The sequence below is a fragment of the Tenuibacillus multivorans genome (assembly GCF_900103915.1).
In the GTDB taxonomy this organism is placed as follows: domain Bacteria; phylum Bacillota; class Bacilli; order Bacillales; family Alkalibacillaceae; genus Tenuibacillus; species Tenuibacillus multivorans.
In genome coordinates this window covers 288,358-403,700 of record NZ_FNIG01000003.1, presented here as the reverse complement: position 1 = coordinate 403,700, position 115,343 = coordinate 288,358, and the positions used below count along the sequence as shown (strand labels likewise).

Genomic DNA, 115,343 nt, shown 5'->3' with positions numbered 1-115,343 from the left:
AAAATCATGAGAGGTTTAAGGGGTTTTAGCACATTAAAGCGTTTATTTATTGTTATTCACAAAAGAAGGATAGAGTGGTAAAATCGTCACGGCTTAGTTTATAGACAGAAAGAAGGAATAACAGATGGTAGCAAGACATAATGGACGAGTCCCCGTATGGCAGCAGATTCTTTATATTGTATTAGGTTCAGCAATTGTTGCATTTGCCTATAATGGATTTTTATTACCAAATTATATAGCGGCTGGTGGCGTTAGTGGTATTAGTACCATTACTGAAGCATTGTTTGGTTTTGAGCCAGCCTATGTCATCTGGGGTGTTAACCTGCCCGTACTACTTGTCGGCTTTTTCTTATTAGGAAGAGCTTCAACCTTTAGATCAATTGCAGGCTCGATAATTTTACCATTTATTGTTTATTTAACGCGTCATATGGCTCCGATTTCGGAGGAACCGATATTAGCCGCTATTTTTGGTGGCGTCGGAGTTGGTGTCGGCTTAGGAATTGTCTATTTAGGTGACGCATCAACCGGTGGAACGTCGTTGATTGCTCAAATGATTTATAAATATTCTAACTTATCATTAGGTGCTAGTTTAGCCATTATAGATGGCATCATTGTGTTGACAGCGATTTTAGTCTTTGATATTGAACTAGGATTATTTGCTTTAATTTCGCTTTTTATAACGAGTAAGTCGATTGACTTCGTGCAAACAGGGTTTAACCGATCGAAGGCAACCCTTATTGTATCCGGGATGCACCGGAAAGTCCAACAAGCTATTTATGAAAAAGTCGATCGCGGTGTAACACGAATTTCCGCACAAGGTGGATTTACCGATCAAGATCGTCCTGTGTTAATGTGTGTTGTCAATCAGACGGAAATCGGTAAGCTGAAACGAACGATTAAAGAAGCAGATCCTGAAGCGTTTGTCATTGTTATGGATTCATCAGAGGTTTTAGGCCGTGGGTTTTACGAAGCAACTTAAGAGAAATGAATGAATGTCAGGGGAAGTTGATGATGAGTTTGCTAAGCTTTCAGATGGTGGAGAGGTTTTAATGCCACTTGAAAAACAAACATTTAGTCCAAAGTTTGCTTGGGTGTAGGACCTTTACGATGTATCATAGCAATTAAATCTTCAATCATAAGTAAAGCATGCTGCGTTTAACAGCATGCTTTTTTCTTATTTGGCCTGATATTTTTTATACCCGTGAAGTAACGCTTTTGCCGCAATCGGAAGTGCTCGCTCATCGATGTTAAATTTGGGATGGTGATGTGGGTACGCATGCCCCTCTATTTGGGCGCCTGTAAAGAAAAAGGCACCTGGCCGTTCTTCTAAATAATATGCAAAATCCTCGCCACCCATAACAGGTGGTACCTCTTTAGTCATCTCAACACCAGGGATTTCGTCACCTTCCTTGAGATAAAAATTGAGTTCTTCTTCATGGTTAACGACCGGAGGATAGCCTTTAAAGTAATCTAATTCATATTCGGCACCATAGCTCGTGGCAATACCACCTAGGACTTTATGCATTTCATCAATAACCTGATTTTGTACTTGTTTATCCAAAAAGCGAACCGTCCCTTTTAAAATTGCGGTATCTGGAATGACGTTAAATGCTTCGCCGGCTTCAACGACCCCAATAGTTAATACCGCCTCTTGTAATGGGTCGAGACGTCTGCTTACAATCTGTTGGAGTTCAACAATGGCTTGCCCCGCCATAACAACAGGGTCCTTCGTTTGATGTGGCATCGCACCATGACCGCCTTTTCCTTTAAATATGATTTCGAAACGGTCCGTACCAGCCATGAAAGCCCCATGCGTTGACTCTATATGATTTAGTGGTGTATTGGCCCATAAGTGCGTGCCAAAAACGGCATCTACACCTTCTAGAGCACCGTCTTCAATCATCGGCTTTGCTCCACCTGGTGCATATTCTTCGGCAGGTTGGTGAATGAATACCATCGTGCCTTCTAACTCATCTTTAAATGGAAGAACTGCTTCAGCCACACCTAAAAGAGTTGCCGTATGTCCGTCATGTCCGCATGCATGCATTATACCATCTACTTTTGATTTATAAGGAACATCATTTTCTTCTTGAATTGGTAAAGCATCAAAATCTGCTCGTAACGCTACGGTTTTTCCAGGTTTACTGCCTTCAATTCTTGCGACAACACCATAACCACCGATATGATTTTGATAAGGAATACCTAGTTCATCATAACGCTTGCAAATATACTTGGATGTTTCTTCTTCTTCAAATGACAATTCAGGGTGCTGATGTAAATAGCGTCGATCCTCAACCATTTTGTCATTTAACTCATCAATCTTCTGATAAACTCGATCCCACATCGTGATTCCCCCTTAATCATGTTAAAACAAGTATACCAAATAATATGAATTAATAAATAAAAAAATACGAGCCCTCAGTCTCAAGTCGGATAAAAAAACAACCTCAGGAATGTTACATTACAGCCTATTTCATAGTATGATAGAATTAATTATTCAGAAAAGTCGAATTCATCCAAGCGTAAGAATATAGTTACATTTGTTTAATAGTATATTAAATTTGAAGGTGAGAAATATGTTTGCTAAAGCATTTGCTAAGTTAGCCAAGTGGTTAATTGCTTTTATTTTAATCGGTTTTGGCTTCGTATTAATTTTACAAAATATAAATATTATTTCCCTGGAAATATCGAATGTAGTCTGGAAATCCTGGCCTATTATCATTGTCATAATCGGAATGATTAATTTTTCAAATTATTTTATCCCACATAAATTCGGAAGTTGGAAATTTGGTTCTTTTCTAGTCATCTGGGGCATATTGTTATGGTTGGGGAATTTTGATTATATTGACTTTGACTTTATTGACGTATGGAAGCTGTGGCCGCTTATTTTAGTTTATATTGGAACAAACATGCTATTTGGCCGTAAAACGGTATCGATTTATATGGAAACTTCTGATGATGATAAAAAAAAAGCATCTAAAGTAAGTGTCAATCATTTCGATGATAGCGGAGATTCATGGAAGTGGGACAATGGTGTAGAGGAAGATGATCCATCATCAACGAATACAGAAGGAAATAATAAACAACATAAAAACCGTAAACAATCAGGTTATTTTAAGTACCATTTAAATAAAAAGAGACATTTTGTAACGGACCTTAACTTTTCAGAAGATAATTGGGAAGTTAAAGATATGAATCTATGGACGGGAGTCGGGGATCTTTATTTTGATTTTTCCAAAGGCTATATACCAAATAGGGAGACAAAAATATATTTGCGTGGCTACATTGCGGATATTCAAATGAAGCTACCTGAAAATGTTGCTTACCGTATTCATGCTAATGTTAACATTGGAGACGTTACGATTTTTGAAAAAAACCGTTCTGGTATGGGAAGTACTTTATCCTATGAATCTGAAGACTATGAGAAGGCAACTCGAAAAGTAGATATTATGATGGATTACAAGATTGGCGATATTACGGTTCATTCAGTTTAGGGGCGATGGTGATGATTAAAAGATTAAGAGGTATTCGGTTCCAGCTTATGCGATCCGAATTATATATTATATATTTTTCATTATTAGTCATTGCATTAATATCATTTTTTACTTATTCCGTATTGCAGCCAAATTGGCTCAGTTTAGAAGCTATCTTTTTCTTACTTGCGATGTTTGTTATAGTCATGACACCTGTGGGATTATACGTTATTTTTAATAAAACAAAGAGTATTAAAGAACGTATTAACACGTATTCTATTTTTGTTTCGATGCTTCAACAAGGAAAATATAGTGCCAAGCTATATTTAGAGGATGCTGATGATGAACTTGATACCTTCGGGGAGGAATTAAATGATTTAGCCAAAAAAATGAAGGATCAAGTGAGTACTTTACAACGACTAGCTGATGAAAAATCAGAATTTGCGAATAAAGCACATATTGCTGCAACAATGGAGGAGCGTCAACGTTTAGCACGTGATTTACACGACGCAGTGAGTCAGCAGCTTTTTGCCCTGACGATGATGTCACAAGCAACCGTAAAGTTAATCGATAAAAATCCAGAAAAAGCTCGGGAGCAAATTAAGGAGATATCGGAAATGGCCTTACAAGCTCAAAATGAAATGCGGGCATTGCTGCTTCATTTACGCCCTGTATTTTTATCTGGAGAACCACTAAATGAAGGAATCATCCGTTTAGTTGAAGAATTAAAAAAGAAATCTGGCATGCAATTTCATTTAGATATTGATGAAGGCATTGATTTATCGCAATCAAAAGAAGAGCATATCTTCCGAATGGTTCAGGAAGCTCTATCAAATATTTTACGCCACGCCAATGCGCAGCATGTCACGTTAAAACTAAAGGACCGCGATCAAGAAATTTACATACATATAGATGATGATGGTGTTGGATTTAAAGCTAATGAAAAAATAGATCAAAAAACATCTTATGGGCTTAAAACAATGAAAGAGCGTTGTGAAGAAATCGGTGGAACGTTCCGAATTAAGTCACAGGAAGGGCAAGGGACGTACATCGATATTCGCATACCAAAATAGAGGTGAGAGGAAATGGAACCCATTAAAGTACTTGTCGTCGATGATCATGATGTTGTTCGTAAGGGGATTATAACGTATTTAATGACAGAGGATGATATAGAAATCGTAGGGGAAGCTTCAAGCGGAAATGAAGGAGCACAGCTTGCGAAAGAATTAGAACCTGATGTTATTTTAATGGATTTAATAATGGAAAATGGAACAGGAATAGAAGCAACTGAAAAAATTATGTCTGATTTATCTGATGCAAAAATTATTATCTTAACAAGTTATTATGATGATGAGAAAGTGTTTCCAGCATTAGAAGCCGGTGCTTTCAGTTATATGCTTAAAACATCATCAGCTGATGAAATTGCAGAAGCTATCAAAAAGGCTGCAATAGGTGAAAATGTAATTGAACCCAAAGTAGCTGGAGCGATGATGAATCGGATCCGTACACCGGAATATCTACCGCATGAGATGTTAACTGAACGGGAAATGGAAGTACTCGTTTGTATTGGAAATGGTCTGACGAATAATGAAATAAGCGAAAAGCTCTATATCGGTATTAAAACGGTTAAAACACACGTCAGTAATATTCTTAGTAAATTAGACGTGCAGGATCGCACCCAAGCAGCGGTGTACGCACATCGAAATGGTTTAATGAAAGAGACTAATTAAATATGAATAATCTTTAAACACCCTCGAGATAACGAGGGTGCTTCTTATGGTTCTATAACATCTAGCTGTGTGATATAGGATGGTCCATCAACATAAGGGGGTTTTTCCTCTTGTTTTTGATGGGCTTTTTTGAAGTCGCGGGAATCTTTCCATTGCATGAAATCATCAACCTGTTTCCACTGAGTTAAAATAATATAGGTATTCCCGTTAGTAGGGCGAAGGATACGAAAAGCAACAAATCCTTCCTGAGACTCAATGCTCCCTGAACGTTGTTTAAATCGACTTTCCAGAATCGGGCCGCCTTCTGATGTAACGGGTATATTGTTGAGCACGATGTAACCATAGGGTTCAAGATTCCCAACGGACTCAACCACTTTAAACTCTCGTGGTTCTTTTAGGACGTCTTGTTTTTCACCTTCAATCATCGCCATCGCATCCCCGTCGAGCTCCTCCATGACGATTAAGCTTTCCTCTTTTTCTCTCAATGATGATAAGTAATCAGTTGTTCCATGTGTTAGCCATAATTTTGTCATCAAATCACCTTTCGAAACAAGTTAGAATGTTTGGTTATGCGTCTTACGTTGTAATATAATGTAGAAGGTTGTAGACAAACTAAGATGAATGACAGTTAATGAGGTGGCAAGCTTGAAAATTCTTAAGTCATTCAATGACAAGTATCCACGATTAAAGTGGTTTGTATACGGTATCGTTGCATTTATTGTCCTTAGTTTATTGGGATATATGTTCATTTTACTAGGTGGACGATTTGTCGTCGATGAAAAGAACTTTGTCTTCTCGGAATCGACCGTCTTAATAAGCGAAGAGGGCGAGGAGATTATTAAACTTTACGATGAAAATCGGACGTACGTACCGATTGATGAAATACCTGATCATGTCAAAAATTCTTTTATTGCGATTGAGGACCATCGCTTTTATGAGCATGCGGGCGTCGATTTTTGGTCAGTAGGTCGAGCGTTATACCGTGATTTAATTAATTGGAATAAATCAGAAGGAGCAAGTACTATTACGCAGCAGCTCGTGAAAAATGTCGAGCTGACGAATGAAAAATCATGGATGCGTAAGACAAAAGAAGTGATGGGGGCCATCTATCTAGAACGAATGAAGTCTAAAGACGAAATTCTGGAATATTATTTAAATGAAATCTATTTTGGTCATGGTATTTACGGAGTCGAATCTGCCGCACAGTTCTTTTTCTCTAAATCTGTCGAGGAATTAAGCTTGTCTGAAGGGGCAATGCTCGCGGCCATGCCTAAAGCCCCAAATCGTTATTCGCCGTTAAGAAATAAAGACTTAGCATTAGACCGTCGCAATCTTGTTCTAAATCGAATGTATGATCTTGATATGATTGATGCTAAAACTTTAAAACAAGAGACCGGAAAAACGATTGGCTTGAATCAGGGTGAAACACAAGAGAGACCTTGGCTAAACAGTTATATTGATTTAGTCATCAATGAAATTGAAGAAAACTACCACCTTAGTCGCCACGAAATTTATACAGGTGGATATGAAATTACAGTTGGCTTAGATCCAGTTGCTCAAAAAACGATCTATCAAGAGCTTCAAAAGGAGCCATATTTCAAAGGGTCTAAGGAAAATATCGAAAGTGCTGTCGTATTACTAGATCAGCAAAACGGAGTTGTTCGAGCAGCTCTTGGTGGCCGGCATTACAACCGAGGCGATTTAAATCGTGTTCATGTTAAAAGACAGCCAGGTTCAACAATTAAGCCGCTTGTCGTTTACGGACCAGCATTAGAAGAAAGCTACTATCATCCCTACACAGTATTAAAGGATGAGTTAACGGATTATAACGGCTACCAGCCACGTAATCATAATGATCTTTATGAAGGTCAAATTACACTATATGACGCACTTCGAAAATCAAAAAATACAACAGCTGTATCTGTTTTAAATGATATCGGGGTCGATCAAGGGAAAAGTTACCTACAAAAGATCGGTTATGATATACCAGATCAAGGGCTGTCGGTTGCTTTAGGTGGCTTAGAAGAAGGACTCTCTCCAATGCAAATGGCAGCAGCTTTTCGTACCTTCTATGATGAGGGCTTCTATGTAAAACCGTATACCGTTATTGAAATTAGCGATCGAAATGGGAATGTATTAGAATACGAACGTCCGGAGTCACAACGTTTGTTCTCAAAACAAACATCCTGGTATTTAACCCGGATGCTAGAGACCGTTGTAACAAGTGGGACAGCGAGTCGTGCTAGCTACAATAAAGCCTTTGCTGGAAAAACGGGATCAACCCAACACCCTTATCAAGAAGGAGCTTACAAGGATTCCTGGTTTGTTGGTTTTAATCCAACGTATGCGATTGCGACATGGATAGGGTATGATCAAAGTGATGAAAATCATTATTTAACCCAAGGTAGTCCACTTGCAACGGATTTAGCAAGTGGCATTATGACTCAGCTAGATCAAACACATGATTTTCCAGTATCGTTTGAAAAACCAGACGATGTGAAGGACTTAGAAAAACCGGTTCGTCTACCAAATATCAAAGATTTAAATGCCAAGTTCTCATATGGTTTATTTGATGGACTGTATATTGACATTACGTGGACACCTAGTCAGGATGAACGCGTGATTTATCATGTATATAAAGAAGTCAATGGGGACAGGGAATATGTTGGTCAAACGACTGGTAAAGGTAGGTATATTGATCACGCTGTAGATTATTTAGATAATCCCACATATTATGTTATTCCGATGAATCCGATAAATGAACAACAAGGTCAGCCGTCCAACAAAGACCGAGCGTTCTAACGGATAGTTTTAGGCAAATTGATGACAATTCCTAAGGATGACTATACACTAGAACTGTTTTCTTATATAGTGATAGTGGATTATATGGTGAAAATGAAGGTGAATAAATGATGACTGAATTCAATGATACAATTTTGCGGGCCTACAACGGTGAGAAAACCGGTTATACGCCGTTATGGTTTATGCGCCAGGCTGGTCGTTCACAGCCCGAATATCGTAAGCTTAAAGAAAAATACTCATTATTTGACATTACACACCAACCTGAGTTGTGTGCTTATGTGACAGAGCTTCCGGTACAACATTACCAAACGGATGCTGCGATTTTATACAAGGATATCATGTCACCACTACCACCAATCGGTGTCGATGTAGAGATTAAAAAGGGAGTCGGGCCCGTTATTGATAATCCAATCCGTTCAGTGGATGATATTCAAAGACTAGGTCAGCTCGATCCTAAACAAGACGTCCCTTACGTGTTAGAAACGATTGAAATTTTAACGAAAGAGAAGTTAAACGTCCCCTTAATCGGGTTTAGCGGTGCACCATTCACACTTGCAAGCTATATGATTGAAGGTGGCCCATCAAAACAATACAATAAAACTAAAGCGATGATGTATGGCGATTCGGACACTTGGTTTGTGTTAATGGACAAATTAGGTGATTTGATCATTGATTACACTAAAGCACAAATTAAAGCTGGTGCTCGAGCGATACAAATTTTTGATTCATGGGTAGGTTCCGTTAGCGCTCCTGATTATCATACTTACATCAGACCTGTGATGAATAAAATCTTTACAGCATTAAAAGATGAACATGTACCAACGATTTTATTTGGGATTGGAACGAATCATTTATTATTAGAATTTAATGATTTACCTGTCACAGCTATTGGCCTTGACTGGCGAACGTCTATTTTAGAAGCTAGACAAATGGGTGTGACAAAAACCTTACAAGGGAATCTAGACCCTGCTATATTATTAGCTGACTGGGATATTATAGAAGCTAGAACCAAAGCGATATTAGATCAAAGTCAAGAACAAGATGGGGGCTATGTGTTCAACCTCGGACATGGTGTATTCCCAGAGGTTAATCCCGATACATTAAAACGTTTATCAGCATTTATACATGAACATTCCGCAAAATAAAAGGAGATGAATCGTAACAATGGCTACAAAAAAAGTAGGATTATTAGTAATGGCGTATGGAACACCATATAAGGAAGAGGACTTAGAACGTTATTACACACATATTCGACACGGTAGAAAACCAACAGACGAAATGTTAGAAGACTTACGCAGTCGTTATGATGCGATTGGTGGTATTTCACCACTTGCTCGTATAACTAAAGAGCAAGGTGAAGCACTAGAGGCAAAGTTGAATGAGGAGCACGAAGACGTTCAATTTAAGTTATATTTAGGGTTAAAACATATTGATCCATTCATTGAAGATGCGGTTGAACAAATGGCGAAGGATGGTATTAAAGAAGCGGTCAGTGTTGTGTTAGCGCCACATTATTCGACGTTCAGTATTAAATCTTATAATGGTCGTGCAAAAGAAGAAGCCGAAAAACATGGCATTGAGTTAACGTCAGTGGTGGATTGGTATAATGAGCCAGGTTTTATTGACTATTGGGTTGAACAAATTAATAAAGTATACGGCTCGATGACAGAAGAAGAGCGCAAGAACTCTTGTTTAATAGTGTCAGCTCACAGCTTACCTGAGAAAATTATTCAAGATGGTGATCCATATCCAGATCAGTTAAAGGAAACAGCTGATTTAATTGCTGAACAAGCTGGAATTACGGACTATGCGATCGGCTGGCAAAGTGAAGGTAATACACCGGAACCTTGGTTAGGTCCTGATGTTCAAGATTTAACACGTGATTTATTTGAACAGAAAGGCTATCAAGCATTCGTTTATGCGCCAGTCGGATTTGTATCAGATCACTTAGAGGTTTTATATGATAATGATACCGAATGTAAAGATGTCTGTGATGATATTCAAGCAAGCTATTATCGTCCTGAGATGCCAAATACACATCCGAAATTTATTGCTACCCTTGCGAAAGTTGTACAAGACACGATGAAAGGATAGGCGTTGTTCATGGAAGAACGAAAACGGACTGTCATAATCGGCGGAGGTATCGCTGGTCTGACCGCCGCCTATTACTTACAAAAAGAAAATTTAAACATGGATATCACACTAGTTGAAGCCACTCATCGACTTGGCGGTAAAATTGATACGTTAAGAAAAGACGGCTTCACGATTGAACGGGGTCCGGATTCTTTTTTAGAACGTAAAAAAGACGCCAAACAGTTAGTTGAGGATTTAGGTTTAGAAGAGGAGCTTGTTCGTAATGCAACCGGACAAGCTTTTATCCTATCCCAGGACCGTTTGCATCCCATTCCAAAGGGGTCGGTCATGGGAATTCCGATTGAAATTAAACCGTTTGTGCAATCAGGTTTATTGACTTGGAGTGGGAAATTAGCTGCTTTAAAGAGTTTGACCAAACCTAATGAACAGCTTAATGAGGATCAATCTGTTGGACATTTCTTTAGAAAAAGACTCGGAAACCAAGTCGTTGACCGCTTGATTCACCCATTGATTTCAGGCATTTATGCTGGTGATATCGATCAATTAAGCCTTAAAGCCACTTTTCCGCATTACCTCGATGTAGAAAAGCAATATGGCAGATTAATTAAAGGCCTTCGTCAAACTAGTAAAACCTCGAAAACGGAGAAAAAGCAAGGGCAATTTTTAACCTTGAAATCAGGCTTAAGAACGTTAATCGATCGATTAGAGGAAGCACTATCAAGCCAACAAGTTTTACTGGATAGTCAAGTGACACATATTGAAAAAAACAACAATGGTTACGCTGTGCATATCGAACATTTGGATGAGCCAATTGAAGCTGATTACTTAGTGATGGCAACACCTCATGATGCCACGAAGAAAATCTTTAGCCAATATGATTTTATGCATTTTACGCACGCCAAACGAACATCAGTGGCGAATGTCGCTATCGCTTTTGAAAAAGATGCGATTGATAATCTTCCAAACGGTACAGGTTTTGTTGTATCTAGAAAAGAATCTTATCGAATTACAGCCTGTACCTGGGTTCATAAAAAGTGGCCACATACAACACCTGAAGGGCATGTATTATTACGGGCATTTGTTGGTAAACCTGGTGATGAGGACATATTGGACCAAAAAGATGAGGAAATTGCAGAGCTTGTCTTAAATGATTTGCGGACGATTATGGAAATTAATAAACCACCGTTGTATAAAGTGGTAACGAGATGGTATGATGCTATGCCGCAGTATACAGTTGGTCATATGGATCGTTTACAGGAGTTAGGACATAACTTAGCCAAACATTTACCAAACGTATGGTTAACCGGTAATTCTTATCGCGGTGTCGGATTACCAGATTGCATGAAGGATGCTAAATCTGTTGTACAACAAATCGCTGAAAAAGAGAAGGGTCAATAACGAGAAAAAGCACCTAGATTTTTATAAAAATCTAGGTGCTTTTACTATAATGGCGTGTTTTTAACTCGTATGACAAGACAAGTTCATGCGTTATACAATAGAATGGCATTTTTGGCATTTGTTCGTATAGCAATCAGCTTGTTCTTCAATTTCTTTTTGACATGAGGCACAGCGTTTCTTTGGTAAGTTTTTAAAGAATTGAATAGGTGATATTAACAAATCGAATTCCTCCCCAATCACCTTTTAATACTAATATACTGTATTAATACAGTTTTGTTAATAGTTTTGTCTGTATTATAACAAAAATAGGAGGTATGGACTATGGAAATGAAAGTGATTGGATTTTGGGGTGCTTATCCTGAAAAGGGAGAAGCGACGTCTTGTTTTTTACTACAGCATGAACAGTTTAATTTAGTTATTGATTTAGGCAGTGGCTCGTTATCACGCCTACAACATTATATCGATATTACTGATATTCATGCGGTTGTACTATCGCATTTTCATCATGATCATGTGACTGATTTAGGTTCGTTTCAGTACGCGGGTTTAGTCCAACAGCAGCTTAAAAATTTGTCTGGTAAAATACCAATTTATGCATCGTCTGATGATCAATCTGTTATGAAACAGCTGAATCATCAAGCAACAGTCGGGAAATTTTATCACTTGACTGAGCCACAACAAATCGGTCCATTTACATTTACTTTTATCAAAACAAAACACCCTAAAACATGTTATGCCATGAGAATCGAATGTGGTGATGATGTCATTGTCTATACGGCTGATACTGCTTATTTTAAAGACTTAGTCCATTTTTCAAAGGATGCGGATTTATTAATTGCTGAAACGAGCTTTTATAAAGGAATGAATGGTGCCAAAGCGGGTCATATGACGAGTGAAGAAGTTGGTCAATTAGCAGATCAGGCGCAGGTTAAAGAGGTATGGCTTTCACATCTACCACATTTTGGCGAACATCAGCAATTATTGGACGAAGCTTCGGAAATTTATAATGGGCCGATGCAGTTAGCTTATGAAGGTCTCACGTGGCAGTCATAAAAATTGCTATTACGCTTAGAGTTCTTTAAAATGAAATAGTAGAAAAAAGTTAGGAGGGAGTCACGTGCTTTATTTTATTGATAATGAAAATATAACGGATCCGACTATTAATCTCGCTATTGAAGAGTATGTGCTCAATCATTTAGATATTAGTTCTGAACACCAATACCTATTATTTTATGTGAATGGGCCATCGATCATCATTGGACGCAACCAAAATACGGTTGAAGAGATTAATACCGATTTTGTCGATGCTAATAATATTAAAGTAGTACGCCGTTTATCTGGTGGTGGCGCTGTATACCATGATTTAGGAAACTTGAATTTTAGTTTTCTTGCTAAAGATGAAGGCGATAGCTTTAGTAACTTTGCGAAGTTCACGCAGCCAGTGGTCAATGCACTACAAAAACTTGGCGTCAACGCTGAATTAACTGGACGTAATGATTTAACGGCGGATGGACGAAAAATTTCAGGTAACGCCCAATTTACGAAAAAAGGTCGTATGTTCAGTCACGGTACACTCATGTTTGACTCAGAAGTTGAGAATGTCGTGTCATCGTTAAAAGTTAAATCAGAGAAAATTCGTTCTAAAGGAATTAAATCAATCCGCAGTCGTGTTGCTAATATTTCTGAGCTTTTAGATGAAAACATAACGATGGACGAGTTTAAGGAAATTCTACTAAAATACATATTTGATGTAGAAGATATTAAAGACGTCCCACGCTATGAGTTAAAAGAAGCGGACTGGAAGAAAATTAATGAGATTTCCGAAAACCGTTATCAAATGTGGGATTGGAACTACGGGCGCTCACCTAAATTCAATATTCAGCATTCCAAGCGAATTGAAGGCGTTGGATCTTATGATGTTCGCCTTGATGTGAAAAAAGGTGTCATAGAAGATGTTCATATTTTTGGTGACTTCTTTGGAATCGGTGAAGTGTCAGAATTAGAAGATGCCTTAATAGGAGTAAAATATGAACGTGAGGCCATTAATGAAGCCATTCAAGATGTGGACGTTCGGTACTATCTAGGAAAAATTGAAGAAGACGATTTCTTGTCGTTGCTTTATTAAGAAGGATGATAAACCGCCAATAAGTTTAGTAGTTCCGATACTGTGGAGAAAATGAATAAAACAGCTTAATTATCATATCAAAAAGCAGTATCATTAGCACGATAAATAAAAGTATAAATAACAAACAAAAACGCTTGGATATTAAAATCCAAGCGTTTTTGTTTGTTAAATTTTCTTGTTAAACTAAAGCACCCGTTAGTGAAAAGTTCAAATGCTATCTTTTATTACGTTTTACAAATTGTATAAACCAATATAATGCTATCCAAGGTAATATATAACGAGTTACCCATTCAAAAGAAACGATAATAATATTGAAACCATCATAATTTAGTAAATTTAAAACAATAAATATTATGACCAAACCAATTGTGCCATATAAGGCATATTTCATAGAAATCTCGCGCCCTCCATTAAACATCTTATTGAAAAATACTGCCTATTATTTTAAGTACAAACATTCACAATCTTTTTATTTATATATTAACATAAAGTTTTATTATGTGTCTAGAGTAACTTGGCCACTCACGCTGGCAACTCGGATACTTAGAAGTCAAACTTGGACACTTACAAAATTATTCTAGACTTGCTGAATAAGTCTAAATAATTTATAATGAATTCAGAATATAATGAATGATTATTCATTCATATTACTCCGAGGGGGCTTTACATATGAATCTTAGTGATCAGCTGTCATTAACGGCAAAGAACAATTTACATAAGACGGCTTACGTGTTTAATGGGGAAGAAACTGACTATCAAACGTTAGAAGGATCGGTAACGAAGTTTGCTTCGAGTTTGCAAAAGCTAGGTTATAAAAAAGGTGACCACATCGCATTAGTCGTGGGCAATACACCGCATTTCATCATCGGGATGTACGGTGCAATGCGTCTAGGACTCACGGTTATTCCTGTTAATCCGATTTATACCGCAGATGAAATCGCATACATCGTTAATAATGGTGATGTGAAAGGGGTTATAACTTTAGACATTTTGATGGAAAAGTTCGAACAAATGGTTCAGCTTATTCCGAATGTCGAGCACTATATTGTTGGTGAAACAACGCCTGATTATGATGTTACCCAATCTAGCCTAAGTGATAAAGCGTTTTCATTTACAAAGCTTGTCTATGGTGGAAGTCTGGAGCTCAATCGTCCGACTTTAGACGATGATGACACCGCTGTCATTTTATATACTTCTGGAACTACGGGTAAGCCAAAGGGTGCGATGCTAACTCATAAAAACTTATACTCCAATGCGAAAGACGTTGCCGAGTACTTAGAAATCGATGCTCATGACCGCGTCATTGCTGCTTTACCGATGTTCCATGTTTTCTGTTTAACAGTAGCGTTAAATGCTCCACTTGTTAATGGGTCAACCGTATTAGTAGTACCAAAATTCTCGCCAGAAACCGTTTTTCAAATGACGAAAGACTATCAAGCAACCGTATTTGCTGGTGTGCCAACGATGTATAACTATCTATTACAGTATCCGAATGAAGATGAGAAAGATCTTTCATCTATTAGACTATGTATCTCGGGTGGCGCATCGATGCCGGTAGCTTTACTAGAAAAATTCGAGCAACGCTTTAATGTGCGTGTATCAGAAGGCTACGGTCTATCCGAAGCTTCCCCTGTAACGTGCTTTAATCCACTTGATCGCCCGCGTAAGGCCGGTTCGATCGGACAAAATATCGTCAATGTGGAAAATAAAGTGGTTGATCAAGACGGAAATGAATTGCCACCAGGTGAAGTAGGTGAATTAGCTGTACGGGGACCGAACGTGATGAAAGGTTACTATAAAATGCCTGAAGAAACAGAAGCCTCGATTAAAGATGGCTGGCTCTACACAGGTGATATGGCACGTATGGATGAAGAAGGATATTTTTATATTGTCGATCGTAAAAAGGATCTCGTCCTAGTTGGGGGTTACAACGTCTATCCCCGAGAAGTCGAGGAAGTGTTATACAGCCATGAAAAAATAAGTGAGGTGGCGGTCATTGGTGTGCCGGATCCAGAGCTTGGAGAAGCCGTCATTGCCTTTGTCGTATCAACAGACGATTCTGTCACAGAAGAGAATCTTATGACGTTATCAAAAGAAAAACTAGCAAAATATAAAATACCAAAAGAAATCCGTTTCCTAGAAGAACTCCCAAAAAACACTACCGGAAAAATATTAAGAAGAAGCCTGCGAGACCAACTAGCATCACAGCAATAACGTAACCGTTTTCATGATTCCTTAGCTGTTTAAGCTGAGGAATTTTTTTGTCTAAAAAGGGTTGATTTTTCCGAATATCATACATATACTTGTTAGCAACATTAAATTTTACTTTATTACATAAAAGCACACAAGCATAAAAGCGGAAAAGTGAGAGGAGATTCATAATGAAGAAGATATCGAAATTGATCCTGTTATCCATGTTGTTATTCGTTGCAGCATGTGGAACGAGTGAAGATAGTGAAGGGGAAACGAATTCTAGTGGCGACGGAAATGAAGAATTAGTTATTGGCATTACACAAATTGTTGAACACCCTTCCCTAAATCGAGCAACGCAAGGTTTTAAGGATGCTTTAAATGAAGCGGGTTTAAATGTTCAGTTTGAAGAAGAACTAGCACAGGGGGATAACAATAATAACCAAATGATAGCGCAAAAGTTTGTTGGTGATGAGGTGGACTTAATTTTTGCCAACTCGACACCAAGTGCGCAAAGTGCTTTAAATGAAACATCCGAGATTCCGATTGTATTCACGTCTGTTACTGATCCCGTTGGTGCTGGATTAGTTGAATCCATGGAAGAACCAGGTGGCAATGTGACAGGAACAGCCGACATGCACCCAGAAACTGTTCCTAAAACCGTACAATTCATTAAAGACTTAGGTGCTGAAACGGTTGGATTAATTTATAATGCAGGCGAACAAAACTCTGTCGCCCAAATCGATAACGTTACGCAACTAGCTGAAGAAAATGGACTTGAAACAGTTGAAGCAACCGTGTCGTCATCTTCAGAGGTTAAGCAGGCAGCAGAATCATTAGTCGGAAAAGCAGATGCTATTTTAATTATCACCGATAACACAGTTGTTAGTGCCTTAGAAACGGTTATAATGGTTGGTCATGAAGAACAAATTCCAGTAGTGGTCAGTGAACACGACTCGGTAAAACGTGGAGGACTCGCCGCATTTGGTTTTGATTATTATGATATAGGCTTTGAAGCTGGTCAAAAAGCTATAGAAATTTTACAGGACGGTCAATCACCAAGTGACATTCCAGCTGAATATCCACAAAACTTAAAGCTCATGATTAACACAGATGCTGCTGAACAAATGGGTGTTGAGCTGACAGACGAGTTAAAAGAGCAAGCAGAACTCGTAACAACCGAGACTGACGAATAGAGGAGAGTTACTATGATACATGCATTATACGGCGCAGTTGAATCAGGTCTAATATACGCGATTATGGCGCTCGGTGTTTATATTTCTTTTCGAATACTTGATTTCCCGGACTTAACCGTTGATGGAAGTTTTGTCACAGGAGGAGCGGTTGCAGCCGTCATGATTGTCGGTGGTACCAATCCTGTTATCGCAACCTTAGCTGGAGCTATTGCTGGGCTTCTGGCAGGTTGCGTGACGGGCCTTCTGCATACTAAAGGGAATATTAATCCACTGCTAGCTGGTATTTTAATGATGATTGCATTATATTCGGTTAACCTCCGGATTATGGGACAACCGAATATTCCGATGCTCAATGAGACAACATTATTTTCCGTGCTGTCTTCATGGTGGCAAAGCCTCCATCTAGATGCTATTTTCATCGCGCCGTTTGAATGGATAGGGATTACGGATTTTGCACCGGATACGTTTTATATTATTGTTTCGATGATTGTCATTGCTTTAATTGTTAAAAAACTACTCGATTTCTTTTTACGGACAGAAGCGGGAATCACGCTACGTGCGACCGGTGATAATCAATCGATGGTGAAAAGTTTCTCAACGAACACCAACCTTTACATCGTTGCCGGAATGGGAATCTCAAACGCTTTAGTTGGCTTGAGTGGGGCGCTGGTCGTGCAGCACAACGGATTTGCTGATGTCAACTTAGGTGTTGGGATGATTATTATCGGTCTTGCCTCAGTGATTATCGGAGAAGTGTTATTCGGAAAAGACAAAATCGTTCGCATGACATTAGCGGTAATACTCGGCTCAATCGTCTATCGCGTCATTTACTCATTAGCCTTACGCGTTGATTTCCTTGAAGCAAGTGACATGAAGCTCATTACGGCCATAATCGTAATCGCAGCACTCGTCGTTCCGAACATGCTAGAAAAATCGAAAGCGAAACGCCAATTCAAGAAGTCGAAGCAAGCGGCTTTGAAGCGAAAGGAAAAAGGAGAGGTTCAACATGCTTCAACTGAATAATATTCATAAAACATTTTACCCGAATACACCCGATGAGCGCCGTGCTCTGCATGACGTTTCGCAAAGCTTGGAACCTGGTGATTTCGTCACGATTATCGGGAGTAACGGAGCAGGAAAGTCAACGTTACTCAATATGCTAGCGGGTACTCTCCTTCCAGATGAGGGTGATGTTTGGATAGATGGAAAAGACGTGACAGCCTTACCTGAAGAAAAACGTGCGAAGCTTATTGGGCGTGTGTTTCAAAATCCTCTATCCGGAACCGCACCAGGTATGACAATTGAAGAAAACATGATGATCTCACTCGGTCGAACGAAACGACGCAGCCTATTTAAAGGCGTCACGAAAAAAACACGCGAACGTTTCCGAGAGCTTTTATCGACACTCGAAATCGGGTTAGAAAATCGCTTGAATTCAAAGGTCGGATTATTATCAGGTGGAGAACGTCAGGCTTTATCACTGCTCATGGCAACTTTTACTGAACCAAAGATTCTGTTACTCGATGAACACACAGCGGCACTCGATCCGTCAAAACAATCGCTTATCATTAACTTAACGAAAGATTTAGTGAAGAAGCACAAACTCACAACAGTGATGGTTACCCACCAAATGGAACAAGCCATTGATCTCGGTAACCGCCTTTGGATGATGGATGAAGGCAGTATCATCTTTGAAGCAAATGAGGAAAGGAAAAAAGACCTTACCGTACCAGACTTACTTAGTGAATTTGAAAATATCCGCGGACGCCGCATGGCGAGTGACCGTGCGTTGTTGGCGAAATGATTTTAGTTGAAACTCAATCCTGGGTGGGGTTGGGTTTTTTAGCTTTAAGAACTAGGAATAGTCCCAAATCTGTTGAGGGATTACAGGAATCATTGGGCATTAAATGTTATGATTGGGCACTCAATGGCAGTTATTGGGCAAAAAAATGGCCTGATGGGGGAATTATCACATGTTTTAGGGCACTCACCGTGTATCATTGGGGAATAATCACAGTTTATTGGGCAATTATTGAGGTTGAATGGGGAATCAGGGTAGGCCTTTGGGGATTCAAAGGTTTTTTTAAAAGACCAATGAATGATTAGATGAGACAATCGGAAACTGTTAAAGGAATAAATTGACAAGTTCTATTAGTAATGATTCTATTAAGCATATAGATTGTTTAATAGAAAGGAAGTTTAATATTGACGTTTAATCTATTAAAAAATATCCTATCACATTGATAATTTTCTTTATTAATGTTGTCGTTGTCATCATGGTAACTTCAATGGGTAGTTACAGCAGTGAAATTATCCTCCTATTCGGAGCTTATGATCAGCAATTAGTTAACAACGGGGAAATTTGGCGTTTATTAACCTATGCCATTGGACATATGAGTTACTTTCACTTCATCTTGAACATTCCCATCTTGATTTATTTGTGCTTACCTTTTGAACGCATTTTAGGCAGCTTAAATTTCCTTTTAATATATATCTATTTAAGTTGTTTTGCCGCAATATTTATTCTGTTTTTCTCGGGTTACTCCATTCCTTTAGCGGGATCTTCAGGACCTGGTTATGGGTTGTTAGGGATGTATCTAGTATTAATTTTTCCTTATAAAGATATGTTTTCTCCATTTTTTATACGGTTTATCATAATTTGTGTCATATTAGGGTTTATGAACACCTTTATCGTCCCAGACATTAGTATTGCCGGTCATGTTGGCGGTCTCATTGGAGGAATTATACTTTCTGTATTGTTCGTTAGTTTTAAACTTAAACGATTAACAATCTAGTGGTATGAAAAGGAAGGAACAAATGTCATTCGGCTTTTAATTATAATTTTACTTTTCAATCGATTTTTAGCAGATTTTTTATTTTTTTAATCGAAATTTAGCCTGAATTGGCATTTGCACCTGCAGAAATCACTTAAAAATACATTTAACTTTTTTTAGTAAATTTTATATGATCTTCCTAAGAAATTATTCGAGAGGTCTTTTATATGAAATTGATTAATCGGCCGAGAGTAACGGCGAAAACGATGGCGGTTTTACCTTATGAGCTAGATGAAGATACTTGTGGATCACAGGTGTTAGAGAGAGATGGTGAGTATTATACATATCTGTCACCACGACAGGTCATGGATGAGGTGTGTAAGGAATTAGGAGCCGATTTAAAAGGGAGGTTAAGAGGAGCACAGCATGTCTATGGCATTAATCGTAAAGCACCTATTGCGATCGATACAAGCTGCCAAATTTTCTTCCTGCCGACATCCTCACCGAGTGCGAATGATTGTATTTGGATTTGTCATAACCATGTCAGTTATGTAAAGAAGGTCACACCGAAAGTGACGCAAATTCATTTTAATAATGGGAAACAGATAAAGCTTAATATTTCTTATTTATCCATAAGTAATCAAATTCAACGGACAGCTCAATATCGCCATTTATTAATGGAACGCGTTAATAAACTTCAGAAAGAAATCGAGCGTGAGCTTTTAGAGCTTCAACCATAAGCTCATGATAAAGATGTTCAACTTTTTTACGAACGGCGGGGTTAAAATACCGTCGTTCTTCTTCGTATCCGCGGGCGATAAATAGGTATGTTGAAAACGTGTCGTTTTTCTGCACGAAAACGACATCGATTTTTCCCTCACGCATTTTTCTGCGTAAGTTCTTCCGTTCATTCTTCGCAAGATTCTTCATGTCATGTAATAAATTTAAATAAGGTTCTTTGATTTTAAATGCTCCGTTCTCGATTTGTTCGAGGTCTTTTTCTAAGACAATGATGGTCATCGAGAGAAAAAGAAAACGGGAAGCCATTTGAAATTCTTCTTCTTTTAAGTAACGCATGGTGTTTCCCTCCACTATTATCGAACGTGTGTTCTATTATAAAATATTGTTGAAAATATTTCAACACGGGAACAGTAGGCAAAAAGCCCATTTTCTTATAAAATAGAAGGAGACGAGACAAAGATAGGAGTAAAATGACATGAACAGCGAAGTTTCGAATCTTGATGAATTAAAAGAAATGTTTTCTGATTCCGTTGTCGGGAATTTTATTATACAGCTTTTAGAGTTCTATGGGAGCTTTGGTCCTATACCAGGAATATTACTGCCTTTTATCGAGGCCTTTTTTCCATTTCTCCCGGTTATTGTATTTATATTAGCCAATTCCATTGTGTATGGACTAGTCTTTGGGTTTTTATTTTCATGGGTCAGTGCCTCGGCAGGTTCGATTTTAGTATTTATTTTAATTCGGAAATTGCAAAGATTCCAATGGGTGCAGCGGATTAAAGAACAAAAGCAGGTCAATCAGGTTATTTCATTTTTTGATAAGCGAGGTTTTGGCCCGATTTTCTTATTATTATGTTTTCCGTTTTCGCCATCCGCATTAATTAATGTGGTGGCAGCATTTACGAGAATTTCAATCAAACAATTTATATTAGCTGTTATATTAGGTAAAGCGGCCATGATCTTCTCAGTATCTTATGTCGGCGATAGTATTGCGTCATTTGCTCAAGAACCGGTAAGAACGATTATCGTCGGGATTTGTATTGGACTATTTTGGATCATTGGTAAACTGATCGAAAAACGCATTCAATCAAAAGCAGACGAGGTTAATGGTGACAATGAGTAAGGGGGGGGATACGATGGCTTTACAATTTATTCTCGGCAGGTCAGGCTCTGAGTTCGGTAAGTATATTTTCGATGAAATCACCGAGGAGATGAAACAGGATCCAACAGGCGATCCTATTTTTTATTTAGTGCCAGACCAGATGGCATTTCAGCAGGAGTATGATCTTGTGCGTCAAGAGGGCGTGAATGGCTCCATTCGTGCTCAAGTGTTTAGTTTTTCGCGTCTGGCTTGGTATATTTTTAACGAAGTCGGTGGAGCGACGAAGCCGTTCATTACATCTACCGGGATTCAAATGATGCTCCGCAAACTGGCCGAAGAATATAAGGATTCGTTAGTGGCGTACCAGGAAGCTGTCGATAAGCAAGGGTTTATTGATCATTTAGAAAAAATGATTACCGAGATGAAGCGTTATCGTATTACGCCACAGACTTTACATCGTGTCGTCATGGAGATGACGAAGTTCCAACATACGCATCCACATGAAGTGGCGCTTAAAAATAAACTGTCAGATTTAGCACTCATTTATCAAGAGCTCGATCAGCAATTACGTGGTCATTATATCGATCATGAGGATCAGCTCGAATTAATGGTGGAAAAGATTAAACAGACGGGTATCTTAAGTTCGTCCACGATTTACATTGATGGGTTCCATCGCTTTACGCCGCAGGAATATTACGTCATTGAAGCGTTAATGAAGCATGCCAAGGACGTGAAAATAACACTCGTGTTAAATCCAGGTGTATCCGATGGTAGTGAGCTTGATCTATTTTATCAAACGAAAACGACGTATGACACGATTGTTGAGATGGCTGAAAATGATGATATTGAAATCGACGAGCCTTATTATATGTCGCCGCAACGTCGTTTTAAAGGTAATGGAGCACTTGAACATCTCGAGCGATATTTTGAAACGCAGCCTGTTCCAACATATGATGCTGAAGCGCCAATTAAATTAGTCGAAACGGTTCACCCTCGTGCTGAAGTCGAAGGGGTCGCACAGGAAATTACGCGCTTAGTCAGGGATGAAGGCTATCGTTATCAGGATATGGCGTTACTGATCCGTCAGCCTGAAGTGTACCATGACCTTATTGAAACGATTTTTGATGACTATGAGATACCAGTTTTCGTTGATGAGAAGAAAACGATGTTAAACCACCCGTTTGTCGAATTAATTCGGACAGGTCTTGAAGTTGTGGATAGCAACTGGCGTTATGATGCGGTTTTTCGCTTGTTGAAAACAGGCTTAGTACTGCCAACAGATGAACAATATCCGCTTCATGAAGAAGCGATTGATACGTTGGAAAACTACGTCTTAGAATACGGTATCCGGAGACGCGACCAATGGTTATCTGATGAAAACTGGCCATATCAACGGTTTACAGGCTTAGAGTTCCGCCGTCAAACCGATGAAGAAAAAGAAATGGAAGAGCAGATTAATGCTTATCGAGATCAGGTAGTGAATGCACTTCAAAGCTTTGATCAACATGTCCGTCAAGCTGACACCATCGCTGGAAAATGTCAGGTCGTCTTTCAATGGCTTGAACACTTAGATGCGCCAAGAACGTTAGAAAACTTACGCGATCATTACGATGACGTCGGTCGTGTGGAAACGGCACGTGAACAAGAGCAGGTGTGGCAAGCCGTAATGGAATTGTTTGATGAAATGGTTGAAATGATTGGCGATGATCAAGCATCAAACCAGTTATTTTTACAAATGGTTGAGGCTGGATTCGATACCTTGACCTTTGCACAGGTTCCGCCAACGATTGATCATGTCATTATTGGTAGTGTTGAACGCTCAAGAATTTCTGACGTTAAAGCTGGATTTATTTTAGGGGCAATTGAAGGTGTTTATCCGCTTAAGCCACCTGGTGAAGGGATGGTCACAGATGATGAGCGTCTTGTTTTAGAAGGTCATGGCATTAAATTGGCTGACCGAGCGGATCGTGTTTTATTAGATGACCGTTTTTATATGTATTTAGCCTTTACGCTAGCATCAGAACAATTATGGGTTAGCTATCCATTGAGTGATGAGGAAGGGCGTTCGAAAGTACCGGCACCGATGATAAAACGACTTCAAGCGATGTTTCCCAGAGTTGAGCGGAAATGGATTATGGATGATGAAGACGAGCAAGAGCCGATGCGTTTTATTACAAACCCAGAGAAATCTCGGTCGATTTTAACAGCTGAGCTATCGAAATACCTACGCGGTTATCCAGTAGCCAATGTCTATTGGGATACATTACATTGGTATGTGGAGCATGAGGTTAAAGGCGGAAAAACACAGCGCGTCTTGCAGAGCCTGTTTTACCGTCCAGAGCCTGAACCGTTACAGCAGGAAACGGTTGGAAAGTTATATGATCAAACGATTCGGTCGAGTATCTCACGTTTGGAAACGTATCATCAATGTTCCTATCGTTACTTTGCACAATACACATTAGGGCTTAGTGAACGACATACGTTCCAGCTTGCGGCACCAGACATTGGTCAGTTGTTCCACGAGTCGTTACGTGCGATAACGGAGTGGGTCTATCAAGAAGGGAAGGCGTTTTTCGAATTAACTGATGAAGAGATTCGCCAATATGCCAGACGGGCGATTGAAAAGCTTGCACCCGTATTGAATCACCAAATTTTATTTAGCTCAAATCGTTATCAATATATTTTAAGAAAACTTGAACAAGTGATTATCCGGGCGACAAACGTGTTAGCTTATCAAGCGAAGCATTCTGATTTTGCTCCGGCAGGGATTGAAATTGGCTTTGGTCGTAAGCAAAAACTACCTCCCCTTGAGTTAAATCTGCCACAGGGCTATCAATTAGAGTTAAGTGGGCGAATTGACCGGGTTGATCAAGCCGAAATAGACGACCAACTCTATTTGCGCATTATCGATTATAAATCGAGTCAAAAGGATTTAAGCTTGGTTGATGTCTATTATGGTTTAGCTCTGCAAATGCTGACGTATTTAGATGTAGTTTTAACCCATTCATCTCGCTGGGGCGGTAAACAGGCCGAACCTGCTGGGGTACTTTATTTCCACGTGCATAATCCAACGATCAGCGATCCGAAGTCGTTAGATGATGACGCGATTGAAGACGAAATGTTAAAAGCGTTTAAAATGAATGGTCTGCTTCTTGAAGACGAACAAGTCGCCCAAGCAATGGATCAATCATTAGATACCGGTACAAGCAAAATTGCGCCATTCGGTGTAAAAAAAGATGGCACATTTAGAAGTGGATCGAAGACGGTGAATCAGGATATCTTTGAGCGCATGAATCAATATGTTCGCCAGGTTATGACGAATGCTGGGAGCGAGATAGTCGATGGACAGGTGAAGCTTAATCCGTTTCAGAAAAAAGATATGGTCGCTTGTTCCTATTGCCCATTCCAATCTGTTTGTCAGTTTGATCCAACATTAGATGAACACGAGTATCGTCGGTTAAAAGAAGACAAAGACGAGATGATGCTGAAGAAAATTTTAGAGCGAGAGGGGGAACTGTAGATGAAATGGACGGAAGAACAGGAGCTTGCCATTTATGAAGGTGAGAAAGACATTCTCGTTGCCGCAGCTGCAGGCTCGGGAAAAACCGCTGTACTAGTTGAACGGATTATCCAAAAGATGCTCCGTGAACACGATCCGTATAACATCGATGAAATGTTAGTCGTGACGTTTACGAATGCAGCCGCTCAAGAAATGCGAACCCGAGTCGGAGCAGCGATTGAAAAAGCATTACAAACAAATCCCAACTCGATTCATTTAAAAAAACAACTCTCGCTCCTGCAACATGCTAATATCTCGACCCTTCATTCGTTCTGTATGGAGGTTGTACGTAAGTATAGCTATCAGCTCGATTTAGACCCAAGCTTTCGAATTTTAGATGATATCGAAGCTGAGCTACTCCGAAGCGATATCATTCAAGAGGTTTTTGAAGAATGGTATGGAAAAGAAGGTGAGGAGCAGGAAACCTTTTTCCGCTTTGTCGATAGTTTTTCCAATGACCGTGACGACGCCAAGGTTGAAACCCTTGTATTAAAAATGTACGAATTTGCGATGCAAAACCCGTGGCCATACGAATGGCTTAATCAGGTTCAAGAGACGTATCGTTTACCTGAAGATGCGAAACTCGATGACCTTCCATGGATGCCGATTGTTCGCGAAGATATAAAGGAAAACCTCGAAGCGATGTTATTTGATATGAACCAGGCATTAGACATAGCGCAGGATGTTAATGGACCAGCGCATTATGTACCAACGTTAGAAGAAGACCGAGCTCAAATTAAGCAGGTTATGGAATCAACCGGAGCTCCGTGGTATGACTTACGTCAAATTTTTATCGATAATGAAAAGTTTGGTTCTTTGTCTCGGAAAAAAATTGAATGTGATGAGGATTTAAAAGAAGCGGTCAAAGAGATTCGTAATCGCTATAAAGATCGCATGAAAAAATTGATTGAGCGTTGGTTTAAACGGGCACCTAAATCATTAGTTGAGGACTTACATAAGTTAAGCCCACTCATTGATCAGCTCGTTGTTTTAGTAAAGGAATTTCATGAACGTTTTCAACAAGCGAAAAAAGAACAAGCGATGGTTGACTTTTCTGACCTTGAACATTACTGTCTAGAAATCTTACTCGATGATGAGGCAACGGCCGATCATTTAGTCGGTTCCACCGTTGCTAGTCAATTTCAGCATCAATTTAAGGAAGTTTTAATCGATGAGTATCAGGATACAAACCTCGTTCAGGAGACAATTCTACAGCTAGTGACGCAGGGTGAACAAGCTGGGAACCTCTTTATGGTAGGGGATGTGAAGCAAAGTATTTATCGCTTCCGTCACGCTGAACCGACATTATTTATGAATAAGTATAAAAACTTTAAACAAGCAGATGCCCCATCACTTCGAATCGATTTGGCTCGAAACTTCCGAAGTCGTAAAGAAGTACTGGATTCTACGAACTACATTTTCCGTCAACTTCTGGATGAACAAGTTGGGGAAATGACTTATGACAAGGATGCGGAGCTTATTTACAGCAATCAGGTGTATGAACAGTTAACGACATCGGATGTTGATACAGAACTCCACGTCATTACACAGGATGATATTGAGGATGAAAATATATCAGATGAGTGGAAATACATTCAAAAGGCACAGCTTGAAGCACGGGCTTATGCAGAGAAGATCAAAAAATGGATTGGTACAGATAGTTCTAACCCGATGCAAGTGATTGATAAAGAAACTGAACAAATCCGTTCCTTGCAATATCGTGATATCGTCATCTTAATGCGTTCGATGAGCTGGGCGAGTGTTATTGTTGAAGAATTAAAGCAATTAGGTATCCCCGTTTATGCTGATATTTCATCCGGCTATTTAGAAGCAATGGAAGTTCAAATCATGCTGAACGTGTTAAAAACAATTGATAACCCACAGCAGGATATTCCGCTTGTGAGTGTGCTGAAATCACCAATTGTTGGTTTATCTGAGGATGATTTAGCGAATATTCGCTTGCATGGGAAAAATCAACCGTTCTATGTCGCGATGAAAAAATATATTAAACAAGGTGAGAAGGCCGAAGTGGTTCGTCCATTAACAGCCTTTGTTGAGACGTTTGAATCATGGAGAGAAGAAGCACGTTACGGGGCGTTATCAAAATTAATCTGGCAAATTTACCGAGATACGGGTTATTTTGAGTTCGTTGGTGGAACGCCAGGTGGTAAGCAACGCCAAGCAAACTTACGCGCCTTATATGACCGTGCCCGTTCGTATGAAACATCATCTTACCGCGGATTGTACCGTTTCCTCCGTTTTATTGAACGCATGGAAGAGCGCGGTGAGGACTTAGCCGCTGCCCGTGCACTAGGTGAACAAGAGGACGTTGTACGAATGATGACGATTCACAAAAGTAAAGGGCTTGAATTTCCAGTCGTCATTTTAGGGGCAGCTGATAAAGGCTTTAATGAAATGGATTTTCGCTCGCAATATTTACTGCATAAAGATCACGGCTTCGGTGCGAAATATATGGATGTCGATAAACGACTTTTATTTACGACCTTCCCATTTGAAGCGATTAAAGTGGCAATGAAGCGGGAGATGTTAGCAGAAGAGATGCGCATTCTTTATGTCGCCTTAACCCGTGCAAAAGAAAAACTTACAGTTGTCGGTACCGTAAAGGATTGGGAGAAGCGTCTTGCCAAATGGAATGAAGTCACTTCCCATTTGGAATGGGTACTCCCACCACATATTCGTACGGATCAGGCAACCTATTTAAATTGGATTGGGACGGCACTTATTCGCCATGAGCAAGCCGAAAAACTTCAAGTGAATGGTGTAGCCTCAACTGTTCCAACTGAGATACGTCAAGATGAATCACGCTGGAACATTAAAGTACAACATGCTAGCGAGCTCATGGATCCGGAATGGATTACTGTAAAACGAAATGACGAATTAGAACAAGTCATTAAAAAATGGGATGAAACTCACTTACAGGATAAATCCGGAGACTATGAAGAAGTCGATCGTCGTTTAACATTCGTTTATCCGAATAAAAGCAGTGCGACAAGGCGTGCCAAACAAACAGTCACAGAATTAAAACGTCTACGGCAAGTACCGGATGATTACAGTAGTATGGATTTGATGAATAAACAACCGAAAATGCGGTTCCAACGTCCGCGCTTTATGCAAAAAGATGCGAAAAAACTGACCGCAACTGAGGTTGGTAGTGCCATGCACACGGTTATGCAGCATCTACCCATGAACCGTGAATGGACTAAAGTGAGTTTAGTAGAATTTGTGGACGGTTTAGTATTAAAAGAAATTTTACGTGAAGAAGAATCCGAAGTCATTGATTATGATGCGATCTTAACGTTTTTATCCAATCGTATTGGACATCACTTGCACCAAGCTGTAGAGGTCAGACGCGAGCTCCCATTTACGATGGAATTAGCCGCCTCAGAGGTTTACCCCGATTGGAACGACCCTGGCGATGAATCTGTCATCATTCAAGGGGTGATCGATTGTCTGTTTAAAACCGAAGAAGGCTGGTATCTTCTAGACTATAAAACCGATTCTATTTTTGGTAAATTGACCGATGAAAAGGTAAATGAATTAAAAGATCGCTACGCTGTTCAAGTTGAACTCTATCAACGTGCAGTAGAGAATATATGGAATATTCAATTACAAAAAGTTTATCTTTACTTCTTCGAACGAGATTTGATACTCGAAAACTAATAAGGAAATGGTTCGGAATGAATCCGGACCATTTTTTCTTATTATAATCAAAAATGCTTTTTTAAGAAGTTTAATAGATGATTCGGAATGATTTATATATCATGTATAATGAATAAAGAAGTTAACTACGGGAGATTGGAATGATTTTTTGGAACATATAAATCTCATTGGGGTTATTTCCAATATAGTGGCATGGTTAATCACTGCCATTCTATTCGTTTATTTTTATAGAAAAAGAGAAGTTAATTCAAAATTATGGAAAGCTTTACTGGTTTTACTTATTGGACTATTCTCATTCACTATCAATTGGCAAATGTTTGGAAAAATGATAAGTTTCCCTATTTTGCCGCTAGGTGTATGGCTTGTATTACTCTACTGTTCCTGGACAAATAGGAAAGAACGTTGGCAAGTCTATCGGCCGTTTGCTTGGATAGGTTTTTCTTTTAATTTTATTTTACTTATTATGACTTTAATATCCGCACCAATACAGGAGGCAGTATATCCTTCAAATGACCCGCGTACCTATATAGCTGATGTAGATCATGCACAAATTGTAAATCTTCATCCATCCGCCCAAGACCAAGTCTTGCAAATAGATCTTTTGCAAAATGGACTTAATCAATGGAGTGACGCATCGTTGGGTGGCTTTGAATGGTATTACGAGATGGATAAAAATAATTCTAAGGAGGTTGTGAAAGAAGGATTTCCTTATCAACTAGTTGGTGCAAAAGCTATGTGGGGAAGTGGTCTACAATCGATCATTTATATCGAGGAAGATGGAAAGGGACTTTTAATAACAACCCCAGAAAAGCAATACTACTTTCGACTTGATCAATCGCTATTTAAGGAGAGGAAGACCTCATGACTAGAAAAAAGATTTATATATTAGTCGGCATTATACTGGTTGGGGTGCTATTATTTGGTGTTTACTGGTTTTATTTTGCCAATCCTAAGGCGTTTCTATCTGACGACAAGGTCGTTCAGGAGCTTAATGAATTGAATGACGGAGCTAGTGTCGAAACCGCGTTGGATACAATGTTTGTCGACGAAGAACATGTTGTTGTACCATTTGTTAACCAAAATAATCAATATGGATTAAGCTATTGGGTGTGGCGACATCATAGATGGAAGCCAATAAAAGTCGATGAATCAGGAGAACCGATGATTTGGAGAATTAACCAAACAGATCCATCAACCTACCATATCGTGTGGAACATACATCCGGATGACAAACTTGGATCAACGAAGTTTTATCTATTAAGAGAGCGAAACTACCAAATCACGTATGGGGAGCATCACTACACGCCTCAAATACAAATGGAGAAAAGCGTCTCAATTCAAAATAATCCATATGGCGTCATGCAGCTTCCGAATGAATGGGCTACGATTATGTCTGAAATTGGAGAAGTCAATGAAGCTAAACAATCCCCGGCCTTTTTTCATGATATGTTTCCAGATCCATCGCTATATATAGGATGGATTCCTTATGATCAAAATGGAGATGAAAAGTTTCCAGAGCATTCGGTTAATGGATCCTCGTATCATTATGGTGATATTAATGTTGATTTTGTACGGATTTTGAATGAAGTGGATCTTGAGAGAGTACAGTAGATACTTAGAGTAATAGATGTGTTAAGTTATTATTTGGGGGTGCAAAAATAATATTGGTTAAATTAAACAACAAAACAAAAACTTTTTTATCCGAATATAATCTCTACGAAACGGATGAAATACAGCAGGTACAGTTACAACACCGTCTAGATTTAGTGGGGGAATTTGGGATCAAGGAAGGGATGTCCGTATTAGAAATTGGCTGCGGACAGGGTGACACTACCGTAGCAATAGCAGACGCAGTAGGCAAAAATGGTAAAGTAATTGGCATTGATATTGCTAGTCGCGAATATGGAGCTCCGTTGACGTTAGGGCAGGCAACAGACAGAATAAAGAATTACAGATTGGGAGAACGTGTGACATTTCATTTTGGCGTGGATTTTAAGACATTTGAATCTAGAGATAAATATGATGTGGCAGTGTTATCTCATAGTTCCTGGTACTTTAAAAGACCTGAGGATTTACTGAGTTATTTCAAGAAATTACGTCGAATGACGAAATACATATGTATCGCAGAGTGGGACCTATACTTTACTCACATATCACAACGTGCCCATTTTTGTGCAGCTTCGATTCTTGCCTTGTACTCGAATTATGTAAATAATGATGGAAATATACAAAACTTGTTCCATAAAACCCAAGTTATAGAGTTACTTGAAATGTCAGGTTTTCAAATCGCAAAACAAGAAGTGGTCGATGCAACTTATCTACAGGACGCACAGTGGGAAAAGAGTTACGCCAATAGTATTCGTCATGAGTTCGCTAATGTATCAGCTATGATACAAACACTGGTTAGCAGCTACTATGCTCTAATGAATGTATCAAATGAAAATGAGCATTCATTAAATAGTTTCATTTTATGTGCAAAGTGATTTGATAATATAAGTTTCAGCAGTCTTAATACGAACCCCGAAGGAACAACAGAAGTGGAGAAATAATGGAATATATGTGGCCTAATTAGAGATGAAAAGTAGAGGAGACTGAAAGCAAGTCAATCTATATGTAAAATAAAGGATTTAATAAAAAGTTGTCGAAAATCATTAAGTAAGAGAAATTAGGTAAGCCCGTATTAGAAGGAGGTAAAAATATGAATGTTAAAGATGTATTAGTAGCTCAATTAAACGCCAATCTTGAAAACACATGGTTTGTTGCCCTACTTAATTCAATTGAAGGACTTACAGAAGAACAAGCCCAATGGAAACCGGATGACACTGCTCATTCTATTTCTGAAATTGTTAATCACTTAATCTTTTATAATCAACGCTATCTAAATCGTTTTAATAACGTACCAAATCCTAAGAACGAAGACAGCAATACATTTAAAAATAGGGATGGAATGAATTGGAACGATAAGGTTAAACGAATCTATGACATTATGGCTGAATGGAAGAACACTGTTGAAGAGGCTGAACCTATAAATCTCGAAAAAATGGTAGCTGAGATTGCTCATCTTACTCTCCACACCACTTATCATACGGGTCAAATAATATATATTAGAAAATTGCAGGACAATTGGGACTCTAAAGACGGTGTAAGTGGATAAAATACTTGTTGAAAGTAGGATCACGATATTGATTTTTTGGATTATAAATTAATGAGAGTGCTTTTATATACTTAAGGAACTTGGATTAAATTTCAAGTTCCTTTTTTTACATAGAATCCTTATAGTTTATGTGATATGATTTAATTATCAATAATTTCCAAAAATTCTTATTATGGTGGGAAGTAGCATATGAAAATCACAGATTTTTCGAAAATAGCTGACCGATACGATGAAAATCAGTATAGAAACAATGTGACCATGATTTGGAAGCACTTTTAAATAGCACTCAACTATCAGAGTATAACGTACTAGATTTATCTTGTGGCACAGGTCTTTATTTACAAAAGCAAATGCACTATTTCGACTTGTTTAATATTAACTGGCATGGCCTTGATAAATCAGAAGAGATGCTAAATAAGGCAAAAGAGAGCTAGAATGAAGTGAAAAGAAAGAAGGTTGGTGAATAGTGTTTAAAAATATAGGAGGATTATTTTGGATTACTATAACGAATACTATAATCAATACTTAAATGAGCAAGGGAATGAGAAGATCAAAAATCAGAAAAACTTTAGTGGAAATAGGAATTACTACGATGATGATGTGGTATCGATTGGAACATGGATTCTAATTTTAATTTTAACAGCTATACCATTTATAAATATAATTGCCTTATTAGTATTGGCTTTTGGAAGTCATAATGAGAATCTTAAAAACTATGCTAAGGCGGTATTAATTTTAATGGTGATAGTAATATTGCTTAGTATATTTTTTTAGAAGTAATTGAACTTATAGGGGGATAAAAAATAGTGATTTTACAATTTGATCAAGACGTTTTTAAAATTAGACAGGCAATGGAGAAGGACTTAGATAGCGTTTTACAATTATTACGCCAAGCTGCTATATGGTTGCAATCTAAAGGTACAGATCAATGGAGTTATTATATATCGGATTTAGAAGGAGAGAAACCTGAAGTACTTGAATCGATTAAAAACAATAGTACATATATTCTAGAAAAAGAGGAAGAAGTCATAGCCAGCATAACACTAGAGGAACACCCTATTGAATGGGATCGACTAGTTTGGGAGGAAAAAGCGAATGAACCTGGCATGGTCTACTTACACCGAATTGTAGTCAACCGAGAATATGCGGGTAAAGATATCGGTATTCAACTAATAGATTGGGCTAAAGATTTTGTGCAAGAAAAAGGTAAAAAGTGTATCCGCTTTGATTGTTTAGCAAGTAATCAAGGGTTAAACGATTATTATCAAAGAAAATATGAACGTAACGCCATTGTGACTGTGTATGGTGGTCAACATAGTAGATACGAGATTATAGTTTAATAAGGAATGGAACTTGGATAAGCCAAGTTCCATACTTTAAACAACCTTATTGACAATTCGTTTGATCAATTGTTCATTTGAATCGATATTAACTTTTTCACTCAAACGTTTGTTTAGTTTAAGATATTTGGGAATGATTTTTTCTATCGTTTGCATTATTTTTTCCGAATCTCGATTACAGTCCCAGCTTGCTAAAAGGCTATGAATGAGATGTCACTTGTTATATTGTTATTAATCTTAAACACAAATGAATATAATATGGTATTTATATAGTATTTTAATTTGGAGGACTTTTTAATGAAAAAGTATTTACTTTTTGTTGTGTTGTTTCTATTAGTCAGTTGTGGTCAAGAATCGAGTGGAACGGCAGACATTAGTGAAAAGATAAATGAATACTTAGGGGTTACGCCTTATTTGCCTGAGACAGAATATCCGATTGGACATGTCCATATTGAATATAGCCCAAAATTTCAAGATGGAAAAGTTACTAGAGGTGACCCATTCAAGGCGACCATTGAATATAATCTTTCTCAAGATGAAAGAGCGGATGAAACATTCAAGGAAGCATGGGAAGCAAGGGACCAATTTAGAGAAATTATTTACGGTGAATTATATGAGGACCAGTCTGCTATTGTAATGAATGTTTATAATGGGGGTCCAGGAAATTTACAGGGTGCAGATGTTATTGAAATCGACGGTCATGAGGTTCAATACCAACATATTCAAAGAGATTTAGAGGTAGTTGTCATGCTGATAAGTATTAAGGGAATCGGTTATGAAATTCAATATTTGACTGAAGAGAATGATATCGAAGAAGAAGCAAAAGCGTTTGCAAAAGAAATAATAAATAATAACTAAATATAATGGCCAGTTATTTTCCTCAGAATAACAAAAACTCTCACTTTGAATAGAGTGAGAGTTTTTACGCTATGCATTTCTTGAAATGATTTGGTCATACAAATCAGAATCAAAGGGGTTTGTTGAGCTAACTAAATTATTTGTATTGATAAAGTCACCTGTGTTTAATGAACCAGATCCAGAGTTAGTTTTGGCTGAGCTTTTAGGAGCGATATAAAAAGCATCCCCAAAGTTTACCGTACCCCCACCAACACTGTTTATTTTTAATGGGCCGACTATGGAAGGCATTTTTTCACCTACCTATCATTTTGAATAATTCGTTTGTGTTTTAAGATACTTATGGCTTTACCGTGGTTAAAAGACCCGATATGAATGATTCCACTACCTGTTACACCGTTACTGATTAAAGAATTAACCCTAATAGAATTATTGTTATGACGTGTGACTTTGGTATCTGATTTAGCTAAAAAATTAGGGAGCGGTTCGGATAATATGGTATCATTATCCTTAAAATAGTCGTATTCATCGATGAATATTGGCCTTTCCTTTTGGACAGCGTGCGCAATTGAAAAAGGATATAAACCGACGCTGTCACCGACTTGAAACACCGCACTAAATTCCATGGAATTTAAATAGACTGATTTAACCTTACTATCACGCATGAGGTCATCACCCTGTAACCCTTGCGAATGGGAAGATTCCTTCATAGACATAAGCTTCAGGTGGTGTATCATATCGGGAGGCAAGTTGTAAGTGTTCGACATCGCCTACAATAAACATGGAGGATGTTGATACACCGTTTACTTCAACTCTACCAACTTCTAATTCATCATTAAATATATTAACTTCCATCGTTATTCTCCTTCACTTTATTTAAATACATATGAATGCCTTGAGATATTTCTTTTTTAATATGATTAATTAACATTGGAACTTGGTCACGATCAACAATGACTCTTCCATCCTGTTGCATTTTTGAAGTGTGTTCTTTAATTCGATTTGGTAGTTGTTTTTTTATATCTTGAACCAACACGGTTTTCCATTCTTGACTCACGTTCATATCTTGTTCTGCAGCAAATTGATCGATTATTTGAGGTACATCTTTGTTTATATACGGCTGCAATTGATTAAAAATTTGTTGTTCCATAGGAGTGATCGTTGGTTCATTTGTATTTTCTTTAGGTAAATCCATTTGTTCAAAAGGGAGATCTTGCTGAGGAGTTAAACCTATGTTTAGCGTGCCTTCGAGCGTTTCAATTTTGAGTTGTTCAAAATTATACTCAACACGCTCAACGGATGAATTTGAAGCTTGGTTTTGCTGTTCCATGATCCGATCTATTTTTTGATTTAATTCGTTAATTAGACTGGTTTGTTGATTGATTTTTTGTTCGAGGTAGGCTAAATGTTGCCAGACCGTATTATGATCATCCATGCCAACTCCTCCTTATTCACCTTATTATATTTTATGAAGCCATTTTTTAATTAGTGAATGGGATGGCAGGTAAACTTATAATGGATTCATCTTCACCAGGTGCTTCAGCTTCTTCAGCTGGCTCAGTATAGCCACCTGTGTTATAAATATTAGAAACAGATTGGATTGAACCCGAACTACCTACTTGAAGGACGGAAGAGTTTGAAATAGCTTCGACTTTTAAAAAATTAATATAAATTTGTTGGTGAATAGTTAAGCACAATTGATTCACCCCATTAATAATCTATTTGATCTTGATCAAAAACAATTGTATCTGAATAATCAAGCTGGACTCTTATTCCATCACCAGTGTTAAAAGAGCCTCCACCAGCATAAGTCTTAGCTGTACTAATTGGTTGAATATAATAGGTATCACCAATATGAAAGACTGCTGATGATGATACAGCATTAACTTTGATAGCACCGACAAATGCAGGCATATATATAACTCCTTTCACCCTAATATATGAACTGAAAGGTTCATGTGTTATCAGTAATTTCAGTCCTTTTGTATAGTGTTATAATGGTTCAAAAGAGAGGTGGTCATTATGAATCCGGGAAGTCCAGTAAAAAGTCGAGTAAAGGCAATCGACGCAATCAGGGGCCTAGCACTATTAGGAATTTTATTGGTTAATCTATTATCATTTCATTCTCCACACTTTATGTACGGTGGAATGGAAGGCTTTTATAGTGGTTCAATCGAACACGTGTTATTAGCATCGATAGATATGTTTGTACAAGCTAGTTTTTATCCATTGTTTTCGTTATTATTTGGCTTAGGTATTTATATGATGTTTGAACGGTTGCAACAAAAGCGTCTGAATCCTAAACCAATTCTGTTAAGACGGATGTTTGTTTTAATGGGATTTGGTCTTTTACATGGTATTTTTATATGGTATGGTGACATCTTACTGACCTACAGTGTTATAGGATTAATTAGTCTTTTATTCATAAGCAAAAGCGCAATGTCATTAATGAAATGGGCATTTAACCTTTTATTAATACCTGCAGTATTGATGACGCTTTTAATGTTCTTAGTTCGGGAATATTCGGTAAGTATGAATTCACAGTTAATTCAACAAGCTATGCTTGGCTATTCAGGGAATTTGGAATCCGTCATGAGTCAAAATTTCTTTGATTGGTTGAATATGAATCATCCATTACAATGGTTGTTTATGATTTTATCGATACTACCGATGTTTTTATTGGGCATCATGATTAAAAAACGTGGCTGGATCGATGAAACACAAAAGAATAATAGTGAGATCAAGAAGTGGCTACTAGGTTCTTTTGTCGTATTTATACTATTTAAAATAGCACCATATTTGTTTGGAATGCCGACATGGTTTGACTATGCCCAAGATGCGATCGGTGGTTCTTTTTCAAGTATTTTCTATTTTTTAGTTTTATTAGTTATATTTAAAAGCAGGAATTTTTCAGCTGTCGAAAGAATATTATCAAATGTTGGTAAATTATCCTTGACCAATTATGTGATGCAATCTTTAATAGGTACTACTCTATTTTATGGCATTGGGTTTAACTTGTATGGTGAATTAAATTTGGTCACATTAATGGTGATTGGCATGGCGATTTTTGGATTACAAATTATATTTAGTCAGTGGTACGTTAAACGTTTTTATTTTGGACCATTAGAATGGGTTTATCGAACCCTTACATATAATAGGGTTCAACCAATGGTCAAAAAGGATGATTAAAAATGAAACGCATTAAATTAATAGAGGAATCTAAACAATGGGTAGAAGATGGGATCATTAGCCAGGAACAAAGAGATCAAATTATAAACCGCTATGAAGAAAAGGATCAACTTTCTTTAATATTCTTTTTTTCAGCTTTATTAATTGGATTAGCTTGTTTAACATTTGTAGCAGCAAATTGGCAAATGATTCCGGACACTTTTCGAATGATTATTATTATATCCTTCCTCATTGGGTTTTACGGGATAGGTGAGTTGTTTCACCGCAGAGAACATTATACTTATAGTGTGTTTTGTTATGTTGTCGCCTTGGCCATTTTTGGTTCAGGAATTTTTCTGACCGGACAGATGTATCATTATAGTATGAATAATGTGTTTGCCTTTATCGTATGGGGAATAGCGGCTTATTTATTATATTTGAGCCGGCCGCACACGTTTATATTATTTACAGGTCTTGTCATCGTGTCAGTTGGGCAAATCTACGGACTAATTAATATGCATGATTTTGATTGGTTATTGTTTGGTATTTTTATGGTTGGATATGGAGCGATTGTATTTATCAAAAAGCAATCATCCATAGCCTGGCTTTTTGCGATTGCTTATATGGTTCAGCTAATTGGATACTCGTTAGAACATATAGATGATTATTATTGGTTAATGATTTTTGGTTTAGTCTTATATGTTATAGGTACTTATGTGAAAGATTATAATATTAGTCGGCCGTTTCAATCGGTATCACTGACATTTATGTTTGTCTTAACGATCATTCAGTCCTTTATCTATGATTTTGCATATGCAAGAGACGAGTTTAGTTCTCATTTTATGTTTTATATCATCTTAACTATTCTTTTAGGTTTAGCTATATATTTGACTTTGAAAAATGAGCATCGCTACAAGTTATATCAATTGGTGTTGTTTTTTCCGGTTTTTATCCTCGTTGAAATAGCGTCCTTTCTAGCCTATGTGGTGTTATTTCTATTTTCGGTAAGTAAAATACTTGAAGGCTATCATGAAATAGACCGGAGAACCGTGCGTCTAGGAACGGGAGCGTTCTTAGTCAGTACGTTTATTGTCTATCTGCAATTAGCTTGGGATTTTCTTGACAAGTCATTATTCTTCTTGGTCGGTGGGATCATTCTATTTCTGATTGGCTTCTTTTTGGAGAGACACCGTAAAGAGTTCGTCAGCCAGAAACGAGAGGATGTGTGAAATGAGAAAAAAGTTATTTGTAATTGTTGTCACACTCCAAGTGGTCTTTTTAGTGGGAATGGCTGGATTAAACTACTTTTTTGAAGAGTTTAGTCAGATTATTCAGCTTGAAACAGAGCCATACGACCCTCGAGATGTGTTTTATGGGGATTATGTTCACTTAAATTACACGGCTGAAAGCATCCGACCAGAAAATTGGTTTGCAAGTGAGGATGTCAAACCGAATCAGGTTATATATGTATTGTTAAAACCCGATGAGCGAGGGATTTATCGTGTGAAAGCTGCTTCAGATAAAAAAATGGACCCTAATGAAGACGAAGCGGTGATTAGAGCACGTTATTTAAATCAAGAATTTGAGGATGCTTATCGCGTGAATTATGGATTAAGTCGTTATTACATCGAAGAGGGTACAGGAGAAAAGTTCGACACGACTAATGATAAAATGATCGTTACCATCGCACTATCTCCATGGGGTCAGAAAAAGATTTTGGAAGTTGAGGAGATGAAATGATTCAAGCGATAGAGGAGAAATGAATTTATGTATATTACGGGGAACACTTGGTTTCTTATACTGAATTAAAGAAGGAAATCGAGAGGTACATCGATTATTACAATCACGAACGCATAAAAGAAAAATTGGCTGGTTTAAGTCCAGTGGAATACCGAACTCAAACCAGCTACACAGTTGCATAATCAAAACTCTAACTTTTGGGGTTCACTACCAAATTGTAATCAATGCTCAACTTATAAAACATTTTTAATGTTTATACACCTAACTCAACTACTTAGGGAATTCTCCTGTTATTTTTTATTATTCATAAAAATATTGTAGAACAGATCCTTTATTATCATGTGTTTCAACTTCAGCATAAGCGCCATTGATGAGTGTTATTTGTGGTGGCTGATGACCACAATCGATGTCGTATATAATCGGAACTCCAAGGTCATTTTCAAGTTCTTGATAAATATCTTCCGCAGTGTAACCATCAACAGTCGTGTTAGCTTCACTTCTACCAAATAAGATTCCTGAACAATGATCAAACCAACCAGCTAATTTCATTTGTACGAGGGATCTACGAAGGTCAGTTGTTGTTAATTCACAGTTTTCGAAGAACCAGATGATTGATTCATTTTCATTTAGATAATTCTTCCTAAAGCTTTCAACATTGCCAAATGGTGTTCCTACTAAATGATGTACAGTATCAATGCAGCCCCCGAGTAAACGTCCTTGAAACGTCACTCTTTGATTGGACGTTGTTTTCCATTCAGTTGCCTCAGTCAAATGAAAGATATGTGGTGTAGGATTACCAAATTGCCACTCTTTTTGGAACTTTTCTGAAGAACGTTGGAGAATCGATTCACCTTTTTTCGTAGATAAAACCGATTGCCACATCGCTGTTGTTTCATCTGAATATTCTCCTCTTAAGTTTACTAAATTAGTTCCGTGAGCTGTAGCAATGCCAGTCTGTAGAGTAATCGCTAGTAATAATAGACTCACATCAGAATAACCTAAAATCCATTTGTTTTGTATTTGATTGAAATCAATGTGTTCAAGGGTTTCAATTAATAATTCCCCACCCCACGGCGGGATAATGATATCAATATCGGGGTTTTGCATCATTTGATTAAATTCTTCCGCTCTAACTTTAGCAGGTGCTGATTTAGCCTTTCCCTGTGTCCAAACTGTATCACCACAAGTAACGTGAAACCCTTTTGACTCCATTTGATTACAAGCGTCTTTTAAGATGGTATGCAGTTCTTTTGGAACACCTGACGATGGAGCGGTGACACCAATGGTTGCTTTTTCTTTTAGAAATGGATATTTAATCATTTTGATTCACCTTACTTTATTTCAATTATCGCATGAATAGTTCAAATATTATAATTAATATAATTCAAATAGTCAATACAAATTGAGAAATTTGATTGAAGTAAATGTATTTATTATTAGGGTTCAGGTGTCTAGTATTATATTTCCAATTAAAGAATAAAATGGGTCAAACTTTAAAGCTTGACCCATTTAGACAACCTTACAAAACTTCTCTAATTTTTTCAATTGCCCACGTGAGATCTTCTTTATCAATAATCAGTGGTGGAGCGAAACGGATAACGTTTTCGTGTGTTTCTTTACAAAGCAATCCTTTTTCCTTTAACTGTTCACAATATGGGCGAGCTGCTTCTGTTAATTCAACGCCGATAAATAATCCTTTACCGCGAATTTTCTTAATAACCGGGTTATCAATTGTTTTTAATTCATTTAACATATATTCACCTAGTTCAAGTGAACGTTCAGCTAATTTTTCATCAATTAATACATCTAACGCTGCTACGGAGACGGCACAAGCTAATGGGTTTCCACCGAATGTTGAACCGTGTGAACCGGGGTTGAAGACACCTAAGATATCTTCATTAGCCACCACACATGAGATTGGAAATACGCCCCCGCCTAGTGCTTTACCTAAGATTAGGACGTCTGGCTCAACATTTTCCCAATCACAAGCGAACATTTTACCTGTACGCGCTAGCCCAGCTTGGATTTCATCTGCCATATATAATACGTTATTTTCTTTACACACCTCATATGCTTCTTTAAGGAAGCCTTCAGGTGGCATGACGATACCAGCTTCGCCTTGAATTGGCTCAAATAAGAAAGCCGCAGTATTTTCGGTAATGGCTTCTTTTAAGGCGTCGACATCACCATACGGAATCGTTTTGATTCCAGGTAATAATGGACCGAAACCACGTTGGTATTCTTCCTCAGATGATAAAGATACGGCAGTCATCGTACGGCCATGGAAGTTTCCTTCACAGGCAATGATTTCAGCTTTGCCATCAGCTACACCTTTAACATCATACGCCCAGCGACGTGCAGCTTTAATGGCTGTTTCAACTGCTTCAGCACCTGTATTCATAGGTAATGCCATTTCTTTATTTGTAAGTTTACAAATCTTTTCATACCAAGGCCCTAGCTGATCGTTATGAAAAGCACGAGAAGTTAACGTTACGCGGTCAGCTTGATCGTTAAGTGCCTGGATAATCTTTGGGTGACGGTGCCCTTGGTTAACAGCGGAGTAGGCACTTAACATATCTAAGTATCGATTGCCTTCAGGGTCTTCCACCCATATGCCGTCCGCTTTATGAACGACAATTGGCAATGGTACATAGTTTTTTGCTCCATATTTGTCTGTTTGTTGCATAATTGATTGACTATCTTTTGTCATGATATCCCTCCAAAATGAAATCGCTATCAATTATTATACCTGTTTGTATAATTTGTTTCAAAGTTGTCAATAAATTAATCGCACTTTATAATCAAAAATGATAGGATAGGGGTAAAAGGAGGAAAAGATTAATGGATGCATTATACTATAATACACATTTACATATTACAACTTGGGTAGTTGGAATCATTTTATTTCTAGTTGTACTTGCTTTACTGAAACAATCAAATGAAAAAGCTGCCAAGATTACACATATGATTCTACGTCTATTTTATATTTTAATTATCGTCTCAGGTGCGATTTTATTCTTCAGTAATTATATTGATACATCAGGTGGCACTTTTGCAGAATCTATTGTTAAATCCCTAGCCGGAATTTGGTTAGTCGCTGCAATGGAAATGATATTAGCCCGTGTTAAGAAGGGACAATCATCTTTTGCTGGCTGGCTACAGTTTGCGTTAGCTTTAATTTTAGTATTAGCGCTTGGATTTGGTCGATTACCATTAGGAATATTGCCATAATAAACGAAAAGTCCCTCCTAAGGGGCTTTTTGTATGTTTATTAGATAAGGTTTTTCTCGAGAAGAATGAATTTCTCTCAATACGGATAAATTTGTTCTCGAATAAAATGATATTCTTCTTGAAAACATGAACTGGGTTCCACAATTCTAGACTAGATATTTTGTTACGAAAGTGAGTGAGCACCATTGAAATTAAAAAGCATACTATTCGCGATCACTCTCGTCATGGTCTTACCAACGATGGTCCAAGCTGATGAAGGTGAAAATGTTTATTATTATATCTTAGTTGATCGATTTGAAAGCGGGGATATAGATCAAGTAGGTGTTAATTTAGATGATCCCGAAGGCTTTCATGGAGGAGATTTTCAAGGTATTGAAAACCGAATCGATCATTTGGCCACATTAGGTGTGACACATATTATTTTATCACCCGTTTTTCAAACGAATGATTATACGGGGGTTAATGTCACATCCTATGAAAAAATCCAAGAAACATTCGGTACAAAAGAAGATCTGTCACAACTAATTCAGTCTTTAAACGACCAAAATATGGAAGTTCTTTTACATTTTCCGATAACAGATAACTTGACAGAAGACGAAATGATCAATCATCTTCAGGCTTGGAAAGATGGGCTACCGATTAGTGGATATTATTTTTCAGACTTAGATAAACAACCTGACGCTACTTGGCAACGCATTATAGATGAAGTCGATAGTTGGTTCATGACCGAAGTGACTAACAATCCAGAAAAATGGATTCAACTAGGTTTTGATCGAGTGGTCGATCGAAGTGTACGAGATGAGGCGGTCAACTTCCTTAAAGACTTTGATCAACCATTAGAGCCGTTACTTAATGCAACAGATTGGAGTAATGGGCAAATCGTCCAATCCATGGATCTTTATGATACTGACCGGTTTACACATAGCTTTGCAGCAACAGGTAGTCACCCCATTACGCATTGGAAGTTAGCGATAACCTATTTAATGACAACAGCAAATGAGCCACTTTTTTATCAAGGTACGGAAATTCCGTTAGATGGTGTGACAGAAGATTTGTCACACCATCAGACGGTGAACTTCCTAGCGGGTGATGATCAGCTCATTCGCCATATTGAAAAAATCTCAAATGCTTATGATGATTTACCATCTCTTGCTAAAGGTGAATTCGAATTGTTACATGCTGACGATGGTTATTTAGTGTTTAAACGAACCTATAAAGATGAAACGACTATCGTCGCGATTAATAACAGTTCATCTTTACAAAAAGTAGATATCGAATTGGAACCCGGTCTGGAGCTACGGGGCCTTTTAATTGATGACCTTGTTCGTGAAAAGGAGGAAGGTATCTACACCGTAGCTGCCGAACGTGAATCATCCAACATTTTTATGGTTCAGAATAGTACTGGTATTTACTGGCCGTTAATATTAATCTTCGGTGGAATCATGGCTATTTTCGTCACCTTTACGCTTGTGATGTATCGAAAAAATAAAAAATAACGTATTAAAAAGCTGTATAAAAGGGTAAAACCCTAATATACAGCTTATTTTTTGACTTTATTCAAGAAAAATAAAGCTATGGTTCCGGGACCAGCGTGTGCGCCGATCGCTGATCCAATGGTATGGATGATAACATCTTTTGGACTGAGCTCTTCTTGAATTAGATTTTTAAGTTTGCTGGCGTTTTCTTCATCATCGCCATGGGTAATCGCAATGGTTTGGTTTTGAAAATCTTCGCCGCGCTCTTTCATAACATCGACCATGCGACGTAAAACTTTTTTCGAACCACGGATTTTCTCAAGTGGAACCAGTTTTCCATCGTCGACATGTAAAAGTGGCTTAATTTTTAATAGGCTTCCAACAAACGCTTGTGCTTTACTGACACGACCACCTCGCTGTAAATATTCAAGGTCGTCAACCGTAAAGATGTGTTCCATATTATTCACATAATGGTTTGCCAAGTCTAAAATGTCTTGAACATCTGCATTGTCTTGGGCAAGTTGTGCGGCGTGATAGGCGATCAACCCACAGCCCAATGATGCAGCTCTTGTGTCAATACAATAAATATCCGCTTCAGGCAACTCTTCTAAGACTTGGTCTTTGGCAATGACAGCGCTCTGATAAGTACCGGATAATTCTGATGAGAAGGCAAGATAAATAATAGCCTTACCTTGCTCAGCGTGTTTCTTAAAGACGTTGTAAAAAGATTCCGGTGTAGCCTGAGCGGTCTTAGGACTTTTACCTTCACGCATGGCATCGTACACCATTTTGGGTTCAATTGTTTCGCCATCTAAGTAGTCCTGATCATCTAAATGGACAATCAATGGAACGCTTTCTAATTGATAATCTTCTAGGATGCTTTTTGGTAAATCTGAGGCTGAATCAATTACAATTTGAACATTCATGGATTTCCTCCTATTATTAAAAAATATAGTATGATATATGTAGGAATCATTTAGGTTATTTTTGTCAATATTAAGTATTTTCTTTATATTAGTTTATCTGTCTCAAGCTAAAACGTCAATGAAATCTTCAGGGGGTCGCTGTCGCTATGTTTATATTTGAGGTAAAACGATTCATCATCGTCATCATTGGAGCAATCTTTAATGCACTTGCGTTAAATTTTTTCTTAATTGAAGCGAATGTTTATGCAAGTGGGTTTACCGGTGTTGCCCAAATGATGTCGAGTATTTTTCAGGATTTTTTAAATATAGATTTAAGTACGGGTATTCTATTGTTCTTGTTAAATATCCCCGTGGCTATTCTTGGGTGGCTTAAAGTTGGTAAAGGGTTCACAGTATATAGTGCCATTTCAGTTGCGGTTACAACCTTTTTCTTAGAGACGATTCCACTTATGAATTTAGCAGATGATATTTTGCTAAACGCGGTATTTGGTGGAATTTTAGCGGGTATAGGTGTTGGAATCACCTTGAAATGGGGGGCATCGACTGGCGGGATGGACATCATCGCGATGGTGTTATCACGTCTAAAGGATCGCCCGATTGGCATTTATTTTTTAATCCTAAATAGTCTCATTATCTTCCTTGCAGGTTGGTTATACGAACCAGAAAAGGCGTTATATACTTTAGTGACGTTATATGTAACGACACGTGTCATTGATGCTATTCATACGCGCCATGAAAAGCTGACAGCGATGATTATCACATCAAAAGGCGATGCCTTGACGAAGGCGATACATTCGACCATGGTCCGTGGTATTACGAGTGTGCCCGCAAAAGGAGTTTTCTCGAATGAAGCGCGAGAAATGTTAATGATCGTCATCACCCGTTATGAATTGTATGATTTGCAGCAAATTATTAAAGAAGTTGATCCAAATGCGTTTGCAAATATCGTACAGACAACCGGTATTTTTGGTTTCTTTAGAAAAGATGATGAGAAGTTGTAACCTTAAAAAATATTAAACGACTATATAGTTAAAGCTAATTTTACAAACAAATGAAGGGGGCATCATTGTTGAAAAAAATCATACTCTTATTATCAACACTGATAATTCTAGCGGCGTGTGGAACATCTAATGATTCCGCAGAAGCTTCTCAAGAGGAACAAGAACCTACTGAGGAGGAAGGAAATATGAATGGTGAATCGTCTAATGGAGATGATCTTCAAGCCATGATTGATCAACTTAAATTCACAACTGATATTGTGTTAGAAGAGAATCAAGCTCTATTTAAAATGGAGTTAACCAATAATAGTGAAGAAGATGTCGAGGTTTCTTTTAGTTCAGGTCAAAAATACGAGATTACGGTTACCGACCCTGAGACAGATGAGGTCGTTTATAAGTTCTCAGAAGGTATGATGTTCACACAAGCGATAAATTATGAAACGATTGAACCAAATAGCTCTTTAACTTGGGAACAGGCATGGGATTATACATCCAACGGTACACAGGTTGACGCAAAGGAATATAATGTGACGGTTGAACTTTTACCTCGAGAAATTAATAAACAAGGGATTCAAACGAAACCATTTGTGAATGAGACAACGATTGAAGTACCAGAAAAACAAAGCAGTGAAACCTTCCGTAATGTTCAAGTAGAAGGTGAAAATGGCCAGTATACGATTACAGGTGAGGCTAAAGTATTTGAAGGTGTATTCCACTATACAGTAGAAGATGGCCACCATATGTTTATTGAGGAACAAAAGGTACAAACAGAGGGGGCACCATCCTGGGGATCGTTTGAAATTGATGTCAATATTGAAAAAGATCAATTACCAGAATACGGTGTGTTATCGTTAATTCTTTACAATTATGACGCAAAAGAAGGAAAACAAGCTAATCATTATCCCGTAACGTTAGAAAATTTTAATGAGTAAAAAATAAGGCATCTCGCCACTTAATGGTGAGATGCCTTATTTTCATTAGTAACCGTGATTTTCAAACACTGTTTCAACCTTTGGGATTAATTGATCCCAATCTGCATCAAACGTTTTGTTCACGGTTATGAAGTTGTGATAACCAAAAACATTATCGACACCTTCAAGATTCATTAATTCGTTTAAAATTTCATGTTCACTCGTTTCACCTTGCATAACGGATATGCTGTCGTCGCCTTCAAAAATGACGTGATCGACAGTGAATTTCATCGCATTGGGGTTAGGAGTAGCTTCTGCAATGACGCCCATTTATATCCCTCCCTAATATTCTCTACTTTATATTAGCATGAAATAGGTTTGTAAAAAAGAATTGTGTTGAAATCGATCAATTCATCAAGGTAATTGTTGAATATCTTTATGATCGAAAAAAGCATCCAATAATTGCTGAGCAACCGGTCCTGGTTGACCATCGCCTATCGTTTGGCCATCAATATCAATTACCGAAATAACTTCAGATGTGGTAGAAGAAATAAACACTTCATCAGCCTGTTTTAATTCATCAACTGAGAAGACTTCCTCCTTAATAGGAATATCCAATTGCTTAGCTAAGTACTGAATATATAGTCGTGTGATTCCATTTAAGATATAGTTATTAGCAGGATGTGTTTGGATCACACCGTCTCGAACGATAAAGACATTACATGAGCTACCTTCTGTCACATGATCTTTATCCCGATAAAAAATGGCTTCATTCACACCGTAATCCAGTGCGTGTTGTTTAGCCATGACATTACCTAATAAGTTTAAGCTCTTAATATCACATCGCAACCAGCGAATATCTTGATATAATGTAGCTTGAATCCCGTTTTGCTGTTGCTCTTTCGGCTGCGTGACGGGAATAGGATAAGCTAAAACCGTTGGTGTTGTCTGTTCTGGAAACGGGTGATTACGAGCGGCTGATCCACGTGAAATTTGAAGATAAATGCCACCATCGACAACGTCATTTTTTTGAGCTAATGTTAATAATTGATCTTTTAGCTTACTTTGATTAAGATTGTAATCGATCTGTGTCTCTTTTAAGCTGAATTCCAGCCTTTTTAAATGATCGTCTAATAGAAAATATTCGCCATCATAAATGCGAAAAACCTCATAGACACCATCACCAAATTGGTTACCACGATCCTCAATATCAATGAGGCTATCTTGACGATCAATGAATTTATTATTTAGTAATACAAACAAGGTAAGTCACCCTTTCTTATGTTGTTATACAATAATATATGTAAAATATAAACTTGTAAATATGAGAAAAAGAGTTGCCCTAAAAGCAACTCTTTAACTTATACTAAACGTTTTCTAATTTTAGTAGATGCAAAGTCGATAACTGATACGACAACAATGATACCGAGTAAGATCAAGCCTAACTGCTCCCAATTTCGGTTAGCCGCAGACAGGACGATTAATGTACCGATACCACCGGCACCAACTAGACCTAAGATTGTTGAGGCACGAATGTCGATCTCAAATCGGTATAAGGCGAATGAAAGGAATTCAGGTAAAACCTGTGGAAAAATGGCGTAAAATAGAATTTGCATTTTATTCGCACCATTAGCTTCCATTGCTTCAACCACTTTCATATCGATACTTTCAATAACTTCGGCATATAACTTACCTAACATACCAAATGCAGTTAAACCAATCGTTAATACTCCGGCAAATGCTCCTGGCCCAACAGTAATAACAAAGAAAATCGCTAATATTAATTCGGGGAAGGTACGGTCTAAAATCAGAAACCATTTACCTAACGTATTCCAGATCGGTGATTTAACCATATTTTTTGCAGCCCAAAAACCAAATGGTACCGCTAATATAGCCGCGATTAATGTACCTGCATAAGCTATAAACACAGTCTCAACAATTTTTTCCCAAACTTTATCCAATTGATTCCAATCAGGGCTAAACAAACTAGGTATAACTCGTTGGAATTTTTCAGCTAAATTATTAAAAACAGACCAATCAGCGCGGTCCCAAACGCCTTTAAAGGCCCAGATAAAGATAATCGCTAGTATCGTATATATAATTAGGTTTCGTATACGTTTTTGTGTTTGATGTGGCTTTGGTGGTAAATATTTGCCCATTATACAACTCTCCTTCTAAGCATGTTACTAATTGTTTCAATGATGATCACAGCAACAAGTAGAACAATTAGTATAGCCATAACGTTTTGGTATCTTAAGAAGTTTAATTCTGTATCGATGATTGTACCAATACCACCTGCACCAACGAAACCTAATACTAATGAAGCACGCACATTTAGTTCAAATACATAAAGACCATAAGAAATAAACTGTGGTAATACTTGTGGGACAACACCATACCAAATAACTTGAATGATGTTACCACCTGATGCTCGAATCGCCTCGAGTTGACGAGGATCAATTGTTTCAATCGTTTCACTTAATAATTTAGCTAATAGCCCTAATGAGAAAATAGTTAGAGCTAAGATACCTGAAATAATCCCAATACCAAATAAGCTAACAAATATGGTTGCTAATAAAATATCAGGAATCGTACGTAATATATTTAGGATTGTACGCGTTGTTTGATAGATAAATTTGTTTTTAACAATGGTGTTTGCTGCCATTAAGCTTGCTGGAATACAGATTAAAACTGAAAATGTTGTTGCGACGACAGCAATTTGAATCGTTTCAATTAATGGATCTATGGCAACACTAATATATTCCCAATTGGGCGGGAGCATCTTGTTAAATAGTGCATTAATAATTTTGTCAAAATCTACTATTAACGTTACAAAATCTGCTCCAGTTTCGTATAAACTATAAAAATAGAATAATAGAACGATGATAAAGATCCATGTAATTTGAAGTTTTAGTTTCCGTGGATAGAGTGAATGCACGTTTGACTTCGATTTTTGATTCTTATTCTTCTCCGTCATCAGTGTCACTTCCCCTTAAATCATCCTCACGAATTGGACGATTATAGATTTGTTCAAATGTTTTTTCAGACACTTCACTCACAGGACCATCGAAAACAACCTCACCATCACGCATACCGATAATTCGATCGGCATATTCCATTGCCATGTCAATGAAATGGAGGTTAACAATCGTCGTAATATTATCCTCTGTATTAATCTTTTTCAAATATTGCATAACTTGATGGGATGTTGGTGGGTCAAGGCTTGCAACTGGTTCGTCAGCTAAAATTAATTTAGGGTCTTGAGTTAAAACACGGGCAATACTAACGCGTTGTTGCTGTCCACCACTTAATTGGTCAGCACGTTGGTATATGTATTCTTCGATATTAACACGTTTTAAGTTATTATAAGCTCTTGCTTTATCTTCTTTTGAGAATAAGTTGAATATACTTTTTAGAGTACCTGTATGTCCTAATCGACCACTAATCGTATTTTTAAAAACACTAGAACGATTTACTAGATTATAGTTTTGAAAAATCATGCCAACCTTTGTCCGTAATTTTCTTAAGTCTTTTCCTTTTAAGTCTAAAATGTTCTCATCTTCAACATATAGTTCACCTTCTGTTGGGTTCACCATTCGGTTAATACTTCTTATAAAAGTAGATTTACCTGCACCTGATAAACCAACAATGACAACGAATTCACCTTCATTAACCGTGACATTGACGTCTTTTAAGCCTGGTGTACCATTGGGATAAACTAATGAAAGATCTTTAAATGTAATCATTGTGTACTTCCTTTCTAAAAAATAGGGAGAGTCATAGTCCTCTCCCTATTTTAAAATCTGTTTCAAATTTAAATGTAAGGATTACTCCAAAACTTCAGTTCCTAGTTCTAAGTTTTCATATGTTTCTTTTACAACATCAAAGTCAGATCTTTCTGCTTCGATAATTGCGTCCCAATTGTAAACCTCATTCATAATCTGAATCATTTCCTCATCATCGTTAAAGCTTAGGAACGCTTCTTTAATTTCTTGTACAAGTTCATCATCTAATGAACTTGGTACCGTAATGGTATCGTTTGGAATTGGATCAGTTGTACCAATAACTTTTAACTCATCCATAATATTCGGATAATCTTCAACCATTGTATCGCGAACATCATCGAAAGTTGTCGCAATATCAGCTTGTTCTTGTAATACAGCAACTGCAGAGGCATCGTGACCACCTGAGCTTACTGTATCTTTGAAGAAATCTTCCTGTAAAGCTGTTGTTCCTTCAAGGTCATACATATTGATTAACTGAGATGCTGGGAAAAGATAACCAGAAGTAGATGATGCATCACCATAAGCCCAAATCATATCTTGAGCATGTTCACCTAAATCCTCTAGGCTCTCAACCGGTGAATCTGCACGTACTAAGTATTGAGCTACATAAGTCGCACTACCGTTACGTTCAGATTTTAAAATCGGTTCAACTTCGTATTGACTATCGGCTAATACGAAACCGAACGCAGGGATAAAGCCAATATGTGCAGTATCGTTACCAAGTGCTTCAACTAGTGCACTATAGCTTGTCATCGTTTGCGCGTCTACCTCTTTGTCCAAAATTTCGCCAAGTTTTTCAGCAAGAGGTTCGGCTGTTTCCGCAATTGTATCACTATCTTGAGATGGTACGAATCCCATAACTAGTGTGTCAGGGTTACCGGAATCTCCACTAGAACCACAAGCTGCAAGAACAGCTAATGTAGCCACATTCATTAGCATGAAAAGTTTTTTCAATTTTATTCCCCCTTAGAATTATTAAAACAACTTTATTATAAATGACACCACAGATTCGTACAACATAATTTTCGAAAAATCACATACATTTACATGATTTTTACAAAAAAATGCGACACAGTTTTACCTGTGTCGCAAAAAAGGGTACTATTTCATTTTTTGCTGATTCATTCTTTGCTCAAGCTGTCTCACTTGCTCTTGTTCTTCGGGAGAGCCCTGTTCGTAAGCGGCTTGAATTCCGTGCTGTACAGCTCGATCAGCGGTTTCTTCGTCTTGTTGTTTATTTTGGTTGCGGTTAGTTAAATTTTGCATGGTTTGACGTGCTTGCTGAAGAATATTGTTATTCTTATTATTTGCCAATGTTAGAATCCTCCTCGTGTATGACGGTCGGCTTCTGCTTTCTTGCGCGCTTTATCGGTAAATTTACCTTTTCGGGTGTCAGCTGTGATTTCTTGTCTTTTCTTTCCTTTTATTGGTTCTTTTTTCATGTCGGAGCCTCCTAACCAACTAAGGAAATAAAAAACCTGAACACGTTTTGTTCGTGTTCAGGTATATTTTGTGCAGAAAAACGAAAAATATAATTAATTATTCTTTAGTTAATATTGGAGTTGGAATGCTTAAATATTCCTCAATCAAATGAGCAACACCATCGTCGTGATTGGTCAATGTCACTTGGTTCGCGATTGATTTTAGCTCATCGATACCATTATCCATTGCGACTCCAATACCAGCATAGTCAATCATTTCTAAATCGTTATCTTCATCACCAAATGCCATAATACGGCTTGATGGAATATCATATTCTTTTGCAATTTTTTGCAAACCGATTGCTTTATGCAAACCAGAACGAATAATTTCAATTACATGGAATGGCGCTCCCCATTTTCGATGATCAATAGTTGATGCATGGTTCTCATCAAGAGCTTGTCGAATTTGATCAACACCGTCATCGTATGGATGAATCAATAATGAGGATGGGTCTCCCGTTAATGTCTCTTTTAAGTTACCGATTGTTGCTGAATATTCAACACTATCAAGTAAGAAATGGTTAAAAATATGCTCTTTCTCTTCATTGATGTAAACATGATCCATAATTTCTGCCATGATATTTTGAACACCTACTGATGTAGAGGTGTCGATGATGTCAAAAGCAACGTTTTTCGGAAGAGGTGAATGCATATGGTCCCAATTTTTGTTTTTGGGATGATGAATATAAGCACCATTCATATTCACAATCGGTGTATCTAATTGAAGCTGTTCATAAAATTGTTTACTCACTCGAAATGGCCTACCTGTTGCGATGACGACAATGTGACCTTGATCTTTTGCTGCTTTTAGCGTTTGTAGTGTACGTTTTGAAATGATTTTATCATCATTTAATAATGTACCATCTAAATCTAAAGCAATTAAATGCCTTTGCATCTATTTTCACCTCATTGTATTCCCTTTAATTCTAATTATATTATTTTACCATAATCCAATCACGATGTCATATACTGTATGAAAATTGAAAGGACAACCGTTATCATATAATATAGGAATAAAACATTTGAGAGGGGCATAGGCATGATCGTTATTGATAATATAAAAATTAAAGAAATACCAACATTAATAGTTGCTGAACAAGATCAACTTAATCATCCACTTCCAACACTAATTTATTTTCATGGTTTTACAAGTGCTAAAGAACAGGACCTTGCCCAGGCTTACTTACTTGCTGAAAAAGGCTATAGAGTTCTTTTACCAGATAGTATGCACCACGGCAATCGACAGACGATAAGTGATCCGAATCGAATTCAATTGGACTTTTGGAATATTGTGTTGCAAAACTTGGATGATTTGCAGCAATTATATTTATATCTGAAAGAACATGATTTACTATTAGAAGACCGAATTGGTATCGCTGGAACAAGTATGGGTGGTATAACAGTCGCAGCGGCTTTGACACAATTTGAATGGATTAAAACAGCTGGACTGATGATGGGGTCTGCTAAGATTAGTGACATGGCTGTTTATTTATTAAAGGGTATCGAACAACAAGGTATAGAAATTCCTATGACAAAGGAACAAATCGATGATCAGCTCCAATCACTTAAAGCGATTGATTTATCACATCAATTGGAAAAGCTTAACCATCGGCCAATTTTTCTCTGGCATGGTGAAAATGACCACGTTGTTCCATTCGAACATTCCGTTTCATTTGTAGAAGCGCTTAAAAACGCCCATTATCCTGAAGACCGATATCAATATATAACTGAGCCGAATCGAGATCATAAAGTTAGCCTTGAAGCCAAATTAGCTTTAAGAGATTGGCTATTAGAGCATTTATAGAGTTTTTTGGAAATAAGGTTGATTAATATCTTAAGAATAGTCGTTACCGATTTTAATCGGTAACGGCTTTTTTGTGCATTAAGTTGATAAAGGCTTACGTAATTAACGATATGCTTTAGCTTTTTTTTTAGATAGAAACTTGACCACTTCTAAATTATAAAATTAAACTCATAAATCTTGAATCTATTAATAATTATATTAATAGGAATTAGTAGGCTCTTACTATGGTTTAAATAAGGGGAGATGAAGCATGAGTCGTCGAATGCGTGAGAATATTAATCTATTTTATAAGCATTTAAATAATTTTTTGCAAGAAGCGAACCTAAATCAAAACGAATATACATCGTTCCTCAAATGGGCGGATCGATTAGGACGAAATGGAGAGTGGCCATTATTCGCGGAAGTGTTTATTGAATCGTCTGTTTTGAAAAATATGTATCTAGCTAATAAAGAGATGACGCCTTCATTTTTAGGCCCATATTATGTTGAGGGTGCACCCATTTTGGATAAGCCGTATCAACTGCCAATGCGACCAAATGAAAAAGGTGAAAAACTGATGTTTTCAGGAACTGTAAAGGATGCCGATGGAACCCCTTTAAATAACACGCTTGTTGATATGTGGCAGGTTGATGCGGATGGTCATTATTCATCATTTGATGCAGATGCCCCACCATATAACCTGCGTGGTCGCTTCTATACGGATGAAAATGGGTCCTTTGAGGTTGAATCGATAGTTCCGAATCAGCGTCATATCCCAAAAGATGGGCCAACAAGTGAATGTTTAAACATGATTGATCAACATCCATATCGTCCCACCTACCTACACTTCATGTTCAAGCGGAAAGACTATGAGACCTTGATTACCAAAGTTTATTTTCAAAAAGATGAATCACTTGATGTGACTGACGATGTTCGTTCATCACTTATGACAAAACTCTATGAAAAAGACGACCACAAAGTGGCTTCGTTTGATTTTGTCATGCTAAACGCAGAATAGACGAGTTCTTAATGAAAGTCGTTTTTACTCAAGTTGAGATATGGGGTTGGACAATGATAAATATAGCTCATTATCGAAGGAGGAGAAGCTGTGGAACACTATGACGCTCCAGGATTAAAATTATTATTCGATATGGAACTAACCGTTAATCAACCTTATCATACAGGGGTGACAGCAAGTGGGAATCGTCAGATCATATATGTCAGGGACGGATATTTCCGAGGAGATTTATTGAATGGAACGGTTATTCCCGGAGGCGATGATTGGATGACCGTATTAGATGATAGTACAGTTATTCAGGATTTACGTATTTTGTTAAAGACGTATGATGGTGTTTATATTTTGATGACTAATCGAGGTGTTCGTACAGGACCTAAGGATGTTTTAAGACAGATCGAGCGAGGTGAGGAAGTGGACAAGAATAAATATTATTTTGCGGCACAGCCTGTTTTTGAAACGTCTTCGAGAAAGTATGACTGGTTAAATAAACGGATATTTGTGTCGAGAGGTAGAAGTATGCCAGGAAAAATTAATTACTCCATATATACAGTTGGAGAATAAATATATATGAAATGATTCGGTTATATCCATTGTCCTTTAAAAATTTTCTAAACGTGTTTATAATATAGTTAGAAAGTTGAAGGAGGATTGACAATGGATAAAGCGTTAGAAGAAAATCTTTGGGGCGCACTAGAGAACGTTATTGACCCTGAACTTGGGATTGATATCGTTAACCTTGGCCTTGTCTATGGTATAGATCTAGAGGAAGACGGAATTGCGAATGTAACAATGACACTAACAGCAATGGGTTGTCCGTTAGCGGCAACAATCGAACAAGATGTTAAACGTGCCCTTTCAGATATCCCTGAAGTTGATGAAACAGAAGTTAATATCGTTTGGAATCCACCTTGGACGAAAGAGCGTATGTCACGTTACGCCAAAATTGCTCTTGGCATTCCAGACTAATACGAAACCCAGCCATGAATCAATAGATTCGTGGCTGGGTTTTCTATTAGAAAAATAAAAAGACTAATGCGCCGACAATCAAGCAATAAAATGCAAAATATTTAAGATTTCCTGCTTTCATAACATTGATAAACCAAAGCAAAGCAAAGTATGAAGCCACAATAGCTCCAACTAATCCAATGATTAATAACACGAACTGACCTGAGAAGTTTTCATTGCCAATCATATCATTAACGGAGAATATCATCGTACCCACACTAACGGGTATATACATTAAGAATGAAAACTTAAGGGCAGATGAGCGTTTGAAACCAATGAGCATCGCACCTACTATAGTCGCTCCTGACCGGCTGATTCCCGGTATAAGCGCAATTGCTTGTGCAACCCCAACAATAATAGCATCCTTTATTGTAATCTCATCATCAGACTTAAACCCTTTAAGGTTACGAATAATCCATAAGGCTATCCCTGTTAAAATTAACGTAATTCCAACGATTTTGATTTGATTACCAATCACACTTTCAATTGTGTCTTCGAATAATACCCCTAGAAGACCAGCTGGAATCGTCGCGATGACTAATAGCATGATATAGTTGAAATCTGAACGGTAGTTGGTATCCCGTTGAAATAAAAACTTTGACCCATTAACCGTTAATTCCATTAAATCTTTCCGATAGACGATTAAAACAGCTATTAAAGAGCCAAAATTCAAAAATCCTTCAAAAGATAAGCCAGACATGTCTATATCGAGTAAATTCCTTGCCAGTAATAGGTGACCACTAGACGATATTGGAATCGGTTCTGTAAAACCTTGAAAAATACCTAAAAATAAAAACTTTAAGACTTCAATTATTTCCTGCATAAGAAACCTCCTGAAATGTGCACATATCATGGGTTATTTGAATAAGTTAATCGTGAAAAGGGAGGTTGATTCTGTGAATACTTATTCAAAGGGTCATATGTATAATTTATGTAAAAGTCATATGAAACAGAACGTGCTGGTGGAAACACATCAGGGTGAACAAATACACGGTGTAATCATTGACATGGATGATGATCATGTATATATCGTCACACCTGTTATGTTAGATCAGCACCGTCAATTTTCCCCTTATGGATATGGTTACGGATATGGATATCCAGGGTTTGGCTTAAGAAGGTTAATCCTACCCTTGACAGCCATTGCTGCCTTGAGTCTACTACCATGGTACTAAAAAAAGAGGTTGACTCAACACTCAGTATTATATGAGTCAACCTCTTTCATTAATTCGACGAGTCATCTTTTATTACGCCTTCACCCAGTGTGACAGTTGCTATCGTAAAGATTGCTGTTAAGACTATAGAGAAAGTGAAACTAAATTCATCTCCAGTCATACTTGCTAATACATATACAACCATTAAGCTTAATACAAAACTCCAAAATAAAGTCCATATAATACGCATATATTTGTCACCTCATTTTTCTTTACATTCCAAATTACAGTTTACCAAAGGATTTAAAAAAAATAAATAACTTTTACCTGAAGTTAATATTATAGACACAAAAGGATGAAGAAAATGAAAATTTTGGTTAACGGTTGTTTTCATCGAATTGCTTTTGATTTAATTGAACATTACTTAAATGAAGGTAATGAAATATTTGGATTTGATGAAGTCGAGGAGGACGACGATAAATTTAACCTTTATGCTTTAATAGGGCGAAATGCTTTATTTCACTTAAATAAACAGGAGAAAACTCATTATGATTGCGCATACGATTTTACTTCCAAGCAGCTTTTGTGTCAATTTTCAAAGAAAAATTCCCAGAAGGTTCCGATTCAACTAGAGGATACTTTTATTTCTGGACTTCATCCAGCAGAAGAAAGAGAGGAACAAGCATATGAAGTTCACATTCAGGATATCGTACACTTTTTAGTCAATTTAAATCATTGTTCTCTTGTACCCGATTATATTAGGGTGAATGGTAAAGATGAACAGTCAGTGCATATCATAAGTTTTTTAAATATTTGAAATTTATAATTTGATTATTTGTTAGAAAACGAACAAAATAGTAATAAAAGATAGATATAGTGTATCGGAGTGCTTGGGTTGCAAAAATTATGGACGATATGTTGTACGATTGTAGTTTTACTTTTATTATCTAGTTGTGGTGAAGTATTTGAAAGAGGACAATTGAATAATGTAGGGCTTTTGCTTGAAGGTACCATTCATGATGAGACCTGGGGTAAAGGGGCATATCTCGGTGTTCTTAATATAAAGGACGAGCATAATACGAGTGTCATTACACGTGAAAATGTAACGACATTACGTGAAACTGAGGAATACGTTAAAGATATGAAACGCCAAGGTGTTAATTTGATTTTTGGACATGGAGCGGAATTTGGAAAATATTTCGAACAAATTAACGAATATTACCCAAATGTTCATTTTGTTTATTTTAATGGAAACTCCTTTGACCAAAATATTACGAGTATTCATTTTGATGGATATGAAATGGGATACTTCGCAGGTGTTTTATCAGCGAAAATGACGGACACGAAAGAAATCGGTGTCATTTCAGCCTATCAAAATCAATCTGAGGTTCAGGGTTTTTACGAAGGGGTTAAAGATACGGACTCCTCTATAGATCTTCACTTAAGGTCTGTTTTTAATTGGTACGATGAACAGCGCGCGATGTTATTTTTAAATGATTTAATCGATGAAGGTATCGATATTGTTTATCCTGCGGGTGATGGGTTTAACGTTCCAATTATTGAGAAAGCATCAGAACATAATATTCAGTCTATTGGTTATATTAACGATCAATATGAGATTGATCCAGATACGGTCTTAACCAGTACCATACAAGATTTAGAGAAAATTTACCTAGAGGTTGCAAATCAATATGATGAAGGGGAATTAACCCCAGGCGTTATAAGCTATAGTTTTGACAATGAATATATTTATTTGGGACGTTATGGAAATGAGGTTCCAGAAGGGGTTCGCGAAGATATAAACGAATCAATTAATCATTATATAGAGACCGGAAGAATCGTGAAATAATTCTTTTCTTCCGTTTATTTTTTTGATAAAATTATAACCAGGTCATAATATATGATTATAATAGTTTGTAATGAGGAGATGACCCTTATGAAAGCAGGTATTCTAGGAACGGGACATTATGTTCCAGATAATGTCGTCACCAATCAGGACTTAGAGAAAGTCGTTGATACGTCAGATGAATGGATTCGGACTAGAACCGGCATTGAAGAACGTCGTATAGCACCAGATGAAATTGATACATCAGACATGGCTTATCATTCAGCCAAAATGGCATTAGATGAAGCTGGAATTTCTGGTCAAGATTTAGATATGATATTAGTAGCAACCGTAACCTCAGATATGGGCTTTCCATCAGTGGCTTGCCAAATTCAAGAGCGTTTGGGTGCCTTTAAAGCATCAGCTATGGATGTTAGTGCGGCATGCTCAGGCTTTATTTATGGTATGGTTACGGCTAAGCAATTTATTGAGTCTCAAACACACCAAAACATTTTAGTTGTTGGTGTAGAAAAACTCTCTAAAATTGTGAATTGGGAGGATCGAAATACGTGTGTGTTATTTGGAGATGGGGCAGGATCAGCTGTGATTGGACCTGTTTCAGATCATAAAGGTATACTATCTTTTGAGTTGGGGGCAGATGGAACAGGAATTCCACATTTACATCAAACGGATGAAGACTTTATTCACATGAACGGTCGCGAAGTCTTCAAATTTGCGGTCAGACAAATGGGAGATTCTGCCCTAAATGTAGTCGAAAAAATTGGTTTATCGAAAGATGACGTAGATTACCTAATCCCACACCAAGCCAATATTCGCATAATGGAAGCAGCACGTGAAAAGCTTGACATTCCAGTAGAAAAGATGTCTAAATCGGTTCACAAGTACGGTAATACTTCAGCAGCTTCGATACCAATTGCATTGTCAGAAGATGTTAAGGAAGGTAAAATTAAAGAAGATGAACTCGTAGTCCTAGTCGGATTTGGCGGCGGCCTTACTTGGGGTGCTGTTGCCTTACGGTGGGGAAAATAAGAGGAGGTTGAGCAATGTCTAAAAGAAGAGTTGTTGTAACTGGACTAGGTGTTGTTTCCCCAGTCGGTAATGATATTAATACGATGTGGGAGAACATCACCTCTGGAAATGTTGGAATTAGTGAGCTAACAAAATTAAACCCGGATGATTTTTCAGTCAATGTTGCAGGTGAGGTAAAAGATTTTACCGCAACGGACTACATGGAGAAAAAACAAAAACGTAAAATGGATTTATTTACTCAATACGCCGTGGCGGCTTCAAAAATGGCTGTAGAAGATGCGGGACTTGAAATTACTGAAGATATCGCCCCACGTACAGGTGTATGGATTGGATCAGGTATCGGTGGGATGACGACTTATGAAGAAAGCTTTCGTAAATATTTAGATAAAGGGCGTGTAAGTCCCTTCTTCATTCCAATGATTATCCCAGATATGGCTTCGGGTCAAGTTTCCATTATACTTGGCGCAAAAGGTATTAATTCATGCTCAGTCACCGCATGTGCTTCTGGAACTAACTCAATTGGTGATGCGTTTAAAGTTATTGAGCGAGGCGATGCAGATATCATGATTACAGGTGGTGCTGAGGCGCCGTTTAACCATATGTCGATCGCCGGTTTCTCGTCGATGGGCGCACTATCAAAAAGCACAGATCCAAAAACGGCAAGTCGACCGTTTGATAAGGATCGTAGTGGTTTTGTAATGGGTGAAGGTTCTGGTATCGTCGTCTTAGAAACATTAGAATCAGCGCAAAAGCGTGGGGCTAAGATTTATGCCGAAATTATTGGTTATGGTTCAACTGGAGACGCTTATCATATTACAGCACCAGCACCGGATGGCGAAGGAGCTGCTCGCGCTATGCAACAGGCATTAGATGATGCAGAAGTGGGTCCAGAAGAAATGGATTACATTAATGCACATGGTACAAGTACAGAGTTAAATGACCCATATGAAACGAATGCCGTCAAACAAGTATTTAATGATCATGCCAATAACTTAGCCATGAGTTCAACAAAATCGATGACAGGCCATTTATTAGGCGCTGCCGGTGGTGTTGAAGCGATTATTACAGCTTTAAGTCTTAAAGAAAATGTAATGCCACCAACAGTTAATTTAGATGAACCAGATGAAGAATGTGATTTAGATTATGTCGCGAATGAAGCGCGTGAAGAAAAAGTCAATGTTGCTATGACCAACTCACTTGGTTTTGGTGGCCATAATGCTTCGCTTGTGTTTAAAAAATTTAAAGAATAATAATAGCCCCCATTTTCCAGGCCTGGAAAATGGGGGCATTTTTAGCTTTGATTTGTTTGATTGTTCGTTTCGTTTTCTGTATCCGATTCATTCACTTCGCGTGTTTCATCATCTTCTTTAGGCTGATTCTCAAAGAATTCTTTAAACGCCTCTACATTCTCTTGTAAATTAATTTCTAATACGGCACCAGCGTGTTCATAATTTTTATTTCGATAGGAACCCTCAATTGGAATACGCATCGTCTCAATTTCATCCGGTGTATTCATCAAGAAATCCGTTGCAAATTTAGTGATTTGAGGAATACCCATATTCGTCGTAATAAATGGTTCTATCGTTCCTATTGCGCTCGGTAGCTTTGGAATACTCGTAAATGAAAGCATCTCATCCTTTAGTGCACTCATGACTTGCTGTTGACGACGAACCCGGCCAAAGTCACTTTCATAGTCATTTCTAAAGCGAGCATAATCAAGTAACGTTTCTCCATCTAACTTCTGTACGCCAGGCTGAAGGTTAATATTGACATCTCCGGCTTCATCGTAATAGTACATTCGTTTTTCAACATTAATTTCAACCCCATCCGGTGCAATCGTGTCTACAATACGTTCAAAGCCCCTAAAATTAACATAGGCAAAATAATGAATGTCAATATCAAAATTTTCTTTAATGGTTTTTCTTAATAACTCTGGGCCACCAATAGCATAGGATGCATTAATTTTATTATAGCCATGGTCAGGAATCTTAACGAACGTATCACGCATAATAGAAACTAATTTGGCCCGATCATACTCTGGATCGTATTGCCCAATCATGATTGTATCCGTTCTAGAATTCCCATATTTATCTGAATCTTCCCCTAATAATAAGACATTAATCGTATCGTCCAACGGTTCTTCGGGTTGAAAATTATCTATATTTTCCTCTTGTTGTTCAGAGTCGATAATTTCTTCAGCTTCTTTTTTAGCTTCGTTATTGGCTGACCAATATTCATATATAGTAAAAATAATGGCACTTAAAAATAAGACCAATATAATGGAGTATATTGTTTTTCTTCTACGTTTTCTTTGCCTTTTTCTTTTCTCTGTTCGTTTCGAAACCATAACTTACCCTCTCTTTGTTTAGATACCCACTAACAAATTTACACTTAAATTTAATATAAGTAAAGGTCGATTATATTAAATATTTTTTACAACAAACTCATATATATTTATTAATTAGACGTGTGGACAAGCTTGGAGGTTACGATATGTGGCAATTCATTATCTTTTTGATTGGATTTGGGTTTACTTGTGTGGGTGGCGTATCCATTATCGGGTATTTAAATTTCATACCAGTTGGGATGGGGCTTTTTGATTTTTTAATTTTTATCTATAAGCGACCTGAGTGCTATTTACTTCCAAGCGGACTACTTCTAATGTTTTTGGCTATGTATAAAAGCCCTTTTGATTCATAAATTAAGAATAAAAATAACTCTCTTGGTCATAATGAGCATAAGTGGAGGATTTTTGAAAAGTGAGGGATTATGATGTTATATGTACATGATATTTGGGTGAATTGGTTTGAAGGTGAAGAAAACGGCTATAATGTCTGTCAATTTCACGAATGGCGTAAAGACGATGCTATTGAGCTTTTAGACCAAATCCCTGTTGTCCATGTTGAAGAAGGTCTTTATGACTACATAGAGAACAACATGCAAGACATCCCGAAACAGTTACTTGAATCTGTTTATCAACGCGCTTACTTGAAAAAACATCATAAGAGAATCCCCCTAGATTATGCGTTTGTTGTGACAGATGGAGAGCATGCCTTAGTGGTTGACACACTAGGATATGAAATTCCAGTAAGAAAAAGCCGACTAATTCCAAGGCAAGAACGATTAGTACTGGACTTAGTCAAACAGAAAACGCCTATGTCATTCTCATTTAAACGACCAAGAAGAGGCAAGGAACACCATTTGTTATCCTTAGAACCTGTTTATATGGTAGGTTTAACTCGAAAGGAAAGACAGTTAAAGCATCTCTTAATGTTAATGATTGACCAATTAAACCAAAGTCAGCGTATTGATGAATTACGCTACTGGCTCACTGAATGGAAGCCAGAATGGTATGAACAGCTTCACGACATGATGTTTGAAGAAGGCTTTGAGCTTCTTTTAAACGAAGTGAAGGTGGGCTGGAATGATAAGCATGAAGAGCTTTGTGAAAAAATGGCAAAAGGTCAGCCGTTTTTTGAACGACTTTGGGAAATGGAACAAAAGAAGAAAAATGTGTTGAAAGGCTGAGCATTAAACCGAGTATTTTAATCACTCGGTTTTAAAATGCTCTAAATTAAGCAAAAGAACGTTTCTGGCGTGGACTGGAACGTTCTTTTGCTTTATTAATTAAGAGGAAAACCGATTGCGTTTTCAAACACAACCGGTTTTTTATTACTTTTTTAAATGAACACGTCCAATACCCATCGCTTTTTTAGCTTTGTTCAACATTTTAGATGCGACACGATCTGCTTTTTCACGTCCATGGTCCAGAATGTCGTCTAATTCATCTGATTCATATAAATCGTAATATCGATTCTGAATCGCCTCTAATTCTCCTTGGACAAGCTCTGCTAAGTCTTGTTTGAAGTCACCGTACCCTTTACCCTGATTCTCAGTCACAATGTCTTCTACGGGCTTTTCAGCAAAACTTGCATAAATATTTAATAAGTTAGTAATGCCCGGTTTATTCTCCTCATCATATTCAATGATACCTTCAGAGTCAGTGACAGCACTTTTGATTTTTTTCTCAATTTGCTTCAGTTCATCCAACATAAAAATAGTTGCTTTATGGTTATCATCTGACTTACTCATTTTCTTTGTTGGATTTTGGAGTGACATGACACGTGCACCAACTTCTTGGATGCGGATGTCAGGTATATTAAAAATATTATTATAACGGTTGTTAAATCGTTCAGCGAGATTACGTGTTAGTTCTAAGTGCTGCTTTTGATCATCACCGACTGGCACAAGATCAGTACCATATAATAAGATATCGGCTGCCATAAGTGGTGGGTAAGTCAATAATCCTGCCGTAACAGATTCTTTTCCTTCTGATTTATCTTTGAACTGTGTCATGCGCTCTAACTCACCAATTGACGCGACACATTGAAGCATCCAAGATAATTCAGCATGTGCAGGAACCTCTGATTGAATAAACAAGGTAGATTTTTCTGGATCGATCCCACAAGCTAGGTACAATGCCGCGAGTGATCGTGTTCGTTCACGAAGCTTCAATCGGTCTTGTGGGACCGTAATCGCATGGTAATCAACGATACAAAAGTAACTGTCATAATCATCTTGTAATTCTGGGAACTGTTTCATTGCTCCCAAATAATTCCCAATCGTTAATGATCCTGATGGTTGAATACCTGAAAAAATGGTTTGTGTCATCAAAATGACTCCTTTCATAAATATGTTTTTTTATACGAAAAAATCCATTCATCCCATTAATAAAGGGACGAATGGACCGCGGTACCACCCTTATTATCTCATCAATTGTTATTGAGATCACTTGATTTAAGAAAGACATAACTCCAAAGCCCAATTCCAATTTACTCCTGCACTTGTTTGCACCAAACACAAGTTCTCTTAATGCTGCCAAGAAGTAAATGTACTTTAACTTTATCATCGCTATTGATATTTATTTTGTATTATTATATATCTCATTGTTTCGAAGTGCAAGTGGGAGAACAGCATTTAAAGATCAGGGTAAATAGAAAACCGAGCTATCAAGCTCGGTTTTCCATCATAATTTTAATCCATATATTCATCTGAGTTTATCGTAGGATACCCCATTTAAAACAGACCATGAGGCAGTTATATTTCAAAACCCTTTTGTCCTATCCCCTAACCTCATTAATCATTTTTATTAAACGTATCTTGGTCATGATTCTCTAGATTTGATAAGTCTGATTCTTCTCCAAACTCAGTACCATAATTTAACCTTCCAGTTTGGGCAGAATTTTCTCTTTCCGTATTTTTTTCCTCCATCGGATCAAACAATAAAGTTAAACAATATAGACCACTCAACCCGACGAGTGCATATACAACCCTAGATAATGCAGCCTCTTGACCACCAAAAATTGCTGCAACTAAATCAAATTGAAAAAAACCAATTAGTCCCCAGTTTACGGCACCTATGATAACAAGGGCAAGGGCTAAACGTTTTAATCCTTCCATATCTTATTCACCTCCAATAAATTTGTGAAGAGGAGCTTAATATATGGGCTAGTGGTTGTCATCGACTAAATCGATTGCTCCTAACAAAACACGGTCTAACCCAAATCCAATTATCGATCCGGTTACATGTTCTAATGTTACGAAAGGTAAAACCAGTTGTTGTAACCGCAACTCCTAAAACGATTGGAATTATTCTCTCGTTTGTTTTTCATAACAACACCTCTCCTGAATTGAAAGGAGTCATATTTATCTTCTACTTTATAGATTAATACATACCTGGATGTCGACATAAATTAGTGAATATTGGCATAATAGGAGTAAAAATTAATGGAAATTAAGTTGAATAGTGGATATTAGTTAACATTTACACTGGGTGAGGTCTTATATATTATTATTCGCAATCCCTATGCCTAAGCAGAATCCAGCTAATCCCATTGATCTAGCAGTGTTTTCACATTAGAATTATCTCCTTTCACAGAAGAACTTATAGAACAAGCATTTTACGAAGTTTTTGGTTCATCTGAGTAAGGTGGCTTCTATAATTAAAGCCTGTGTGCCACTATTGATTTATGTCGAATCTCGTGCGTTAGTGTACCCACCTGGAAAAGAATTTATTAGTAAATTTAAGAATATGGGGATTGTACTAAGAGAAACCTTACGAATGGTTCTAAAAGTATTTGTTAGCTAATAATTTTGCTGTGCGTGTAGCAAGTGCTTGCGTCGTTAGGGTCGGATTCGGGCCTCCAAGCGCATTATAATCAACACTATTGTCGGCAATATAGAGTCGGTCCACCTGGTAGGCTTCACATGATGTATCAACTACAAATCCCATCCGCATCGTGCTATGTAAATGAATAAAGTAATTTGGTGGAAGATCTGCCCGGTGAACTTTTTTCGCACCTGCCTGCTGTAAAATATTTGTAGCGATTTCGATTAATTTCTCTCTTCTTTCTTTCGATTTTTTGCTTGGTGAATAGTGCACGAATGGTACGGCTCCATGTTCATCTTTTATATGAGGATCCAGTTCAACTCCGTTTCGATACAGGACCTCGTCATCGGTAATGGCGGACAGTGTCAGTGTTCTTCCGTAACCTTGCATCGCTTGTTCCAATTCATTGCCGACAAGCCGCCCACGTTGATCCCACATGTCTGAATCAGACTGACGAAGACTATTATAACCGTATTGACTGAACCCAAATAATTGTTGAGCTGATAGTCCTGGACTTTCCCCGATTGTTTCAATCATACCAAGGCCAGGATAGTCCATTCGTGCAGCTGAAGTATGCCCAACAAAAGGATTGGTTGATGTACTACCCAAGATATTCATTAATGTCTCCTCTTCAAAAGTTCCGGTAACCATATCCATATAATGATTTGTCAAACCACGTCCTACCCAAGGGTTATGAGGTAATTTAGAGTTCAGCCAAAGGCGTGGCGTTTCTATACAACCAGCTGCCATCACAACTACTTTTGCACGTAATTCTTCATTTTCACCTGTCCATGTGTCTCGAATTTTTACCCCAACTACTTGTTCATTTCCGTTGGCATTAAACTCTGTTAATACATTCGTTACAAACGTATTCGGTCTAAACGTCACATTCCCAGTTTTCATGGCTAAGGGCACATAGCTAACAGTTGTTGAGCGTTTGGCCATCTTTTCAAGTGATGGACCATAAGGACATCCTTGCCCACAATGACCACTTAACGTACATCCTTCCATATGGCTCAGTTCTTCTAATGAATAGTCAGGGTTCATTAAATGTTCATTTGGGGGCAAGATTGCATTTGGTTGCGGTCGGTAGCCAACGCTTGTCACATCTAGTGTACGGTTTAAGGGGAAGCCTACTTTTTCGGCTCCGTAATAAAAAAGGGCCTCTTTGGTAGTTGTTGGTGCAAATTCAACTGGTAATGTAGCTTCAACCTTTTCATAATAGGGAATAAGTTCATCGTAATTGATTGGCCATTCATTATTAATTGCTTCAGGAAAAGCGCGTGGAGAGTTGGAGTAGTAATGAAGTGTAGATCCTCCAATCCCGGCACTTTGCCACAAAATTGCCTGATCAGGAATATTTCTGTACCAAGGTCCACGTCTACGGTCTGCTGCACCCCAACGGAATTTACCGCTAACAAGGTCATTCATATCATTTTCAAGTCTTGTCAACTGTTTTCGATAAAGAAACCCATCCAAATCTGAAGGGTCAGAACTTTCTTTCGCCTTTCCACGACTTTTATTTGGTTCAGGCCATTTTTCATTTCCATACCATGGACCGGCATCAAGTACCAATACATGGATTCCTAATTCCCCGAGTTCTTTAGCAACAACAGGGCCGCCAGCCCCAGCTCCAATAACAATCACATCAGGATCTGTTTTCATTTTTAACCCTCACTTCTTCGCATTTTTAATAAGAAACCACGAAAGTCACGGTAGCCCAAAGATACGCCAGGATAGCCAACTTGTTGCCAACACAAAGGGAAAAATTCAAGTCGACGATAATCCGGTGGAAATAATCGTGTAGTTCCGTAAGCCGGCCACTCTGAATAATATCCAAAAAGTGAAAAGCGATTTAAGACATCAACTACATGTTTGACTAATCCAGAATTATTTTTATAAGGGGATGGTAACAAGTAAAGATCGAGATTAAGATTCTCTAATACGGATAAGGTTCGAACCCGATCTTTTCGGGAAAGGTAAGAAAACATTCGTCCTTTGGGAAACAGGCTTTGCGAGGAAGGTTGTGCTTGTTGTGCATTCACTAGCTGTATTGCTGCAACATCTAACATGATGGCTGTGGGATAAGCAAGAGGGATGATACAACGATCCAACTGTTGCTGAATTGAAATATAATGATTTAGTCCATAGATGATATATTCATGGACTCCCATATCTGCAGAACCAATATGGGGGCCATATCCGTGTTGCTCTGATTCAGGTACTAAGGCATCCGTAAGAGCCTGGAAAGTTGCCTGCACATATTCTTGATGTGGGGTATAAACACTGATGATGGTTCACCTCTTTCTAACTTTATAAACTACTACTACTGTATTTTTAAGTTCCTTTTTTTATGATTTAATTTGATATTGCTAGATATGAAGGAATTTTATTAGAAGAAGCACCCTGGGGGGAGTAAGGGTGCACTGTATGAGTTTTATCGCAAGGTTAAGAGCTCCAGGGTTGAAGAAATATTATCAATATAAAATAAACCATTTCGTATATAGATCCCCTTATTAATGTCATTAACCCAATTAACTTTTTCGTTTAAATCTAGACCAAACTAAAGCACTTAATCCGGCTACAATCATAGAAGTAACGACGGGATGTTTACTAGTCTTCACATACAAACTACGAGACCGAATCCACCCTATATTTGTTCCTCTTTCACGTAAGCCATAACCTGCGTGATATAAAGCACTTTCCTCAGGTGACTTAGAAGGTTTGTTAGCATGTTGGGTTGGATACATTATGACTTCCATTATTTTATCAGTAAGACGTGGTAAAAGTGTTCCAAGTAGTTCTGTAATTTTTGCTTGTGAGCCGATATACATATCTCTTTTCGGATATTCGGCGGAGTAAAGTATGGATTCAGCTACAGCTTCAGGTGGATAAATCATCCCTCTATGTGCTGGTTGTTTATTTAGGTAACTTCTCGCATGTTCATTGTAAGGGGTATCGATTCTGCCAGGGTGGATAAGTGTAACTGATACAGGTGCTTTTTCTTTTTCCAGTTCCATTCTTATACTTTCAGTCCAGCCATGTACAGCAAATTTAGCAGCAGCATAAGTGGATTGAATAACTGTGCCTCTATCTCCGAAAATACTTCCGACATTAATAATAGCGCCTGGATAACCTCTTTCTTTAAAATGTTTTACAGCAATTTTTGTCCCGTATACGACACTCCAAAAGTTTGTATCAAACATACGCTTGATGTCTTCATTGCTTACATCCATCGCGTGTCCGTAGATGGATACGCCAGCATTATTAACCCATGTGTCAAAACGCCCAAACTCATTTAATGCAGTTTCTGCAATTTTCTTTATATCTTCTTCACTACCTACGTCCGCTGTTACATAGGTTGCAGGGTATCCATTTTCTTTGAATTCCATTACTAATTGCCTTAATGCTTCTTCATTTCTTGCTGCTACAACAACTTTTGCACCCCTTGAAGCAGCCATTCTTGCTGTAACCAGACCTATTCCACTTGATGCACCTGTAATTACAATGACTTGATCCTCTAATTTTTTTAGATTTATCTTTCTAAATGGTTGAACTTCCAATGTATCTAGTTCACTTATGTTAGTTTTATTTACTGCTTTGTCCAACTTTTGTCCGCTTTGATTTACTTTATTTTGATTCATATTTAGGCCTCCAGTATCCCATGATTTTTTGTAAAAAACTAAGGTGACTAGCTTCTTTTATTTAGAAAAATTTTGACGATTTATCTAAAATAAATCGATTCTATATAATGTTCAATCAGCTTTAGGTTGAATTTGGCTTCTTTTTGATCCTTTTCCTCCACTGACACTGATAATTGTTTTATATGTTGATCCAGGTAATTATACTCTGTTGAATTTCCCAGTAGCTGATACATCCATTTATTCTTGTTATATATTTTCTCTATATGCTTTACTTCCTTTCTTGCTTTATCCCAATCGGATTGATTCACAAGGCTTTCTATTTCTATTGCCTTTTGAGGTAGTGGTTTTTTCTGAATATAATCTTCGGAGCAACCGAAAAGAATAGTGGTTAAACATAACCAAATTATGCTAATTTTTAGTGTTTTCATATTCTCCTCCGTAGCTAGGTATAATCTTTTCACTTATTTTAACCATAATAAGAGAATAAATGAGTTGTAATTTGGAGGATTAATATGCCTGAGTACACCGTCATAATTATTCGATCTGTGTTTGCTTTTTTCTTTGTTTTATTGATAGCTAGAATACTTGGAAAAAAACAAATTGCACAGATGACATTTTTTGATTATATCACTGGAATTACGATTGGAAATATTGCCGCATCACTTGCAATCAATACAAACATACAACCATTGAATACAATCATCGGTATGATTATTTTTACAACCTTCTCTATATTAATTGCGTTTTTCGCCTTAGAGTCATTAAAAATTAGGCAAATAGTTGAAGGAAGTCCGACCACTCTAATACAAGATGGAAATATTATAGAAAAGAATTTACTTAAAGTTAGGATGACATTTGATGATTTAATGATGGGTCTACGGGAAAAAAACGTATTTAAACTTGCGGACGTTGAATCCGCTGTCTTAGAAACTAATGGAAAAATTAGTGTCATGAAGAAGACGGAAAATAACCCATTAACGCCCAAAGATATAGGGTTACCCGTAGAGTCAGAACATGCCCCATCTTTAATTATTATGGATGGATATGTATTAAGAAAGCGAGTTCAGTATCTTGGATATTCTGAGGAGTGGTTACTTGGTGAAATAAAGAAACAAGGGGCAGAAGATTTTAAGGATGTATTTTTAGCCCAAATTGATTCAAAGGGAAATGTTCATGTCGATTTATATAATGAGGAAAAGAAGCCACAACAGGTTAAACAAAAACCCCTTCTTGCAGCCCAACTTAGAAAAATGCAAGGCGATTTAGAAAGTTTCGCAATACAAACTGATGATCAGGTGGCGAAAAAGATGTATTTAAATCAATCCAAAGAACTACAAGATCTCATTAATAAAGTCATTCCATATCTTAAAGAATAGGGGTAAATCTTATAAAGGATAAAAGAAGTAATGTCTATATTCAAAAAAACTCTATTTGTCTACTTTCCAGATTAGTTAGCAATAAAATTTAGGCTAATGAGGGAATATTAAACAAATCAATATCCAAACTATGATTGATAAATTTTTGAAGGAGGGAATCCCATTTATGACTGTCATAAGTCAGGTGAAACAAACTATAGCGGGGTTAAAAAGTGCCCAAGCAAGCTTTGAACAATTTGCACTTCAAACGGAGGATAAAGAAGCAAAACAACTTTACCAAGATGCTGCGCAACAAACAAGTGCTATTTTACAAAATGTTGAACCAAGAGTTACGCAAATAGAACAAGAAGAGCCACAATATAGGCAATAGTTTCTTTCATGAGGGGGTTGGTTTTCCAACCTCCTTTCATTTCTACACACTCAGACTTCGGTATTGGCTTTAAGCCTAGTTTTTCACTAAAACTTTATCGGTTGAAACCTATATATACAATAAGCGCTAATATTAGAATAGGGTATCAGGAAGCTCACTTACACCTGCCCTAACAAGGCAAAAGTTAGAGCAGGCTTTTTTAGTAAAAACGATCTCTAAATCTCGTCATATAAAACTGTTCCCCAGAGCCCTGAAAGTTGTTGGAAATGGGAAGGAACAATATATTTTAACCAAAAATTTCTGTAATATGTCTAACTAGTTGAGATAACGTTTCTTGTATGGTATTTATTTCAGTTTTCAAAGATGTTTTATTTTCAGTTTGATTTAACATCGTATGCATTTCATTTATCATAACACCGTCACCATAAAGAACTTTCAAATGCATTTGAACTTGAACGAGTACACCTTGTGAATTCCGGATAAGTGGTGTTGATAGTCGATCAGAGCTATTGTTTGCCCACCATTGGTTTTCCCCTTTTGGTCCAAGGCGTCCTCTGTTTATGGGATAGTCTTTATTTCCTTTCATCCCAACTATTTTATTGTCTTTTACAGCGATAAAGCAGCCACATCCATTTGAACAAATATTACAAGTGGAATAAACCCAACGATCAATTTCACCTTGTGAATAGACATTAATATCTTCCCTTAACGTTTCCCAAGCCAAATTCATCCCTTCTATAAAAAGCTAAATTTTGAGGAAGATAAGCATTTTTTAATTGTTTGTAGGATAAATAACGTGGATAAACACTCACTTTTCGATATGGAAGATAGGGTGGAACTGATGGTGTTTCTGTTGAATAGACAGGTATTTTGGTTGGTGACATTCCTGTTTCTGGGCGAAATGGTGGTACCATCGCTTGTTGAAAATTAATGTCACTATAGGTTTGCCTCTTCCTGTAAAAACCTCTTAATCCTTCATCTAATTATATATGTTAGTACAGAAGGAATAGACTTAGATTAGGCTTACTTTGAAAGCAGAAGAGCTTTCTTTTTCACTAATTTAGGGCTTAACTTCGATGCAGTCGAAGTGGACCTAATTAACACAGATGTCTTTCAGAACATAAAATAATGAAGTTAAGAGAATAAGTACACATTCGGGGGATGATTGAATGGATCACTATGGAGTTCCGGAAATATTTGAATCTGAAGCTAAGGGTCAGACGTCACTCATTTATCAGGATATAAAGTATGTTTTGAAAGTACCAGTTGTTAATTTCATATTTAGAACAACTGCATTATATGAGAAATTCTTAACAATTGCTTGGAATCAGGTCAGACCAAATATGCTGACGGTAAATATGGAAAAGGCCGCTCAAATGTTACGTTATCCAAGCCTATCCGTAAACTCTCCAAAAATAGATTGGGGAAAACTTTATGATTATGAGGACATGATTAAAATCAAAAGGATCTTATTTACGTTTAATTACGTTAATCCTAAGCTTCTTTTGATTGCTTCTGCATGGTTAGAAAGTCTTGCCAATCGGCCAATTAAAGGATCTAATAAAAAAGAAGGATTTATTATACCGGGTGTATTTCCCTCTCTACCACAAATTGAATTGATGCGTATACCTGATGCCCCACCTGATGTGATGAACTTACTATTAGACATAGCTGAAAAACATCAATCATTTGATGTAGCGAGTGACTTTCGCGCATTAGCTTATTATCCAAAATTTTTGGGTGTAAGTTGGGAGTACTTGAAAAACTATGTTGGGTCGGATGAATATAACATGATGTCTTCTAGGCTGAAAACACAAGCTACTCAATTGTCACATCAAATGCCCTATCCGGTTACAATCGACAGGAAGGAACTCGAGAAATATTACTCTAATAATGAAATAGCTGGAATCTATGGTATTGTTTCGATGTTTCAAAACGTTCTAGCTGACTTAGTGATTGACGGTGAATATCTTAGAAGAATGGTAGAGTAGATATGATTCTTTGTATGGTAATGGAATAATCAACCTCTAGGAATCTGGAATGCAAGACAAGTTTAGTGTCGGGAATGGACAACGTCGTAAGGAAAAATTTCTAATAAACAATTTACCAAATTGTTAAAGTTGAAATTCAGTGATTGAAGGATATAGTATTAAGTCAGTCGATAAAACTTACGAGGTGAAGGGGGACATCTAATGGGTAAATTATGGTTTGGGGGCACCATTTATCCGATGACTGGCGAAGGTGAAACAGTTGAAGCCATTTTTACAAAAGACGGTAAAATTGTCGAGACAGGTCATAAGGATGAATTACAAAATAAATATAACGAGGAAATAGATGAAACAGTACCGTTTGAAGGTGTATTATTCCCGGGATTTATCGATAGTCATTTACATATTATTGGCCACGGCGAAAAGCTTCTTAGACTAGATCTTTCTGATATCCACTCTCGTCAAGATGTTATAAATAAAGTTCATAACGCGATTCAGAATGTAAAAGGGGAGCAATGGATTATTGGAGAAGGGTTTAATGAAAATAACTGGGATGAACCAACCTTTATTCATAAGGAAGAATTGGATGAAATAACTGGAGGTAATCCTGTTATTTTAACAAGAGTTTGTCGTCATGCGTTAGTCGCTAATTCAAAAGTTATGGATTTGGCAGGTGTGAATGAACAAACTCAAGATGTTCCTGGTGGCGTTATTGAACGCGATTCATATGGATACTTAACAGGTGCCTTTCATGACCAAGCACAGGATTTAATTAAAGAGAAAATGCCAGTTCCTTCGATCTCTTTTTTGGAGCATGCGATTGAAACATCGATTAATGATTTATTATCGCATGGGATTGTGTCTGGTCATAGTGAGGACTTAAGCTATTACGGAGGATTTAAGAAAACCTTCGATGCATTTAATCACGTGATACCCACTAAACAATTTTTCAGAGCACATTTACTCGTGCACCATGATGCCGTAGATGATTTACATCATGAAGGTTATCGTCCAAGTGAAATAGACGACTGGTTAGAGTTCGGTGCGATGAAGTTGTTTGTTGATGGTGCACTGGGTGGTCGAACGGCTTTATTATCAGAACCATACAGTGATGATTCGACTCGAAAAGGAGTTTCCATTCATACGGATCAACAATTAGAGGGGCTGGTCATGAAAGCAAGAAATTATCATATGCCAATTGCTGTTCACACGATAGGAGATCAGGCGGTGGAGAAAATTGTCCGTTTAATTGAAAAATACCCACCCCCTCAAAATACAAAAGATCGAATTATTCATGCGCAAATTATGCGACCAGACCTAATTGAGAGGTTGAAAGAACTACCAATCATAATTGATGTTCAGCCAACTTTTGTTGCGTCAGATTTTCCGTGGGTAGTTGATCGTGTTGGTCAAGAACGAGCGTCTCAATCATATCCGTGGAAAACTTATATGGATGAAGGGATTTTATGTGCTGGTGGATCAGATGCACCTATTGAAGAAGTTGATCCTTTGTTAGGCATTGATGCTGCCGTTAATAGACGATCGGCTTATGATGGACAGACATATTATGAACATGAACGTTTATCTGTTTATGAAGCCTTTTGTTTATATACAGTAAATCCAGCGAAGGTTATTAATAAGGAAGGTGTTCAAGGACAGCTCAAACGTGGATTCTTTGCAGATTTTGTTGTGTTAGATCATGATCCGTTTAAAATAGATCAATCTAAATTATCAACTTTAAATGTCAACATGACCATTGTTAATGAGAAAATCGTATATAAAAGATAAAAATTTAACGCCACATGACTTCATGGTTGTGTGGCGTTTTCTTTATGCATAATTTACCAATTTATAACCACTCTATGGATTAGGGGTGGTGTTTGTTATGGTCTGGCTGGCTGTCATAATTGGGATTGTTTTATTGATTGGTCTATTGATTTTGTTATTGTTGTTTTCACCTATTACTGTAAAAATCATGTTGACCTATGCTGATGATCAAAAAGACCTTTACATTGAGATAAAAGTTCTTCGGTTCATTAAAATTAAACGGTCCATCCCTTTGATGAATATCGATAGCGATAGTTTAACGTTAGATGCTGAAAGCGAGGAACAACCAAGTAATGAAAAGGAGAAAAGCTTTAACGTAGATGATTTAGAAAAGCAATGGGAGGTTGTAGAGAAGTTTATCAAATCGAAGAAAGATATCATCCCTAACTTAAAAAGGACCCTACATACGATAAAATTACAGCAATGGAGGTGGAATACGGCAATTGGTGTTGACTCCGCACATTATACAGCCATATTAACTGGGTCTTTGTACTCAATTAAAAGCATGATTAGTTTATTTCTGGCTAGTTTTTTCGAAAATGAATCCGACCCTTATTACAGTGTAAGTCCTCAATATTCAAAGCCGACCTATCAAACCGAGCTAAAATGTATATTATCGTTTCAACTCGGTCAAATTATGCATGAACTGTTTAGCATATTTAGGAAGTATGAAAAAATGAAGAAGGTGGGAACAAAATGAACGAACATCCAATACATGACATGATGGTTACATCGATGGAAAATTTAAAGGACATGATTGATGTTAACACGATTATTGGTGATCCGATAGAAACACCTGACCAATCAACGGTTATCCTACCGGTTTCCAAAGTCGGTTTCGGTTATGCCGCTGGTGGTAGTGAGTTTAAAGGTGGACAGTCCGATCAAGGTGGAGACCAAGGCAGTGATAATCAATCTAGCGGACCTGCCTTTCCTTTTGGTGGGGGTACAGGTGGTGGTGTATCAATCAATCCAATTGGCTTTTTGGTTGTTCAGTCTGATGAGGTTAAAATGGTTCATTTAGATCAAGGTACACATATCGTTGAGAAATTAATTGATTTAGCACCACAAGCTGTCGAGAAGGTTCAAAGCTATTTGCAAAATCGCTCTAATCAGTCATCTCAACAAGGTCGAAGAAAAAAACAAGATCGAAAACAAGAACGAAATCAAGGACCATCTACGCCTGAGTAAAACGTAGACCTATCAAAGTCTTTCTGAATTTGCTAAAATGATATAAGAAAACCTTTCCAACACAGTAACGGATGGAGGGACTTTGATTGGAGCAACAAATTGAGCAATTATTTAAATGGCTAGACGATACAACAAATATCATTGTTGAAGAAGAAGATGTGCCCTATTTAGAAGCTTTGATAGCAGCTAGTGAACTACTTTTTTATAGGGATTTACCTGATGATCTAGCTAACGATTATGAAGCCAATTTAAAGAAAAAATTAAATGAAGCTCATTATAAAGATTATGAGGTGGAGGTTCGACGGAAAGCATTACAGCTTACGATTTTAAAAGGCATGAAGGGAGTGACCCAACAGCACCATCATATCACCCCTGATACGGTCGGGATGTTTATGGGTTATCTTGTTCAACGTTTTATGGGCGATACCAAACATTACACGATGTTTGATCCAGCCTGTGGAACGGCTAATTTACTACTAGCTGTCTTAAACCAACAAAATGAATCCTCGATTAAAGCTTATGGCAGCGAGGTAGACGCAACACTTATACGTTTAGCGTATAGCAATACAAATTTACAAGAGCGAGAAATTGAATATTTTCATCAGGATAGCTTAAAACCGATTTTATTAGATCCTGTTGATGTTATCGTTTCTGACTTACCTGTTGGATACTACCCTGATGATGATATCGCGTATGGTTATGACTTAAAATTAGAAGAAGGTCATTCGTATGCGCATCATCTATTTATTGAACAGAGTCTTAAATATACAAAAGAAGGCGGCTACTTATTTTTCGTCATTCCAAGTTTCTTATTTGAAAGTGAACAAAAAGATCAACTTCAAAACTTTTTAAAAGAGCATGCTCACATAGTTGGATTACTACAACTCCCTAACACGATGTTTAAAAACGAAAAAATGCAAAAAAGCATTTTTGTTTTACAAAAGAAAGGACCAGAGACGAAAGATCCTAATAAGGTTTTATTAGCTGATTTACCATCCTTTAAAGATGTCAATGCGATGGAAAGTGTTTTAAGTCAAATGAATGATTGGTTCAAAAACGATCGGTAGCTCAAAATGCCAGTCCTATAACTAGGGCTGGCATAAACGCATTTTGAAAGGAGAGTTCATGGTGGGAGAGGAACGTATTACGCGTTCAATTGCTCAGTGGGAAAAAGGTTTGGAGCAGCATGTCACAAATGACTTTGAGAGAATATATGAAATATGGATTCAAAACATGTTCTCAAGCATTCCATCCTCATATCAGAATAAAATTTTTGAGACGATGGACCAATGGTTTTTATATACGTATACTTTTTTACAAGGGACTAATATGCAATTGACAGCAAAAGATCGCATATTACAAACAGCCCGCTCTTTTGATGATCGTATAGAAGAAATATCAGATTTAAAAACATTGTCAGTTGAGCAATTGACGTATTTGGCGGATCAACAGTTGTCTAAAAGTCGAGTGTATGCTTTTACACAAGGTGGTTTAACAGGTACGGGCGGTTGGTTATTGTTAGGCATTGATTTCCCGTTAATCGTCACGATGAATTTAAAAAGCGTGCAATTGATTGGAACGTGCTATGGCTATGACATGAATAATCCACTTGAAATGATTATGGCCTTAAAAGTCCTTCATGCGGGTATTTTACCTCAAAGATTTCAGCATGAAGCTTGGGAAAAGCTAAAGTATGACATGGAAGACATCGAAACAATCATGGAAGATGAATCATTATTAGTAGATAGGTCTTGGGCGGAACAACCGGTTAATCAAATTTTTAAAGTACTAGCGATTGTGATGTTTCGAAAAAAATTAGTTCAAGGTGTTCCGTTAGTCAGTGTTGGAATTGGGGCAGTATCAAATTACAGGTTAGCGAAACAGGTGACGAATTTTGCAAAGCATTTCTATCAGTATCGTTTCATTAAGGAGCAAACAAATAGAGAAGCATGACTACTTTATTAGGAAGCTTAATTTTCTTCTGGCCTTACAACAAGGACATCAACTTTAGCATAACGTGTAATGTGTTCCGATACACTACCGATAAAAAAGCGTTCAACCGCGTTCATGCCTGTTGCACCACAAATAATGAGGTCTGCTCGGTGCCTTGGTGCAACTTCCTTGGCTATTTTAACCTTTGGGGAACCATGTTCAATATCTGTCACAACATTATGAACCCCAGCTTGAGTGGCTCTTTTTTCGAAGGATTTTAATAGTTCAAGTGCATCGTTTTGAACACGGTCAGAAACACTGCGGTCATAGGCTTCAATCGTTGAGTAAACACGGGTGTCAACAACATGGGAGATTACTAATTTTGCGTTATTTCTTTTAGCGATATCAATCGCTTTTTGGAAAGCAAAATCGGATGCCTTTGAACCGTCAACGGCAATTACAATATTATGATACTCAAACGCCATGGAAAAGCCCTCCTTTTTAATAGTATATCACGCCTATTATAATTATAATAAAGCTTAACAACTAAAATTCAAAATTTAAAAAAATGATGATAGAATACATGTATAAGATGTCGCAAGAATGGGGGATTTAAATGCGTCATGTTTTTATTACAGCAGGGACTAAAGGACTTGGCCGTAAGATAACGGAATATTTTTTAGAGCATGGCTATCAAGTTACGGCAACTTATCGTTCAGATGAGGAACAAGCTCAAGAGATGCGTAAAACTTATGAACAAGAAGGAAAACGCTTACATATAGAACAGCTCGATGTGTTAGATCATAAGCAAATACCAAAAGTCATCAAACGTGCATACGAAGTATTTGGCCGAATCGATTGTCTAGTCAGTAATGCTGGTCCTTATATTTTTAAAAGAAAAAAACTCTTTGATTACAGTGAAGAAGAGTGGAATGAAATGATTCGCGGTAATTTAGATGCATCATTTCATCTCCTGAAATCTTGCTTACCCATTATGCGTCAACAACAATTTGGTCGTATTGTTTTTTTAGGCTTTCAAGGGGTTAACCATAGTTCCGGTTGGATTTACCGCTCTGCTTTCGCTGCAGCAAAGGTAGGTGTTTCATCTTTAATGAAATCTATTGCCTTAGAGGAAGCTGAAAATAAAATTACGGCCAATATGGTTGCGCCGGGTAAGATTACAAATGATATGAAAGAAAAAAATATTAGCGAAAGCCGTTTAGTACAAGATGATGAGACACCAATTGGTCGACCTGGAACTGGGGAAGATATTGCACGTACAGTCGGTTATTTATGTCAAGACGATTCTGATATGATTACGGGTTCTGTGATTGAAGTGAGTGGAGCAATGGATGTCATACACCGATATTTATAGAATACTATACCAATTATACATAATGATGGTATAGTATGAGTTGGATATGACATTTAAATATTTATTATTGATGAGGGGGTCAGTCTGATGCGAATCGGAATACCTAAGGAAATTAAAAATAATGAAAACCGTGTTGCTTTAACGCCAGCTGGTGTTGTGGCCTTAGTTAATGCTGGACATAATGTTTCTGTTGAAACTAACGCCGGTATGGGGTCAAACTTCACGGACAAGCAATATGAAGATGCAGGTGCTAAGGTTGTTTCTTCTGCTAAAGAAGCCTGGGAGCAAGAAATGGTCATGAAGGTTAAAGAGCCGTTACCAGAGGAGTATAATTATTTTTATGAAGGACTTATTGTCTTTACTTATTTACATTTAGCGGCAGAGCCAGAATTAACTAAAGCACTTATCGATAATAAAGTCGTTGGTATTGCTTATGAAACCGTTCAATTAGATAATGGATCTTTACCATTATTAAATCCGATGAGTGAAGTGGCAGGCCGCATGGCTAGTCAAATTGGTGCTCAATTTTTAGAAAAATCCCGTGGTGGTAAAGGTATTTTACTTAGTGGAATTCCAGGTGTTGAGCGTGGGAAAGTCACCATCATTGGTGGTGGAGGTGTAGGTACCAATGCTGCTAAAATTGCTGTCGGATTAGGTGCCAATGTAACCATTATTGACCTTAATCCAGAACGCCTACGTGAGTTAGATGATATATTTGGAAACCAAATTAATACGGTTATGTCTAATGAATTAAATATTGCTGAATCTGTTACACAGTCCGATTTAGTCGTTGGTGCCGTATTAATACCGGGAGCAAAAGCCCCTACGCTAGTTTCTGAAGATATGGTGAAAAGCATGTCACCTGGTTCTGTTATTGTTGATGTTGCGGTAGACCAAGGAGGTATTGTTGAAACTGTTGATCATATTACAACCCATGATAACCCAACTTATGAAAAACATGATGTATTACATTATGCAGTTGCCAATATGCCTGGGGCCGTACCAAGAACATCAACTATTGGTTTAACGAATGTGACCGTTCCATATGCCTTGCAATTAGCTAATAAAGGGTATCGACAGGCTGTTAAAGATAATCAACATTTATTAAAAGGCGTTAATACATTAGATGGTTATGTCACGTACAAAGCCGTGGCAGATGCCCATCATCTTGCATATAAAGATTTAAATGATATGCTTTAACATTATAATTTTCTTCAATCGTGAAAAACTAATCATCAATGATGTCCTTTAATGGCGTCATTAATGGGATTCACAATATGATTGAAGGAGCCCTTCGTATGAAAAAATGGCTTATTCGAATCATAAAATATGGCCCGATTTTATTCCCATTCATCCAAAGAATCAAAAATAAATTTGGTCGAAATAAAAAACGGGCTGTATAACAAGAACCCCTTCTGCAACTTTATGCAGAAGGGGTTCTAAGTTTTTTCTTTAAACTATTTATAACTCAATGAGCTCCTTAATAAATTCAGTTAAGGTTGTTGGTCCGTCACCTGTTATGAATACATCATCCTCAATCCGAACACCACCAACCTCAGGTACATATATACCAGGTTCTACGGTAAAGCTCATACCTTCTTGAAGTACTGAATCATTATTAGACGCAAGCGAAGGGAATTCGTGAACATTAATTCCTAATCCGTGTCCAATCCGATGTGGAAAATACTCGCCGTAACCTGCATCCTTAATGACTTGACGAGCCACTTGATCGATATCCCCTAATCGCGTACCGACTTGGCAAGCTTCAATCGCTTTTTGCTCTGCTTGTAGAACAGTATGATAAATGCCTTTTTGTTGCTCTGACGCTTCTCCAAAAACGACAGTACGGGTAATGTCGGAACAGTACCCTTTATGAACAACCCCTAAATCCATTAAAACAAAATCACTCTTTTGAATAGGTGTTAAATCAGGATTCCCGTGAGGAGCTGCTGATTTTTTACCAGTAAGAACAGTTGTACCAAATGACATGTCTCGTATGCCTTCTTTTTTCATCGCATATTCAATTTCAGCGATAATATCTAATTCTGTTTTACCTGCTTGAATATGCTTTAGAGCCGTTTCGATTCCAAAGTCAGCATATTGAGCGGCCTCCTTTAAAATCTTCATTTCATGATGATCTTTAATCAGTCTTAATTCATTAAGAAAATGTTGTCCATTTACCATTTCAGTTTTTGGGAATTGATTTTTTAACGTTTCATAATTCAAAACATTTAGGTCTTCTTTTTCAATTGCCATTGATTGAGGGTGTCCGATATCTTTTATAAAAGATGATAGCTTATCCCACGGGTTTTCATGGTCAAAGTATGTAATCAGTTCTCCGTTCCAGCCTGCATTTTTAACATCTTCTTTTTCTAAAGCTGGTGCAATTAAAATGCGATTGCCTTTTTGATCCATATAAGCGCCAATAAGACGTTCATGTGCTTCGGCATACAGATTAGTAAAATAAAAGACATTTTCTTTCGAGGTCATAAATACACTATCGATGCTATGTTTCTTTAAAGCTTGGGTTAAATTGTTTAATCTTGCTTCCATTGTATTCACCTCAATTATTTTTTCTTATATGTGTTATCATAACGAAACAAGGGAAATAAATGAACTATGGAGAATTAATTTAGTGAGAAATATTTATGAGGAGGTTATCATTTATGAAAGTATCTTACCATGGACATTCAGTTGTACAAGTTGAAAGCGAGGGTACTAAAATCATCTTTGACCCGTTTATTTCTGGGAATGATTTATGTGATTTAGACGCTAGTCAAGTTGATGCTGATGTGATTTTATTAACTCATGGCCATAATGATCACGTTGGTGATACGTTTGATATCGCAAAGCGTAATGACGCCCTAGTCGTTGCTCCTAATGAATTAGCGGATTACTTAGGTAACAAAGGTTTGAATACACATAATATGCACATCGGTGGAGCTCATGAGTTTGATTTTGGTAAAGTGAAATTTACGCAAGCTTTCCACGGCTCGAGTTATAATGAGGAAGATGGCACCATTGTTTACACGGGGATGCCTGGTGGAATTCTACTAACCATTGGTAATAAAACGATTTATCATATGGGTGACACTGGGCTATTCTCTGATATGAAACTGATTGGTGATTTAAATGATATTGATTTAGCATTCGTTCCAATCGGAGATAACTTCACGATGGGGCCCGCGGATGCAAAGCTTGCTTCTGAATGGATTAAGGCCAAAAAGGTAGTACCAATCCACTACAATACTTTCCCTGTCATTCAACAAGACCCTGAAGCGTTTTGTAATAGTTTACAGGCGGGTGTTGGTTTAGCTATGAAACCAGGTAATGAATTAACATTATAAGCTTCAACTAAGTGCCAGTTCTGAAGCACATATCAGGGCTGGCACTTTAATAATGAATGATGTATCGATATAATGAGATTATCTTGATTTTCGGAAATGGTGATCGTAATGATAACAAAGCATGAACAAATTTTAAATCATATTGAACAATTACCGATTGGTACTAAAATCTCTGTGCGACTGATTGCTAAAGATATGAATGTCAGTGAAGGGACAGCTTATAGAGCTATTAAAGAAGCTGAAAATATGGGCTATGTCAGTACGATTGAACGGGTTGGAACCATTCGAATCGAAAGAAAAAAGAAAGAGAATATTGAAAAGCTGACATTTGCTGAAGTCGTTAATATTGTCGATGGGCAAGTTCTTGGCGGGAGAAGCGGATTACATAAAACATTGAATAAATTCGTCATCGGGGCGATGAAGCTCGAAGCAATGATGCGATATACTGAAAAAGGCTCCTTATTAATCGTGGGGAACCGCGTTAAGGCTCAGGAGCAAGCATTAAATGCAGGAGCAGCCATTCTCATTACTGGCGGATTTGATACGACTGACCACGTCAAACACTTAGCTGATCAGAATGAATTGCCGGTTATCTCCTGCTCATACGATACGTTTACCGTTGCTGCGATGATTAACCGAGCCATATATGATCAACTCATTAAAAAAGAGATTATTATCATTGACGATATTTATACGCCTTTTGAACAGACACATCTTTTAAGAGAGGGAGATACGATTCAACAATGGTATGACCTTAATAATCAAACGAAGCATAGTCGCTATCCCGTTATTAATCATCAGCAGCGAATTATTGGTATGGTAACGTCAAAAGATATTATCGGAAAACCCAATCACTTAAAAATCGAAAAGGTGATGACCAAAAATCCAATTTCTGTGCAAACAACGACATCCCTAGCTGCTGCAGCACATACAATGGTCTGGCAAGGGATTGAGCTTCTACCCGTCGTGAATGATCAGAATATTTTTCAAGGTGTTATTACGCGGCAAGATGTGATTAAAGGCTTACAAAGCAATCAGAGACAACCGCAAATCGGTGAAACCATTGATGATATTGTGCAAAAACAATTGCATTATGAAGTTGATTCATCATGGTTTACATCGGAAGTTACACCACAACTGACGAACCATTTAGGCTCATTATCTTACGGTGTATTTGCTTCGTTTGTGACAGAGGCTTGTAACCAGGTATTAAAGCAACAAAAAACAGGCGACATGGTTATCGAAAATATGTCGATCTACTACATGAAGCCTGTTCAAATTGGAAGTCATCTAACGATTATTCCACAAATATTAGAGTTTGGTCGTAAATTTGCAAAGGTAGACGTTCAGATAATGTCTAATGACGAATTGGCGGGTAAAGCATTAGTCATGACACAATTTATTAATCGTTAACCTTTAAAATTTCCTCGCGGTAATGTTTATAAAGCTTATAACCATAAATGATTTGCGCTATACCTAGGGCTAGAAAAACGATACAAACAAATAGAGCGAGCTTTGTTTGATAAAAATAATATTGATTCATACCAAACGTTGATATGAAAAGACCTAAGGCTATTCGTGCCTTGGCATTTGTAAAACGCATAAAAAGTGGGTCTTTTACATTTAATATTCTGACCTTAAAATAAATATATAAAACAAAAGATACAACAATGATTACGATAAATAAGGGCACTTATTTTCTCTCCTTTTTAGCAAAATTCACATGAGTTAATTGTATCGACTGACCTCTAAAATTTCTAGTCGGACAAATTAAGAAAGGATGACAAATTGATGAAGGAACAAATCATACAACTCATTAAAGAATATAATACGATTATTATTCATCGTCATGTTAGACCCGATCCTGATGCTTACGGTTCACAAGCTGGTTTAGGTGAAATGATTAAGCATTCTTTTCCTAATAAAACAGTTCTATTAGCCGGTGAAGAAGACCCTTCGTTAAATTATCTATCTCGATTAGATAATATTAACGATGATCAATATAAAGGGTCATTAGTTATTGTCTGTGATACGGCCAATGAAGAGCGCGTTTGTGACCAACGCTATAAGCAAGGCGATAAACTGATTAAAATTGATCACCACCCCAATCGTGAGCCGTATGGAGATATCGTCTTGGTAGATACAGATGCCTCTTCAACGAGTGAGATGATTTATGAGTTATATCAAGCTGGTAAACAGGAAGGATTAACATTAAATCAAAAAAGTGCTCGACTTCTGTATGCTGGGATTGTAGGTGACACTGGCCGATTTTTGTTCCCTAGTACAACAGGACGTACGTTTGAAGTGGCCAGTGATTTAACGAAATATGATTTTGATCGCACTGAGCTTTATGATAATATGTACCAAATTCCACTCCGAATTGCTAAGTTTAAGGGTGAACTTTTAGCAAATATCGAACCTCGTGAAAGTGGGCTGGCAGTATTTAAAATTGATCGCAACCTTTTAGAGGAATACAATCTAACAGCTGATGATACACATGCCTTTGTAGGGATAGCTGGTGACATTAAGGATGTGTTAGCTTGGGTCTTTTTTGTAGAAGAGGAGGATACGATTCGTGTACGTTTACGCTCTAAAGGGCCGGTGATTAATGATGTGGCATTTCAGTATAATGGTGGAGGGCATCCGATGGCCTCAGGTGCTAAAGTTTCATCATGGGATGAGGCTGACCGACTCGTTCAAGATTTAAATCAAGTCTGTCTGAAATATAATCAAACCAGTCAGGCATAAATAAAAGTTTAGTCTCAAAGGAGGCTAAACTTTTTCTTTTCTGGTTTATTCTTTTTCTATAACGGGTAATGTTAAGTAAACACACAAAAAACCGGACAAATGCCCGGTCCTTTTCATCTAATAATTCGGGATAAACCAGCAGCCTTGATCCGTATCATCAATAATTATATCTAACTCCTGTGATTGTATTCTGCGATTCATTAGTCGGATGAGTTCTTCTGTTTCAGCATAAACGGAGTATCCCTCAAGTAAATGATTAAGTTTTTCATCTGCAACTTCCCGTTTATTAAATACAAACATCTTCTCACCCCTAATAAAAATTTCTTGATATTTAACATTATAACCGAAATTTTTACTATTATAGCTTTTTTGACATAACTTTTGAAAAAAAGTCAAATTTTTTACGTTAACTACCCTGTAGGCTTATCTCTAATGTCACGGTTAGTGTGGGTCCTATAATTAATTGATCGACTTTAACTTGATACTGAATGTCATTGACTCTGAACGTTTTATTTTCAATGGTACGTATGAGTAATTCACGTTGATCACTGACCGATTCAATATTTCTTCCTGCGACTGTTCCAACTTCATCCTCTACTAAATCTGTTAAGCGAATCACGGTAAAACGATCAAGGTTAAGGTCTTCTATATTTGTAAATTCAACTTCAACGTCCTGGATGGTTAATCTTCGTTCTCGCTCCATATTAATATCGTCTTTATCCTGCCTTAACAATTCAACATCCTGTTCTAACTCTTTTATTTCCTGCCTAAGCGTAAGGTTTTCTTCAATCCATCGCTCCGTATGTTCACCGTAAACATACAGAAAAAATAGATATCCTATAACAACGCCTACTAAAATGCCAATAAAAAATGCCTGCCAAGATGGTCTTTTATAATAAGGTGGAATATGCATATTAAACTTCCCCTTGCGTGATCCAGGAGATTAATAACATGCCAATTTTAACTCCTCCCATGGCTGAAACAATTAAAAGGATCTGCTTAATTAGCTCTAAAGTAGAATCTTCGAATATGCCTTTTTGAAATGTGGAAATAGCATCAAAAGTTCCGCCGATGGCTGCAACAATTGCCCAAATTCGTAATCGTTTAGCGGCATTTAACATCTCAGAAATAGGAGGTTCACCCGTTAAAAAAGCACTTATACTACCGAATAATGCTCCACCTGTTAAAACACCAAATGATATAAAAAAGCATTTTATTATAGCGGCAAAAAAACGTTCTTCCATGATTCATCAACCTTCTCATATGACTTATCGTCTCTCAAAACAGCTTGTCAGTGGACAAGGGCCTAATAAATAATATGAGAAGTTAAATTATTATATGTTGAACATTTCAAGAATGACATTGATTTCGATATAATAAAATTATGATTGAAGAAAAGGTGTGATGGACATGTCATTTGTTCATTTGCAAGTGAAAAGTAGCTATACATATTTAAATAGCACGATTGACATAGATTCATATGTTGAACAGGTGAGGCAACTAGGTTTTTCAGCCTGTGCGATTACGGATCACGAATCGATGCATGGTGTTTACTCGTTTTATCAAGTGTGTCGAAAGGTAGGGGTTAAACCAATTATTGGCATGTCAATGAATGTTTATATTGGCTCTGAGAAACGACCTGTAACTATTTATTTATATGCAAAAAATGAACAAGGCTATCGTTCGCTTGTCCAACTATCTAATTTAAAAAAATTAGATCATGAAAAAATCACAGTGGAAAAGATTGGTCAGTATGAGGGTGTTTTACCTATCATATCGTTTTATGACACCTATATTGAAGATATCATATATTTAGACGACCAAGCTCACATCAAAGAACTATTTCATAACATCGATCAACACTTACCCGAATGGTATTTCAGCGTTGAGCCGATTACCTCGCGTCGTAATGTTGTAACAGATTGGTTAGATGCAAATTCACCATATTATGCCGAAAAAATGGTTTTTATGTGTGACGTACGCTATTTAAATGAGTCTGATCGTATAGGGTATGAGTCGATGTATGCAATGGACCAATCAAGCTCCCTTGACGCTGTTCGTCGTCAGGCCATTTCAGGCATCCATTTATTATCGGAAAAAGAGGTTGATGAAAGACTTCCGCAAGAATGGCATGAGGCGAAGGAACGAACACAATCAATTGCTGATCAATGTGACGTAAGTCTTCCTGAAAAGTGGTTTAGCTTACCTGAGTATCCTGATACGGAGGGTCAATCGTCTGAATCGTATTTAAGAGCGTTATGCGAAATGAAATTACCAAAGCGGTACACGCAACAAGACTTACAACTAGCACAGCAACGATTAGATCATGAGTTAGACGTTATAGAGTCGATGGACTTCTCAGACTATTTTTTAATTGTTTGGGACATTGTTCGTTATGCTAAACAAGAAAATATTTTAGTTGGCCCTGGCAGGGGGTCAGCATCTGGCTCAATTGTCGCCTATTTATTAGGCATTATTGAAATTGATCCGCTTAAATACGACTTACTATTTGAGCGATTTTTAAATCCGGAGCGTCGGAATATGCCTGATATTGATATTGATTTTTCAGATTATAGAAGAGATGAAGTCATTCAATATGTTTCTAGAAAATATGGTCAAGATCGGGTCGCGCAAATCATTACATTTGGGACGTTTCAAGCAAGATCAACAGTACGCGAATTAGCCAAGGTTTTTCAAATCGAAAAGGGACAGCTGACATATTTATTAAAACAGCTAAATGTTAAGGCTAGTTCATTAAGACAGATCGTACAGGAAAATCATGAATTTAGGGATTATATAAAAGAATCTGAACGTCTAAAAAGTATGTTTCAAGCGGCTTCTATTATTGAAGGTCTGCCAAGGCATTATTCAACCCATGCAGCAGGGATTGTTATTAGTAACCAACCGTTAACACAAAAGATTCCTGTTTTAGAAGGGCAAGATTTAATTACGTTAACCCAGTTTCCAATGCAGCAATTAGAGGCTGTTGGGTTACTCAAAATGGATTTATTAGGATTAAGAAACCTTACTCTATTAGAGAGAATGGTTAAGCAAATTGAGGAAAATGAAGGGAAAAAGATTAATCTTAATGGCTTACCATTAAATGATTCTAAGACGTATCAATTGTTAAGAAACGGTTTTACAACAGGAGTTTTCCAATTAGAATCAGATGGAATGAAGCGTGCCTTAAAATTAATCAAACCTAATGAGATTGAAGATATTGTGGCCGTTAATGCGTTGTTCAGGCCAGGTCCAATGCAGTTTATCGAGACGTTTGCGAAAAGGAAGCATGGTCGTGAAGAATTAGACTATATTCACGAGGACTTAGAGCCGATCTTAAATAATACATACGGTGTCCTCGTTTACCAGGAACAAATTATGCAAGCGGTCCATAAACTGGCTGGTTTTTCATATGGACAGGCCGATATTCTTCGCCGTGCTATAAGTAAGAAAAATCGAGATGTTATTCACCAAATGAAGGAGCGTTTCATAGACGGTTGTTTGCAAAACGGCTACGATGAAAGAATAGCCAATCAAATGTTTGATTGGATTGAACGCTTCTCTGACTACGGGTTTAATAAAAGTCATGCAGCTGCCTATTCAATTATTTCGTATCAAACGGCATATTTTAAGGCTAACTATCCTGCTTATTTTTATTCAGAGTTAATGTCTTCTGTTATGCATGATCATGAGAAGCTGGAGCGGTACATTAAAGAGGCACGTGCTCAAGGGATTCAAGTACTACCACCATCGATTAATAATAGCTTCGGTAAATTTACCGTTGAGTCTCCTAATCAAATTCGCTTTGGTTTATTAGCCATTAAAGGTGTTGGTAAACAAGCCTATGATGATATGTTTAACGCGAGGAAGCAAGAGCCCTTTAAAAACATTTTTGATTTTTGTAAACGGGTGTCTTTAAAGGTAGTCAATCAATCAGTCATTGAAACGTTAATTATGGCAGGAGCTTTTGATGAAACTAAGCGACATCGAGCCCAATTATTAGCATCTGTCATGCCTTCTATGGAACAAGGTGAGCTTTTTTCCGATATAGATGGTCAAATTAACTGGACAGATGATTTATTTGAAATGGATATAGAGTATCCGAATGCTCAACCTTTTCCGGTTATGAAGCAGTTGAATATGGAGCGGGATGTGATTGGTTTTGTCATTAGTGAGCATCCTTTATCGCATATTCGTCGTGCTTTAAGAAAAGAGGGTTATCTATCTATTAAGGAGATACTTAGCAAGCATCTAAAGCAATGCTCTATGGTAGTCAGTGTTGATCGAATTAAACATGTTCGGACTAAACGGGGAGAGCAAATGGCTTTTCTCACGCTACAAGATGAAACAAATGAAATCGAGGGTGTTTTGTTTCCAAAATTACATCGAGATGTGCATAGATGGTTAGATGAAGGACAATTTGTCAAAATTAGAGGTAAATTAGATCAACGTAATGGAAAATATCAGGTGATCCTGAATGAAATGGATCGTTTTTCAATTGATTCCGTCTCTAAAACTAATCAAGCTAAAATATTTATTAGAGCTGAAGAAGGAAACGAAGAGAAGCAATTAAAAGAATTATACAATTTTTGTCAAAGGCACCCAGGAAATACACCGATCGTCTACCATGTACCATCACAGCATAAAACGTATCAATTATCGGAGGCTTATGACGTTTCCTATACAAAAGAAGTTTTGGAACAATTAAAAGGAAAGTTTCAACCTGAAAACGTTAAAGTTAAGACATTACAACCGTAATGTATTACTTTACACATATGGGTGTTTTGTTATAATGAATAAAGTTAAGGTGGTCAGACCACTTTTAATAGTCTGATTGCAAAATAAAGGAGAGGTTTTCGTGACGAATTTAAAAGAAGAAGCACTACATCTGCATAAAGTTAATGAAGGTAAATTAGCAACTCACTCTAAGATTCCAATTCGTAACGAGAAGGATTTGAGTTTAGCCTATTCTCCGGGTGTTGCGGAGCCTTGTAAAGCGATATATGACAACCAGGAATCTGTCTATGACTATACAATGAAAGGTAACATGGTTGCCGTTGTTACAGATGGATCAGCAGTATTAGGGTTAGGAAATATTGGACCAGAAGCGGCATTACCTGTAATGGAAGGTAAAGCTGCGTTGTTTAAAGGATTTGCTGGCGTAGATTCATTTCCAATCGCATTAGATACACATGATGTTGACCAAATTGTTAATACAGTTAAATTAATGGAGCCTACTTTTGGAGGCGTTAATTTAGAGGATATAGCAGCACCAAACTGCTTCATTATTGAAGACAGACTTAAAAAGGAAACGAACATCCCGATCTTCCACGATGATCAGCATGGTACAGCAATTGTCACGGTAGCGGGATTAATCAATGCCTTACGTTTATCCGGTAAGTCATTTTCTGATATAAGAGTTGTCGCGAACGGCGCAGGGGCTGCAGGTATTGCCATTATCAAATTACTTTATAACTTTGGTGTACGCGATATCATTATGTGCGATTCTAAAGGCGCTATTTTTGAAGGTCGCCCATATGGTATGAACCCTGTTAAGGATGAAGTGGCCAAAATGACAAATAAAGATAAGGTCGAAGGTTCGCTTGAAGAAGTGATCAAAGATACGGATGTTTTTATTGGTGTTTCTGTCGGTGGTGCTTTGTCTAAAGAAATGGTTGAAAGTATGAATGATGACCCGATTATATTTGCTATGGCAAATCCAGACCCAGAAATCATGCCTGATGTTGCTAAGTCTGCAGGTGCTAAAGTGATTGGCACAGGGCGTTCTGATTTTCCAAACCAGGTCAATAATGTTTTAGCATTCCCTGGTATATTTAGAGGCGCTTTAGATGTTCGAGCGACACGTATTAATGAACGAATGAAGGTAGCTGCAGCAGAAGCGATTGCCAATCTTGTTGGTGATCAATTGTCAGAAGACTATGTGATACCAAATCCATTTGATCCACGTGTTGCACCTGCTGTTGCAAGTGAGGTCGCTAAAGCAGCCATGGAATCAGGTGTTGCAAGAACCCAAGTTGATCCTGAAAAAGTTAAGAAGCGCACACAAGAACTTACAACAATTGATGAATCATAAATCATGCTTGAGGTGCTTGGATGACAAATTCAGCTAAAATTAAGGTTTATCAGGAAGTTCTTGACCAAATTAGATTATTTATTGAAGAAAACAACTTAACTGAAGGGGACCGTTTGCCTTCTGAGCGTGAATTAGCAGAACAATTAAATGCAGGGCGGTCTTCAGTACGAGAGGCATTACGTGCGATTGAATTATTAGGGTTAATTGAGACCAAGCACGGTGAAGGTACCTTTCTAAAAACTTATCGGCCTTACCATACGGTCGAGGTATTATCAACCTTTGTCTTAAGGCAGACATCGACTAAAGAAGAATTATTAGAAGTGTTACATATGCTAGAGCAGCAGTGTATCCAAAAAGCTCATCAACATTTAACACAAAAGGATTATGTGTATTTGTATGAAGAGATTCAAGAACTAGATTTAAGTCAAGTTCATGCTTTTTTCTATAATTATTTGTTTGAAAAGGTACAAAATCAACTTTTATTAAAAATCTGGCATTTAGTCCATAAGTTTTCACAATCAGCCTATCAACCTAATCTTCCGAAATTATTTTATATTGATTTATTAAAGTTAATTCAAGAAAAGAAATTGGACAAAGCATCGCACAAGATTGAACGAGTCTATCAAGAGTTGAGTTTGGATTGATGAGGAATTCCGACAAACTTTTTAATCGGAGTTGTATATAGTTGAGAGGAGCTTGATTAATAGGGAGGAAATCCGATTGCTAAAAGATATTTTTAATAAAAAGAAAAAATATGCGACGGTAACAAAGCAGGAAGAGCGAGAAGATGTGCCAGAGGGTATCATGTTAAAATGCCCTTCTTGTCGTCAAATCTTTTATAGAAAAGAAATTGAAAAAAATTTAATGGTATGTCCGAATTGTGATCATCACCATCAAATGTCATCACATGAACGGATTGCTCTATTAATGGATTCAACCTTTGAAGAATGGGACGGGGATATGGTCTCTGAGAATCCACTCGAGTTCCCAGGATATTTAGAAAAATTAGAAAAAGATCAAGAGAAAACAGGAATTAATGAAGCTGTTGTGACAGGAAAAGGTTCAATTAATGGCCATGCAACAGCAATTGCGGTGATGGATTCACGTTTTCGAATGGGTAGTATGGGTTCGGTTGTTGGTGAAAAAATTGCTCGTGCCATTGAGCGTGCCAAGGATGAGAAATTACCAATTATCATTTTTACAGCTTCAGGTGGAGCGAGAATGCAGGAAGGCGTTTTGAGCTTAATGCAAATGTCAAAAACATCTGTGGCTTTAGAACGTTTTAGTCGCGCTGGAGGGCTGTATATTTCCTATATGACGAACCCTACAACAGGTGGTGTATCAGCAAGCTTTGCATCGTTAGGTGATTATAATTTTGCTGAGCCTGGTGCGTTAATTGGTTTTGCTGGAAGGCGCATCATTGAACAAACGATACGTGAAAAATTACCTGATGATTTCCAAACAGCCGAATTTTTATTTAAACATGGACAACTTGATCAAGTGATTCACCGCCATGATATGAAAGACATTTTATCTAACATATTAGAATTACACCAGGCTGGAGGTGATGATCGATGAAACATGTTCTTCCTTTTGAAAAACCCGTTGTAGAGTTACGCGAAAAGATTTCTGAGCTAAAAAAATTCACAAATGAAAGTGAAGTCGATTTAACAGATGAAATTAACAAGCTCGAAAACCGCCTAGAACTATTAGAACAAGAAGTTTACGGCAATATGTCTTCATGGGATCGAGTTCAAATGGCAAGACACGTCGAACGTCCTACGACCATAGATTATATCGGGCAACTATTTACTCATTTTATGGAACTTCATGGGGACCGAAATTACGGAGATGATGAAGCAATCGTTGGTGGAATAGCCAAATTTGAAGGTACCCCTGTTACAGTTATAGGTCATCAACGTGGTAAGGATACGAAGGATAATATTCGTCGTAACTTCGGTATGCCTCATCCTGAAGGGTATCGTAAAGCCTTGCGTTTAATGTACCAAGCAGAAAAATTCAATCGACCAATTGTTAACTTTATTGATACGAAAGGTGCTTATCCAGGTAAAGCCGCTGAAGAACGCGGACAAAGTGAAGCCATTGCTAGAAATTTAAGAGAAATGGCTGGCCTAACCGTTCCGATTATCTGTATCGTGATCGGTGAAGGTGGAAGTGGTGGTGCGTTAGGTATAAGCGTTGGAGATCGCATATACATGCTTGAAAACTCAACTTATTCCGTTATATCACCAGAAGGAGCAGCCGCAATATTGTGGAAGGATTCAAATTTGGCCCAAAAAGCTGCTGAATCAATGAAAATAACATCTTATGACTTAAAAGAATTAGGCGTTATAGATGATGTTATTCAAGAAGTACAGGGTGGAGCACATCGTGATATCGAAGAGCAAGCTAAACAAATACAAAGCACGTTAAGACAAGCATTAAATGAACTAAGTGAAATTTCAGATAATGATTTATTGGATTTAAGATGGGAAAAATATCAACAAATTGGTGCAGTATCATCTATTGTTCGGAGCTGATAGTCAGCTCCGTTTTTCATTTAAATTTGATCTTAGCTATTACATAGTGTCTGAATAACCTAACTAAATCATGGTATTAAAAATCGATATGATTTAAAATAGAGCACAGAGCACAATAAGAACGAGGTGTTTAAAATGAAACGTGTAGGTATTTTATCGAGTGGTGGCGATGCCCCAGGAATGAACGCAGCTATACGATCAGTCGTTAGAAGCAGTATTTTTAATAATATCGAAGTTGAAGGTATTTATTACGGATATCAAGGCTTAATCGACGGTCATATTGAATCGCTACATATAGGTTCAGTCGGAGATATTATTCAAAAAGGTGGCACCATCCTATATTCTTCACGATCGGAAGAGTTTAAAACAGATGAAGGACAAGAGAAAGCTATTCAGCAACTTCAGAAAAAAGATATTGAAGGCTTGATTGTTATAGGTGGAGATGGCTCGTTTAAAGGTGCACAAAAGCTAACAGAAAAAGGAGTACCGTGTATAGGCATACCAGGAACAATTGATAACGATATTCCGTGTACAGATTTTACGATTGGTTTTGACACGGCTTTGAATACAGTGATTAATGCGGTGGATAAAATACGAGATACGGCTACCTCACATGAGCGAATTTATGTTATTGAGGTAATGGGACGTGATGCAGGAGATCTAGCTTTATGGGCCGGGGTGGCTGCAGGTGCCGAAAGCATACTTATCCCTGAATACCCACCAAACATGAATGAAGTCATTGAAAAGGTTAAGCGCGGGCACCAAAGAGGTAAAAGGCATAGTATCATTTTAGTTGCAGAAGGTGTGGGGAGTGCAGTTGATTATGCCGATCAAATAAAACATGAATTAAATGTTGAGACGCGTGTAACGGTATTGGGACACACGCAACGTGGAGGCTCACCAACAGCCTATGATCGAGTACTGGCAGGACGGTTGGGTGCTTTTGCAGTTGATTTGCTTATGAATGGTGAGAAAGGCCGAATGGTTGGCATTGAACAAAACCGTTTAGTTCATCATGACATTAACGATGCTTTAAACTTAAAAAATAAGTTTTCAAAAGACTTATATAATCTATCTAATCAACTATCGATATAATGGATTTAGGAGGAAATTTTATGAATAAGACCAAAATTGTATGTACGATTGGTCCCGCATCTGAGTCTGTTGAAACATTGAAGCAGTTAATCGATGCTGGGATGAATGTCGCACGTCTTAATTTTTCACACGGTGATCATAACGAACAACGCGAACGAATCGCTAATATTCGTCAGGCAGCACGTGAAATGGATAAGTCCATAGCAATCCTTTTAGATACGAAGGGACCTGAAATTAGAACGGGTTTATTTGAAGATGGTGAAGCGGAGTTAGTTGAAGGGTCAACGGTAAGACTGACGATGGATGACGTTAAAGGGACAAGCGAATGCTTTACTATCACTTACAAAGGTTTAATAGATGATGTAGAGGTTGGTAGAAAAATATTATTAGATGATGGACTCATTGAACTTGAAGTAACAGACATTAAGCAACAAGTGAATGAAATCGTTACGAAAGTGCTTAATAGCGGTACGATAAAAGATCGAAAAGGTGTCAATGTTCCGAATGTGAAAGTTAACCTACCTGGTATTACTGATAAAGATACAGATGACATTAATTTTGGCATTGAGCAGGATGTTGATTTTATAGCTGCGTCATTTGTAAGAAGACCATCAGATGTACTAGATATAAGAGAGCTTTTAGAAAACAATCAGGCCGAACATATTAAAATTATCCCGAAAATTGAAAATCGCGAAGGTGTCGATAATATAAATCAAATCATTAAAGTTAGTGATGGCATAATGGTTGCCCGTGGCGATTTAGGTGTGGAGATACCGGCTGAGGAAGTTCCATTCATTCAAAAAACAATGATTAACGAATGTAACCTAGCTGGTAAACCTGTGATTACAGCAACTCAAATGCTTGATTCTATGCAGCGTAACCCAAGACCTACACGTGCTGAAGCGAGTGATGTCGCAAACGCTATTTATGATGGAACCGATGCAATCATGTTATCGGGCGAAACGGCTGCTGGTGATTATCCAGTTGAAGCAGTTAAGACTATGTTTAATATCGCGGTTTATACTGAAAAAACGTTACAAAATGAATCGTTGACGGAGGAGCGATTAATTGAATCAGACTTTACGATCACAGATGCGATTAGTCACTCAGCAGCTAACTTAGCAGAAGATTTAGGTGTGAAGTCAATCATTACACCAACTGAAAGTGGAAATACAGCTAGAATGGCATCTAAGTATCGTCCACAAGCTCCAATAGTAGCCGTGACGTCCAAGGAATATGTGGGTAGACAATTAAGCCTTGTTTGGGGCGTTCATGCAATACAAGGTGAACGCGTTAATTCAACTGATGAGATGCTTGCCTTAGCTGTCGATAAAGGTTTAGAGACGAATCTTTTCCAACACGGGGATCGGGTTGTAATCACAGCTGGTGTACCTGTTGGGGAAAGTGGTACGACTAACCTGATCAAGGTTCATGTTGTCGGAAATGTCGTCGCTAAAGGGCAAGGTATTGGCGAAAGTGGTGCGGCTGGTAAAGCCTTTGTTACAACAGATCAAAAGCGTTTAGAAAATGAGTTTCAGGAAGGTAATATTATCGTTACATCTGGGACTGACCGTGACATGATGCCTTGGATTAACCAGGCTTCGGGTATCATTGCCGAGGAAGGCGGATTGACGAGTCATGCTGCTGTTGTGGCAATCAATATAGGAATTCCAGTTATTGTCGGTGTAAAGAATGCTATGGACATTATTGAAGATGGTGAAGAAATAACAATCGATCCTTCAAACGGCAATATTTATCAAGGACGGACAAGTGTTATTTAACACGAAAAAGTAAAAGCTAGTTTTACTTTATAAGGGAGAATCGACTATGTTTCGAATCTTATTTTTCTTAATTGTGGTTATCTCTGCAGTTGAAATCACACTTTTTGTATGGATAGGTAACGCATTTAATGTTTGGGTTGTTTTATTTGGTATAATATTAACTGGCGTTTTAGGTGCATTTTTGGCTAGACAACAAGGGGTCGGAACCCTTAACCGCGCTAGGTTTGAACTAGCAAACGGTCGGGCTCCGACTGAAGAAATCCTAGATGGTATAGCTATATTAGTCGGTGCCGTACTTTTATTCACACCAGGCTTCGTTACCGATACGATTGGCTTTTTATTACTCATTCCACAAACACGAAAGCCTGTTAAAGTTTGGATAAGGAAGATTTTATCGGAAATGTTCCGTAAAGGGTCAATTCATGTTTTTCGTAACTTTTAGCTTGCTTTCGTAATATAATTTTTTAGTGACTCAAAAGCACCTGCTTTCGATAGGGCTTTAATGCTAACAGCAGCTACAGGCCCTAATAACAAGCCTATGAATCCGAAAAAATTAATGAATACAAATAAAATGATAATAAGGGCTAGTGGGTGTATACCAATGGATGATCCAATTAATTTTGGTTCGATAATATTCCTTGAAATGATTAACACTAGATATAAAATACTGATTTGAATCGTTAAGGCGTAACTATTGGTTAAAAATAAGACGATCACCCACGGTAAAAATAAAGCGCTTATACCAATAAAAGGAACAAGGTCAAATAGCATGGCAGCACTAGCTATAGCTAGTGCATGTCCAACATCAATGAGCTGTAGGCCAATAAAAACCATAATACCTGTCATGATAATGATGATTAATTGTGCGAATGCATATTTTTTCACAAGAGATAAAAATGACGTTTTAATTTCTTCATAGTAATGGCTAAAAGGGTCTGGTAGGCTATTATTTATGGATTTTATCCATTTCGGTCCATCTGCACTAATAAAAAATGTACTAATCAGTATAAACAGTAAAAAGTAGCTTCCTTTTAAGATGTTAGTAATACCATTAATCGTGTTATGTATGAAATTAAGTAAAAGATTTTTACTGTATTCCTTTAACGTATGGACAGTATCCATAAACAGCTCTTTCAGCAATTGCTGTGATTGAGGTTGTATGGTATCGATAAATGCAGAAATAAATTGATAGGCCCGTTCAATATTTTTTTCGGTGAAGCTTTCTAAACGACTAAATAAATTTTCAATTGTACTAGGCATTAAGTTTCTTAAAAATTGTAATAAATGTACAAGCTCTACAAGACTATAAGTAATGACTGTGATAAAGCAGAGCATGGCTAACATTAATACAGTTAGGACGGCCAATTTTCGGTTTAGGTGTAGTTTGTTTTGCAAGGCTTGTACAATCGGGTTAATCATAATAGCAACGATGAGACTAATAGCGAACGGCAAAAGGTAATGGAAAACCGTATATATGAACATGATGATGATACATATAAATGCTATGCTTTTAAATAAATTTTGATAGTTAATCACCATTGGTCTATATCCTTTCAACGTTTTACTGCACAGAAAGTTGGTGTAATCATGCTGACATCATCGACATTATTTTTACTTATTTTACTTGGCTTAGGATTTATAGCTAAAAACCAGGCGATATTAATTGCGGTATATATTTTATTAGGCATTAAATTATTTAAATTAGACGATAAAGTCTTTCCTTTTTTAGAAGCAAAAGGCTTGTTTATAGGTGTCGTTATTATTACCGTTGCTGTTTTAGTACCAATTGCAACAGGTGAAATTGGCTTTTCACAATTGTTGGAAAGTATTAAATCCTATTACGCATGGATTGCCCTTTTAGCAGGGATGTTTGTTGCATATGTTGCAAAAGACGGTCTGAATTTATTGGCGAATGATCCTCATTTAACGGTTGCCCTTGTCCTTGGTACGATTTTTGCCGTCGTATTTTTCCAAGGTGTTGCTGTAGGGCCTTTGATAGGTGCTGGTATTGCCTATTTAGCGATGCAAGCCGTTGATGCTGTTTTAAAATTATTTTCTTAGTATCGAATAACAGTCGATGGGAAGTATATTAAAATAGTTATGCATAAGATACGCATTTTATTATTTAGGCACAAAAATTTCACATTCATTTGAATTTTGTTTATAATGGGATGTGGGGCAAATGCTAGATGAATAGTAGATTAAAGTGATACATACACTATTTATTCTATGATAATTTTGTGGAAAAGGAGAGAGATACAATGTCAAATCCTAAAGGACTTGAAGGAATTGTAGCAACTGAATCATCAATCAGTTCAATCATCGATGATAAGTTAACGTATGTCGGATATGATATCGATGACTTAGCCGAAAACTCAAGTTTTGAAGAAATTATTTACTTACTATGGAATCAAAAATTACCTACAAAAAGTGAGCTTGATTCTTTTAAACAAGAATTAGCCGATAACATGAACGTTCCCCAAGAAATTATTGATCATCTTAAATCTTATGACTTAAAAACGGTTCACCCAATGGCAGCAGTCAGAACAGCTGTATCTATGCTTGGCCTTTATGATGAAGAAGCTGATGTTATGGAAGAGGATGCAAACCGCAGAAAAGCTCTCCGCTTACAAGCGAAAATCCCTACAATTGTAACCGCTTTTGCTCGTATCCGTAAGGGTGAAGAACCAGTATCTCCGAAGAACGATCTCGGATTTGCAGCTAACTTTTTATATATGCTAAAAGGTAAAGATCCTGTAGATATTGAAGTTGAAGCCTTTAATAAAGCGTTAGTTTTACACGCTGACCACGAGCTAAACGCTTCAACATTCACAGCACGTGTTTGTGTCGCAACACTTTCTGATGTTTACTCTGGTGTTACAGCTGCTATTGGTGCACTTAAGGGACCTCTACATGGCGGTGCAAACGAACGCGTGATGAAGATGTTAACTGAAATCGGTGACGAAGATCAAGCGATTGATTACATTAAAGAAAAATTAGCTAATAAAGAAAAAATTATGGGTATGGGACACCGTGTATACCAAAATGGTGACCCTCGTGCGAAACACTTAAGAGAAATGTCTAAGCAATTGACAGAAATCACGGGTGAATCTAAGTGGTACAATATGTCTGTTAAAATTGAAGACTACATCACTAGCGAAAAAGGTTTACCAGCTAACGTTGATTTCTATTCAGCTTCGGTTTATCATAGCTTAGGGATTGATCATGACTTATTTACGCCAATCTTTGCTGTCAGCCGTGTGTCAGGTTGGTTAGCTCACATTTTAGAACAGTTTGCTAACAACCGTTTAATCCGTCCACGCGCTGAATACGTGGGACCAAGCAAACAAGCTTATACCCCAATTAATGAAAGATAAATACCAAAAGCCGGTCATACCGGCTTTTGTGATGTTAAAATTAAATTAATTGAATGCATTCTAGGAGGTTATGACATTGTCACAAGGAGAAAAAATTACAGTAGAAAATGGAAAAATGAATGTTCCTAATCATGCTATTATCCCTTTTATTGAAGGTGATGGAACAGGTCCAGATATTTGGGCAGCTGCATCACGAGTATTACAAGCTGCAGTCGATAAAGCATACAACGGTGAGAAAAGTATCGTATGGAAAGAGGTATTAGCAGGTCAAAAAGCTTATGACAAAACAGGCGAGTGGTTACCTGAAGAAACACTAGATACGATTCGTGAATATAAAATTGCCATTAAAGGACCACTAACAACGCCAATCGGTGGAGGAATTCGTTCATTAAACGTTGCTCTTCGCCAAGAGCTTGACTTATTCACTTGCTTACGTCCAGTTAAACACTTCACTGGTGTTCCATCTCCAGTTAAAAAGCCTGAAGATGTTGATATGCAAATCTTCCGTGAAAATACAGAAGACATCTATGCAGGTATTGAGTGGCAAGAAGGTACAGATGAAGTTAAGAAGGTTGTCGACTTCGTTCAAAATAAAATGGGCGTTAAAAAAATTCGTTTCCCTGAAACATCTGGAATTGGTATTAAGCCTGTTTCTAAAGAAGGTACAGAGCGCCTTGTACGCTCAGCAATTGAATATGCTCTTAATGAAGGTAAGAAGAGTGTCACACTTGTTCATAAAGGTAACATTATGAAGTTTACTGAAGGTGCGTTTAAAGCATGGGGATATGACCTAGCTGAACGTGAATACGGTGATAAAGTGTTCACTTGGAAAGAATATGATCAAATCGTAGAAGAAAAGGGTCGCGAAGCTGCTGACCAAGCTCAAAATGAGGCTGAAGAAGCAGGAAAAATCATCGTTAAAGATGCGATTGCTGATATTTTCCTACAACAAATCTTAACTCGTCCGAAAGAGTTTGATGTTGTTGCAACCATGAACTTAAACGGGGACTATATCTCCGATGCACTAGCAGCTCAAGTTGGTGGTATTGGAATCGCACCTGGTGCAAATATTAACTATGAAACTGGTCACGCTATTTTTGAAGCAACACATGGTACAGCTCCGAAATATGCAGGTCAGGATAAGGTTAACCCATCTTCAGTTATTTTATCTGGTACATTAATGCTCGATCACCTTGGCTGGAGAGAAGCTAGTGAGCTCATCCATAAAGCAATGGATAAAACGATTGAAAGCAAAGTCGTCACTTATGACTTCGCTCGTCTAATGGATGGTGCAACTCAAGTTAAATGTTCTGAATTCGGTGATGAGCTTATTAAAAACATGGATTAATTCATAATCCATAATTTGAGGAGGCGGACAATGACAATTAAACGTAGAAAAGTGTCTGTCATTGGTGCTGGATTCACCGGTGCAACAACAGCACTTATGGTGGCTCAAAAAGAATTAGCTGATGTCGTTTTAGTGGATATTCCGGATATGGAAGATCCAACAAAAGGTAAGGCTTTAGATATGTTAGAAGCAAGTCCCGTACAGGGCTTTGATTCAAACATTATCGGTACTTCTAACTATGAAGACACTAAAGATTCTGATGTCGTTGTCATTACAGCAGGAATTGCAAGAAAACCAGGTATGAGCCGTGATGATCTAGTTGCAACAAACTCTAAAATTATGAAGAGTGTAACTCGAGAAATCGTTAAGTACTCACCAGATACTTTAATCATTGTGTTAACAAATCCAGTTGACGCCATGACATATTCAGTATTCCAAGAGTCTGGTTTCCCTAAAAACCGTGTAATCGGTCAATCAGGTGTACTTGACACAGCACGTTTCCGTACATTTGTCGCTCAAGAATTAAACGTATCTGTTAAAGATATAACTGGATTCGTTCTTGGTGGCCACGGAGACGATATGGTACCAATGTTTCGCTATTCATTTGCAGGCGGTATTCCATTAGAAAAATTAATCTCTAAAGAACGTTTAGACGAAATTGTAGAACGTACACGTAAAGGTGGCGGTGAAATCGTAGGCCTACTCGGTAATGGTTCAGCATATTATGCACCAGCTGCATCTATTACGGAAATGGTTGAAGCAATTCTTAAAGACCAGCGCCGAATTTTACCTTCTATTGCATATCTTGAAGGTGAATATGGATACCACGATATGTATCTTGGCGTTCCAACGATTCTAGGTGGAGATGGTCTTGAAGAAATTATTGAACTTGATTTAACTGATGAAGAAAAAGATCAATTAGACAAATCAGCCGATTCAGTTAAAAACGTTATGAAGGTTTTAGCAGATAATGAATAAGAATTGTCTAAAAAAGCTCGAGGTCAATGGCCATTGACCTTGAGCTTTTTTGTAAGGTATAAATATTAACGAGTGATGTTGAGAATAGAAGACATGCGTATTGGGTACTCAGAGTAGATTATTGGGGATTCGTGAAGTTTATTGGGTAATCAACCATGGTTATAGGGCACTCAGAATAACTTATAGGGCAAAAAATCGATATTATTGGGGAATTATCGGGAATCATTGGGGACTCAACACAAACCGGTGGGGATTCATTGTGATTATTGGGGAAATAGCTCGTTCACGAGGCACTCATCATGCTAGATTTGATCAGCTTCACTTTTAAGCGTTTTTTCTTAACGACTATTTCCCAAAACTCCATACTGAACATAAGGAATCACAGTTTTTATAAATTCCCCCGGAGAAACATAATCATTATTTCTTCTCCATGAAATCGAAGCACCATATAATCCCCAGCTTAACATGGTTGCTGTATGCTTTAGTCCCTCCTTCACTTCATTTGGATGTTGTCTCACTAATAGATTGAAAAAAATAATCTCTAGCTGGACTCTTATAATGCGGGCAATTGTATCTTCATATCCACGATGACAACGGTTTGATAATTCAGCTTGAAAATCAGTAATAGCTATAAAAATACGACTTAACGTATCTATATTAAGTTCACTATTCTTATAACTTTCGCAATTTAAATTAACAAATAACACTTCAGATAAAGCCTTATGCAATAGGTCATAAATATCCTCAAAATGATAATAAAACGTTGCCCGGTTAATCATCGCTTCTGTTGTAATATCTTTTACCGTAATATCTTTAAATTCCTTTTTACCAGAAAGATCAATGAAGGAATCCATAATCAATTTACGAGTGCGCAAACATAAGGTTTACCGCTTTAAAATCATTCGTGTTAAGGAGGAAGTTATTGTATGACCAACAAAAACATGATCTGAGATTTAGAAATCGGAATTTGTGGGGAAGCTGGTGATGAAGAAATGGAAATGATTGATTTTAACCAACCAATTAAAAAAATTGATTTATACTATGTAACCGACCCAATCTGCTCTCATTATGATTGACAATCCAATTCAGTCATCTTTTCCTTCATCACGTGTGTTTAAAGTTATTCAAAAACATCATGGTGACGAAAAAGCGTTTGAATACTTACGTCGAGCAAGAGAAGCGCTATTTGCTTTAAACAAAAATATTGGCGAGGATTCGGTAATGATTGAAATTGTTAACGAGTTGGGGCTAGACGGGAAATTAATGGTCAATGAATCTAATGAAGAATTTGCACATGATTTACTAATGGAGGATTTTGCACTTACAAGAAAACTTGGCGCTAGAGGATTTCCTACCATCATTATGGTGAATGAAGATAATAAAGGGGTTAAATTAGTAGGTGGCCGTACGCTTGACGATTATGTTGCTGGGTTGACTCAGGTTTTAGGTGAAACCCCGGAACCAAAAAAACAACCATCGCTTTCTGAATTGTTGAGAGGTGAAAACCTACTATTTGCCAAAGAAATTGAAGTTATGTACGATGTTGAACCATTTGAACTTGCCCCTTTTGTGAAAGAACAATTGACTAGTGGTACGTATGAAGTAAAGGGAATTCTTGGTGAAAAGGTTTTTATGAGTTCATTTTCAAAGGTATACCTTTGAATTTATTCAACATAGATTTACTAAACCTGCGAAAAACGTTATACAAAAAAATTACCCGATGACTAAGCTAGAACTTGATGAAGCTAAGCGAAAACCGAAATGGGGTAAATACGGTATTTGGAAATATGTTTACACAAATGATGAACAAGAAGATATGAAAAATACATTAGCTCAGTACTTGAAAGATTACTTTCCTGAGGCAAAATTCGAGTATTTTACTTAGTGTTATAACTTAGATAAGTGGATTTAAGGTTAGTTATTATCTCGATATGGGATGATGGCTAACCTTTAATTGTAAATTTAGAGCTTTTAACCACCCAGCTTAGTGCTTTTTTACAGTTATATAATTTAAATCAAATCTAGTTTTATGACTTTTGATAAAGTTGACCAAAGGTAGCATTTTTTTCTGATTTAAATTATAGTAGAAGTTTGGGAATCAAACATGACATATATTTATTGTTATAAAAACATCTAGCATTGGAGTAGAAGAAATGGGTATTAATGACATCATCGTTTATATAGTTATAAGCTTTTTTTGTTTAGGTGCAATTGATAAATGTTTAGGAAATAAATGGGGGTTAGGGAAGCACTTCACAGATGGATTCATGACAATGGGACCTATCGCACTCGCAATGGTTGGGATTATATCTTTAGCACCAGTTCTCGCTTCAATTCTAACTCCTCTCATTGCGCCTGTTTATGGATTAGTAGGAGCAGACCCTGCATCATTCGCAAATACGATAATAGCTATGGATGCTGGAGGCTATGCATTAGCAAAGGAAATGTCTCATAATGCAGATGCTGAATTGTTTGCATGGGTGTTTTTGGGGGCAATGATGGGGCCAACTCTAGTTTTTACAATTCCTGTTGGATTAGGAATTATAGAGAAAGAGCATCATTCATTTTTTGCTAGAGGGATTTTGTTAGGCTTAATAACGGTGCCGTTAGGTTGTTTGGTTGGAGGAATTGTTGCACATATTCCATTACTAGTTATTATTAAAAACCTTATTCCAACTATCCTATTGTCTTTATTGATTTCGATTGGACTATGGAGATATACAAATAAGATGATTTCTGGATTTTCCAAATTAGCTAAGGGCATAGAAATTATTGCTATTATTGGTCTAACAGCAATATCAGTTGAAACAATTACAGGGTTTACAGTGATTCCTAACATGACACCCTTAATGGTGGGAATCGAAATTGTTGCAAGGGTTGCTATATTTCTTGCAGGAGCATTTCCATTGGTTGCCTTTATATCATTCATCTTTAAGAAATTATTAAGGAGAATAGGAGTATTATTAAATATAAATGAAACGTCTACTGCGGGATTAATGGCTTCTTTGGCTCATAACATTCCCATGTTCTCTATTTTTAAAGACATGGATGATAGAGGAAAAGTTATTAACGTAGCCTTTGCAGTTAGTGGTTCTTTTGCGTTCGGGGCACACTTGGGATTTGCTGCAGGAGTTAACAAAGAAATAGTTTTTGCAATGATAGTAGGAAAGCTTGTTGGAGGTCTAAGTGCTGTTTTCTTAGCTATTATGACAACACGAAATGCAGAGAAGAGTACAAATAATGCTAATAAGTTTGTGAAAAGATATACTTAAATGATCGGGTAGGTTAGTTTAACAATGTCGGATAAACACCGTCCAAACAAGGGCGGTTATTTTTGTGACAGATATAAATACATGACAACTTACAAGTGGCGGCGACTGACTGAAAAGGTTGTCGTCATTTTTTGTATCTAATTGGTTAATATATGTATTATAGTAAGTAGAATAAATCAATTAAGAAAGAAGGTGATGCCCAATGACATCTAAACAGATACCCAATAGATTAATCGCAGAGAAATCACCCTATTTACTTCAACATGCATATAATCCCGTTAACTGGTATCCATGGAGTGATGAAGCTTTTGAAAAAGCAAAACATGAGAATAAACCAATCTTTCTAAGCATTGGTTATTCAACCTGCCATTGGTGTCATGTCATGGCTCATGAGTCATTTGAGGATCAGGAGGTATCACAGCTACTAAACGACCGATTTATATCAATTAAAGTGGATCGTGAGGAACGTCCTGACATTGATTCGATTTATATGAAGGTTTGTCAGCGGATGACAGGTCACGGTGGTTGGCCTCTAAGTATTTTTATGACGCCTGATCAGGTTCCGTTTTATGCCGGTACTTATTTTCCGAAAGAAAGTAAGTATGGCATGCCTGGAATTAAAGATGTGATTTATCATCTATCAGAAACTTTTCATAATGATCCAGATCAAATAGATGAAGTGACACAGAGTGTTCAGGATTCATTGAACCGCGTGATATTTACGAAAGGGCAGGAACGTGTTTCTAAAGAAGCTACAGAACAAGCTTTTCATGAGTTAAGTCAAACATTTGATTCGGAATATGGTGGATTTGAATCAGCACCGAAGTTTCCACAACCGCATCATTTAATGTTTCTCATGCATGATTATAAATTAACGGGTGAGACACTCGCTTTACAAATGGTCGAAAAAACGTTAGATGCTATGGCTAGAGGTGGTCTATATGATCATATTGGGTTTGGTTTTGCTCGTTATTCTACTGATGAAAAGTGGTTAGTCCCTCATTTTGAAAAAATGCTTTATGACCAGGCGTTATTGTTGATGGCTTATACGGAGGCTTATCAGCTTACTGGAAATTCATTTTATAAGCAAATAAGTGAACAAATTATTACCTTCGTCTCTCGTGAAATGATGAGTGAAGAAGGAGCGTTTTTTTCAGCAATTGATGCTGATTCGGAAGGTAAAGAAGGTGAGTATTACGTCTGGGGTCGCCGTGAGGTTTATCAAGTGTTAGGCGATGAGCTAGGGGATTTATATACAAAAACGTATAATATAACAACGGAAGGTAATTTTCACGGTAAAAATATTCCGAGCCTCATATATACTAACCTCGAGACATTAGCTGATGAATTCAAGTTATCTCAAGATGCATTAAATTCAAAGCTTGAAGAAGCGCGGCAAAAACTATTGGAAGCACGTGAACAACGGGTCTATCCTCATTTAGATGATAAAACGTTAACGTCGTGGAATGCGATGATGATAGCAGCCTTAGCGAAAGCTGGACAGGCCTTTCAAAATAAGAAATATATCGATATGGCTAACCGAGCGCGTCAATTTGTAGAGGAAAAACTGATTGTTGATGATCGTGTCATGGCGAGGTATCGTGATGGGGATGTAAAGTATAAAGGTTATTTAGATGACTATGCCTATTTAATTTGGGCTTTTCTTGAGTTATACGATGCAACCTTTGAACAACATCATTTAAAAAAGGCAAAGAATCTGGCGAATCAAATGATTGACTTATTTTGGGACGAAGAGTACGGCGGTTTTTATTTTTCCGGAATGGATAGTGAATCCTTAATATCTCGGGATAAAGAGATTCATGATGGAGCGGCTCCTTCGGGTAATAGTGTTGCAACAGTTGTGTTATCACGTCTAGCTAATTTAACGGGAGAGACTGAATTAGCTGATTGTGTTGAAGATCTATACCACGTCTTTTATCCTGCTATATCACGAATTCCAGAAGCCAGTACTTACTTTTTAAAAAGCTTGCTCATAACGGAGTTTCAATCTTATGAGGTGGTCGTGCTTGGCGAAAAAGAAGATGAAGAGCGTTCTCAACTAATGGAACGAAAGAGTGAACACTTTTTACCGAATATGAGTTGGCTTATAACTGAAGAACGGTCTGGTTTAAGTGAGATTGTTCCCTTTATAAAAGATTATCAGTCGATTGATGATAAGACAACGGTTTATATTTGTGAAAAATTTGCTTGTCAAAGGCCGACAACAGACATATATGAAGTTTTTGTAAAGTTACAAATAGAATGAGTATAGATGCTTTTCAAACCATCTCGTAAGCGATATGATTAAAGCAAAAGACAAAAAGCAATGGGAGATGGAAGCTGTGGATACACGTATTCTTATTGTAGACGATGAAGAATCGATTACAACTTTAATTGACTATAATTTAATTCAAGCTGGTTATCGTACGGCTGTCGTTCACGATGGGGAAACGGCTTTACAATTAGCTACTCATGAGAATTTTGATTTAATTTTGCTTGATTTAATGTTACCTACCATGAATGGCCTTGAGGTTTGTGAAAAATTAAGAGAACAGGGTCTAACGATACCAATTATTATGCTCACCGCAAAGGGAGAGGAAGAAGATAAAATAACTGGGCTAGATGTTGGTGCAGATGATTATATGACAAAACCGTTTAGTCCGAAAGAATTGTCCGCTCGCATTCGAGCTGTTCTAAGACGATCAGTGCCACATATTCAAAACGAGGAAGTTATTAAAGTAAAAGACATCGATATTCACATCGATACGTATGAAGTTTTTAAAAATGGACAACTCGTAGAATTCACGAAAAAGGAATTCGATTTATTAGTTTATTTAGCGGAACGTCGAAATAAGCCAGTGAAGCGGGAAGTGTTATTACAGGACGTATGGGATTTTGATTTTATAGGCGATACAAGAATTGTCGATGTTCATATCAGTCACCTCAGAGAGAAGCTTGAAGATCAGCCCAAAAAGCCTAGTTTGATTAAAACGGTACGAGGTATTGGGTACAAACTTGAGGGATAATATGAAAAATTTAAGTGATCGAAAAACATTAATAGTTTATATCTTAATTAGTATCACCTTCATTATGGTGCTAGGTGTCCTGTTCATTCAGGTTGCAAGACATTATGTTGTTCAAGCCTATGAGGAACAACTTACCTATGATGCCGAATATGTATCAAATCATTTATATTTGAACAATTCGACTGATTTGCTGCTGCAACAGATGGAGGAGTTTAGTGAGTCCTTTCCAATTGATCTCGTTTTAATTAATCGGGAAACTCGTGAGCATTTACATACGTTTACCTCATTAGAGTCTGTTTATTTAGAGGATGTTATGAATCAGTCTATTGAATCAGGGGAAATAAAATTGATTGATTCCAGACTCATATATCCTAATCATTTTGATGATCAACGTTCACTCATTGTGATTTCAGAACAATTACCGCTTCGTTATATTAATACAACGTTATGGTCGGTTGTTATTAGTCTTGCAATTCTCGTCAGTATTTTTATTTGGGGATATGGTAACCGAATCTATGAGAACTATGTCACTCCAATTCGCCAAGCTTCGAAAACGGCAACTGAATTAGCTGAAGGAAATTATAAAGCGAGAATTCAAGATGCGCCATACGGTATTGTTTCTGAACTCAGTCAATCCATCAATACACTCGCACGTAATTTGCAATATATTACCTCAAAGTACGAAAACCAAAATGATCGATTAAAAACCGTTGTCAATAACATGGATAGCGGTCTATTGTTGATCAACGAAAAAGGCATTACGCGATTAACTAATCAAGCCTTTTTGGATCATTTTTCTATCGATGATCAATCGTTTATTAGTGAGGTTTACTATGATGTGATTTCGAATCAGACGTTGAATGATGCGATTCAAGAAGTTGTTTTTATGGAAAGAAAAAAACAGGTTACGGTCGAAACGGATAGCGGTCACTATTTTGAAGTCTATTTAGTACCGATCAAAAATGATAACCGTACCTGGAAGGGGATTGTAGTTGTTTGCCATGACATTACAAAGATTAAACAGCTTGAAAACGTGCGGAAAGACTTTGTCGCTAACGTTTCGCATGAACTCCGAACTCCTATAACTTCTATTCAGGGGTTTGCTGAGACGTTATTAGATGGGAATCAACACGATGAACAGACAGTCGAGAAGTTTTTGAAGATTATCGAAAAGGAAACAAAGCGCTTAAATGCATTAATCGATGATTTATTGGACTTGTCATCGATTGAAAAAGATGACTTAGAATTAACCATGTCTATTTTTAAGGTGTCGAAGTTAATGGAAGAAGTGCAACTTGTTGTGGGAAATCAAATAGCTCAAAAGCAAATAAATGCTACGATTAATGTTCAAGATGATTTAGAAATATATGCTGATTATCATCGTCTTTATCAGCTTATTCTAAATCTATACTCAAATGCGATTCAATACACGCCAGAAGGTGGTAACATCCATTGGAATGTCTTTAAAGATGAAGATTTTATTACCCTACAAATACGTGACTCGGGAATCGGTATACCTGAAAAAGACCAGTCCCGCATTTTTGAACGGTTTTACCGGGTTAGTCGTGACCGCAGTCGACAAACCGGCGGGACAGGTTTAGGGTTGTCGATCGTCAAACATATCGCTGAGGCGCATGAAGGAACGATTGAGATAGAAAGTGAAGTTGGAGAGGGCACGTCCATTACTGTTTCAATTCCTCAACCTATTTAATAGTCGTTTTTGTTATAATGGAACAAAAGGAATAAAGAGGTGTTCGATTTGTCGGATGAAATCATACTTATAGATGGAAATAGTGTGTTATACCGGGCTTTTTTTGCCTTGCCACTGTTGAGCAATGATAGTGGTGTGCATACGAATGCAGTTTTTGGTTTTACAAATATGCTGTTAAAAATACTTGAGGAAAAAGATCCAAGTCACATATTAGTTGCCTTTGATGCGGGGAAAACAACCTTCCGCCATGAAACGTATAAGGAATATAAAGGTGGTCGACAAAAGACACCCCCAGAGCTATCTGAACAGTTCCCCATTATGCGTGAAATGTTGGATGCCTTAGGGATCAAGCATTACGAACTACCGCAATATGAGGCTGATGATATTATTGGAACGATCTCTAAACAGGCTGATCAAGACCATAAACGGACGTTTATTTACTCAGGAGATAAAGACCTGCTTCAATTAGCCTCGGATTACGTGACAGTCGGATTGACACGTAAAGGGATAACAGAGATTGATGAATATGTTCCTGATCAAATCAAAGAAAAAATGGGAATTACGACTGATCAAGTTATTGATTTAAAAGCCTTGATGGGTGATAAATCGGATAACATCCCTGGTGTTCCAGGTGTTGGTGAAAAAACGGCTGTTAAACTGCTTAATCAATTCGGGACGTTAGAAAACGTCTACGAAAACGTCGATGAAGTCAGTGGTAAAAAGTTAAAGGAAAAGCTGATTAACCATAAAGAAGAAGCCTTTATGAGTCAACAACTTGCGACCATTAATCGTAAGTCGCCGATTGATATTAAGGTTAATGATTTATCCTATGAAGGATACCAATCAAGAGATGTCATAGAGTTGTTTAAAACATATGGATTTAAATCGTTAATGGGACGCATTGAAGGCTCGGATGAAGCAGTAGAACGTGAGGAAATAACGTTTGAAAAAGTGGAAACGTTCACAAAGGATATCGTGAGCCCTGAAGGTAATTATTTAATCATGGAGATGCTTGAGGATAATTATCATATTGGTGGTCTGTTAGGTTTTGCCTTAGTCAATAATCAAGGGCATTATTATATTCCGACGGATGTTGCATTAAATTCGAATGACTTTATCTCTTGGATTGAAGATGAAAATAGCCATAAAGTCGTTGCAGATGTTAAACGGTTGAAAGTGGCCTTAAAGTGGAAAGGGATTAATCTTCAAGGTGTTGATTTTGATTTAGTTCTCGCTTCCTATATTGCGAATCCTTCTATTAGTTATCATGATCTGCCTTCAATTGGACAAGGTTATGGGTTTAACGTTGCGTCATATGATGAAGAGGTTTATGGGAAAGGCGCTAAGCAATCAATACCTGAAGAAGAAGTCTTTTCCGAACACATTGTGCGAAAAGGTATTGTCGCTCAAAAGTTACATCATTCGTTATCTGATGAATTGAAGTCTAATGAACAGGAAGATTTATTTTATCAATTAGAAATGCCTTTATCTCATATTCTTGCCGACATGGAATATAAAGGGGTACAAGTTGATGTTGATCGACTTGAGGACATGCAGCAAGATTTAAGTGAGCGTTTAGATAAAATTGAAGAAGAGATTTATGAATTAGCTGACCAATCGTTTAATATCAATTCACCAAAACAATTAGGAAAAGTATTGTTTGAGGATTTAGGTCTTCCAGTGATTAAAAAGACGAAAACGGGTTATTCAACGTCTGCTGATGTCTTAGAAAAATTACAACATGAGCACGAAATCATCGAAAAGATTTTACTATATCGACAACTTGGAAAGCTTCAATCCACATATATCGAAGGGTTACTGAAGGTTGTCCATGATGATAATCATAAAATCCATACGCGCTTTAACCAAGTGCTAACCCAGACCGGCCGACTAAGCTCTATTGATCCTAATTTGCAAAACATCCCCATTCGATTAGAGGAAGGACGAAAGATTCGCCAGGCTTTTATTCCATCTAAAGAGGATAGTGTAATCTTTGCAGCGGATTATTCACAGATTGAGCTTCGGGTGTTAGCACATATCGCCAATGATGAAAAACTAATCGCTGCATTTAAGGAAGGAAAGGATATTCATACACAAACCGCCATGGATGTCTTCAATGTCAACGAAGATGAAGTCGAATCACTTATGCGACGCCATGCTAAAGCCGTTAACTTTGGGATTGTCTATGGCATTAGTGATTATGGCCTAAGTCAAAGCTTAGGTATTACGCGTAAAGAAGCGGGGAAATTTATTGAGAAATATTTTGAAAGCTATCCAGGCGTTAAAGCTTATATGGATGACATCGTTCAGCAAGCCAAACGTGATGGATTTGTCGAGACGATTATGAATCGCAGACGATATTTACCTGATATTACAAGCCGCAACTTTAATAAACGGAGTTTTGCGGAACGAACAGCTATGAATACCCCGATTCAAGGTAGTGCCGCTGATATTATCAAAAAAGCGATGATTGATGTCATGGAGCAATTAAACCAAACAGATATAAGAGCTAATTTGCTATTACAGGTTCATGATGAATTAATTTTCGAAGTGAATAAAGAAGATATTGAACAACTTGAAGCATTAGTCAAAGACGCGATGGAAAACACCGTCGATTTAGATGTTCCATTACTCGTAGAAGCGGATTATGGAACGACTTGGTATGATGCGAAATAAGGAAGGATGGAACCATGCCAGAATTACCGGAGGTCGAGACCGTAAGAAGGACTTTAGAACCGATTGTTCAGGGGAAGACGATTAAAGATTTGAACATTCATTATTCAGGAATTATCAAAGAACCATCAGATACAAAAGCTTTTCAACATTTAATTTTAAATCAAACGTTTCAAAAGATTGGACGTTTAGGTAAGTTTTTATTGTTTTATCTAGATGACAACGTATTAGTGTCTCATTTAAGAATGGAAGGTAAATACGGTGTATACGAACAGGATGAGCCTATCGATAAACATACACATGTTGTATTTACGTTAAGTGATGGTAAAGAACTTCGTTATCGTGATGTCCGTAAGTTCGGCACCATGCATTTAAAAACACTTGATAATCTGTTTAAGACGGCGCCTTTAAATAAATTAGGTGTGGAGCCGTTTAGTGAAGCTTTTACAGTGGAACATTTATATCAAAAATTACAAAAGACTACTCGTAAAATTAAGCCAGCCCTATTAGATCAAACGATTGTAACCGGATTAGGGAATATTTATGTCGACGAAGCCTTGTTTTGGAGCCATGTTCACCCAGAGCGAATATCGCATACGATCTCATTTGATGAGGCAAAGCAATTACATCAAAGTATCAAACAGGTGCTTCAAGAAGCTGTTGAGCGAGGAGGTTCGTCGATTCGTTCATATTTAAATAGTCTTGGTGAGGTAGGCATGTTTCAACTTAAACTGGCTGTTTATGGTAAGGAAGGAGAAGCTTGTAAGGTTTGTCGTTCTGATATCGAGAAAATTAAAGTAGGTGGAAGAGGAACCCACTTCTGTCCACACTGTCAGCCATTAGGCGATTAACACACGTGTCAAGCTTCTTTCATAAGATAAGTTGAACCCTTATGGAAGGAGCTTTTGTTTTGGAACAGTTATGGGTCATTCTTTTACTTAGCTTCGCCGTAAGTTTTGATAGTTTCTTTTTTGGTTTTACTTATAGTCTCCGTTCGATTAAAGTAAAGTTATCAACTTATATGATCATTGGTCTTGTAACCTCGATTAGCTTTTTGGCGGGGTATTTACTAGGGGATGTTCTATCGTATTTGATCCCACAAATAACGGATTATCTAGGTGGCTTTATTTTCGTTTTCGTGGGCTTATATATTATTTGGCAGTGGGTTGACGAACAAAGAGAGAAGTTAAAAAAATACTATCAAACAACACAAATTAAATGGAATCTTAAAACGTTTTGGTTAATATTAAAAGATCCTCAATTGGCTGATTTAGATCATTCCGGTACTATTTCAGGTAAAGAATCATTTATGGTCGCTTTTGCGCTATCACTAGACTCCTTTGGTAGTGGGGTTGGTTCAGCGTTTACGGCTCTTCCCCATTTTTTAACAGCTAGTATGGTTGGCTTAAGTGCCATGATTTTCTTAGCTACTGGGTCACTTATCGGCCGTATTTTACACTCATATAAGTGGATGCAACAGCTGTCGTTTTTACCAGGAATTATTTTTATTTTTTTAGGAATTTGGAACTTTACAAAGTAGGTGATGAAATTGTCAGTCGTGATTGGGTTAACAGGAAGTATCGCAACAGGAAAATCAACCGTATCCAATATGTTTAAGGAGTGGGAAATTCCCGTTGTTGATGCTGATCAAATCGCTAGAGATGTCGTTGAACCAGGTGAAGTCGCTTATCAAAAAATTGTCGATCATTTCGGCGAA

General features: G+C 37.4%; 118 protein-coding genes, 3 pseudogenes and 1 other annotated feature (1 of these 122 running past the window's edge). Of the genes and pseudogenes, 81 read left to right on the top strand and 40 right to left on the bottom strand.

Annotated features, from left to right (window positions below; translation table 11 throughout):
- The first annotated feature begins 124 nt into the window (after positions 1 to 124).
- Entirely contained in the window at positions 125 to 979 is an 855-nt protein-coding gene (locus BLP77_RS07000) for a YitT family protein (RefSeq protein WP_093856401.1), read from the top strand.
- A gap of 195 nt (positions 980 to 1,174) precedes the next feature.
- Here the strand turns inward: BLP77_RS07000 and BLP77_RS06995 are convergent, their stop codons facing one another.
- The gene (locus tag BLP77_RS06995) at positions 1,175 to 2,344 is read right to left on the bottom strand and encodes a M20 metallopeptidase family protein (RefSeq protein WP_093856400.1); all 1,170 of its coding nucleotides are present in this window, start codon (positions 2,342 to 2,344) and stop codon (positions 1,175 to 1,177) included.
- 232 nt (positions 2,345 to 2,576) lie between these two features.
- Here BLP77_RS06995 and liaF point away from each other — a divergent pair, with 232 nt between their 5' ends.
- The 3 genes from liaF to BLP77_RS06980 are packed head-to-tail and all read left to right on the top strand — an operon-like array spanning position 2,577 to position 5,203.
- Positions 2,577 to 3,494: a cell wall-active antibiotics response protein LiaF gene (gene liaF, locus BLP77_RS06990; protein WP_093856399.1), complete on the top strand. Its 918-nt coding sequence runs from the start codon at positions 2,577 to 2,579 to the stop codon at positions 3,492 to 3,494.
- A gap of 11 nt (positions 3,495 to 3,505) precedes the next feature.
- A complete protein-coding gene (locus BLP77_RS06985; protein ID WP_093856398.1) occupies positions 3,506 to 4,546 on the top strand; it encodes a sensor histidine kinase in 1,041 nt (346 codons plus the stop codon).
- A 12-nt stretch (positions 4,547 to 4,558) separates the two neighbouring features.
- The gene (locus BLP77_RS06980) at positions 4,559 to 5,203 is read left to right on the top strand and encodes a response regulator (RefSeq protein ID WP_093856397.1); all 645 of its coding nucleotides are present in this window, start codon (positions 4,559 to 4,561) and stop codon (positions 5,201 to 5,203) included.
- Positions 5,204 to 5,247: 44 nt separating this feature from the next.
- Here the strand turns inward: BLP77_RS06980 and BLP77_RS06975 are convergent, their stop codons facing one another.
- Entirely contained in the window at positions 5,248 to 5,736 is a 489-nt protein-coding gene (locus BLP77_RS06975) for an antibiotic biosynthesis monooxygenase family protein (RefSeq protein WP_093856396.1), read from the bottom strand.
- 112 nt (positions 5,737 to 5,848) lie between these two features.
- Between BLP77_RS06975 and BLP77_RS06970 the strand changes: the two genes are divergently transcribed.
- The 4 genes from BLP77_RS06970 (at position 5,849) to hemY (ending at position 11,497) form a co-directional block, all read left to right on the top strand.
- Complete coding sequence (locus BLP77_RS06970) at positions 5,849 to 8,005, top strand: transglycosylase domain-containing protein (RefSeq protein ID WP_176752984.1); 2,157 nt, start codon at positions 5,849 to 5,851, stop codon at positions 8,003 to 8,005.
- A gap of 107 nt (positions 8,006 to 8,112) precedes the next feature.
- Positions 8,113 to 9,150 carry a uroporphyrinogen decarboxylase gene (hemE, locus tag BLP77_RS06965; RefSeq protein ID WP_093856394.1) on the top strand — a complete coding sequence of 346 codons (1,038 nt, stop codon included), beginning with the start codon at positions 8,113 to 8,115 and terminating at the stop codon, positions 9,148 to 9,150.
- A gap of 19 nt (positions 9,151 to 9,169) precedes the next feature.
- On the top strand, positions 9,170 to 10,099 hold the full coding sequence (hemH, locus tag BLP77_RS06960) for a ferrochelatase (RefSeq protein WP_093856393.1): 930 nt from the start codon (positions 9,170 to 9,172) through the stop codon (positions 10,097 to 10,099).
- Between the two features lie 9 nt (positions 10,100 to 10,108).
- On the top strand, positions 10,109 to 11,497 hold the full coding sequence (gene hemY / locus BLP77_RS06955; RefSeq protein WP_093856392.1) for a protoporphyrinogen oxidase: 1,389 nt from the start codon (positions 10,109 to 10,111) through the stop codon (positions 11,495 to 11,497).
- A gap of 90 nt (positions 11,498 to 11,587) precedes the next feature.
- Here the strand turns inward: hemY and yhfH are convergent, their stop codons facing one another.
- The gene (gene yhfH, locus BLP77_RS06950) at positions 11,588 to 11,737 is read right to left on the bottom strand and encodes a protein YhfH (protein WP_307723650.1); all 150 of its coding nucleotides are present in this window, start codon (positions 11,735 to 11,737) and stop codon (positions 11,588 to 11,590) included.
- Between the two features lie 81 nt (positions 11,738 to 11,818).
- On the opposite strand from yhfH, the gene BLP77_RS06945 reads away from it, so the two are divergent.
- From BLP77_RS06945 to BLP77_RS06905, 8 genes are all read left to right on the top strand, one after another.
- Positions 11,819 to 12,550 (top strand): MBL fold metallo-hydrolase, encoded by a 732-nt coding sequence (locus tag BLP77_RS06945; protein ID WP_093856390.1) that lies wholly within the window; start codon positions 11,819 to 11,821, stop codon positions 12,548 to 12,550.
- A 64-nt stretch (positions 12,551 to 12,614) separates the two neighbouring features.
- Positions 12,615 to 13,622 (top strand): lipoate--protein ligase, encoded by a 1,008-nt coding sequence (gene lplA / locus BLP77_RS06940; RefSeq protein ID WP_093856389.1) that lies wholly within the window; start codon positions 12,615 to 12,617, stop codon positions 13,620 to 13,622.
- Positions 13,623 to 14,291: 669 nt separating this feature from the next.
- Positions 14,292 to 15,836 carry a fatty acid--CoA ligase family protein gene (locus BLP77_RS06935; protein ID WP_093856388.1) on the top strand — a complete coding sequence of 515 codons (1,545 nt, stop codon included), beginning with the start codon at positions 14,292 to 14,294 and terminating at the stop codon, positions 15,834 to 15,836.
- Between the two features lie 167 nt (positions 15,837 to 16,003).
- Positions 16,004 to 17,008 (top strand): ABC transporter substrate-binding protein, encoded by a 1,005-nt coding sequence (locus BLP77_RS06930; protein WP_093856387.1) that lies wholly within the window; start codon positions 16,004 to 16,006, stop codon positions 17,006 to 17,008.
- A 12-nt stretch (positions 17,009 to 17,020) separates the two neighbouring features.
- A complete protein-coding gene (locus BLP77_RS06925) occupies positions 17,021 to 18,031 on the top strand; it encodes an ABC transporter permease (RefSeq protein WP_093856386.1) in 1,011 nt (336 codons plus the stop codon).
- Entirely contained in the window at positions 18,015 to 18,812 is a 798-nt protein-coding gene (locus BLP77_RS06920; protein ID WP_093856385.1) for an ABC transporter ATP-binding protein, read from the top strand. Before BLP77_RS06925 ends, BLP77_RS06920 begins: the two co-directional genes overlap by 17 nt.
- A gap of 472 nt (positions 18,813 to 19,284) precedes the next feature.
- Complete coding sequence (locus BLP77_RS06910) at positions 19,285 to 19,803, top strand: rhomboid family intramembrane serine protease (protein WP_093856383.1); 519 nt, start codon at positions 19,285 to 19,287, stop codon at positions 19,801 to 19,803.
- Positions 19,804 to 20,009: 206 nt separating this feature from the next.
- Positions 20,010 to 20,522 (top strand): competence protein ComK, encoded by a 513-nt coding sequence (locus BLP77_RS06905; protein ID WP_093856382.1) that lies wholly within the window; start codon positions 20,010 to 20,012, stop codon positions 20,520 to 20,522.
- On the opposite strand, the gene BLP77_RS06900 is transcribed toward BLP77_RS06905, so the two are convergent.
- Entirely contained in the window at positions 20,470 to 20,859 is a 390-nt protein-coding gene (locus BLP77_RS06900; protein ID WP_093856381.1) for a YhjD family protein, read from the bottom strand. The two genes, BLP77_RS06905 and BLP77_RS06900, sit on opposite strands and share 53 nt — an antisense overlap.
- Positions 20,860 to 20,998: 139 nt before the next feature.
- Here BLP77_RS06900 and BLP77_RS06895 point away from each other — a divergent pair, with 139 nt between their 5' ends.
- From BLP77_RS06895 to BLP77_RS06850, 11 genes are all read left to right on the top strand, one after another.
- Positions 20,999 to 21,646, top strand: a complete 648-nt coding sequence (locus BLP77_RS06895) for a TVP38/TMEM64 family protein (RefSeq protein WP_093856380.1) — start codon at positions 20,999 to 21,001, stop codon at positions 21,644 to 21,646.
- Positions 21,647 to 21,659: 13 nt separating this feature from the next.
- The gene (gene addB, locus BLP77_RS06890; RefSeq protein ID WP_093856379.1) at positions 21,660 to 25,145 is read left to right on the top strand and encodes a helicase-exonuclease AddAB subunit AddB; all 3,486 of its coding nucleotides are present in this window, start codon (positions 21,660 to 21,662) and stop codon (positions 25,143 to 25,145) included.
- Positions 25,146 to 28,865: a helicase-exonuclease AddAB subunit AddA gene (addA, locus tag BLP77_RS06885; protein WP_093856378.1), complete on the top strand. Its 3,720-nt coding sequence runs from the start codon at positions 25,146 to 25,148 to the stop codon at positions 28,863 to 28,865.
- Between the two features lie 148 nt (positions 28,866 to 29,013).
- Positions 29,014 to 29,730 carry a hypothetical protein gene (locus tag BLP77_RS06880; RefSeq protein ID WP_093856377.1) on the top strand — a complete coding sequence of 239 codons (717 nt, stop codon included), beginning with the start codon at positions 29,014 to 29,016 and terminating at the stop codon, positions 29,728 to 29,730.
- Positions 29,727 to 30,476 carry a hypothetical protein gene (locus tag BLP77_RS06875; protein WP_093856376.1) on the top strand — a complete coding sequence of 250 codons (750 nt, stop codon included), beginning with the start codon at positions 29,727 to 29,729 and terminating at the stop codon, positions 30,474 to 30,476. The genes BLP77_RS06880 and BLP77_RS06875 overlap by 4 nt, the downstream gene beginning before the upstream one ends.
- Before the next feature lie 53 nt (positions 30,477 to 30,529).
- Positions 30,530 to 31,348, top strand: coding sequence for an SAM-dependent methyltransferase (locus BLP77_RS06870; RefSeq protein WP_245686821.1), 819 nt, complete (start codon positions 30,530 to 30,532; stop codon positions 31,346 to 31,348).
- A 215-nt stretch (positions 31,349 to 31,563) separates the two neighbouring features.
- The gene (locus BLP77_RS06865; protein WP_093856374.1) at positions 31,564 to 32,019 is read left to right on the top strand and encodes a DinB family protein; all 456 of its coding nucleotides are present in this window, start codon (positions 31,564 to 31,566) and stop codon (positions 32,017 to 32,019) included.
- Between the two features lie 263 nt (positions 32,020 to 32,282).
- Entirely contained in the window at positions 32,283 to 32,453 is a 171-nt protein-coding gene (locus tag BLP77_RS16255) for a class I SAM-dependent methyltransferase (protein WP_143001407.1), read from the top strand.
- A 58-nt stretch (positions 32,454 to 32,511) separates the two neighbouring features.
- Complete coding sequence (locus BLP77_RS06860; protein WP_218118849.1) at positions 32,512 to 32,793, top strand: hypothetical protein; 282 nt, start codon at positions 32,512 to 32,514, stop codon at positions 32,791 to 32,793.
- 32 nt (positions 32,794 to 32,825) lie between these two features.
- Entirely contained in the window at positions 32,826 to 33,359 is a 534-nt protein-coding gene (locus BLP77_RS06855) for a GNAT family N-acetyltransferase (RefSeq protein ID WP_093856373.1), read from the top strand.
- 297 nt (positions 33,360 to 33,656) lie between these two features.
- The gene (locus BLP77_RS06850) at positions 33,657 to 34,217 is read left to right on the top strand and encodes a hypothetical protein (RefSeq protein ID WP_093856372.1); all 561 of its coding nucleotides are present in this window, start codon (positions 33,657 to 33,659) and stop codon (positions 34,215 to 34,217) included.
- A 69-nt stretch (positions 34,218 to 34,286) separates the two neighbouring features.
- Here BLP77_RS06850 and BLP77_RS06845 read toward each other — a convergent pair whose 3' ends face one another.
- Genes BLP77_RS06845 through BLP77_RS06820 form a run of 6 tightly spaced genes read right to left on the bottom strand, consistent with a single transcriptional unit; the run spans position 34,287 to position 36,128 of the window.
- Positions 34,287 to 34,505, bottom strand: coding sequence for a spore germination protein (locus tag BLP77_RS06845; RefSeq protein WP_093856371.1), 219 nt, complete (start codon positions 34,503 to 34,505; stop codon positions 34,287 to 34,289).
- Positions 34,506 to 34,513: 8 nt separating this feature from the next.
- Positions 34,514 to 34,879: a spore germination protein GerPE gene (locus tag BLP77_RS06840; protein ID WP_093856370.1), complete on the bottom strand. Its 366-nt coding sequence runs from the start codon at positions 34,877 to 34,879 to the stop codon at positions 34,514 to 34,516.
- Positions 34,880 to 34,886: 7 nt separating this feature from the next.
- Entirely contained in the window at positions 34,887 to 35,069 is a 183-nt protein-coding gene (locus BLP77_RS06835) for a spore gernimation protein GerPD (protein WP_093856369.1), read from the bottom strand.
- The gene (gerPC, locus tag BLP77_RS06830; RefSeq protein WP_093856368.1) at positions 35,059 to 35,649 is read right to left on the bottom strand and encodes a spore germination protein GerPC; all 591 of its coding nucleotides are present in this window, start codon (positions 35,647 to 35,649) and stop codon (positions 35,059 to 35,061) included. The genes BLP77_RS06835 and gerPC overlap by 11 nt, the downstream gene beginning before the upstream one ends.
- Before the next feature lie 46 nt (positions 35,650 to 35,695).
- A complete protein-coding gene (locus tag BLP77_RS06825; protein ID WP_093856367.1) occupies positions 35,696 to 35,911 on the bottom strand; it encodes a spore germination protein GerPB in 216 nt (71 codons plus the stop codon).
- 13 nt (positions 35,912 to 35,924) lie between these two features.
- Complete coding sequence (locus BLP77_RS06820) at positions 35,925 to 36,128, bottom strand: spore germination protein (RefSeq protein WP_093856366.1); 204 nt, start codon at positions 36,126 to 36,128, stop codon at positions 35,925 to 35,927.
- A gap of 108 nt (positions 36,129 to 36,236) precedes the next feature.
- Here BLP77_RS06820 and BLP77_RS06815 point away from each other — a divergent pair, with 108 nt between their 5' ends.
- The 4 genes and pseudogenes from BLP77_RS06815 to BLP77_RS06800 all read left to right on the top strand — a co-directional run.
- Positions 36,237 to 37,403, top strand: coding sequence for a DUF418 domain-containing protein (locus tag BLP77_RS06815; RefSeq protein WP_093856365.1), 1,167 nt, complete (start codon positions 36,237 to 36,239; stop codon positions 37,401 to 37,403).
- Between the two features lie 2 nt (positions 37,404 to 37,405).
- On the top strand, positions 37,406 to 38,611 hold the full coding sequence (locus BLP77_RS06810; protein ID WP_093856364.1) for a DUF2157 domain-containing protein: 1,206 nt from the start codon (positions 37,406 to 37,408) through the stop codon (positions 38,609 to 38,611).
- Position 38,612: 1 nt separating this feature from the next.
- Positions 38,613 to 39,122, top strand: coding sequence for a GDYXXLXY domain-containing protein (locus tag BLP77_RS06805; RefSeq protein WP_176752983.1), 510 nt, complete (start codon positions 38,613 to 38,615; stop codon positions 39,120 to 39,122).
- Between the two features lie 32 nt (positions 39,123 to 39,154).
- Positions 39,155 to 39,304: pseudogene (locus tag BLP77_RS06800) on the top strand (IS3 family transposase); the annotation flags it as partial.
- Positions 39,305 to 39,422: 118 nt separating this feature from the next.
- Here the strand turns inward: BLP77_RS06800 and BLP77_RS06795 are convergent.
- On the bottom strand, positions 39,423 to 40,442 hold the full coding sequence (locus BLP77_RS06795; RefSeq protein ID WP_093856361.1) for a S66 family peptidase: 1,020 nt from the start codon (positions 40,440 to 40,442) through the stop codon (positions 39,423 to 39,425).
- A gap of 199 nt (positions 40,443 to 40,641) precedes the next feature.
- Positions 40,642 to 41,832, bottom strand: coding sequence for an ornithine--oxo-acid transaminase (locus BLP77_RS06790; RefSeq protein WP_093856360.1), 1,191 nt, complete (start codon positions 41,830 to 41,832; stop codon positions 40,642 to 40,644).
- Between the two features lie 131 nt (positions 41,833 to 41,963).
- On the opposite strand from BLP77_RS06790, the gene BLP77_RS06785 reads away from it, so the two are divergent.
- Positions 41,964 to 42,353, top strand: a complete 390-nt coding sequence (locus BLP77_RS06785) for a YisL family protein (protein ID WP_093856359.1) — start codon at positions 41,964 to 41,966, stop codon at positions 42,351 to 42,353.
- A 185-nt stretch (positions 42,354 to 42,538) separates the two neighbouring features.
- On the top strand, positions 42,539 to 43,849 hold the full coding sequence (locus tag BLP77_RS06780; RefSeq protein ID WP_093856358.1) for an alpha-amylase family glycosyl hydrolase: 1,311 nt from the start codon (positions 42,539 to 42,541) through the stop codon (positions 43,847 to 43,849).
- 44 nt (positions 43,850 to 43,893) lie between these two features.
- Here BLP77_RS06780 and BLP77_RS06775 read toward each other — a convergent pair whose 3' ends face one another.
- Positions 43,894 to 44,754 (bottom strand): DegV family protein, encoded by an 861-nt coding sequence (locus BLP77_RS06775; RefSeq protein ID WP_093856357.1) that lies wholly within the window; start codon positions 44,752 to 44,754, stop codon positions 43,894 to 43,896.
- Positions 44,755 to 44,900: 146 nt separating this feature from the next.
- On the opposite strand from BLP77_RS06775, the gene BLP77_RS06770 reads away from it, so the two are divergent.
- Positions 44,901 to 45,755, top strand: a complete 855-nt coding sequence (locus tag BLP77_RS06770) for a YitT family protein (protein ID WP_093856356.1) — start codon at positions 44,901 to 44,903, stop codon at positions 45,753 to 45,755.
- Between the two features lie 68 nt (positions 45,756 to 45,823).
- Complete coding sequence (locus BLP77_RS06765) at positions 45,824 to 46,684, top strand: BsuPI-related putative proteinase inhibitor (protein WP_176752981.1); 861 nt, start codon at positions 45,824 to 45,826, stop codon at positions 46,682 to 46,684.
- Between the two features lie 45 nt (positions 46,685 to 46,729).
- On the opposite strand, the gene BLP77_RS06760 is transcribed toward BLP77_RS06765, so the two are convergent.
- From BLP77_RS06760 to BLP77_RS06725, 9 genes are all read right to left on the bottom strand, one after another.
- Positions 46,730 to 46,993 (bottom strand): NifU N-terminal domain-containing protein, encoded by a 264-nt coding sequence (locus BLP77_RS06760; protein ID WP_093856354.1) that lies wholly within the window; start codon positions 46,991 to 46,993, stop codon positions 46,730 to 46,732.
- 84 nt (positions 46,994 to 47,077) lie between these two features.
- The gene (gene dat, locus BLP77_RS06755) at positions 47,078 to 47,926 is read right to left on the bottom strand and encodes a D-amino-acid transaminase (protein WP_093856353.1); all 849 of its coding nucleotides are present in this window, start codon (positions 47,924 to 47,926) and stop codon (positions 47,078 to 47,080) included.
- A gap of 98 nt (positions 47,927 to 48,024) precedes the next feature.
- Positions 48,025 to 48,822, bottom strand: coding sequence for a phosphonate ABC transporter, permease protein PhnE (phnE, locus tag BLP77_RS06750; RefSeq protein ID WP_093856352.1), 798 nt, complete (start codon positions 48,820 to 48,822; stop codon positions 48,025 to 48,027).
- Positions 48,822 to 49,640 carry a phosphonate ABC transporter, permease protein PhnE gene (phnE, locus tag BLP77_RS06745; RefSeq protein ID WP_093856351.1) on the bottom strand — a complete coding sequence of 273 codons (819 nt, stop codon included), beginning with the start codon at positions 49,638 to 49,640 and terminating at the stop codon, positions 48,822 to 48,824. Before phnE (BLP77_RS06745) ends, phnE (BLP77_RS06750) begins: the two co-directional genes overlap by 1 nt.
- Positions 49,624 to 50,409 carry a phosphonate ABC transporter ATP-binding protein gene (gene phnC / locus BLP77_RS06740; RefSeq protein ID WP_093856350.1) on the bottom strand — a complete coding sequence of 262 codons (786 nt, stop codon included), beginning with the start codon at positions 50,407 to 50,409 and terminating at the stop codon, positions 49,624 to 49,626. The genes phnE (BLP77_RS06745) and phnC overlap by 17 nt, the downstream gene beginning before the upstream one ends.
- A gap of 81 nt (positions 50,410 to 50,490) precedes the next feature.
- A complete protein-coding gene (locus BLP77_RS06735) occupies positions 50,491 to 51,402 on the bottom strand; it encodes a phosphate/phosphite/phosphonate ABC transporter substrate-binding protein (protein WP_093856349.1) in 912 nt (303 codons plus the stop codon).
- Between the two features lie 147 nt (positions 51,403 to 51,549).
- A complete protein-coding gene (locus tag BLP77_RS06730; RefSeq protein ID WP_093856348.1) occupies positions 51,550 to 51,762 on the bottom strand; it encodes a DUF3813 family protein in 213 nt (70 codons plus the stop codon).
- 2 nt (positions 51,763 to 51,764) lie between these two features.
- Complete coding sequence (locus BLP77_RS16120) at positions 51,765 to 51,890, bottom strand: hypothetical protein (RefSeq protein ID WP_261753351.1); 126 nt, start codon at positions 51,888 to 51,890, stop codon at positions 51,765 to 51,767.
- A gap of 97 nt (positions 51,891 to 51,987) precedes the next feature.
- Complete coding sequence (locus BLP77_RS06725; protein WP_093856347.1) at positions 51,988 to 52,824, bottom strand: Cof-type HAD-IIB family hydrolase; 837 nt, start codon at positions 52,822 to 52,824, stop codon at positions 51,988 to 51,990.
- A gap of 144 nt (positions 52,825 to 52,968) precedes the next feature.
- On the opposite strand from BLP77_RS06725, the gene BLP77_RS06720 reads away from it, so the two are divergent.
- The 4 genes from BLP77_RS06720 (at position 52,969) to BLP77_RS06705 (ending at position 55,696) form a co-directional block, all read left to right on the top strand.
- Positions 52,969 to 53,733 carry an alpha/beta fold hydrolase gene (locus BLP77_RS06720; RefSeq protein WP_093856346.1) on the top strand — a complete coding sequence of 255 codons (765 nt, stop codon included), beginning with the start codon at positions 52,969 to 52,971 and terminating at the stop codon, positions 53,731 to 53,733.
- A 250-nt stretch (positions 53,734 to 53,983) separates the two neighbouring features.
- Positions 53,984 to 54,730: a dioxygenase family protein gene (locus tag BLP77_RS06715; protein ID WP_093856345.1), complete on the top strand. Its 747-nt coding sequence runs from the start codon at positions 53,984 to 53,986 to the stop codon at positions 54,728 to 54,730.
- Positions 54,731 to 54,820: 90 nt separating this feature from the next.
- The gene (locus tag BLP77_RS06710) at positions 54,821 to 55,291 is read left to right on the top strand and encodes a DUF3237 domain-containing protein (protein ID WP_093856344.1); all 471 of its coding nucleotides are present in this window, start codon (positions 54,821 to 54,823) and stop codon (positions 55,289 to 55,291) included.
- Between the two features lie 93 nt (positions 55,292 to 55,384).
- Positions 55,385 to 55,696 (top strand): metal-sulfur cluster assembly factor, encoded by a 312-nt coding sequence (locus BLP77_RS06705; RefSeq protein WP_093856343.1) that lies wholly within the window; start codon positions 55,385 to 55,387, stop codon positions 55,694 to 55,696.
- Positions 55,697 to 55,742: 46 nt separating this feature from the next.
- Here the strand turns inward: BLP77_RS06705 and BLP77_RS06700 are convergent, their stop codons facing one another.
- Positions 55,743 to 56,558 (bottom strand): undecaprenyl-diphosphate phosphatase, encoded by an 816-nt coding sequence (locus BLP77_RS06700; RefSeq protein WP_093856342.1) that lies wholly within the window; start codon positions 56,556 to 56,558, stop codon positions 55,743 to 55,745.
- A gap of 73 nt (positions 56,559 to 56,631) precedes the next feature.
- On the opposite strand from BLP77_RS06700, the gene BLP77_RS06695 reads away from it, so the two are divergent.
- The gene (locus BLP77_RS06695) at positions 56,632 to 56,910 is read left to right on the top strand and encodes a hypothetical protein (RefSeq protein WP_245686820.1); all 279 of its coding nucleotides are present in this window, start codon (positions 56,632 to 56,634) and stop codon (positions 56,908 to 56,910) included.
- A gap of 49 nt (positions 56,911 to 56,959) precedes the next feature.
- Here BLP77_RS06695 and BLP77_RS06690 read toward each other — a convergent pair whose 3' ends face one another.
- Positions 56,960 to 57,139 carry a YjzD family protein gene (locus BLP77_RS06690; RefSeq protein WP_093856340.1) on the bottom strand — a complete coding sequence of 60 codons (180 nt, stop codon included), beginning with the start codon at positions 57,137 to 57,139 and terminating at the stop codon, positions 56,960 to 56,962.
- Between the two features lie 114 nt (positions 57,140 to 57,253).
- On the opposite strand from BLP77_RS06690, the gene BLP77_RS06685 reads away from it, so the two are divergent.
- From BLP77_RS06685 to fabF, 4 genes are all read left to right on the top strand, one after another.
- Positions 57,254 to 57,706, top strand: coding sequence for a hypothetical protein (locus tag BLP77_RS06685; protein ID WP_093856339.1), 453 nt, complete (start codon positions 57,254 to 57,256; stop codon positions 57,704 to 57,706).
- A gap of 78 nt (positions 57,707 to 57,784) precedes the next feature.
- Entirely contained in the window at positions 57,785 to 58,738 is a 954-nt protein-coding gene (locus BLP77_RS06680; protein ID WP_176752980.1) for a BMP family ABC transporter substrate-binding protein, read from the top strand.
- 87 nt (positions 58,739 to 58,825) lie between these two features.
- Positions 58,826 to 59,764 (top strand): beta-ketoacyl-ACP synthase III, encoded by a 939-nt coding sequence (locus BLP77_RS06675; RefSeq protein ID WP_093856337.1) that lies wholly within the window; start codon positions 58,826 to 58,828, stop codon positions 59,762 to 59,764.
- A 14-nt stretch (positions 59,765 to 59,778) separates the two neighbouring features.
- The gene (gene fabF, locus BLP77_RS06670) at positions 59,779 to 61,014 is read left to right on the top strand and encodes a beta-ketoacyl-ACP synthase II (RefSeq protein WP_093856336.1); all 1,236 of its coding nucleotides are present in this window, start codon (positions 59,779 to 59,781) and stop codon (positions 61,012 to 61,014) included.
- 41 nt (positions 61,015 to 61,055) lie between these two features.
- Here fabF and BLP77_RS06665 read toward each other — a convergent pair whose 3' ends face one another.
- Positions 61,056 to 62,111: an LCP family protein gene (locus tag BLP77_RS06665; protein ID WP_093856335.1), complete on the bottom strand. Its 1,056-nt coding sequence runs from the start codon at positions 62,109 to 62,111 to the stop codon at positions 61,056 to 61,058.
- A gap of 146 nt (positions 62,112 to 62,257) precedes the next feature.
- Between BLP77_RS06665 and BLP77_RS06660 the strand changes: the two genes are divergently transcribed.
- Together BLP77_RS06660 and BLP77_RS06655 are read left to right on the top strand one after the other, a co-directional pair.
- Positions 62,258 to 62,464 (top strand): YuzI family membrane protein, encoded by a 207-nt coding sequence (locus BLP77_RS06660; RefSeq protein WP_093856334.1) that lies wholly within the window; start codon positions 62,258 to 62,260, stop codon positions 62,462 to 62,464.
- 72 nt (positions 62,465 to 62,536) lie between these two features.
- Positions 62,537 to 63,292, top strand: a complete 756-nt coding sequence (locus BLP77_RS06655; protein WP_093856425.1) for a DUF3603 family protein — start codon at positions 62,537 to 62,539, stop codon at positions 63,290 to 63,292.
- 144 nt (positions 63,293 to 63,436) lie between these two features.
- On the opposite strand, the gene trpS is transcribed toward BLP77_RS06655, so the two are convergent.
- The 6 genes from trpS to BLP77_RS06625 form a co-directional block, all read right to left on the bottom strand.
- Positions 63,437 to 64,435, bottom strand: coding sequence for a tryptophan--tRNA ligase (gene trpS / locus BLP77_RS06650; protein WP_093856333.1), 999 nt, complete (start codon positions 64,433 to 64,435; stop codon positions 63,437 to 63,439).
- A gap of 60 nt (positions 64,436 to 64,495) precedes the next feature.
- Positions 64,496 to 64,682 (bottom strand) — a binding site (T-box leader).
- A gap of 218 nt (positions 64,683 to 64,900) precedes the next feature.
- Complete coding sequence (locus BLP77_RS06645) at positions 64,901 to 65,224, bottom strand: DUF378 domain-containing protein (RefSeq protein WP_093856332.1); 324 nt, start codon at positions 65,222 to 65,224, stop codon at positions 64,901 to 64,903.
- A 667-nt stretch (positions 65,225 to 65,891) separates the two neighbouring features.
- Positions 65,892 to 67,598, bottom strand: coding sequence for a GMC family oxidoreductase N-terminal domain-containing protein (locus BLP77_RS06640; RefSeq protein ID WP_093856331.1), 1,707 nt, complete (start codon positions 67,596 to 67,598; stop codon positions 65,892 to 65,894).
- Between the two features lie 2 nt (positions 67,599 to 67,600).
- Positions 67,601 to 68,194 carry a hypothetical protein gene (locus tag BLP77_RS06635; RefSeq protein WP_093856330.1) on the bottom strand — a complete coding sequence of 198 codons (594 nt, stop codon included), beginning with the start codon at positions 68,192 to 68,194 and terminating at the stop codon, positions 67,601 to 67,603.
- 273 nt (positions 68,195 to 68,467) lie between these two features.
- Positions 68,468 to 69,577: an SDR family oxidoreductase gene (locus tag BLP77_RS06630; RefSeq protein ID WP_093856329.1), complete on the bottom strand. Its 1,110-nt coding sequence runs from the start codon at positions 69,575 to 69,577 to the stop codon at positions 68,468 to 68,470.
- An 80-nt stretch (positions 69,578 to 69,657) separates the two neighbouring features.
- The gene (locus BLP77_RS06625) at positions 69,658 to 70,005 is read right to left on the bottom strand and encodes a DUF4363 family protein (protein WP_093856328.1); all 348 of its coding nucleotides are present in this window, start codon (positions 70,003 to 70,005) and stop codon (positions 69,658 to 69,660) included.
- Positions 70,006 to 70,089: 84 nt separating this feature from the next.
- Here BLP77_RS06625 and BLP77_RS06620 point away from each other — a divergent pair, with 84 nt between their 5' ends.
- Complete coding sequence (locus BLP77_RS06620) at positions 70,090 to 70,953, top strand: DUF421 domain-containing protein (RefSeq protein ID WP_093856327.1); 864 nt, start codon at positions 70,090 to 70,092, stop codon at positions 70,951 to 70,953.
- A gap of 166 nt (positions 70,954 to 71,119) precedes the next feature.
- Positions 71,120 to 71,323, top strand: a complete 204-nt coding sequence (locus tag BLP77_RS06615) for a DUF1657 domain-containing protein (protein WP_093856326.1) — start codon at positions 71,120 to 71,122, stop codon at positions 71,321 to 71,323.
- 286 nt (positions 71,324 to 71,609) lie between these two features.
- On the opposite strand, the gene BLP77_RS16010 is transcribed toward BLP77_RS06615, so the two are convergent.
- Positions 71,610 to 72,047 (bottom strand): hypothetical protein, encoded by a 438-nt coding sequence (locus BLP77_RS16010; protein WP_245686819.1) that lies wholly within the window; start codon positions 72,045 to 72,047, stop codon positions 71,610 to 71,612.
- A gap of 445 nt (positions 72,048 to 72,492) precedes the next feature.
- On the opposite strand from BLP77_RS16010, the gene BLP77_RS06600 reads away from it, so the two are divergent.
- The 6 genes from BLP77_RS06600 to BLP77_RS06575 all read left to right on the top strand — a co-directional run bounded on the left by BLP77_RS06600 (position 72,493) and on the right by BLP77_RS06575 (position 78,282).
- Positions 72,493 to 73,314 (top strand): halocarboxylic acid dehydrogenase DehI family protein, encoded by an 822-nt coding sequence (locus BLP77_RS06600; RefSeq protein WP_093856324.1) that lies wholly within the window; start codon positions 72,493 to 72,495, stop codon positions 73,312 to 73,314.
- Between the two features lie 201 nt (positions 73,315 to 73,515).
- Positions 73,516 to 75,099, top strand: coding sequence for an amidohydrolase (locus tag BLP77_RS06595; protein ID WP_093856323.1), 1,584 nt, complete (start codon positions 73,516 to 73,518; stop codon positions 75,097 to 75,099).
- 97 nt (positions 75,100 to 75,196) lie between these two features.
- Positions 75,197 to 75,838 carry a DUF2953 domain-containing protein gene (locus BLP77_RS06590; RefSeq protein WP_093856322.1) on the top strand — a complete coding sequence of 214 codons (642 nt, stop codon included), beginning with the start codon at positions 75,197 to 75,199 and terminating at the stop codon, positions 75,836 to 75,838.
- Positions 75,835 to 76,329: a GerW family sporulation protein gene (ytfJ, locus tag BLP77_RS06585; RefSeq protein WP_093856321.1), complete on the top strand. Its 495-nt coding sequence runs from the start codon at positions 75,835 to 75,837 to the stop codon at positions 76,327 to 76,329. The genes BLP77_RS06590 and ytfJ overlap by 4 nt, the downstream gene beginning before the upstream one ends.
- A gap of 86 nt (positions 76,330 to 76,415) precedes the next feature.
- A complete protein-coding gene (locus BLP77_RS06580; RefSeq protein ID WP_093856320.1) occupies positions 76,416 to 77,396 on the top strand; it encodes a class I SAM-dependent methyltransferase in 981 nt (326 codons plus the stop codon).
- 61 nt (positions 77,397 to 77,457) lie between these two features.
- Positions 77,458 to 78,282, top strand: coding sequence for an EcsC family protein (locus tag BLP77_RS06575; protein ID WP_245686818.1), 825 nt, complete (start codon positions 77,458 to 77,460; stop codon positions 78,280 to 78,282).
- Positions 78,283 to 78,299: 17 nt separating this feature from the next.
- On the opposite strand, the gene BLP77_RS06570 is transcribed toward BLP77_RS06575, so the two are convergent.
- A complete protein-coding gene (locus BLP77_RS06570; protein WP_093856318.1) occupies positions 78,300 to 78,746 on the bottom strand; it encodes a universal stress protein in 447 nt (148 codons plus the stop codon).
- A 131-nt stretch (positions 78,747 to 78,877) separates the two neighbouring features.
- On the opposite strand from BLP77_RS06570, the gene BLP77_RS06565 reads away from it, so the two are divergent.
- Both BLP77_RS06565 and ald read left to right on the top strand, forming a co-directional pair.
- Positions 78,878 to 79,636 carry an SDR family oxidoreductase gene (locus BLP77_RS06565; protein WP_093856317.1) on the top strand — a complete coding sequence of 253 codons (759 nt, stop codon included), beginning with the start codon at positions 78,878 to 78,880 and terminating at the stop codon, positions 79,634 to 79,636.
- A gap of 87 nt (positions 79,637 to 79,723) precedes the next feature.
- On the top strand, positions 79,724 to 80,836 hold the full coding sequence (ald, locus tag BLP77_RS06560) for an alanine dehydrogenase (RefSeq protein WP_093856316.1): 1,113 nt from the start codon (positions 79,724 to 79,726) through the stop codon (positions 80,834 to 80,836).
- 261 nt (positions 80,837 to 81,097) lie between these two features.
- Here the strand turns inward: ald and BLP77_RS06555 are convergent, their stop codons facing one another.
- The gene (locus BLP77_RS06555) at positions 81,098 to 82,189 is read right to left on the bottom strand and encodes a M24 family metallopeptidase (RefSeq protein ID WP_093856315.1); all 1,092 of its coding nucleotides are present in this window, start codon (positions 82,187 to 82,189) and stop codon (positions 81,098 to 81,100) included.
- Positions 82,190 to 82,302: 113 nt separating this feature from the next.
- Here BLP77_RS06555 and BLP77_RS06550 point away from each other — a divergent pair, with 113 nt between their 5' ends.
- Positions 82,303 to 82,983, top strand: a complete 681-nt coding sequence (locus tag BLP77_RS06550; protein ID WP_093856314.1) for a metal-dependent hydrolase — start codon at positions 82,303 to 82,305, stop codon at positions 82,981 to 82,983.
- A 108-nt stretch (positions 82,984 to 83,091) separates the two neighbouring features.
- A complete protein-coding gene (locus BLP77_RS06545; RefSeq protein WP_093856313.1) occupies positions 83,092 to 84,396 on the top strand; it encodes a DRTGG domain-containing protein in 1,305 nt (434 codons plus the stop codon).
- Here BLP77_RS06545 and BLP77_RS06540 read toward each other — a convergent pair.
- On the bottom strand, positions 84,386 to 84,676 hold the full coding sequence (locus tag BLP77_RS06540; protein ID WP_093856312.1) for a YtpI family protein: 291 nt from the start codon (positions 84,674 to 84,676) through the stop codon (positions 84,386 to 84,388). The two genes, BLP77_RS06545 and BLP77_RS06540, sit on opposite strands and share 11 nt — an antisense overlap.
- Positions 84,677 to 84,774: 98 nt before the next feature.
- Here BLP77_RS06540 and BLP77_RS06535 point away from each other — a divergent pair, with 98 nt between their 5' ends.
- Positions 84,775 to 85,731 carry a DHH family phosphoesterase gene (locus tag BLP77_RS06535; protein ID WP_093856311.1) on the top strand — a complete coding sequence of 319 codons (957 nt, stop codon included), beginning with the start codon at positions 84,775 to 84,777 and terminating at the stop codon, positions 85,729 to 85,731.
- Between the two features lie 117 nt (positions 85,732 to 85,848).
- On the opposite strand, the gene BLP77_RS06530 is transcribed toward BLP77_RS06535, so the two are convergent.
- From BLP77_RS06530 to ytrH, 3 genes are all read right to left on the bottom strand, one after another.
- A complete protein-coding gene (locus tag BLP77_RS06530) occupies positions 85,849 to 86,031 on the bottom strand; it encodes a YtzJ family protein (protein WP_093856310.1) in 183 nt (60 codons plus the stop codon).
- Positions 86,032 to 86,137: 106 nt separating this feature from the next.
- Positions 86,138 to 86,644: a sporulation membrane protein YtrI gene (ytrI, locus tag BLP77_RS06525; RefSeq protein WP_093856309.1), complete on the bottom strand. Its 507-nt coding sequence runs from the start codon at positions 86,642 to 86,644 to the stop codon at positions 86,138 to 86,140.
- 1 nt (position 86,645) lies between these two features.
- On the bottom strand, positions 86,646 to 86,975 hold the full coding sequence (gene ytrH, locus BLP77_RS06520; RefSeq protein WP_093856308.1) for a sporulation membrane protein YtrH: 330 nt from the start codon (positions 86,973 to 86,975) through the stop codon (positions 86,646 to 86,648).
- Between the two features lie 166 nt (positions 86,976 to 87,141).
- Here ytrH and dnaE point away from each other — a divergent pair, with 166 nt between their 5' ends.
- The 8 genes from dnaE (at position 87,142) to BLP77_RS06480 (ending at position 97,683) form a co-directional block, all read left to right on the top strand.
- Positions 87,142 to 90,489, top strand: a complete 3,348-nt coding sequence (gene dnaE, locus BLP77_RS06515) for a DNA polymerase III subunit alpha (protein WP_176752979.1) — start codon at positions 87,142 to 87,144, stop codon at positions 90,487 to 90,489.
- 100 nt (positions 90,490 to 90,589) lie between these two features.
- On the top strand, positions 90,590 to 91,825 hold the full coding sequence (gene ystJ / locus BLP77_RS06510; protein WP_093856306.1) for an NADP-dependent malic enzyme: 1,236 nt from the start codon (positions 90,590 to 90,592) through the stop codon (positions 91,823 to 91,825).
- Positions 91,826 to 91,845: 20 nt separating this feature from the next.
- Positions 91,846 to 92,469, top strand: a complete 624-nt coding sequence (locus tag BLP77_RS06505) for a FadR/GntR family transcriptional regulator (protein WP_093856305.1) — start codon at positions 91,846 to 91,848, stop codon at positions 92,467 to 92,469.
- 76 nt (positions 92,470 to 92,545) lie between these two features.
- Positions 92,546 to 93,403, top strand: coding sequence for an acetyl-CoA carboxylase, carboxyltransferase subunit beta (gene accD / locus BLP77_RS06500; RefSeq protein ID WP_093856304.1), 858 nt, complete (start codon positions 92,546 to 92,548; stop codon positions 93,401 to 93,403).
- Entirely contained in the window at positions 93,400 to 94,365 is a 966-nt protein-coding gene (accA, locus tag BLP77_RS06495; RefSeq protein WP_093856303.1) for an acetyl-CoA carboxylase carboxyl transferase subunit alpha, read from the top strand. The genes accD and accA overlap by 4 nt, the downstream gene beginning before the upstream one ends.
- Positions 94,366 to 94,500: 135 nt before the next feature.
- Positions 94,501 to 95,460 carry a 6-phosphofructokinase gene (pfkA, locus tag BLP77_RS06490; RefSeq protein WP_093856302.1) on the top strand — a complete coding sequence of 320 codons (960 nt, stop codon included), beginning with the start codon at positions 94,501 to 94,503 and terminating at the stop codon, positions 95,458 to 95,460.
- A 20-nt stretch (positions 95,461 to 95,480) separates the two neighbouring features.
- A complete protein-coding gene (gene pyk, locus BLP77_RS06485) occupies positions 95,481 to 97,241 on the top strand; it encodes a pyruvate kinase (RefSeq protein WP_093856301.1) in 1,761 nt (586 codons plus the stop codon).
- Between the two features lie 46 nt (positions 97,242 to 97,287).
- Positions 97,288 to 97,683 carry an FxsA family protein gene (locus tag BLP77_RS06480; RefSeq protein ID WP_093856300.1) on the top strand — a complete coding sequence of 132 codons (396 nt, stop codon included), beginning with the start codon at positions 97,288 to 97,290 and terminating at the stop codon, positions 97,681 to 97,683.
- On the opposite strand, the gene ytvI is transcribed toward BLP77_RS06480, so the two are convergent.
- The gene (gene ytvI, locus BLP77_RS06475; RefSeq protein ID WP_093856299.1) at positions 97,680 to 98,780 is read right to left on the bottom strand and encodes a sporulation integral membrane protein YtvI; all 1,101 of its coding nucleotides are present in this window, start codon (positions 98,778 to 98,780) and stop codon (positions 97,680 to 97,682) included. The two genes, BLP77_RS06480 and ytvI, sit on opposite strands and share 4 nt — an antisense overlap.
- Before the next feature lie 48 nt (positions 98,781 to 98,828).
- Between ytvI and BLP77_RS06470 the strand changes: the two genes are divergently transcribed.
- The 4 genes from BLP77_RS06470 (at position 98,829) to mdh (ending at position 102,944) form a co-directional block, all read left to right on the top strand.
- The gene (locus BLP77_RS06470; protein WP_093856298.1) at positions 98,829 to 99,302 is read left to right on the top strand and encodes a DUF441 domain-containing protein; all 474 of its coding nucleotides are present in this window, start codon (positions 98,829 to 98,831) and stop codon (positions 99,300 to 99,302) included.
- Positions 99,303 to 99,502: 200 nt separating this feature from the next.
- On the top strand, positions 99,503 to 100,618 hold the full coding sequence (gene citZ / locus BLP77_RS06465; RefSeq protein ID WP_093856297.1) for a citrate synthase: 1,116 nt from the start codon (positions 99,503 to 99,505) through the stop codon (positions 100,616 to 100,618).
- Positions 100,619 to 100,694: 76 nt separating this feature from the next.
- Entirely contained in the window at positions 100,695 to 101,966 is a 1,272-nt protein-coding gene (gene icd / locus BLP77_RS06460) for an NADP-dependent isocitrate dehydrogenase (RefSeq protein ID WP_093856296.1), read from the top strand.
- A gap of 30 nt (positions 101,967 to 101,996) precedes the next feature.
- Entirely contained in the window at positions 101,997 to 102,944 is a 948-nt protein-coding gene (mdh, locus tag BLP77_RS06455; RefSeq protein ID WP_093856295.1) for a malate dehydrogenase, read from the top strand.
- A 338-nt stretch (positions 102,945 to 103,282) separates the two neighbouring features.
- Here mdh and BLP77_RS06450 read toward each other — a convergent pair whose 3' ends face one another.
- Positions 103,283 to 103,798 (bottom strand): TetR family transcriptional regulator, encoded by a 516-nt coding sequence (locus BLP77_RS06450; RefSeq protein ID WP_093856294.1) that lies wholly within the window; start codon positions 103,796 to 103,798, stop codon positions 103,283 to 103,285.
- 138 nt (positions 103,799 to 103,936) lie between these two features.
- On the opposite strand from BLP77_RS06450, the pseudogene BLP77_RS06445 reads away from it, so the two are divergent.
- The 10 genes and pseudogenes from BLP77_RS06445 to coaE form a co-directional block, all read left to right on the top strand.
- Positions 103,937 to 104,606: pseudogene (locus tag BLP77_RS06445) on the top strand (DsbA family oxidoreductase).
- Positions 104,599 to 104,829, top strand: a pseudogene (locus BLP77_RS06440) (spore photoproduct lyase family protein); the annotation flags it as partial. The pseudogenes BLP77_RS06445 and BLP77_RS06440, both read left to right, overlap by 8 nt.
- A gap of 268 nt (positions 104,830 to 105,097) precedes the next feature.
- Positions 105,098 to 106,216 (top strand): ethanolamine utilization protein EutH, encoded by a 1,119-nt coding sequence (eutH, locus tag BLP77_RS06435; RefSeq protein ID WP_093856293.1) that lies wholly within the window; start codon positions 105,098 to 105,100, stop codon positions 106,214 to 106,216.
- A gap of 202 nt (positions 106,217 to 106,418) precedes the next feature.
- On the top strand, positions 106,419 to 108,482 hold the full coding sequence (locus tag BLP77_RS06430) for a thioredoxin domain-containing protein (protein WP_093856292.1): 2,064 nt from the start codon (positions 106,419 to 106,421) through the stop codon (positions 108,480 to 108,482).
- Between the two features lie 76 nt (positions 108,483 to 108,558).
- A complete protein-coding gene (locus BLP77_RS06425) occupies positions 108,559 to 109,242 on the top strand; it encodes a response regulator transcription factor (protein WP_093856424.1) in 684 nt (227 codons plus the stop codon).
- Position 109,243: 1 nt separating this feature from the next.
- The gene (gene pnpS, locus BLP77_RS06420; protein WP_093856291.1) at positions 109,244 to 110,953 is read left to right on the top strand and encodes a two-component system histidine kinase PnpS; all 1,710 of its coding nucleotides are present in this window, start codon (positions 109,244 to 109,246) and stop codon (positions 110,951 to 110,953) included.
- A 48-nt stretch (positions 110,954 to 111,001) separates the two neighbouring features.
- Complete coding sequence (polA, locus tag BLP77_RS06415) at positions 111,002 to 113,629, top strand: DNA polymerase I (protein ID WP_093856290.1); 2,628 nt, start codon at positions 111,002 to 111,004, stop codon at positions 113,627 to 113,629.
- A gap of 14 nt (positions 113,630 to 113,643) precedes the next feature.
- Positions 113,644 to 114,477 (top strand): DNA-formamidopyrimidine glycosylase, encoded by an 834-nt coding sequence (mutM, locus tag BLP77_RS06410; RefSeq protein WP_093856289.1) that lies wholly within the window; start codon positions 113,644 to 113,646, stop codon positions 114,475 to 114,477.
- A 59-nt stretch (positions 114,478 to 114,536) separates the two neighbouring features.
- Entirely contained in the window at positions 114,537 to 115,166 is a 630-nt protein-coding gene (gene ytaF / locus BLP77_RS06405) for a sporulation membrane protein YtaF (protein ID WP_176752978.1), read from the top strand.
- 9 nt (positions 115,167 to 115,175) lie between these two features.
- Positions 115,176 to 115,343, top strand: the start of a protein-coding gene (gene coaE, locus BLP77_RS06400; protein ID WP_093856287.1) for a dephospho-CoA kinase. Its footprint extends 444 nt past the window's final position; 168 of the gene's 612 nt are visible here — the first part of the coding sequence; its start codon is at positions 115,176 to 115,178; its stop codon lies beyond the right edge, outside the window.

What these genes read in the sequence shown, in the direction of transcription:
- BLP77_RS06720 (WP_093856346.1), top strand. Translation starts at nt 52,969, where the DNA reads ATGATCGTTATTGATAATATAAAAATTAAAGAAATACCAACATTAATA.
- pnpS (WP_093856291.1), top strand. Translation starts at nt 109,244, where the DNA reads ATGAAAAATTTAAGTGATCGAAAAACATTAATAGTTTATATCTTAATT.
- BLP77_RS06905 (WP_093856382.1), top strand. Translation starts at nt 20,010, where the DNA reads ATGAAATTGATTAATCGGCCGAGAGTAACGGCGAAAACGATGGCGGTT.
- citZ (WP_093856297.1), top strand. Translation starts at nt 99,503, where the DNA reads ATGTCAAATCCTAAAGGACTTGAAGGAATTGTAGCAACTGAATCATCA.
- BLP77_RS06785 (WP_093856359.1), top strand. Translation starts at nt 41,964, where the DNA reads ATGGATGCATTATACTATAATACACATTTACATATTACAACTTGGGTA.
- addB (WP_093856379.1), top strand. Translation starts at nt 21,660, where the DNA reads ATGGCTTTACAATTTATTCTCGGCAGGTCAGGCTCTGAGTTCGGTAAG.
- BLP77_RS06805 (WP_176752983.1), top strand. Translation starts at nt 38,613, where the DNA reads ATGAGAAAAAAGTTATTTGTAATTGTTGTCACACTCCAAGTGGTCTTT.
- BLP77_RS06840 (WP_093856370.1), bottom strand. Translation starts at nt 34,879, where the DNA reads ATGCGTGATAGTAAGGTTAAATCAGTCTATTTAAATTCCATGGAATTT.
- BLP77_RS06645 (WP_093856332.1), bottom strand. Translation starts at nt 65,224, where the DNA reads ATGGAAGGATTAAAACGTTTAGCCCTTGCCCTTGTTATCATAGGTGCC.
- BLP77_RS06700 (WP_093856342.1), bottom strand. Translation starts at nt 56,558, where the DNA reads ATGCAGGAAATAATTGAAGTCTTAAAGTTTTTATTTTTAGGTATTTTT.
- BLP77_RS06570 (WP_093856318.1), bottom strand. Translation starts at nt 78,746, where the DNA reads ATGGCGTTTGAGTATCATAATATTGTAATTGCCGTTGACGGTTCAAAG.
- BLP77_RS06895 (WP_093856380.1), top strand. Translation starts at nt 20,999, where the DNA reads ATGAACAGCGAAGTTTCGAATCTTGATGAATTAAAAGAAATGTTTTCT.
- ytrI (WP_093856309.1), bottom strand. Translation starts at nt 86,644, where the DNA reads ATGCATATTCCACCTTATTATAAAAGACCATCTTGGCAGGCATTTTTT.
- phnE (WP_093856352.1), bottom strand. Translation starts at nt 48,822, where the DNA reads ATGGGCAAATATTTACCACCAAAGCCACATCAAACACAAAAACGTATA.
- phnE (WP_093856351.1), bottom strand. Translation starts at nt 49,640, where the DNA reads ATGACGGAGAAGAATAAGAATCAAAAATCGAAGTCAAACGTGCATTCA.
- BLP77_RS06980 (WP_093856397.1), top strand. Translation starts at nt 4,559, where the DNA reads ATGGAACCCATTAAAGTACTTGTCGTCGATGATCATGATGTTGTTCGT.
- BLP77_RS06795 (WP_093856361.1), bottom strand. Translation starts at nt 40,442, where the DNA reads ATGATTAAATATCCATTTCTAAAAGAAAAAGCAACCATTGGTGTCACC.
- BLP77_RS06925 (WP_093856386.1), top strand. Translation starts at nt 17,021, where the DNA reads ATGATACATGCATTATACGGCGCAGTTGAATCAGGTCTAATATACGCG.
- BLP77_RS06690 (WP_093856340.1), bottom strand. Translation starts at nt 57,139, where the DNA reads ATGCGTATTATATGGACTTTATTTTGGAGTTTTGTATTAAGCTTAATG.
- BLP77_RS06770 (WP_093856356.1), top strand. Translation starts at nt 44,901, where the DNA reads ATGTTTATATTTGAGGTAAAACGATTCATCATCGTCATCATTGGAGCA.
- BLP77_RS06845 (WP_093856371.1), bottom strand. Translation starts at nt 34,505, where the DNA reads ATGCCTTCCATAGTCGGCCCATTAAAAATAAACAGTGTTGGTGGGGGT.
- BLP77_RS06535 (WP_093856311.1), top strand. Translation starts at nt 84,775, where the DNA reads ATGAAGGAACAAATCATACAACTCATTAAAGAATATAATACGATTATT.
- BLP77_RS06565 (WP_093856317.1), top strand. Translation starts at nt 78,878, where the DNA reads ATGCGTCATGTTTTTATTACAGCAGGGACTAAAGGACTTGGCCGTAAG.
- hemY (WP_093856392.1), top strand. Translation starts at nt 10,109, where the DNA reads ATGGAAGAACGAAAACGGACTGTCATAATCGGCGGAGGTATCGCTGGT.
- eutH (WP_093856293.1), top strand. Translation starts at nt 105,098, where the DNA reads ATGGGTATTAATGACATCATCGTTTATATAGTTATAAGCTTTTTTTGT.
- dnaE (WP_176752979.1), top strand. Translation starts at nt 87,142, where the DNA reads ATGTCATTTGTTCATTTGCAAGTGAAAAGTAGCTATACATATTTAAAT.
- pyk (WP_093856301.1), top strand. Translation starts at nt 95,481, where the DNA reads ATGAATAAGACCAAAATTGTATGTACGATTGGTCCCGCATCTGAGTCT.
- BLP77_RS06910 (WP_093856383.1), top strand. Translation starts at nt 19,285, where the DNA reads ATGGTAACTTCAATGGGTAGTTACAGCAGTGAAATTATCCTCCTATTC.
- phnC (WP_093856350.1), bottom strand. Translation starts at nt 50,409, where the DNA reads ATGATTACATTTAAAGATCTTTCATTAGTTTATCCCAATGGTACACCA.
- BLP77_RS06550 (WP_093856314.1), top strand. Translation starts at nt 82,303, where the DNA reads ATGAAAGTATCTTACCATGGACATTCAGTTGTACAAGTTGAAAGCGAG.
- mutM (WP_093856289.1), top strand. Translation starts at nt 113,644, where the DNA reads ATGCCAGAATTACCGGAGGTCGAGACCGTAAGAAGGACTTTAGAACCG.
- BLP77_RS06985 (WP_093856398.1), top strand. Translation starts at nt 3,506, where the DNA reads ATGATTAAAAGATTAAGAGGTATTCGGTTCCAGCTTATGCGATCCGAA.
- BLP77_RS06810 (WP_093856364.1), top strand. Translation starts at nt 37,406, where the DNA reads ATGAAACGCATTAAATTAATAGAGGAATCTAAACAATGGGTAGAAGAT.
- BLP77_RS06660 (WP_093856334.1), top strand. Translation starts at nt 62,258, where the DNA reads ATGTGGCAATTCATTATCTTTTTGATTGGATTTGGGTTTACTTGTGTG.
- BLP77_RS06775 (WP_093856357.1), bottom strand. Translation starts at nt 44,754, where the DNA reads ATGAATGTTCAAATTGTAATTGATTCAGCCTCAGATTTACCAAAAAGC.
- BLP77_RS07000 (WP_093856401.1), top strand. Translation starts at nt 125, where the DNA reads ATGGTAGCAAGACATAATGGACGAGTCCCCGTATGGCAGCAGATTCTT.
- pfkA (WP_093856302.1), top strand. Translation starts at nt 94,501, where the DNA reads ATGAAACGTGTAGGTATTTTATCGAGTGGTGGCGATGCCCCAGGAATG.
- BLP77_RS06655 (WP_093856425.1), top strand. Translation starts at nt 62,537, where the DNA reads ATGTTATATGTACATGATATTTGGGTGAATTGGTTTGAAGGTGAAGAA.
- BLP77_RS06865 (WP_093856374.1), top strand. Translation starts at nt 31,564, where the DNA reads ATGAATGTTAAAGATGTATTAGTAGCTCAATTAAACGCCAATCTTGAA.
- BLP77_RS06665 (WP_093856335.1), bottom strand. Translation starts at nt 62,111, where the DNA reads ATGGTTTCGAAACGAACAGAGAAAAGAAAAAGGCAAAGAAAACGTAGA.
- BLP77_RS06760 (WP_093856354.1), bottom strand. Translation starts at nt 46,993, where the DNA reads ATGGGCGTCATTGCAGAAGCTACTCCTAACCCCAATGCGATGAAATTC.
- BLP77_RS06675 (WP_093856337.1), top strand. Translation starts at nt 58,826, where the DNA reads ATGAAAGCAGGTATTCTAGGAACGGGACATTATGTTCCAGATAATGTC.
- BLP77_RS06620 (WP_093856327.1), top strand. Translation starts at nt 70,090, where the DNA reads ATGCCTGAGTACACCGTCATAATTATTCGATCTGTGTTTGCTTTTTTC.
- BLP77_RS06725 (WP_093856347.1), bottom strand. Translation starts at nt 52,824, where the DNA reads ATGCAAAGGCATTTAATTGCTTTAGATTTAGATGGTACATTATTAAAT.
- BLP77_RS06625 (WP_093856328.1), bottom strand. Translation starts at nt 70,005, where the DNA reads ATGAAAACACTAAAAATTAGCATAATTTGGTTATGTTTAACCACTATT.
- BLP77_RS06995 (WP_093856400.1), bottom strand. Translation starts at nt 2,344, where the DNA reads ATGTGGGATCGAGTTTATCAGAAGATTGATGAGTTAAATGACAAAATG.
- BLP77_RS06640 (WP_093856331.1), bottom strand. Translation starts at nt 67,598, where the DNA reads ATGAAAACAGATCCTGATGTGATTGTTATTGGAGCTGGGGCTGGCGGC.
- BLP77_RS06685 (WP_093856339.1), top strand. Translation starts at nt 57,254, where the DNA reads ATGAAAATTTTGGTTAACGGTTGTTTTCATCGAATTGCTTTTGATTTA.
- liaF (WP_093856399.1), top strand. Translation starts at nt 2,577, where the DNA reads ATGTTTGCTAAAGCATTTGCTAAGTTAGCCAAGTGGTTAATTGCTTTT.
- BLP77_RS06480 (WP_093856300.1), top strand. Translation starts at nt 97,288, where the DNA reads ATGTTTCGAATCTTATTTTTCTTAATTGTGGTTATCTCTGCAGTTGAA.
- BLP77_RS06975 (WP_093856396.1), bottom strand. Translation starts at nt 5,736, where the DNA reads ATGACAAAATTATGGCTAACACATGGAACAACTGATTACTTATCATCA.
- addA (WP_093856378.1), top strand. Translation starts at nt 25,146, where the DNA reads ATGAAATGGACGGAAGAACAGGAGCTTGCCATTTATGAAGGTGAGAAA.
- BLP77_RS06945 (WP_093856390.1), top strand. Translation starts at nt 11,819, where the DNA reads ATGGAAATGAAAGTGATTGGATTTTGGGGTGCTTATCCTGAAAAGGGA.
- ytrH (WP_093856308.1), bottom strand. Translation starts at nt 86,975, where the DNA reads ATGGAAGAACGTTTTTTTGCCGCTATAATAAAATGCTTTTTTATATCA.
- BLP77_RS06835 (WP_093856369.1), bottom strand. Translation starts at nt 35,069, where the DNA reads ATGGAAGTTAATATATTTAATGATGAATTAGAAGTTGGTAGAGTTGAA.
- hemE (WP_093856394.1), top strand. Translation starts at nt 8,113, where the DNA reads ATGATGACTGAATTCAATGATACAATTTTGCGGGCCTACAACGGTGAG.
- BLP77_RS06600 (WP_093856324.1), top strand. Translation starts at nt 72,493, where the DNA reads ATGGATCACTATGGAGTTCCGGAAATATTTGAATCTGAAGCTAAGGGT.
- hemH (WP_093856393.1), top strand. Translation starts at nt 9,170, where the DNA reads ATGGCTACAAAAAAAGTAGGATTATTAGTAATGGCGTATGGAACACCA.
- gerPC (WP_093856368.1), bottom strand. Translation starts at nt 35,649, where the DNA reads ATGGATGATCATAATACGGTCTGGCAACATTTAGCCTACCTCGAACAA.
- BLP77_RS06705 (WP_093856343.1), top strand. Translation starts at nt 55,385, where the DNA reads ATGGATAAAGCGTTAGAAGAAAATCTTTGGGGCGCACTAGAGAACGTT.
- trpS (WP_093856333.1), bottom strand. Translation starts at nt 64,435, where the DNA reads ATGACACAAACCATTTTTTCAGGTATTCAACCATCAGGATCATTAACG.
- BLP77_RS06450 (WP_093856294.1), bottom strand. Translation starts at nt 103,798, where the DNA reads ATGGATTCCTTCATTGATCTTTCTGGTAAAAAGGAATTTAAAGATATT.
- accA (WP_093856303.1), top strand. Translation starts at nt 93,400, where the DNA reads ATGAAACATGTTCTTCCTTTTGAAAAACCCGTTGTAGAGTTACGCGAA.
- BLP77_RS16120 (WP_261753351.1), bottom strand. Translation starts at nt 51,890, where the DNA reads ATGAAAAAAGAACCAATAAAAGGAAAGAAAAGACAAGAAATCACAGCT.
- BLP77_RS06850 (WP_093856372.1), top strand. Translation starts at nt 33,657, where the DNA reads ATGAAAAAGTATTTACTTTTTGTTGTGTTGTTTCTATTAGTCAGTTGT.
- BLP77_RS06595 (WP_093856323.1), top strand. Translation starts at nt 73,516, where the DNA reads ATGGGTAAATTATGGTTTGGGGGCACCATTTATCCGATGACTGGCGAA.
- mdh (WP_093856295.1), top strand. Translation starts at nt 101,997, where the DNA reads ATGACAATTAAACGTAGAAAAGTGTCTGTCATTGGTGCTGGATTCACC.
- BLP77_RS06615 (WP_093856326.1), top strand. Translation starts at nt 71,120, where the DNA reads ATGACTGTCATAAGTCAGGTGAAACAAACTATAGCGGGGTTAAAAAGT.
- ytvI (WP_093856299.1), bottom strand. Translation starts at nt 98,780, where the DNA reads ATGGTGATTAACTATCAAAATTTATTTAAAAGCATAGCATTTATATGT.
- ytfJ (WP_093856321.1), top strand. Translation starts at nt 75,835, where the DNA reads ATGAACGAACATCCAATACATGACATGATGGTTACATCGATGGAAAAT.
- BLP77_RS06820 (WP_093856366.1), bottom strand. Translation starts at nt 36,128, where the DNA reads ATGCCTGCATTTGTCGGTGCTATCAAAGTTAATGCTGTATCATCATCA.
- BLP77_RS06630 (WP_093856329.1), bottom strand. Translation starts at nt 69,577, where the DNA reads ATGAATCAAAATAAAGTAAATCAAAGCGGACAAAAGTTGGACAAAGCA.
- BLP77_RS06900 (WP_093856381.1), bottom strand. Translation starts at nt 20,859, where the DNA reads ATGCGTTACTTAAAAGAAGAAGAATTTCAAATGGCTTCCCGTTTTCTT.
- fabF (WP_093856336.1), top strand. Translation starts at nt 59,779, where the DNA reads ATGTCTAAAAGAAGAGTTGTTGTAACTGGACTAGGTGTTGTTTCCCCA.
- BLP77_RS06935 (WP_093856388.1), top strand. Translation starts at nt 14,292, where the DNA reads ATGAATCTTAGTGATCAGCTGTCATTAACGGCAAAGAACAATTTACAT.
- BLP77_RS06430 (WP_093856292.1), top strand. Translation starts at nt 106,419, where the DNA reads ATGACATCTAAACAGATACCCAATAGATTAATCGCAGAGAAATCACCC.
- BLP77_RS06715 (WP_093856345.1), top strand. Translation starts at nt 53,984, where the DNA reads ATGAGTCGTCGAATGCGTGAGAATATTAATCTATTTTATAAGCATTTA.
- ald (WP_093856316.1), top strand. Translation starts at nt 79,724, where the DNA reads ATGCGAATCGGAATACCTAAGGAAATTAAAAATAATGAAAACCGTGTT.
- BLP77_RS06590 (WP_093856322.1), top strand. Translation starts at nt 75,197, where the DNA reads ATGGTCTGGCTGGCTGTCATAATTGGGATTGTTTTATTGATTGGTCTA.
- BLP77_RS06815 (WP_093856365.1), top strand. Translation starts at nt 36,237, where the DNA reads ATGAATCCGGGAAGTCCAGTAAAAAGTCGAGTAAAGGCAATCGACGCA.
- BLP77_RS06920 (WP_093856385.1), top strand. Translation starts at nt 18,015, where the DNA reads ATGCTTCAACTGAATAATATTCATAAAACATTTTACCCGAATACACCC.
- BLP77_RS06530 (WP_093856310.1), bottom strand. Translation starts at nt 86,031, where the DNA reads ATGTTTGTATTTAATAAACGGGAAGTTGCAGATGAAAAACTTAATCAT.
- BLP77_RS06505 (WP_093856305.1), top strand. Translation starts at nt 91,846, where the DNA reads ATGACAAATTCAGCTAAAATTAAGGTTTATCAGGAAGTTCTTGACCAA.
- BLP77_RS06875 (WP_093856376.1), top strand. Translation starts at nt 29,727, where the DNA reads ATGACTAGAAAAAAGATTTATATATTAGTCGGCATTATACTGGTTGGG.
- BLP77_RS06930 (WP_093856387.1), top strand. Translation starts at nt 16,004, where the DNA reads ATGAAGAAGATATCGAAATTGATCCTGTTATCCATGTTGTTATTCGTT.
- BLP77_RS06790 (WP_093856360.1), bottom strand. Translation starts at nt 41,832, where the DNA reads ATGACAAAAGATAGTCAATCAATTATGCAACAAACAGACAAATATGGA.
- BLP77_RS06545 (WP_093856313.1), top strand. Translation starts at nt 83,092, where the DNA reads ATGATAACAAAGCATGAACAAATTTTAAATCATATTGAACAATTACCG.
- BLP77_RS06470 (WP_093856298.1), top strand. Translation starts at nt 98,829, where the DNA reads ATGCTGACATCATCGACATTATTTTTACTTATTTTACTTGGCTTAGGA.
- BLP77_RS06555 (WP_093856315.1), bottom strand. Translation starts at nt 82,189, where the DNA reads ATGGAAGCAAGATTAAACAATTTAACCCAAGCTTTAAAGAAACATAGC.